Below are 115,343 nucleotides of genomic sequence, written 5' to 3' on the forward strand. Positions count from 1 at the left end.
CAGGTGAAAGTTAAAACGCACCCGCTTAAACTCCCGCCAGGTCAGGGTCAGAATAAACCCTAGCGACAGCAGATAAACCATCAGCAGACCGCTAAACTGCATAAGGCTCATGACAACTCCCCTTCGCTGAGGCGTAATGCGTTGCGCCATCCCGCCAGATAGCCGGGGGCAAAAAAGGCGATCGCCTGCTTATCGCAGCCAGCCAGCTGACGGCGTGCTTCGGCAACGACCGCTGGCGTCAGCGCATCCTCACTGAACAGCACCGGCAGCTGCTGCTCCGCTACATCCCGCCAGAACGGATTTTTACGACTCAGAACAAACGGCACGTTGGCCTGAATCAACAGGCATAAAGTCCCGATGCCTTGCTGGCGTTCAAACATAAAATAACCGACATGGCAGCGCGCCAGCAGCGCTAAATAGTCATCAAACACCATTTTTTCAGTGATCAGGTTCACCTGACCCTGCGGAAACAACGCCTCAGCCGCTGCCTGCACCTGACTGATATAAGCCTGATTGTTCGGCGGATAACCCAACGGCACCTCGATGCGCACCTGGTCGCCAAACTGCGCGCGAATCGCCTTCAATCCATCAATGTGCCGGTTGCTGGGATCGCCTGAATTTCCCAGCAGCAGAGTAAACGTCGGATCGGGCGCAGAGTGAACCGCGACTTCCGGCATGCGGGTCGGGAAATAGAGCAACGCGCCCGGCACCCGACGATGGCGCTGCTGGTAATGATGCAGATCGCCGCGGGTGGCAAAAACCTGCGCCACCCGTCCCTGCGCCATCCGGCGCAGAAAATAGAACAGGCGAAACTTCAGGCTGCGTGAATCTTCATACAGATCGGCGCCCCAGACGTGCCAGAACAGCTGGGAACGCTGCAGCTTACCGCTGAGTAGCGCCAGCCAGATCCAGGGATTGAACTGGCCGTGGCAGAAAAAGCGTTGCTGACGATTGCTGGCCCGCTGCAATACCGCCTGCGCCAGCGCCTTTTTACTGGCAAAGCACTCAATCTGTAAGGCACCGAACGGCGCTACGCTCTCAGGCTGCTGCGTCACTACCATAAAGTGGCGAGGTTTGGCCACAGGCTGTTCAACGCTCAGTACGTCGTTGAAAAAGCGCAGCACCGTAAGGTTGTGGTGGGGAATATCCGATCCCAGAACGTGAATTAAAGTCATTTTTTCCGGCAATAAATCATAAAGGCGCCACAACACAGGGCGAAATAAGCCATATAGGTAAACATGTAGGCCTGCGCCGCACCCGTTGCGCCATGTAACGGGATCAGCCAGCGTGAGAACAGCGTCAGCAACACAAACTGGCTGATCTCAGTCAGAACATAAAAGCGCAGCGAGGCTTTGGCGATCACCAGATATCCGAAAACGTAGGCGCCCACTTTAAAAACATCGCCACACAGTTGCCAGATAAACAGATCGCGCATGCCGCGAAACGCATCGGAAAACAGCAGGCTGATGGCAATATCACGCAGAACCCAGACGCCAAAACTGGCCACCGCCACCGCCGGCAGCACAAAGCGCAGAGCACGCCCTATTTCCAGCGCGATATCGCGTTTGTTATCCAGTCGCGCCAGCGTCGGCAGCAGCCAGACGCTGAAGGTAGCGGTGATAAATTGCAGGTAGGCATCAGAGATGCTGGTCACGCCCTGCCAGAGACCGACCTGCGCCCAGCCCTGCTGCGCCGCCAGCAGGTTACGCATCATCACCCAGGCCACCGGCAGCGTTACGGTGGTAATCAGCGCCATCAGGGTATATTTGGTCAGGTTACGGGCCAGTTCAGGCTGCCATTGCGGACGCAGCCAGCTGAGCGGCAAAGGGATGCGGCGTTTCAGCAGCGCCATCGCCGGTAGAAGCAGTAACGCCGGTACCAGCGCCAGCCCGATCAGTGCGCCCTGATAACCGCCAAACCACCAGCACAGCAGATAGCCAGCGACCCCAATCAGGCTGCCGAGAATCAGCGCCAGCGCATTGCCGCGCGCATCACGATAGCCTTTCAGCAATGCCAGACTAAAGTTCGCCCAGGCAATGCCGAGCTGAAGAAACGCCACCACGCGGATCACGTTCTGATAGCGATCGTGACCAAACAGCGCATGGCTGATCGGCCCAGCCGCCAGCAGGAACAGCAGCGCCAGTACGCCGGAAAAGCCCAGCACCATGGTCGACGCGGTACCGACCAGCGCCCGCAACTGCTCCGGCTGCTGCTGATACTGCGCCACATAGCTGGTCACGCCGTTGAAAATGCCGGCACCGGCCAGCACGCCCAGTACGGTGATCAGCTGACGAAAGTTTCCAGCCTGACCGACGCCTTCCGGCCCGAAGCTGACCGCCAGCAATTTGACCACCAGTAACCCGGCAACAATTTTTACCAGCGTGGACGAGGCGGTCCACACCGAGGCTCTGGCGAGTGACATCAGGAAAAGAAGCTCAGCAGCGAGCTGATAACCGTGCTCTGGTTATTATCCGACAGGTTGTAAAACAGCGGCAGGCGCAGCAGACGCTCACTTTCCACCGTGGTGAAACGATCGACGCCAGCAAACTGCGAAAAGCGCTGACCGGCGGGTGAACTGTGCAGCGGAATGTAGTGGAACACCGTCAGTATCTCGGCTTCTTTCATCCAGTTGATCAGCGCCTGACGATCGTTTTGATCGCGCAGTTTGATGTAGAACATATGCGCATTGTGCTCGCAGCTGGCGGGGATCACCGGCAGATCGATGCGCCCCTGCTCCGCCAGCGGCTGAAGCGCATCGTAGTAACGCTGCCAGAGACGCAGCCGTTGCTGATTAATACGTTCGGCCGCTTCCAGCTGCGCCCAGAGATAGGCCGCCTGCAGATCGGCCATCAGGTAGCTCGACCCCATATCGCGCCAGGTATATTTATCCACCTGACCGCGAAAGAACTGACTACGGTTAGTGCCTTTTTCCCGGATGATCTCGGCGCGTTCGACCAGGCTGGCATCATTGATCAGTGTCGCGCCACCTTCGCCGCCGGCGGTGTAGTTTTTGGTTTCATGGAAGCTGAAGCAGCCAATATGGCCGATGGTGCCCAGCGCACGGCCTTTGTAGCGTGACATCACGCCCTGCGCCGCATCTTCTATCACAAACAGATTATGCTTCGCCGCCAGCGCCATAATGGTGTCCATTTCACAGGCCACGCCTGCGTAGTGCACCGGCACGATGGCGCGGGTTTTTTCAGTGATCGCCGCTTCGATCAGCGTTTCATCAATGTTCATGGTGTCAGGACGCACATCGACAAACACAATGCGCGCGCCGCGCAGCACAAAGGCGTTGGCAGTAGAGACAAAGGTGTAGCTCGGCATGATCACTTCATCGCCAGGCTGCAGATCGATCAACAGCGCCGCCATCTCCAGCGACGCGGTACAGGAAGGCGTCAGCAGCACTTTTTTGCTGCCAAAGCGCTGCTCCATCCACTGCTGGCAGCGACGGGTAAAACCGCCGTCTCCGCACAGCTTGCCGCTGTTCATTGCCGACTGCATGTACTCAATTTCGGTGCCCACAACCGGGGGTGCGTTAAATGGAATCATGACCTTTCCTGTAGAACCAGTAGGCGGTGCTGTCGATGCGGGCACCGCTGCGTAAATAGAGGCGCATCGCCGTAAGATTGCTGAGCTGAGTGGCGACATGGAGCTGCGCCAGCTGCCGCGCCCGCGCCCAGTCTGCTGCCGCCAGCATCAGCCGCTGACCCAGCCCCTGGCCCTGCGCGTCAGGCAGCACCGCCAGCAAGCCGATGCGGGCATCACCGTCCACTTCACGCAACGAGACGAAACCCTGCAGCTGGCCTGTGGCATCCGCAGCTACCAGGCATTGGTGATCAAAGGTGCCACGCACCGCATTTTCAATCCACTGGGCGTAGAAACGCCCGCTGGCGTCGGGCGCATACCAGGGCGCGCGGAAACGGCTCTGACTGAACAGCTGCGAGGCCGCCTCGCGCAGTGACGGAATCTGCGCCTCGCGCGCAATGCGAATGCCGCTCTGTCGTTCGGTCTGTTTAATCGCCAGCGTCAGGTCCGCTTCGCCTTCCACCAGCTGGAACCGGTGCTGCTGCAGCGTATCAATCAGTGCGGTCTGGCTGGCAGGTACTTTAATCTGCAGCAGCGCGCAGGGATGCTGCAACGCTGCGTCCAGCGCAGTATCACCGTTAAGATCCAGCCGCACGGTGTCGATACCGAAGAACTGGCTCTCCCAGCTAAGGGGATTAATATTGACGTGGACGGGCATGTAATAAATCCAGCAGGTATTGGCCGTAGCCGGTTTTCGTCAGCGCTTCGCCGGCCGCACGTAGCTGGTCATCACTCAGCCAGCTGTTGCGCCAGGCGATCTCTTCCAGGCAGGCGATTTTAAAGCCCTGGCGCTTTTCGACCGTCTGCACAAACATGCTCGCTTCCACCAGGCTGTCATGGGTGCCGGTATCCAGCCATGCGAATCCCCTTCCCAGCAGTTCGACAGTCAGCTCACCGCGCTCAAGGTACATCTGATTAATAGCAGTGATTTCCAGTTCGCCGCGTGACGAAGGTTTCACCTGTCTGGCGAAGTCGACCACCTGATTGTCGTAGAAATAGAGGCCGGTGACCGCCCAGCGGGATTTCGGTTGCGCTGGCTTTTCTTCAATAGAAATCGCTTTAAAGTCATCATCGAATTCCACCACACCAAAGCGTTCGGGATCCATTACCTGATAACCAAACACGGTTGCGCCGCGGTTCTGCTCTGCGACTTTCTTCAGCTTCGGACTGAAGCCCTGGCCGAAGTAAAGATTATCACCCAGTACCAGGCAGCAATTGTCGTCACCAATAAAAGATTCACCGATGATAAACGCCTGCGCCAGCCCATCCGGATGAGGCTGAACCGCGTAACTCAATCGAATACCAAATTCCGTCCCGTCGCCAAGCAGGCGTTCAAACTGCGCCCGATCTTCTGGTGTAGTAATCAGCAAAATATCGCGAATACCCGCCAGCATCAGCACTGACAGCGGGTAATAGATCATCGGTTTGTCATAGACCGGCAGCAGTTGTTTTGAAACTGCACGGGTGATGGGATGTAAACGTGTGCCCGATCCTCCGGCTAAAATGATGCCTTTCATCGCTGCTCCTTTCGCTGTTTATTGCGATAAGCCGAGGCGCTCACCACGGTAGCGGCCATCGAGAATGGCTTGCCACCAGTCGGGATTCGCCAGATACCAGGCGACTGTTTTACGCATGCCGCTTTCAAACGTTTCCTGCGGCGTCCAGCCTAATTCGCGCGCGATCTTACTGGCGTCAATCGCGTAACGCTGGTCATGGCCGGGCCGATCGGTAACGTAGGTAATCAGGTCGCGATAATGGGCCAGCCGCTGCGGTTTTTGATCTGCCGCCAGCTCTTCCAGCAGGCTGCATACGGTTTCCACCACTTCAATATTACGCCGCTCATTATGGCCACCAATATTATAAGTCTCACCGGGCTTGCCCTGGCTGACCACCTGATACAGTGCGCGGGCATGGTCTTCTACATAGAGCCAGTCACGTATCTGTTGTCCGTTGCCGTACACCGGCAACGCTTTACCCGCCAGCGCGTTAATGATGGTGAGCGGGATCAGTTTTTCCGGGAAATGGCATGGACCATAATTGTTTGAACAGTTGGTCACCAGCGTCGGCAAACCGTAGGTTCGGCGCCAGGCACGGACTAAATGATCACTGCTGGCTTTACTGGCAGAGTAGGGGCTGCTGGGAGCGTAAGGCGTGGTTTCGGTGAAGTAATCCTCGCTGCCATGCAGATCGCCAAACACTTCGTCAGTTGAGATATGGTGGAAAATAAACGCCGCTTTGCGTGTAGCATCCAGCGCTTGCCAGTAAAAGCGTGCAGCTTCCAGCAGCTGGTAAGTTCCAACGATGTTGGTTTCGATAAAGGCAATCGGCCCATCAATAGAGCGATCAACGTGGCTTTCCGCAGCCAGGTGCATCACACAATCTGGCTGATAGCGGTCAAAGATCTGATCGAGCGCCGGGCGATCGCAAATGTCAGCCTGCTCAAAGTTAAAACGTGGCGAATCGGCGACGCTGCTTAGCGAAGCCAGGTTGCCAGCATAGCTGAGTTTATCGACCACCACGACCTGATGATCAGTTTCGGCAATCAGAAAGCGCACCAGTGCCGAGCCGATAAAACCGGCACCGCCAGTGACCAGAAAACGTTTCATCGCCAGACGCCTTTGGTATCAACCACCCACTGCTGACGGACTGCGGCGGCATCCACTGCGCGGAAAGCGCGGTGATCAACCAGCATCACCAGAATGTCCGCCTGTGCCAGCGCCTGCTCGCTGGAGACCAGCGTGGCTTTGTCATTCAGCACCTCCGGAATCTGGTCGATGTGCGGTTCAACCACCCAGCTGGTGCCGCTATGCCAGTCAGCAATCAGTCGCGCAACGCCCATTGCCGGGCTTTCGCGCAGGTCATCAATGTCAGGCTTAAAGGCCAGACCGAAACAGGCAATGGTCAGATCGCTGGCACGCTTGCCGGTTTGCGTCAGGCTGTCCGCCACCGCCGTTTTGACCTGATCCAGTACCCATTGCGGCTTGGCGTCATTCACTTCGCGCGCGGTCCGAATCAGACGGGCCAGTTCAGGATTCTGCGCCACGATGAACCAGGGATCGACGGCGATGCAGTGCCCGCCCACGCCCGGGCCAGGCTGCAGAATGTTAACGCGCGGATGACGATTGGCCAGCGCAATCAGTTCCCAGACGTTAATCCCCTGAGCGGCGCAAATCAGCGACAGCTCATTTGCAAAGGCGATATTAACGTCACGGAAGCTGTTTTCGGTCAGCTTACACATCTCAGCGGTGCGGGCGTTGGTTTCCACACATTCGCCTTTCAAAAATAGCCGATAGAGTTCACTGGCGCGTGCCGAACAGGCTGGCGTCATGCCGCCAATCACCCGATCGTTATTGATCAGCTCTACCATCACCTTGCCCGGCAGCACCCGCTCCGGACAGTAAGCGATAAAAATATCGGGCGTCTCACTCTGCTGCGGGAAACGCAGATCGGGACGCGCAGCCGCCAGCCACGCGGCCATCTGCTCGGTGGTGCCGACCGGCGAGGTGGATTCAAGAATCACTAAATCGCCCGGTTTCAGGACCGGCGCGATCGACTCTGCTGCGGCTTTCACAAAGCGCAGATCGGGCTGATAGCCCGCCTGGAAAGGCGTTGGCACCGCAATCAGAAACGCGTCAGCGGCTTCCGGCTGGGTGGTCGCCCGCAAATCGCCGCGCGTCACGGCAGCGTGCACCACCTGGTCTAAATCGGGTTCCACGATATGAATCGCGCCACGATTAATGGTGTCAACCGCACGGGCATTGATATCAACGCCCACCACTTTTTTTCCCTTTGAGGCAAAAACGGCTGCCGTTGGCAGCCCAATGTATCCCAGTCCAATCACGGAAATGGTTTCAAAACTCATAAGTCGGCTCGGTTTTCTTTTAAGGCTTGTAAAATACGGCCACAGGCTTTGCCATCGCCATACGGATTATGGGCATGGCTCATCGCCTGCCAGGCGTTATCGTCAGTCAGCAGGGTGCTGACCTCAGCCACGATTCTGGCAATATCCGTCCCCACCAGTTTTACCGTACCGGCATCGACCGCTTCGGGCCGCTCGGTGGTATCACGCATCACCAGTACCGGCTTGCCCAGCGATGGCGCTTCCTCCTGAATCCCTCCCGAATCGGTGAGAATCAGCCAGGCGCGGTTCATCAGCCAGACAAAAGGCAGATACTCCTGGGGCTCGATCAGAATGATATTTTCAATGCCGCTAAGTATACGATTAACCGGCTCGCTAACGTTGGGGTTCAGGTGCACCGGATAGACGATTTGCGCTTCCGGATGCTGACGCGCAATCTGCGCCAGCGCGCTACAGATGCGCTCAAATCCGTCGCCAAAACTTTCACGCCGATGGCCGGTGACCAGCACCAGCTTCTTGCTGTCGTCGAGGAACGGATAGCGGGCCGCCAGCTGAGCATTCAGATTGGTGTCATCCAGCACCCGATCGCGCACCCATAACAGCGCATCAATCACCGTGTTGCCGGTCACCACGATGCGCGCATCCGGCAGATTTTCCTGCAGCAGATTCTGGCGCGATCGCAACGTCGGTGTGAAATGGAGACGGGCAAGATGGCCGGTGAGTTTGCGGTTTCCCTCTTCCGGCCACGGCGAGGCGAGATCGCCGGTGCGCAGTCCGGCTTCAACATGACCCACAGGGATTTGCTGATAAAACGCCGCCAGGCTGGCCGCTAAGGTGGTGGTTGTGTCGCCGTGAACCAGCACAATGTCCGGTTTGAAGTCGAGCAACACGTTCTTCATGCCCTCTAAAATGCGGCAGGTGATCTCGGTCAGCCCCTGCTCTGGTCGCATAATATTGAGGTCGTAGTCCGGCTGCAGCTGAAACAGGCGCAGCACCTGATCGAGCATCTCGCGATGCTGTGCCGTGACGCACAGCCGCGATTCAAAAGCCGGATCCTGCGCCAGCGCCTGAACCAGCGGTGCCATTTTAATTGCTTCAGGACGGGTACCAAATACTGTCAGAACTTTCACACTGTTTCTCTCAATGACGCTGGTCTGAGATCAGACGCGGACGACGTGTCAGCGCCACACCAGCACCCACCAATGCCCCTACGGCACCCCACATAATCATCATGAACAGGCGGCGCGGACTATCACGCGACACCGGCTCTTCCGGGGTACGCAGGTAACGGTAAGTCTGGAACTTGCTGTTCAGTGTCGGGCCGGCTACCAGCGTGGTCAGCATGGCTCTGTTCTGATCATAGCTTATATCGAAGTTGGGTCCGGTGGCGCGCAGGGTATCAAGCTGCCCCTGTAACACCGGCTTGCCCAGCAGAAACAGATCGCTGTCCGCCAGGTTTTCCCCGGCTTCGCGCGCCTGCTTTTCATTAATCCCCTGCTGGCTGGCGATCTTCAGCGCCTGCTCCAGGCGATGTTGCTGACGCTGAAACACCGCGTTAGCCACATCTTCCTGCCGTTTGACCTGCGCCTGAAGCTGCGCCGTCCGTGCCTGCCAGGCACCTTTAAACTCTTCATTCAGATGGCGTGCCGCCCGCTCGCTGGCGTAAGCAATGTACTGGCGCAGCAGGTTATTGGCATCGCTGGCGGTTTCCGCTTTAAGGCGGACATTGTCCGGCAGGTTATGTGCTGCATCGGCTGGCGTGAACACAATATTGCTGATCATATCGTCGAGCAGCGCGGCATCGTTGTGCGCGTTACCGGTTTTACGGCTTTTATAATAATCGGTTTGCTGCCAGAACTCGCGGCGCGTATCCCACGAGGCGAGTTGCATGGTGAACTCCTGATAGACCTCATCCATCACCGTGGGCGAGGGAGCAGAGAGCGTCAGCGCGTTATTGCGCACATCCAGGTTGGCAAGAAACTGCTGCTGCGCATAGTAAGAGCCCAGCATGTTGACGGTCGGGCGATCGGTAACCGCGGTGGTGCTCCAGACCTGCCTCATCAGCAGGGTCGCCAGCCAGGCGACCAGAGCAAACAGCAGCGCCAGCCCGACAATCCAGCGCTTGCCTTGCCATAAACGGCAACACAGGCCGCGAATATCCAGTTCGTTGTCCACAATCTCAGCAGGCATGGCAGCGTTATCCTTTATCAGCGCTTAGCGGGGTAAATTGTTTTTGGCGTTACGGTAATGGCTCAGACGGCGTTTAAGACGCCGGACACGTCGCGCCACGCGCCAGGCATGCTTCAGGCAGTAGCCGTAAACCATGAAGGCCACCAGGAACAGCAGCAGCATGACCCATTCCGGGATGAACGCCAGGTATTCACCCAAGACACCGATACCGGCAAGAATCGCGGCAGCAACGGTGATCAGCACAAAGGCCTGACGTGAGCTAAAACCAGCGCGCATGATCAGATGGTGGATATGCTGGCGGTCAGCAGAAAACGGGCTCATGCCTTTACGCAGACGGCGGTACATAATCGCCACCATGTCCATTAAAGGAATGGCGATCAGCCAGAGTGCGGTGACGGGAGTGATGGGATGGCTCAGACCCTGCGTCGTTTCCAGCAGAATCCAGATGATGGTGAAGCCGATCATTGTGCTGCCGGCATCGCCCATAAACACTTTAAAGCGGCGGCCGAGGAAGCCGAGGTTAAGCAGGATGTAAGGTAACGTGGCGGCGATCATCGCAAAACACCACATGGCGAGGCTGGTCTGGCCATCAAAGTAGAGGATGATGCCCATCGCCGCGAAGGTAACCGAAGAGAGTCCGCCGAGCAGGCCGTCAATGCCATCAACCATATTAAAGGCGTTAATCGCCGCCCAGACGGCAAACAGCGTCAGCACATAGCCAAACGGGCCGACAATCAGTTCAAAGGGGCCGACGATAAACCCAAGGCTCAGCAGATAAAGTTTGGCGCCGGTCATCATCACCACCGCGACGATCGCCTGCACCACGGCACGGATTTTCACGCTGATATCGAAACGATCGTCCAGTGCGCCAACCAGCACCAGCACCCCGGCGCACCCCAGATAGAGCAGCGCATGGGGCAGATAATAATTGGTTATCGCGAAGGTGAAGCAGATACCTGCAAACACAGAAATGCCGCCCACCAACGGAATCGCGCCATGATGGCGTTTACGTGAGTTAGGCTTATCAACCAGACCAATTTTTTTAGCTGCTTTTCGGGCAAAAAAGAGGAAAGCCAGGGAAAAGAGAAAAATTAAACCAAGCTCAGTACTCATAGTGAGTAAATTCACGTTAAACGCTCTCAGCTAACATCACGGGCAACAATACGCGAAACAATGCGCTTATCGCTGCGTCGGATTCCGAATTCTGCATAAAGAGATGCACGAACGGTCATTTATTCGCCACCACTACCACAGTCATTATTAATGCTCCTGCCAGTGTTCAATCCTATAGCTCAGAAATGAAAAACGCCACGTTGAGACGTGGCGTAAGGTCGATTTTCTGCGCATTTAGGCTAAAAAAGCCGAATCTGTGGTTCGGCTTTGCAGTATCGGATTAGGAACGCTTCATCATGTCGAAGAATTCGTCGTTGGTTTTGGTCATCGCCAGCTTGTTGATGAGGAACTCCATCGCGTCGATCTCGCCCATTGGGTGAATGATTTTGCGCAGGATCCACATCTTCTGCAGCTCTTCCTGAGAGGTGAGCAGCTCTTCTTTACGCGTACCGGAACGGTTGTAATCGATCGCCGGGAAGACGCGTTTTTCAGCAATTTTACGTGAGAGATGCAGTTCCATGTTACCGGTACCTTTAAACTCTTCGTAAATCACCTCATCCATCTTCGAACCGGTATCAACCAGCGCGGTCGCGATGATGGTCAGGCTGCCGCCCTCTTCCACGTTACGTGCTGCGCCGAAGAAACGCTTAGGACGGTGCAGGGCATTGGCATCGACACCACCGGTCAGGACTTTACCTGAAGCCGGGACCACAGTGTTATAAGCACGCGCCAGACGGGTGATGGAGTCGAGCAGGATGATCACATCTTTCTTGTGCTCAACCAGACGCTTGGCCTTTTCGATCACCATTTCAGCAACCTGAACGTGGCGCGAAGCAGGCTCATCGAAGGTCGAGGCGATAACTTCGCCTTTCACCAGACGCTGCATCTCGGTCACTTCTTCCGGACGTTCGTCGATCAGCAACACCATCAGGGTGCAATCCGGGTAGTTATACGCCAGGCTCTGCGCGATATTCTGCAGCAGCATGGTTTTACCGGCTTTTGGCGGTGCCACGATCAGACCACGCTGACCACGACCAATCGGTGACGCCAGATCCAGCACACGTGCCGTCAGATCTTCCGTTGAGCCATTACCCCGCTCCATACGCAGACGTTTATTTGCGTGCAGCGGCGTGAGGTTTTCGAACAGAATCTTATTACGCGCATTTTCCGGCTTGTCGTAGTTAACTTCGTTAACTTTCAACAGCGCAAAATAACGTTCACCCTCTTTAGGCGGACGAATTTTGCCAGAGATGGTATCACCTGTGCGGAGGTTAAAACGGCGAATCTGGCTGGGGGAAACGTAGATATCATCAGGACCGGCGAGGTAGGAGCTGTCTCCGGAACGGAGGAATCCAAATCCGTCCTGTAATATCTCCAGCACGCCATCACCAAAGATGTCTTCGCCGCTTTTCGCGTGCTGCTTCAGGATGGAGAAGATAATGTCCTGCTTGCGCATACGAGCCTGGTTTTCCAGCCCCATATTTTCGCCGAGAGTAATCAGCTCAGCAACCGGCGTATTCTTTAATTCGGTAAGATTCATAGTGATGGGTTCTTAAACTCGGGGTAATACTCGAAATGTTTGTCGTGAATGGTATGGCAATTAATCCATGCCGTTAATGGCTCTTTTCGACTCTTCTCGACGATCATCGTCTGGGATGGCGACCTGGAAGCGAGGAGACGGTCGATTGCGATGCCAGAGTTGGAGCTAACCGTCAGATTGCTAAACCGTTCTATCTTTATAAGGTACAGTGCGACAGGGTTTAACAAGGGAAAACTTTAGATGCTAACTACAAGGTAAGTTCGTAATGCAGTGTTGGTAACTTAGCACGCCTGAAAGCGAACGTCCAGCAGCAGGAGATAAATTCACCACTGCCAGACGTTCAGCCCTGAATTACGCCAGGTTGGCGTTCAGGAACTCTTTCAGCTGGCCTTTAGACAGCGCGCCCACTTTGGTCGCGGCGACTTCGCCATTTTTAAACAGCAGCAGCGTCGGGATACCACGAATGCCGTATTTCGGTGCCGTGCCTGGGTTATCATCAATATTCAGCTTAGCGATGGTCAGTTTGCCATCATACTCTTCTGCAACTTCATCAAGGATTGGTGCGATCATTTTGCAAGGACCACACCATTCAGCCCAGAAATCTACCAGTGTAACGCCGTCGGCTTTCAGCACGTCGGTGTCGAAACTGTCATCAGTCAGATGAACGATTTTATCGCTGCTCATGTTTTACTCCACAAGATTATGCCTGGCGAATTGGCGTAATATAAACCAATGTAGGTTGACTTTATTTCATCGGATACGCTTTCGTAAAGCGATAGTAAGCTGATATTCTACCACACTATGAGCAAAACACACTTAACTGAACAGAAGTTTTCCGACTTCGCCCTGCACCCAAAAGTCGTTGAAGCCCTTGATAGTAAAGGCTTTCAATACTGCACGCCGATTCAGGCGTTAGCCCTGCCCTTTACGCTTTCCGGGCGTGATGTTGCAGGCCAGGCGCAAACCGGTACCGGCAAAACGATGGCGTTTCTGACGTCAACGTTTCATCATCTTCTCTCTCATCCTGCGCCTGAAGGTCGTCAGGTTAACCAGCCACGGGCATTAATTCTCGCGCCAACGCGTGAACTTGCCGTGCAGATTCATGCCGATGCAGAACCGTTAACCGCCTCAACCGGCCTGAAACTGGGCCTCGCCTACGGCGGTGATGGCTACGATAAACAGCTGAAAGTGCTGGAGCAAGGCGTCGATATTCTGGTCGGGACCACTGGCCGTCTGATTGATTACGCGAAGCAAAACCACGTTAACCTCGGTGCCATTCAGGTGATGGTGCTGGACGAAGCCGACCGCATGTTCGATCTCGGCTTTATTAAAGACATTCGCTGGCTGTTCCGCCGGATGCCGGCAGCGACCCAGCGTCTCAGCATGCTCTTCTCCGCCACGCTCTCTTATCGGGTGCGTGAACTGGCGTTTGAGCACATGAACAGTGCTGAATATGTTGAAGTGGAACCGGAACAGAAAACCGGCCACCGCATTCAGGAAGAGCTTTTCTATCCGTCTAACGAAGAAAAAATGCGCCTGCTGCAAACCCTGCTGGAAGAAGAGTGGCCGGATCGCGCCATTGTGTTCGCCAACACCAAGCACCGTTGCGAAGATATCTGGGGCCATCTGGCTGCCGATGGTCATCGTGTCGGCCTGCTGACCGGTGATGTCGCTCAGAAGAAGCGCCTGCGCATTCTTGACGACTTCACCAAAGGGGATGTGGATATTCTGGTTGCGACTGACGTTGCCGCCCGGGGCCTGCATATTCCTGCCGTGACGCACGTGTTTAACTACGATCTGCCGGATGATTGCGAAGATTACGTACACCGTATCGGTCGTACCGGTCGTGCGGGCGCCAGCGGACACTCCATCAGCCTTGCCTGTGAAGAGTACGCGCTGAACCTGCCGGCGATTGAAGAGTATATCGGTCACAGCATTCCGGTCAGCAAGTACAACAGCGATGCATTACTGACTGACCTGCCGCCGCCTAAGCGTCTGGCACGCAGCCGTACCGGCAACGGTCCGCGTCGCGGAGGCAACAACGCTAATCGTCGCGGTGCGCCACGCAACAACAACCGTAAACGTTCGGGTTAAGCTCACCATGCTAAGCGCATCGTCACTTTATGCTGCGATTGATTTAGGTTCTAACAGCTTTCATATGTTGGTGGTGCGCGAGGTGTCTGGCAGTATTCAGACCATCGCGAAAATTAAGCGCAAGGTACGCCTTGCGGCCGGTCTGGATAAAAGCAACCATTTGTCAGCTGAGGCGATGACGCGCGGCTGGCAATGCCTCAAACTGTTCTCTGAACAACTGCAGGATATCCCTCTCGATCAGATCCGCGTGGTGGCAACCGCCACGCTGCGTCTGGCAGCGAATGCGCAGGAATTTCTCGATACGGCGCAACAGATTCTCGGCTGTACCATCAACGTCATCAGCGGTGAAGAAGAGGCTCGCCTGATTTATCAGGGCGTGGCGCACACCACCGGCGGTTCCGATCAGCGTCTTGTGGTCGATATCGGCGGCGGCAGCACCGAGCTGGCGACCGGTGATGGTTCGCATGCCACCGTGTTATTCAGCCTGTCGATGGGCTGCGTGACCTGGCTGGAGCGCTTCTTTAGCGATCGTCACCTGGCGAAGGAGAACTTTGACCAGGCGGAACAGGCGGCGCGCGAGATGATCCAGCCGATTGCCGCGCAACTGCGTGAGCAGGGCTGGCAGGCCTGTGTCGGCGCGTCGGGTACGGTGCAGGCGCTGCAGGAGATCATGGTGGCGCAGGGTATGGACGAGCGCATTACCCTGAATAAACTGCAGCAGCTGAAGCAGCGCGCTATTCAGTGCGGTAAGCTGGAAGAGCTGGAAATTGAAGGGCTGACGCTGGAACGGGCGCTGGTGTTTCCCAGCGGCCTGTCGATTCTGATCGCCATCTTTCAGGAACTCGCTATTGATAGCATGACGCTGGCGGGCGGCGCGCTGCGTGAAGGGCTGGTTTACGGCATGCTGCACCTGCCGATCGACCGCGATATCCGCACCCGCACGCTACAGAACGTCCAGCGTCGTTTTAGCATCGACGTAGAGCAAGCCGATCGGGTCCGCCAGCTGGCAGAACGTTTTTTCCGTCAGGTCTCTACCCTGTGGAAGCTGGATCAGCGCTGCCGTGACCTGCTGCTCAGCGCCTGCGCCATTCATGAGATTGGCCTGAGCGTCGACTTCCGCCATGCGCCGCAGCACGCCGCTTATCTGGTCCGTCACCTCGATCTGCCCGGCTTTACCCCGGCGCAGAAGAAGTTGCTGGCCTGTCTGCTGCAGAATCAGAGCGGCAGTATCGACCTGGCGTTACTGGCGCAGCAGAATGCCCTGCCGCCGCGTCTGGCGGAACGGATGTGCCGTCTGCTGCGTCTGGCGATCATCTTCTCCAGCCGCCGTCGCGACGACACCCTGCCGGCAGTCCGGCTGCAGGCTGACGATGACGCGCTGCATCTGACTTTACCTGATGGCTGGCTGGAGGCGCATCCGCTGCGCAGCGAGCTGCTGGAGCAGGAGAGCCATTATCAGTCCTATGTGCACTGGTTACTGACCCTGTCGTAACCGGCACCCGTTAAGGTAGCCTGAGGCGCGCTGTCGTCGCCTCATCCTCTCTTCCACCGGCTTAGCCTTTCTTCGCCTTATCCAGCATCGCGCGCAGGCCCGCAACCCGACTCTGTCCGGTTTTCATCCGCTCTTCGGCACTCACCACTTTGCGCTCCGTCTCCCACTGCAGATCGTCCTGCGGCAGTTCCAGCAGAAAACGGCTCGGCTCCGGTCGCACCAGTTCGCCATACTGCCGACGTTCACGGCAGAGGGTAAAGGTCAGCTCTTTCTGCGCCCGCGTGATGCCGACGTAAGCGAGACGCCGCTCCTCTTCGATATTGTTCTCATCGATGCTGCTCTGATGCGGCAACAGTCCCTCTTCCATCCCCACCAGAAACACATAGGGGAACTCCAAACCTTTAGACGCATGCAGCGTCATTAACTGCACCTGATCAAGCTCTTCGTCGCTTTCCCCGCGCTCCATCATGTCGCGCAGGGTAAAGCGCGTGACCACCTGCGCCAGGGTCATCGGCTCATCCAGATCGCTGCCTTCCAGCATCTCCGTCATCCACTGAAACAGCGTGTTGACGTTCTTCATCCGCATCTCTGCCGCTTTCGGACTGCCGGAGGTTTCGAACAGCCAGCTTTCATAGTCGATACCGCGAATCAGGTCGCGTACCGCATTCACCGGCTCGCGTTCGGTCAGCTGGATAATCTCGTTCAGCCAGTGGGTGAAGCGTTGCAGATGTTCCAGTCCGCGTCCGCCCAGCGTCTGTCCCAGACCGACATCAAAGCTGGCGTTAAACAGGCTCTTGTTGCGCAGGTTGGCCCATTCGCCCAGTTTTTGCAGCGTCGCCGGGCCAATCTCGCGGCGCGGCGTATTGACGATGCGCAAAAAGGCGCTGTCATCGTCGGGATTGGTCAGCACACGCAGATAGGCCAGCAGATCTTTGATCTCCGGGCGTGAGAAGAACGAGGTACCGCCCGAGATGCGATAGGGAATACGGTTCTGCATCAGAAACTTTTCAAACACCCGCGACTGATGGTTGCCGCGGTAGAGAATGGCGTAGTCTTTATACTGCGTCTTGTTGATAAAATGGTGGGCAATCAGTTCGCCGGTCACCCGCTCCGCCTCGTGCTCTTCACTGTTGGCGGTGACCACCTTCAGTTCACTGCCCAGACCCAGTTCAGAGAACAAGCGTTTTTCAAATACGTGCGGATTATTGGCGATCAGGATATTTGCCGCTTTCAGGATGCGCTGGGAGGAACGGTAATTCTGCTCCAGTTTCACCACCTCCAGCGCCGGAAAATCTTCTTTCAGCAGCACCAGGTTTTGTGGCCGTGCCCCGCGCCATGAGTAGATCGACTGATCGTCGTCGCCCACCACGGTAAAGCGCGCCCGCGCGCCAACCAGCAGCTTCACCAGCTCGTACTGACTGGTGTTGGTGTCCTGATACTCATCCACCAGCAGATAGCGAATGCGCTGCTGCCAGCGCTCACGCACCTCCTGATTACGCTGCAACAGCAGCGTCGGCAGCAGGATCAGATCGTCAAAATCGAGCACGTTACATGACTTGAGATGCTGGTCGTAAAGGGCGTAGCAGTGGGCAAAAATTTTATCGCGCTCTGAACTCGCCCGTGCCGCTGCGTGCGGCGGATCGACCAGATCGTTTTTCCAGTTCGAGAGGGTCGAGATCAGCTGCTGCAACAGGGTCTTATCCTCTTCCAGCCACTCTTTCGTCAGCTCTTTCAGCAATCCGAGCTGGTCCTGGTCATCAAACAGCGAAAAGTTGGACTTCATGCCCAGCGCCGCCGTTTCACGCTTGATGATCTCCAGCCCCAAAGTATGGAAAGTGGAGATCATCAGGCCGCGCGCCTCTTTGCGGCCCAGCGTCTGCGCCACACGCTCTTTCATCTCACGAGACGCTTTATTGGTGAAGGTGACCGCGGCGATATGGCGCGCCTGATAGCCACACTCCCGAATCAGATGGGCGATTTTATTGGTGATTACGCGGGTTTTGCCCGATCCCGCGCCCGCCAGCACCAGACAGGGACCGGTAACAAATTCGACGGCGCGTTGTTGGCTGGGGTTTAAACGCATAGGAAAATCGCTCAGTTGAATCAAAAGAAAGGGGTTTATACTGGGCGGCAATTATACACAACCGAGATAGCAACATGGCGAAAACCGCGGCGGCTTTACACATCCTGGTGAAAGAGGAAGCACTGGCAAAAGAGATTCTGGCGAAACTGGCAAAAGGCGGGAATTTCCAGCAGCTGGCAAAGAAGCACTCAACCTGTCCCTCCGGCCGTAACGGCGGCGATCTGGGGGAATTTCGCCAGGGACAGATGGTGCCGGCGTTTGATAAGGCGGTCTTTACCTGCCCGCTGTTAACGCCATACGGGCCGGTAAAGACCGGTTTCGGTTATCACATTATCAAAGTGCTCTATCGCAACTAATTACTTCTTCTGCTTCATCTGCTGCAGGACGGTGCTGCACTGGTTGTCTTCGTTATCACTTGGAGAGATCAGTGCCAGCAGCGCCGCTGCCGGACCCACGACCGCGCCCAGCGCCACGGCAGCGGCACCCCGTGCCAGCAACGGCCCCGTTTTCACGCCCGCATCCGGATTTTTAAAGGTGCCACGCACGTAGAGCGGGGAGCGCAGCGTCACGATGCGGATGCCTTTACTCTCCGGATTCACCGAAAGATCCAGCCGCTCACTGGCGAAGTTTGCATTGCCTGACACATTGATAATCGCGTTCTCGGTATCAAACACAAACAGGTTAGGCGTCGCCACACCATTCTGCAGTTTGAGATCGGTGGCGGCGCAGTTGATGCGCACCTGATCATCACCAAACAGCTTGCCCACCACATAGTTACCAACGTTGAGTCCGGCAATTTCCATCAGGCTGCGGCTAATCAGCCCATCATTCATCAGCAGTTTGAGCTGCCCGTTACTGGTCGCCAGCAGATCGGCCACTGAGTTACCGGTGCCGGTAAAGCTGGCATCGCCATTGAGCTGGCCACGGCTGTTCTTCATCGCCTCGACATTCGGGAAGAGCTGACGCAGCTGCAGCTTACGTATATGAAGGTCAACCCGACCGCGCATCGGCGAGTGATCCCCCTCCAGCCGGATGGTGCTGTTGAGCGCACCGCCCGCCACACCAAAGCGCAACGGGTCCAGCAGCAGATCGCCGTTTTTCAGCTGCAAATGGGTATAAAGATCGCTTAACGGCAGCGAATTGCTGTGTTCGATACGTTTACCGCTGAACTTCACGTCGGCATCCATCACGTCCCAGTTTTTGGTATCAAACTGGTCATGTGGCAATACCCGATCGGCGGGCTGGCTCGATTTCTCTCCGCGCCGGGCTTTTGCCTGCGCGGTTTTGTCGCTGCCTTTGCCGGAATCGACGCCAATCAGCGGACCCAGATCCGCCATCCGCAGCTGGTCTGAAGTCAGTTCACCGCTGAGTCTCGGCCGCGGTTTGCCCTGGCTATAGATCAGCGAACCGTGAATATCGCTGTCACCAATGTGGCCGTTGAATTTTTCATAGCGGTAGACCGCGCCTTTCTCACCACTGAACTTCGCGATCAGGTGACCGTCCGTTTCATACGGAGGAGTGTCAGGCAACAACACGCCGGTCAGCCCGTACAGATTCGCCAGTGTGTCACCCGAGAAGCGCAGCCGCACGTTGAGTCCGCCGAGGTTCATCGGGTCCTGAACTCCGCCGGTGACCTGGACCCGCGTGCTGCCGTTACGCAGGTCAGCCTGCACCGGGAACGGTGTGTTCTGACTGCGCAGCGACAGCATCCCGCCTATTTTGCCCTGACCACTGAGTTTCTCGTCGTTATAGGTGCCATTCGCCTGCCAGCCGAAAACAAAATCGCCCGCGCCCTGCTGCTTATCATCTCCGCCAGCGATCTGCGCGTAAGGCACCGGTTTACCCAGCGGGTTAACCTGTACCGTTACATCGGCGTGGTTGATGGCATCGCGATAGCGGATCTGGCCCTGATCGAACAGGATGTTATCGAGACGGAATGACCAGGCGGAAGGTGCCGCATTCTGATCTTTGCTGTCGCTGTTAGCGAGGTTAAAGGTCCAGTTATTTTTCTTATCCGCGGTCTGAATCAGACGCGCATCGGGTCGCTGCAACTTAATCCACGGAATGAACAGCTCTTTATGCAGCAGCGACAGCGGTGACAAGGTGGCATCGACCCGCTGCAGATGTACCATTGTGACGTCAGCAATATCAGGCGGATTGCCCAGCATGATATCTTCCGCATGCAGTTGCGGCCACGGTACCCAGCGTCGCCAGCCCGGTTCCTGCGGATTGCGCGCCCAGTTAACGCCCAGATCGCCGCGTATTGCAAAGGGCCGATTGAGTTCGGTTGAGACTTTCTGATTGATGGTGGGTTTCAGGCGATTCCAGTCAAAGGTGGCGATCACCACGATGATGACCACGATTAACAACAGCAGAATCCCTACTACCCAACTGACTATTTTCCCGGTACGCGACATTGCGCTTTCTCCTTGCACGTTCACTGTCTCCGTTAAAGATAGTCGAGACCGTGAGCAACGGCGTCAGGGAAGCTGGATAGTGAGATGATTCAATTCAGAAAAGGGAAGCGGGCGCGAAAAGAAATAGCCTTGAGCGGCGATGGCGGGTGAGCGTCTGACCTGCTGCCACTCCTCTTCCGTCTCCACGCCTTCAACGATGACGCCATTACAGTAACGGTTGATCAACGCCAGCAGCATCGAAAACAGGCTGCGTCCTTCGTCGGAATTGCGCAGCAGGATAAACAGTTCACGCGACAGTTTAATGTAGTCATATTTCAGTTCGGTCAGCGCCGAGAAATTGGCCATGCCAGAGCCAAAATCATCCAGCCACAGTGGCCCCAGCTCCGGCATCTGCGCCACCATCTCTTCCTGCGGCAGCACATGGTGCTCTGTGAGTTCAAAGCGTACCCAGGGCAGACGAGCAATCAGGCTGCGGATCGCCGGATGATGCTGCAGCGCTAACAGAGACGGACCATCAATGTTGACCGAAGCGACCACCCCATGTTGTTCGAAAAAGGGTGTCCACTGCATTAACAGTTCGAGTTGTTCATGCACCACATGCAGCCGCTGGGGGATATCCAGCCCGGCAAAATAGGCTTCCGGCGACAGGCTTTTTTCAGGTGCCAACGGATGCGTAATTGCCGTCAGCAGCTCGATTGCCAGCAACCGTCCCGTCACCTGATAAATCGGCTGGAAGCGATAGCATCGTTGGCACTGGTGCCAGAAATGGGGTGTTTCCGGTTGGGCGTTGAGGTCAGTTGAAGATGGTAGCCATTGACGAATACTCTCCATCACCATGGTGTTTTCCTGGTTGGTAACGAGCGCTCAAAATGGGCGACTCAACGGTGATTATCGACCATGCCTGTGATCGCTTGATGAAATGTCCAGCCACATCAAAGCGGGAAGTCTAACAACCTTTGAGCTGACACAATCGCCAAAACAAGCCGAACATAGCGCGCTTTATCTGCCAGATCGGTGCTATTCGTCACCTTAAGTTAAATTAAAACACCGTTTTAAAAGCATTGACGTCTGCCATACCAGACGCGAGACTATGGCGATATTTCACTACAGGTCTAAAACCATGACGCAGAAAAAAATTGCCATTATTGGTGAATGCATGATTGAGCTGTCCGAAAAAGGTGAGAACATTAAACGCGGCTTTGGCGGTGATACGCTGAATACTGCGGTCTACATCGCCCGTCAGGTGGATCAGCAGCAGCTTCGGGTCGATTATGTTACCGCGCTGGGTGTTGACTCGTTCAGCGATCAGATGATCGCCGCCTGGCAGCAGGAAAAGGTCAATACCGATCTGATCCAGCGTCTCGACAATAAAATGCCTGGCCTGTATGTGATTGAAACCGACGCTGAGGGTGAGCGCACCTTCTGGTACTGGCGCAGCGATGCCGCCGCCCGTTACTGGCTTGACAGTCCTCAGTCAGAAGCGATCTGTCAGCAGCTGGCGCACTATGACTATCTCTATCTGAGCGGGATCAGCCTGGCTATTTTAGCCCCAGCCAGCCGCGATAAACTGATGCAGTTGCTGGATCGCTGTCGCGCCAATGGCGGTAAGGTGATATTTGATAACAACTATCGTCCGCGCTTATGGGCCGATCAGGCCAGCGCCCAGGCCGCTTACCGCGCCATGCTCAACCGCACCGATATCGCTTTTCTGACGCTGGATGATGAACATCTGCTGTGGGGCGAACAGCCGCTGGAGGCGGTAATTGCGCGCACGCGTCAGGCCGGTGCCAGCGAAATTGTGATCAAACGCGGCGCAGAATCCTGCCTGGTTGCCATCGGCGACGATCCCCTGATTGATGTGCCAGCGGTCCGTCTGGCAAAAGAGAAGATCATCGACACCACCGCCGCTGGCGACTCGTTCAGTGCCGGTTATCTGGCACGCCGTCTGACCGGTGCTTCAGCAGAAGCGGCGGCACAGCGCGGTCACCTCACCGCCAGCACGGTGATTCAGCATCGCGGCGCGATTATCCCGGCCGGGGCGATGCCCGACTAAACGACGGCTGCGGGCCGGTTATTACAACCACGGATAACCCGCCCGACGCATTATTCCTTCTTAACAGCCCGCAGCGAAATATCCGGTAAATTTCAGCTAACAAAGCGGGCTGTATCGGCCATTTACCTTAAACAAATAAATCATCGTTAATCGCCGGCCCCGCACCGCTAGCGCCTCCAGAACATCTTATAAATTATGTTTTAAAATTAGTGAGTTACTCTCAAAATCCCGCCACCAGGCATAGTCCGAATCTGGCCATTTTTGTCGTTTTCGGATGGACGTCCGCCGGAAAAAAGACCATCTTTTAATCAACAACAGCAGGACGCTGTGCTCTCCGGCCGCGAAAAAAACAATTAAAACACTCCTCGCATCAGGACATGTTATGCACACAGAAATTATTAATATCTGGCCTCAAGGTGATGCGCCAGGCGCCAGCGATTCACGCGCGCAGCCACAAATCATCGATATGGCGAAACAGTATGAGCCTTACGATCGGGCCGCCACTGGCGTACGCTGCCCGGAAATGGCGATCTGGTATCCGGTAGAGTCGAATGGCATTACCCTGCTGGTCGCGCCGGGCGGCGGTTATCATCGCGTGATGATCGACCGCGAAGGAAGCGCGCTGGCGACCTTCTTCACCTCAATGGGCTACACCCTGGCGGTGATGACCTACCGGCTGCCTTATGATGGTCATCACGAAGGTCCCGATGCGCCGCTGGCCGATGCCCAGCGCGCGGTGCGGGTGCTGCGTGAACGGGCGCAGCGCGGGCTCAACGGCAAATATATCGTGATGATGGGCTTTTCGGCGGGTGGTCACGTCGCCGCCAGCCTGGGTACCCGTTTCGCCGAGAAGCTCTATCCGGTGCAGGATGGTGCTGAAAACTTCTCGCCGCGTCCGGATGCGATGGTGCTGGTCTATCCGGTGATCAGCATGCGTGACGGCATGGCGCATGAAGGTTCACGCACCCGCTTGCTCGGTGCGTGGCCGGATCAAAAAACCATTGAAGCCTATTCACTGGAAACGCGGGTACACCCGCTGGTGCCACCGACGCTGTTGATTCACGCTGCCGACGACGAATCGGTTTCGGTGAACCATAGCATGGCGTTTTTCGGCGCGTTACGGCAGCACAATGTCCCGGCAGAAGTGCATTTCTATCAGAAGGGCGGCCACGGATTTGGAATCCGCGGCGTGGCAGATTTGCCCCTCGCCAGCTGGCCGATGTTAGTGACCGAGTGGCTCAGGGCGAAAACCTGATTATGCGGCTGGCGGCTGGATATCGCTGGCGCTGCTGTCCGGCTGGCTGGCATCGTTGCCGGTCGCCGGCGCCACAGGCGGTGCCATCACCTTTTCCCACTCACTTTGCAGGCTTTTGACGTTGGTTTCGGCTTCGCCTTCCGGCTGAATCAGCACCATCATCAGCTCCTGGCTCAGTTGCTGACGCAGCTCCTGATTCAGCTGTTCACGGGTCAGACCGGCAAGAAAGGTCTGACGCAGTTTCTGGTACTGCTCCGGCGCGATATCCACCACCGAGTTCCGCTGCGAGCGCAGTCGCTGGCTCATCAACACATCGGTATCGGTGCGGGCATAGGTGGTGAACAGCTTATTCAGCTCCAGCAGCTTCTGCGCCATCAGCGCATCAAACTCCTCCTGCGGTAAACCTTTGTCGCGGACTGCCGCCAGTTCACGCGCCACCAGATTCATGTTCTGCGCCAGCGTCTCATTGCGTGCATCGAGATTGATTGAGCATTGCGCACGCTGGTAAAGCACGCGGCAGTCAAAACCGACCTGCACGCCCTGCGCTTTGCTGTCGCTCAGCGTGCGCTGCACATGCCAGAACAGCGCTTCACGCGCCAGATCGCCCTGCCAGTAACGCTGCAGGTTCTGGGAGTCGCGAATCGGTTGCCACGGCGTATCCCACACCAGCGACAGGCGATCCTGCGTCATTTTGCCGCTGACCAGGTTAACCGGCTCGTGCGGCAGCGGCGATAAGGTTGGCAGCGGCGCAGGGGTTTCACGTTTGCCGGTCAACGGCGAAAACGCTTTGTTGATCTGCTCGGAGAGGCTACGGCTTTCGACATTACCCACCACGTACAGCGTCATCGCATCAGGGGTATACCACTGACGGTAAAAATCATTCAGCTGGGTTAAATCGACCGGGGCACGCGGTTGCGCTGCGGGATCGTGCGCCAGCAATGCCGAACCTTTCAGACGATAGCGCCACCAGACATCCTGGGTATCTTTCGGCCAGGTGGCGACCGGATCGGATGCGGACAGGGCGGTATTCACCACCTGCTCGGTAATCGCCATGTTGCCTGCGGTGGCCGCCAGCCAGTTCAGGGCTTCTTTCAGCAGTTCGGGGCGATTGTTGGGCAGGCTGAGGTTGTATTGCGTGAAGTCATAGGAGGCGATAACGGGCGGCAGCGGATGCTGGGGGTCCATCGCCTGTTGCCATAACGCCCGCTGCTGGTTGGTGTCGAGCGCGGTGTTATGCACCATCGCCAGACGTGGCAGCAGATGGCTGAAGCCCGCCTGTTGCGCACTTTCGACCAGCGAGCCGGTATTCACCACCATACGCAGTTCGATGCGGTCACTGGGACGTTGCGGTGTGGCCAGTAACTGCCAGTTAAATCCGTTATCCAGCTTGCCTTCCTGCCAGGCCGGATCCGGTTGCAGCGTTTCTGCCTGGAGACCATAGCTGGTGGCTGCCAGCACTAATCCACCAACCAAAAGCCGAATTCTGGTGCCCTGCATGTGAACCCCTACTCAAATAATTCAAATATCGTTATCGCTGGCACGTTTTGCCGCTGTTATTAGCGAACCGGCTGGACGCCGAATCGCGCTGTTATCCAATAACAGAGTGTTTGACCACAGGAAGCTCAGGATGTCGCGCAACGAAGTGAAAAACGTCAAAAAAAACAAGTAGGGTTTATTATCCAAATGCCCGCTGTCAGGGCAAGCGACAGCGGGCATTTGTCGGGATTTAAGTGAAAATCAATGATTAAACGGAAGGTTCAGACGCTTTTTTCGCCTTATTCCGGCCAGCAAGCGTGTCATTCAGCTGTTTTTGATCCAGCTGGTCGACCCATTTTGCCACCACCACGGTCGCCACACCGTTGCCCACCAGATTGGTCAGCGCACGGGCTTCAGACATAAAGCGGTCGATACCCAGAATCAGCGCAAGACCGGCCACCGGCAGATGTCCCACCGCGGAGAGCGTTGCCGCCAGCACGATGAATCCGCTGCCCGTCACCCCGGCTGCCCCTTTCGAGGAGAGCAACAGCACCACCAGCAGCGTGATCTGATGGAAGATATCCATGTGCGCATTGGTAGCCTGGGCGATAAACACCGCCGCCATGGTCAGGTAGATCGAGGTCCCGTCCAGGTTGAAGGAGTAACCGGTCGGTATCACCAGTCCCACCACCGATTTCTTGCAGCCGAGCCGCTCCATCTTATCCAGCATACGCGGCAGCGCAGACTCGGAAGAGGAGGTGCCCAGTACGATCAGCAGCTCTTCTTTGATGTACGCGATAAATTTGAAGATGCTGAAACCGGCAAACAGACGCGCAATCAGCCCCAGCACAATCACCACGAACAGAATACAGGTGATGTAGAAGCAGATAATCAGCTGGCCGAGCTGCACCAGCGAACCCACGCCATACTTACCGATAGTGAACGCCATGGCACCAAAGGCCCCGATAGGCGCCAGCCGCATGATCATATTGATAATGCCGAAAATGACTTTCGAGAAGTTTTCAATCACGTTGAAAATCAGCGTGCCGGTGTTGCCGAGGCGATGCAGTGCGAAACCAAACAGAATGGCGAACAGCAGCACCTGCAGAATGTTACCGCTGGCAAAAGCACCGATCACGCTGTTAGGGATCACATCCAGCAGGAAGGCCACAACGCCCTGCTGTTCCGCCTGCTGCGCATACATGGCCACCGCTTTGGCATCCAGCGTCGCCGGATCGACGTTCATCCCGGCACCCGGCTGCACCACGTTGACCACCACCAGACCGATAATCAGCGCGATAGTACTGACAATTTCAAAATAGAGCAGCGCCACCGCACCGGTGCGGCCGACCGCTTTCATACTTTCCATCCCGGCAATGCCGGTCACCACGGTACAGAAAATCACCGGGGCGATAATCATCTTGATCAATTTAACAAAGCCATCTCCCAACGGCTTCATCTGGGTCCCGAGTTCCGGATAAAAATGGCCTAACAAAACGCCGATGCCAATCGCCATCAGCACCTGGAAATAGAGGCTTTTAAAAAGTGAGGTTTTCATAAACAGGTGTCCACTAACGCCGTGAGGTGATGTTGTCGGATTCGTTATTGTGACTGACGGGCAACACAGGCGGCGCCTGACAGTAACCCGAAAATAACACTCTGTTTACGTGATTAATACAGGCTGACAAACCAGCGGGAAATGATACCGACGTAATTCTGAACTGAAACGCTTCAGCATGGGGTTTTGTAACTAAAATTCTCGCAAAATCAATGAATCAGGCAATTATTCCGTCAGTGAGGGGTTTTCAATCCATGCCTGATTGAATCGCGCTACCGGCAGCGCTTCAGCATAAAGGTAACCCTGACCGATGTAGATACCGCGCGCCAGCAGCCAGTCGCGCTGCTCAGCGGTTTCGACCCCTTCAGCAATCACGTCCAGGTGAATAATGTCAGCGATCGCTGCCACGATGCGCACCATGGTGTCATCAACGGGCAGCGCCGCCACAAAGCTGCGATCCATCTTGAGCTTATTGACCGGCAGAGCTTTTAACTGATGCAGCGAATTGAGGTTGGAATAGCCCATGCCAAAATCATCCAGCGCCACCGCGACGCCGGTTTGTTGCAACATCCGCAGCAGCGAGATCGCCTGCTCGGCATCACCGATATGGGCGGTTTCCGTCATCTCCAGCACAAAGGTGCCGGGCGCAATCTGATGGCGCGTCAGCAGCGCCTGCAGATGGGAGACCATCGCGGTATCGCGCAGCTGAACGGCAGAAATATTGACGCTAAGCGGCAGCATGATGCCCTGTCGCTGCCAGCCTGCCAGAATCCGGCACGCCTCTTCAAATACCCAGCGGCCAATCGCGGTAATGACGCCAATCTCCTCCGCGCTGGCGATAAACTCTTCCGTCAGGCCAAAACTGCCGTCCGGCTGACGCATACGCAGCAGCGCTTCCGCGCCAGCCAGCTCGCCGGTTCGCATATCAATCTGCGGCTGCAGGTAGAGCGCGAACTGATCGTCATGCAGCCCCTGCAAAATATCGTGTTCCTGGGTCAGGCGTTTCTGTGCCCGCTCGGTTAATGCCGCATCGAAGAACAGAATCTGATTTTTCCCCTGATGACGCGCCGACATCATGGCGGAGGTCGCGCGATCGAGCAGTTCATTGGCGCTCAGCGGCTGGTCGTCGCGCAGCGCCAGCCCGATGCTGGCGTTAGGTCGCAGCTGCAACTGATGCAGATTGACCGGCTGGTTAAGCCGAATCATCAGGTTGCGCGCCAGCCGCAGCGCGCGGAATGGATTACTGGCGCGCTTCATCAGCAGCACGAAATCGCTGGTGCCGGTCTGAGCCAGCAGCGTGTGGTCATCCAGCGTGCTGCGGATCTTCTCGACCAGGGTCAGCATCAGCGTGTCGCGCTGCTCATCACTCAGCACGCCGTTGGCTTCCTGCAGGGTCTCAATACGGATCACCATCAGGCCGAGTGGCTGGTCAGGGTTGCACATATACTGATCGACCAGCGCCAGAAACAGCGCCCGGTTGGGCAGATCGGTGACGTCAAAATGGGTGGTCAGCCGGCTCATCTCGTCGTGTACCGATTCCAGCACCTGCTGATTACGGTTGTAACTGCGGATCAGCATGCCAATCTCATCGTCGCGATGGCTCGGCGGCAGCGTCAGTTTGTGGGTCAGAATCGACTGTGGCGGCAGCTCCTGCAGTTCACGCGAGATATTACGCAGCGGATGCACCACCAGCCGGTTAATGCACCAGCTGATCGCTACCGACAGAATCAGCGCCAGCAACAGATAGGTGGTGATCATGGTCGACAGAGTACTGAGGATGAACTGGTAAACGCGGGTCGAGTTAGCCTGCAGCACCAGATAGGCGAGAGGTTTCGGCAGGCCGGTATTCTCGACCGAGTAGAGCGGCAGCGTTATCTGCACCGGCAGCTCAAACAGGCGCGCCACCAGCCGCGGCACCGGTTTTTCGTTTTCAAAGTCAGCGTGCAGCGCCTGGAAGGCGTTGGGCAGCACCACATCGGCACGCGATAAAATCCCGGCGGGCTTCAGTGAGTGAAGAATGCGTTCGGCCTGCGGAATATCGGCTCTCAGTACCGCTTCCGAGAGCGGCTGACGCACGGTATGAGCGATATTCTCCATCTGCTGGGCGTAGTCAATCCTGCGCTGCTGCACAAAATGAAACAGTTGGATGACGATAAAGATGCTGATGGTGATAACCGCAACCAGCGAAACCGTCGCCATCTGCTTTATCGTAAGTGACCGGCTTACCCGCAAAAATTCTCTCCTGACGATGAAAAAAGCCCAGATAGCAGACAGTACAATGCCCGCCAGTATATCCCATAAACTGACTTTTTTACCGTCTGAAAAGTCCGGCTTTTTCCCGGTCAGGATTATTTGAAATCCGCATAAGGGGTCAGCGGCTGTGGCGGCATATCCAGATCCCCTTCCCAGCCAGCGGCAGAGTAACGCACGTAAATAAGCCCGTGACTTGGGGTATAGTCTTTCGCCTGTTGAATATCGACGCCCACCCCGATAAACCAGTCGGGCGTGATACGACGTTCAACCACGCCCTGCAGCGTATACCCGGTGCCGCTACCGGTGCTGCTGGCGGAAACGGGATTGCTGGCAAGGGTAAAACCGGGATTGACCGGATAGCGCTGCTGCGCATCGGTTTTCGAATGTGACCAGGAAACCGAGCCGCCCAGGTCGAACGACCAGTTTTCCGTACGCTGTCGCCAGGTGACCGGCACGGAAAAGGAGAGATACTGCTGCGGACTGTAGTAGCCGCCCTGACCGAAGGTGTAATCACTGAGATCCTTCTGATAGTGCCAGAGCATGCTGTTCAGCCCGACGGTGGCCCGGCGATTATCGCTATTAATGAGCTTGTAGTAGTAGCCAGCCATTAAGCGCTCGCGACTGTTATCCGCAACGTTTTTACCGGTGATCTGATGCGCGCTGATGTCGCCCCAGACACCGTGCGCCCCACCCTGATCGTAACTCAGCCCGATGCTGCCACCCGTTGCCACTACGCCGCCCCAGCTTTTTCCACCGTTGGTCGCTGGATCGCGCGCGCCCGAATAGGAAAGCAGCGAACTGGCGATCGGCCGTCGCGAGGCGGTCAGCGTCACGCCAAGATCCCTGACGTCAGTTTTCCAGCTCAGACCGCCGGTCCAGTTGGTCACCTCAAAGCCCAGCGGCGTGGTACCCAGATCCGCTGACCAGCGGTCATTATGCCAGCCGACGCCCAGCGCGGTGCCCTCGGCGCGCTGACTGGCATCGCGGCTGCATCCGCCGGAACTGGCGTCGTCGCAGCTACCAAACTGCTCGTTGAAGCTGCCGTTGCGGGTGGAAAAACTCCCTGCCGAGACGTCCACCCGGTCGAGACGGAAAAAACCGCGTCCGTCGGCAAACGGACTTTCCGCCTGTAGCATGGTGGTATGGGCTGTAAAGTCGGAGACCCCAGCCGTACCCTTATTGCGCGAATAATCCTGCTGCACCGTCAGCGTGGTCTCACGCTGACGATAGAGATCGGCGGTGTCGCTGCGAATACTGCGCTTTAGCCAGTCATCCTGGGCCTGAGTGCGTGTCGCGCGGCTGATACTTTCGCCGCTGCCGATACCGCTGGCTGTCATCGCCTGACGATAATCCGCCAGCGCGATCTCTGGCTGCTGCTGTGTGCGCTCCAGCCGTGCCGCATCACGAAACACCAGTGCCTTATCCTGTGAAGGCGGCAGTGACGCAGCGCGCTGCTTCAGGCTGGCAAAGCGCACGGCAGCCTGTGTGGTTTCGCCCACCGCCTGCCATGCCAGCGCGGCGCGGCGATCGGCATTAAGAGTGTTGGGCTGGGCTGGCTGCTGCTCAAGTGCCTGCCGTGCTTCACCGGTGCGCTGGAGCGCGACCAGCGCTTCGATTCGTCCCAGCGCTGCGTCGCCGCTATCCGACTCGCGCGACAGCACCTGCTGATAGGTCTCCAGTGCCTGCTGCGCATCCCCGCGAGCCAGCGCCCAGTCGGCCAGCGTCAGGTCGCGTCGGCTGGAAACCGGCTGCTGGTAAAGCAGCATCACCGCTGCCCGCTCCTGCCCTGCCGCACGAAGCGCTTCAGCGCTGGCAAAAATTTTATCCTGCCCGAGCCGGTCAGCCAGCTCATGCATATTGCTGTTCCACTGCGTTTCAGGCAGGCGATGCAGCGTTGCCAGTGCGGCGTCATCATTATCCCGGCTGGAAAGGTAGAGTGCGGCGGCGTAGACCGCAGTCGCATCTCCGGGATGCTGCTGTTGCAGCGTCGCGATCTGCGCATCCGCCTGTTGGGTGGCCCCACCGTCGCGTAGCGCGCTCGCCAGCCGATAACTCAGCCAGACGTCATCCGGCTGCAACGCCAGCGCCGCCCGATACTTCTCTGCCGCCTGCGGCCATTTATTCTGCCGGGCGAGCGCATCGGCCTCGGCGCGCAGACTGTCACTGCGCAGCGCGCGCAACGTTCCCGCCATCTCGCGCTGCTGCGCGGCAGGTAGCGTACTGATAAACTGCATTACGCGGGCAGGCGACTCGGCCTGATAAAGCCCGGCCAGGCGACGCACGGTGGTGGTGTTGGTCGCGTCAAGCCGCAGCGCATGCTGCCAGAACAGTTCGGCACCTGCCGCATCTTTGCGCGCCATCGCCACATCGCCCAGGCCAATCAGGGCATAGCTGTCGGTGCTATCAATTTTCTGTGCGGCGCGGTAAGCGCGTTCGGCCCCCTTCACGTCATGCTGCGCCAGCGCCTTGTCGCCCTGTTCGACCGCCAGCCAGTAACGGTTAGTCTGCAGCAGCGACTGCCATTTGCCGATCAACGTGCTCTGCTTGCCCGCCTCAACGGCGCGTTCCAGCCAGAGCACCGCCACATCACGATGGCCGGCGCGTGCCTGAGTCTGCCCCATTGCACCCATCAATTCGGCGTCGTTGGGGTTATCCTTCACTGCCCGGCTAAGCGCTGCCATTGCATTATTGACATCGCCCGCCTCGACCAGCGCCAGGCCACGCATCCGTTCGCGATAGGCGGGATCGGCGAGCTGCACCTGCTGCTTCGCCAGCACTTCGGCGCCCTGCTGGTGCGCGTCGCCGTCGGTAAAAACAGCCAGATAAGCCTTCAACTGCGCCACGCTGCTGTCGCTGACCGGCTGATCGTTGATTTGCTGCAGCCAGAGATCGGCGGCGGCGGCGCGTCCGCCGTTGCTGTTTGCCAGCTTTTTCAACTGCGCTATCGCCTGCGCCGGCTGCTGTTGATCAAATGCCATGCGTGCAATTTGCAGCTCAACCCCGATATTGCCCGGGTAGCGCTGCTCCAGCGCCTGCAGCTGCTGGTAAGCGACGCTCTCCTGACCGGGAATGCGTGCCAGCAGCCGCCAGTATTCCAGCGCCGTATTTGCATCCGGAAAAACCCCGCCGAACAACGCATCGTAAGCACTTTTCGCCTCCGCCAGGTGCCCCGAAGTGGCGAGCAGGCGCGCCTGCTGTAGCTGCTGCCGCCCATCCGACGACATCAGCGTCAGGCCGACGGCTGATTCACGCGTTGCGGCCGAGTCGGGCGCAACCTTTTTCAGCTGCTCCAGTAGCATCTGCGCTTTAGGGATATCGCCCTGACGCAGCGCCAGCCGCAGGCGAGCCGCCAGCACCTGCGGATTATCGGGATCGATCTTCTCAAGCCGGTAGAGCGATTGCTGCACCAGATCGTATTTGTTGGTCGACTCGCCGGTGCGTACCTGTGACAGCAACCATTCGACCGGCGACACCTCCGGTCCGTCGACCGGTGCAGTCAGCCCCGGCAGCGCACTCAGTGCGCCGAGCAGCATGCCTGCCCGCAGCACCCGGGCGTTATTCATCTTCATCCAGTAAACGACGACGGGTAATAATTCGCATCAGACGCCAGGTCATCAGCGCGAACAGCACCACCACAAAGAGTGCGCAAAGTGCCAGCCAAAAGGGATGGATTGAGAGTAGCGACCAGAGACGCTCCCACCACGGCAGATGACCAACGTAGTAGCTCTCTCCCACGCGCAGACTGTTAACCCCTGACTCGCGGATCACCACGGTGGAGCCAGACATCGTGCCACGCTTGCCGCTGTCACCCATCGCCTCGTTGAGCAACTGCCAGCTGCGCGGCGTGCCATCGGCGAGCAACGCGACAACGCTGCGCTGATCGTAAAAAGGTGACTGGAAGCCAATCACCGTTGCCAGCGGGCCGCGGGAGCTGATAGTCGTCGTGCTTTCTGCCGCCTGCTCGCGCTGACTTTGTGGGTTCACCTCCGGAGTGATCCGTCGCACAGGCTCTTTCAGCCAGCTGGCGGTAGCGTCAACCAGCGCAGGGATCTGCTGGTCATCCTGAAGATCTTTGGGGATGACGCCGATCATCAGCAGATCAACATCCTGCTTCTTCGCCGTGTCCCAGTCATCGGTCAACTGAACGCGCAGCGCCGGATAGCCGGTTTGCGCACCCATATTGCCCAACGTATTCAGCAGCGTGCTGACCTGTTCTGCATCGGGCTTTGGCGGCATCAGTACCAGGGTTTGCGCCAGATCGGCGTAGCGGCTGAACGGAAAGCCCGCATTCGCCCAGGCGCGCAGCGACGGCATTTCGATGTAGTGGCGATAGCCGGAAAAATCGATGCTGGAATTGTCGTCCACCACCACATGATGCGTAATCGGCGTTGCGGTTTCGCAGCGCCCATCCGCGTTGCCGCTGATGGTGATGTTGGCGTAATCAAAATCGAAGCGCAGCTGATTCACTACCCCGAGGCGCAGCGCCGGAATCAGCAGCTCATGGCTCTTGTCCAGCATTCCCTGTATCAGCGGAATATGCAGCAGCTGCTGACCCGTGGTGTTTTTCGGCGGCAGCGGATAATCCTGAATGAACTGATTATTCAGGTTGACCGCCAGCCGTGAGCCATCCGACTGGAAAGGCGCGGTATAGCGATAGCTCAGATCCATATCGATACCGCGCGCGCGAACCAGGAAGAGATCGGGCGGCAGATTGAGGGTCAGACTAACGGGATTAGGCTGCACCCCATCAGACTGCAACTGATTCTCATATTGCGTCAGTTCGGCGAAAGTGGTGCGGCGATCGGTTCGCACCCAGTTAGGTGCGTCATAGGCCTGGCGCGGGGAGAGCAGCTTAACGCTGTCGATGGTTGAGATATCGCCGCGCAGCAGCAGCTCACCCTGGGCGATACCCTGAACCGCCGTCAGCAAGTCCTCATCATTGCGTCCCAGAATCAGCAGCATTTTTTCATACGGATTATCGGGCTGGCTGACAATCTCTACTGTGGGTTTCGCCACCGGCGGCAGATCTTTCAGAAAATCCGGGCGCGCATCGTTGGTGGCAAACACCACCGCATGCTGCTGTTGCGGCAGCTGATTGTAGAGCACCGGAAAGCGCTGCCCGCGCCAGCCCGTTTTGCTGCCAAACCAGGAAGCAAGAATGGCGGCGGCCCGCTGCTGCGTGACATCCGGCTGGGCGCTAAACACCATCGGCAGGGTCAGCGGTCGCGTATCCCGCGAATCAAAAAAGGGTTCCGGGAAGTGAGAGAGGTCATTTTTCAGCGGCAGTTTTTGCAGCGTCAGATCGATGCCGCTCTGTTTGCCGATATCCAGCCAGATTGCGCTATTGGCAGGATTTTCACAGACGTTGGCGTAGTGGCCCACCAGCTCGAAACGCACGCGGTTAAAGTCGGCAATGTAACGCGGATCGATCGACAGCTGCGTCTGGGTCTCTTTACCCAGCTGTTCCGGCGTCAGGGTGATCAGACCGACCAGCTCATCATTGAGATAAACCTTCAGCTGCGACAGCGTCGGCAGCAGTGCGGGCGAAGGCCGAAAGCTGAGGTTCAGCAACGCGCGCGTCACCACCTCATCGCTGCGCACACCGAACTCAATCTGTCCGGTGGTGCGGGTGCCACGCAGCGTCATGCTGCCAGGCGGCGGTGCCAGCTGGGCAAAGCTCAGCTGGCTGTTCCGCAGCGGTGCGCCGTTATCCTGAGGTAAAGATTGCACAGGCGTTACACCATTGATGTTTGCGGGCACGTCCTCCTGCGCGGCGGCACAGCTTAACGTTGCACTGCCCAGCAGCAGAGCGGCAAACCACCTGTTTACTCTCGTTATCGTCATATCATCAACTCAATGCGTTTTTTGAAGCCGGCACACGTCCGATGCCTTGTGGCAACAGCGAGGCCAGCCAGCTCACCCCAACGGTAAGCAGGTTAAACAGCCGACGTAACTGCGGTGGGCCATATTCCGCCAGGCGCAGGTAACCTTTGAAACCGAGGATCATGATATCGGCGAGGCTTTGCACCGGTTTATCTTCCGGAAAACCGTCCTGCCACAGCGCCCAGGTATCGGCGCGGGCGAAGGTACACTGGATAAATTCAATATGCTGCTGGGTGGTCAGCTGATGGAGACGCACGCCAGCACGGTGGCCAAAGACACGCTGCACCTGGCACGGGAAGCTGAACTCCTGCTGTCCACGACGCAGCAGCAGCCACACTTTTTCATTCTCCCGCAGCGCATCCGGCTCGCGCATCTCCAGCCCGACGCCGCCGTCAGAGTAATCACGCAGCGTACAGGGCAGCATATGACCATCTTCGCGTGCAATGGCGGCCGGCATGGCGATCTCCACCCGGTGCGCCTCACGGATCTGCCGTGCTTCAACCGAAACCGCTACCGCACCGCCAAGAATAATCATGTTGTAGAGCACCCAAATCAGGCTCACCCATACCGTCAGTACCTCATTGGCCGGACCGTGCTGCATGCGCCAGAACGCCATCAATACCCCTGCGAGGTTGAGCAGCACCAGCAGCATATAGGGCTTGGTTATCACCCAGTCCAGATGCTGCTCCTCCACCAGCCCGCCTTTTGCGGTGACGTTAAACTTCCCTTTATGAGGATTGAACAGCGCCACGGTGGTAGGCCGGGCGATATACCAGGCCAGCACCGTCTCGTAGACCTCGCTCCAGAAAGAGTGTCGCCAGCGTCCCTGAATACGCGAGTTGGTGAGGCTGGTATGCAGCATATGGGGCAAAACATAAATGGCGATCGCCAGTGCAGGCGCGTAGATGATGTAGGCATGACAGAGCAGAAACGCCAGCGGCGCCAGCAGGAAGACCAGCCGCGGAATGCCAGAGAGAAAGTGCAGCATGGCGTTGGCATAACAGAGCCGCTGTACCCACTTCAGCCCCTTACCAAACAGCGGGTTATCAAGGCGGAAGATCTGCACCATACCGCGTGCCCAGCGGATACGCTGTCCGATATGCGCTGACAGACTTTCGGTCGCCAGTCCGGCCGCCTGAGGAATGCGGATGTAGGCCGAAGTGTAGCCGCGCCGGTGCAGACGCAGCGAGGTATGGGCATCTTCGGTAACGGTTTCCACCGCAATACCGCCAATTTCATCCAGCGCGCTGCGGCGCAGCACGGCGCAGGAGCCGCAGAAAAAGGTGGCATCCCAGGTATCATTACCGTCCTGCACCAGCCCATAAAAGAGCGAACCCTCATTGGGCGTACGACGAAACCGCCCGAGATTGCGCTCAAACGGATCAGGCGAGAAGAAGTGATGCGGCGTCTGCATCATCGCCAGCCGGGGATCTTTAATAAACCAGCCCATGGTCATCTGCAAAAAGGCGCGCGTCGGTACATGGTCACAGTCGAAAATCACCACAAATTCGCTGCGGCAGTACTTTTTCAGCGCGTGATTGATGTTGCCGGCCTTGGCGTGCTCATGGGTGGGACGGACGACATAGTTGATACCCACGCTGGCGGCAAAGTCGCGGAATTCTGGCCGGTCACCGTCGTCGAGCAGATAGATATTCAGGCGGTCTTTCGGCCAGTCGATGCCCATGGCAGCGTAGATGGTGGGTCTGACCACGCTGAGCGGTTCGTTGTAGGTTGGCACCAGCAGATCGATGCCTGGCCACTGATCCCGATCGACAGGCATCGACACCGGCTGACGGTTAAGCGGCCAGAGCGTCTGAAAATAGCCCAGCACCAGCACCACCCAGGCGTAGGTCTCAGCCGCAATAAGCAGCAGACCAAACACCAGACTCAGCGGATCGTCCCAGTTCAGCGTCGAGGTATAGCGCCACCAGAGGTAGCGGCACGATACGGTCAGCGACAGCACAATCAGCATCATGGTCGGGAAACGCCCCGGGACGCGTCGTACCAGCATCGCCAGGCTCCAGAGCAGTACCACAAAGATAAACTGCGTCATCAGACCAAAGGGCTGGCTGATACAGAGCAGCGCCAGCAACGTGGCAAACAGGGCGGTGACGGCGAAGAGGCTGCGTCGCACCAGCGGCGACAGCCGCTTCAGCCACTGTTCGATGCGCACATCGATTCCCTGGGTCTGTGAGTGGGCAACGGCCCTGTCCAGCCAGCGGTAGCCATGGTGGCGCCAGCCAGACAGCGCACCGAGGCCGCGGAAACCGCCACGAGCGCGATCGCTCTGCGGCAGGATCACCAAAAGCCACAGCGTCTGGATCAGATAGCGCAGGATATCCAGTGGTCGCGGCCGCTCCGGCGAAATGTGCGGATAGAGCCGGCGGCGCTGCTGAATAATCCGCTGCCAGCCCGGCGTTTCGAAGCGAAGCAGCATCAGGCCCAGCACCGACCAGAACAGATGGAGCGCACTGGCGAAGCGGGACGCGCCATTGCCTCGCGCGGTGGTGTAGCCCCTGTGCAGCGATTGCCAGGCGGGCGCGGTTAACAGCCAGCACAACGGATTCAAGAGCTCACTCCATTCAGATTGAGCAGCAGCCAGCTTGCCAGCGTGATGATCTCTTCACTGACCAACGCATGTGGCCGGTATTCACCGACCGGCTGCTTCATCATCAGCGCTTCTGCCAGCGCCTCATCCCGGTGGATCAGCAGCGGGATCAGCGGATTCAGCGAGGCCATCCAGAGCTGATGCAGATCCTGCTGCAGACGGCTGTTGGCATTAAACTGATTGATAATAAAACGGGTGCGCGCCGGAAACTGGCGCTGGCTAAGCCGCAAATGGCAATTCGCGTCTGGCTGAGTGACGCACAACAGGCTGTCCAGCATCGGATAGAGCGTTTCATGCCAGGGCAGGGTATCGGCAGGCAGATCGAAAATAATCCACTGATAGCGCGCCCGCAGGTCCGGTAATGCCTGGAGCAGCGGCGCGGCGATCGCCTCATTCTGTCTGGCAATAGTCAAAGCATGCTGATGGGAAAGCACCCCATGAGGCAGCAAATCAGGACCATCGGGATAGCGAAGCCCGCTGTGCTGCCAGTCACCGCCCTCACACAGTGCTTTCATCCAGCCATTATCCTGCTGAGCGGGCAGATTAAAATGCACGCCGAGCTGGCTGACCGGGGAGCCATCGATCAACAATACTCGCTCGCCGAGTGCCGCCAGCGCCCAGCCCAATCCGGCACAAAGAGAAGTCGTGCCGACGCCGCCCCGTACGCCCTGAAGCGCGATCTGCGGCATCAGCGATCGGTCTCAGACTGGCTGGCAAGGGTTTCCGCTAACAGCGGCCAGCGCGACACGATCGCTTTCAGGCGCTCTTCCCGCGCAATGTCGACATAGCGGAAAGAGTGCAAAGAAAACGCATCACGCAACGCACTAATATCATCCTGACGATCGCCATCAGCGGCAACAGGGTTATAGAGATTGTGGTTTTTCATTACTGTTCGCCAAAAATAAAACAACGTCACACTCAGGATGACGGACTGGGCGTAAAGGAAAGTTGAAAAACATTTCCAGAAACGCGGCAATTGCAGAACAATGTGAGCCGGCCTGTGATTAGCAATGTTTAAATTTCTCAGGTTACATCCCGGCCTGTCTATAATAAGCTAGCCTGGACTGGAAAAATAACGAATTCAATATGAAAAATTCTTTTTCGCTGGGGCTGTTGCATGTTCAGCCTGAATTAACGGCATTGCAAACGCCTGGCTGTTATTGGGTGACCTGTGCGCGGCAGGATGACGCCCGCACTTTTATTCGACAGGTAATTTCACATCAGCAGGCCGTAACGCTGATCGGCGCTGACCAGCCGCCGCGTGATTTACTGACGCCCGATCCCATTGGCGGACCCGATCGTATCCCGCTGTTTTCTCTTTCCAAAAGCAAAGGCAGTTTGTTGCAGCTGGAAAGTGATTTTCTGCGCACGCTCGGCAGTAAAAATGGGTTAGTGATATTTAATAGCAACGCAGCGCAATGGGATAAGCTTGATGACGCAGAATTATCCCGCTGGATAAAGGGCATGCGTCAGACGCTGCATAAAAGAAAGCTCACCCTTTTAATCGTGACCTCCGGCGCCACAATAATAAATCTGAGTAATCATCTTCAGCGTTATTTTCGTCAGCTGGATGGCGTTGCGCATTTGAGCTTTCAGCAGGATAGCTGGCAGTATCGAATTAACTGGTGGTATACCGCGGAACGCCTGCTTGCCGATCGGGCAATACGTCTGGGCTGTGAAAATGAACGCTTTTTTACCTTAAATGAAAAGCAGGAACCGCTGAGCCTCAACGACGAGCAGCATTATCTTGCGGACAACATCGTGCTCGAGGGCGCGCCGCCGCTTTCACGCCAGTGGCAACTGTTCGAGGATAATGAGCAGGTCTGGTTGCGGGCGCAGCAGGCCAATGCCGCAACGGTGATTTTCAGCCTGACCCGCAGCGAATATATCAACGAACTGGCGAAGATGGTGCACAGCCTGCGTCGTACACGCGGCAACGGCCTGAAAATTGTGGTACGCGAGATGGGTGCCAGCCTGCGTTATAGCGACGAACGTCTGCTGCTGGCCTGCGGTGTGAACGCCATCGTCCCGACCAACGCCACACTGTCGCGCTTTCTGACCACGCTGGAGGGCCTTCAGGGACAGGTGTTTAACCGTCGCGTTCCCGCCAGTCTTGAGGCGTTAACCGCTTCGTTGCAGCCTCTGCATGAGAAAGGCTACCTGCGTCTCGACGCCTTCTGTCAGTCAGTCGGCCAGTTGATCAGCAATACCCTGCTGCCGGAAAATGATAAGGGCCTGCTGGTCGCGTTGCGGCCGGTGCCACAGCTTAAGCCTCAGCAAATCCTGACGCTCTGTAAACCGCGCCGCTTTGGCGACCTGGTCACGGTGCTGGAAGATCGTGTCATCCTTTTCCTCTCTTCCTGTCGCTATAACGACCTTGATAAAGCATTGAAATATATCTTTTCTCTGCCTCACGACGAGCTGTTTGCTAACCGGATGGTCTGGTTTGAGGATAATCAGATCCTCGCGGAAGTCAGCAATATTAAGAAACTGACGCCGATGGCAATTCAGGATCTGACTCCGGTATCAGAGACGGTCCGCGCCACCGTTGAGAGCCGGCCTGAAACAGATGAACGCGCTGCACCGCAGCCCATCACTTTATTGCCGGAGAACAAAGCCTGATGAATCTGATGGACTGGGTACAAATTGCGCTACTTATTCTGGTTATCCTGCTGTTTTTAAAGCCGTTATATCAAAAATGGCTACCCCGTCGCTGGAACGGCATCATGAATCGCCTGTTGCCGGCGCGCGCGCTTAAATCGGAAGGTCACTGGCAGCGTCAATCCTCTGAAACGGATAGAAAAAATTAATGAATACTGATCAACCTGCGGCGGCCTCCTCTTCCCGCTTCTGGTCCTCCTGGCGCGGACTGGGCGGCTGGAATTTCTACTTTTTACTGAAGTTCGGCCTGCTGTGGTATGGCTATCTCAATTTTCACGCTCTGAGCAATCTGGTGTTTCTCGCCTGGCTGCTTTTTCCGTTACCCTCGGCGCGCCTGCATCGCATCCGCCAGTTGATCTCGATTCCGGTTGGCATCGCGCTGTTCTGGCACGACACCTGGCTGCCAGGACTCAGCAGCATACTCAGCCAGGGCGATCAGCTGGCGGGCTTCTCTGCGGCCTATCTGCTCGACCTGGCCGATCGCTTTATTAACTGGCAAATGGTGGGGGCCGCCTTTGTGCTGCTGGTTCTCTATCTGTTTGTTTCACAATGGATTCGCATCACGGTGCTGGTTTCCCTGATGCTGATCTGGCTTAACGTGCTGACGATTGCTGGCCCGGCGATGTCGCTGCTGCCGACCCGGACGGCCACGCCACAGGTGGTATTGAATCAGACGCCCAGCGGCGGCCAGCCAGCCGCCACGCCGGACGGTCTGGAGCAGTCTGCGCCGCCGACCAGCGCGAATCTCACCGCCTGGCTGAACCGCTTTCATGAAAGTGAACGCCAGCGCGTGACGCATTTTCCCGACAATCTGCCCGCCGATTCGCAGCCTTTCGACATCCTGGTGATCAATATCTGTTCGCTCGCCTGGTCTGATATGGATGCTTCTCAGCTGCGTAACCATCCGCTGTGGCAGCATTTCGACATCATGCTGAGCAATTACAACGCCGCGACCAGCTACAGCGGACCGGCAGGTATCCGACTGCTGCGTGCCAGTTGTGGCCAGACCTCGCATAGCGATCTCTATAAACCTGCCGATCCGCGTTGCTATCTGTTCGACAATCTGGCGAAGCTGGGCTTTAAAGAGCAGTTGATGATGGATCACACCGGCGTATTCGGTAACTACCTGAAGGAGGTGCGCGAAGGCGGCGATATTCAGGCACCGCTGATGTCTCAGGCGGGTATCACACCAGAACTGACATCATTTGACGGCTCGCCGGTATTCAACGATGCGCAACTGATGCAGCGCTGGCTGGACGACCGCAGCAAAAGCAGCGATGCGCGCAGCGCCACTTTCTACAATCTGATCCCGCTGCACGACGGCACCCGCGAACTCGGCAGCACCAAAACCGCGCCGTGGAAGCCGCGCGCGCAACTACTTTTCGATCAGCTTGATGCCTTTATGACGCAACTGGAGAAGTCGGGCCGACGGGTGATGGTAATGGTAGTGCCTGAGCATGGCGCAGCATTGCAGGGAGATAAGATGCAGATGTCCGGCCTGCGCGATATTCCCAGCCCGGATATTACTCACGTACCGGTAGGCATCAAGTTCGTCGGGATGAAGGCGCCGCATCAGGCTCAGCCATTGAACATTGATGCGCCAACCAGCCTGCTGGCCTTATCAGAGATTGTGTCGCGCGTCGTAGATGGGCAGGTATTTAATGCCCCGAATGTGAATATGTCGGTGCTGACTGACAAGCTGCCACAGACGCCGGTGGTGTCGGAAAATGACGGTGCGGTGGTGATGATGTATCAGGGCAAACCCTGGATCAGGCTGAACGGCGGCGACTGGGTCGCCTATCCGCAGTAACGCGTAACCGCCGGGCTGCAGAGCCGTGACCCGGCAGTTAAAGGCGGAGCAGGCGCGGCTGAGCGCCTGCTCCCTGTTGACGCGTGGCTGTCGGTGGCAGAACAGCGGCCAGTGCCGCCATTCTGCCGGTTATCAGCGCTTCTCCTGAAACGCCTGCCAGGTCAGCAACTGCAGACTGGCAGAAAAGTAGTTCTGATCCGCAGCCAGCTTATCGCTCAGATAGCCGGTTTCATTCAGCGTCAGGTCACGTACCGCCAGCAGTCCGCCCTCAAGATGGTAAGGTGCAGGGGCATTCGCCAGCACGTCGAACCAGGCGGGTGTCAGCATGCGGCTGTAACCCTGCCAGACGCGCTGAAACGGCACCAGTGCCAGGCTGTGCGGGTCATACCACCAGATGTTCAGCGGCACGCGAATCGCATCGTAACTGAAGCGGTTCGAATAACCGACGGCCGGGGCAACCGAACCGTCGGCATTCAGTGCGACCCAGTCCATTGGCAGCCCGGTTTTACCAAAGCTCAGCTTACCCAGCAGATCAAAGCCATCGTTAATCAGCTTATCCCAGACCTGAAGATGGCTGTGTTCACCAAACTCGCGCCACGCCTGAAACAGGAAGTAAGAGGGATTGAGCACCACATAACTGACTTTGTTAAAGCCCTGCGCACCCGGCAGCATCACGGTGTGGCCGCCAAAGCTTGTGACATCCAGCCTGATAATGGCGCGCTGAATACGGTCAGATTCCTGCTGGTAGCTCTCCACCTGCCATTTCTGTGCAGCACGCTGTAGTGCCCAGGCCAGCAACACATCGCCATCCGAGGCGTTATTTTTGTCGGCGACCGGGTTGTCACTGCCTGGCACGTAGCGCCAGTAGAAGAGATCGGTCTGCGGATTACGCAGCTGGCTGCGCGTCCACTGCCACAGCCGATCGAAGGTGGCGCGATCGTTGTTGGCCACCGCCAGCAACATGCCATAACCCTGACCTTCGGTGTGGCTGACGTTGTTATTGGCGGTGTCAGTGATCCGCCCTTCTGAGGTCACAAAGCGACTTTTAAAAGTCTCCCAGCCGCTGGCATTGGCCTGCGCGCTGCAGGCCAGCAGTAAAACAGAGCAGAGCCAGACCCGCCAGAGTGGATTACGTTTCATTTCCGATCCTATTGATATCGATAGTGCAGCGTGCTGCCATCGTTGAGTTCAAGCGTAACCGGCACAATGCTGCTGCCGCCCTGGCCCTGCAACCAGCCCGAAAAAAGTCCGGCCATCACCGCACCAAACGCCGCCTGCCAGTCAGCCGGAGAGTGGGTGTTGTCGCCTGCCGGTAAGGCGTGATACGCAATCAGCAGCGCCTTCTCTTCCGGCTGAAGCTGCACAAAACCCCAGTTAAACCGCGCCAGTTGCAGATTGCACTCGCGCTCCAGATCCTGCACGGTACGCGACTCTGGCAAAGGATAGCGGGTCGCCAGCGACTCCCCCATCTTATAGAGAAAGGCTTCCGCCTCCTGCTGACCAGCGTTGGCGATCATCCCGTCAATCAGCACGCTGACCAGGTCAAACCAGCCCGGCTGATAAGGATGCGATACCCCCGAATGCTCACTCATTACTTCTCTCCGAACAGGTAACGGACATAGAGCTGCGCGCTGCTTTCGTTGTAGTCACCAAAGGTGTCATAACCCAGCTGGCCGCCAATCGTCACATCTTTATTGAGTTTGTAGTCCGCCCCGGCGTGCAGGTTGTAGCCGATGCCGTTTTTGCTGCTGCCTGAATAGTAAGCGTCTTTCACGCTGCCGCTGGCGGCAAGGGATTCCAGCTCTGATTGCAGGCTGGCATCCGCCGGGAAGTACGCGCTTTTATCCTGACTGTAGGTCTGATAACCGGCTGCACCGCCAATATTGACTTTCAGATCGTCAAATGTGCGGGAGAACTCAATCGGGAAGGAGACCGACGCATAGTTCTGCGGGCTGAAGTAGCCGCCCTGACCGTAGCTGAAATAGCTGAGGTTTTTCGAGAAGTCCATCCATGACAGACTCATGCCCACTTTCAGCTCGCGATCGTCAGTGTGGAACGGACGGAGGTAGGCGCCGGCCGTCGCCTGCAGGTTGTTGTTGCTGGCGACATTCTCGCCAAGGTAGCTGTACGCGCCCGCACCGGCGTAGAAGCCCGCATCGCCATTGTCGTAGCTTAACAGGGCGTTAGCGCCGTTTTTGGTGACGCGTCCCCAGCGTTTGCCGCTGGCTTTATCTTCTGCGCCGACGTAAGAGAGCAGGCTGTCGGTAATCGCGCGACGTTCACCGGTCAGGATCAGCGTCAGGAAGTCGGTGAGTTTCGGTGACCACTGCACGCCACCGACCAGGGTACTGAGATCCTGGCCCAGCGGCGTACTGCCGATATCCACTTTATAGCTGTCGCCCTTCAGCGCCAGATTCAGCTCCACGCCCGAAGCGGTTTGCGAATCGGTGGTGGCGTTCGGCAGGTCATTCACCGTTGCACCGCCTGCGGCCACTACCCTGCCCTGACTCAGCGCATTGGTGCCGAAACGACGCCAGGCATCGGCTGCGCCACTGCCCGCCGTAAGTGACACCGGCGTGGCGGTAAAGTCGAAGCGCGCCGTTTCAAACGGCACGGTAGAGAAGGTCAGCGGCGCTTTGGCTTCCGTCAGCTTGCTCAGGCCCGACTCGCCATCACGCCCGCGCACCTGCACCATGCCCTGACTCCAGCTGCCGGTTTTCTCCTGCAGCGAATCCATCATGGTGTCGACATCGTGCAGAATCTGTGACTGCCGGGAAACAGTTTCGCTGCCCGCGGCCGGTTCACCCTGCGTTGTCACGCCAGCGGCAACGCCCGCAGGTGCCGCCTGCCACGGCAGCACGGTGCCGTAGCTGGATGGTGAACGTCCCACCGGCGAAGTATCACGGTTGATAAACGGATTATCCGCCAGCGCCAGTCCACCCACGGTCGGCACGCTGCCAGGCTGCGCGCCCTGCAGGCCAATCAGCTGACCGCGCGCTGAACGCAGATAAGCCATTGCCTGAGAATGCTCGCCATTGGCTTCCGCCACCCGCGCCAGCAGCAGCAGACGATCCGGTGTCTGAGTCGTACTGTTAAGGCCGCGACTCAGCTCATTAGCGCGCTGCACATTGTTCTGCGCCAGCGCGACGTTGATGGCCCCGACGCGCGCATCCTGCGTCGGCGTATCCTGGGTCATCAGGTAGTCATAGACCACGCCCGCATCCCGGTTCATCTTGCCGTCCTGATAGAGACGGGCCATCGCGAACATCAGATCGCGGTTCTGCGGATCCTGCTGCAGTGCACCAATCAGCTTGTCATACGCCACCGCGTACTGACGCTGCTGCCGCAGGCGATCCACTTCGTTAATCAGATAGCCATTGCGAATACCGGCCAGCTGCGTCGGCGTACTGCGCGCCTGCAGTTCCGGGTTGCTGAGGAAGCGCTGCGCTTCACTGCCGAGGCCCGCCTGATTCAGCACCGTCATCTGCGCGGCATAATCGCCCGCATTGCCCTGCACGCCACGCTGCAGGTTAGTCCGCACCACCGAAACGGCGCTGGTGAGATCGCCCGCCTGCGCCAGCTTCTGCGCCAGGTTTCCGGCATCAACCGGGTTGGTGGGTGGATTAACCGTGAGCGCCTTCAGGGTATTGGCGGCGGCAGCCGTCGCGCCCTGCGCCAGATACTGGTCGGCCGTGCTCATCTGCAGATTGAAATTAACCCGCTGCGCCAGTTCACGCATCGCCGTCGTCTTCGCGTTAGCGGGAATGCGCGACAGCAACGTGCTGGCCTGTTGCCAGCCGCCGCTTTCGCTGGCGTTAAGCGCACCGGCATACAGTTCGCTGGTGCTGGCCCCGTTACGCATCACCGGCTGCATTACGTTGGCCGCCTGCAGCGTGTCGCCCTGCTGACGGTAGAGCCGGGCTAAATCGAGCCGCAGCCAGCCATCCGTGGGATAGCGCTGAATACCCTGCTGCAGCGTCGCGATGGCAGCGGCATTGTTACCGGCCGCCAGTTGACGCTTCGCCTGCTGACGCAGCGCATCGGCTTCATTGGCCCGTGGCGTGACGCTCTGGCGCACGCTGTCCGGCAGTGCCCCCAGCAGCGTGTTAGCTTCGGCGCCCCGATTCTGCTGACGCAGAACGTAGAACAGCCCCTCTTTGGCGCTGCGGTTATCCGCATCGCTTTGCAGAATAGTGCGATAGAGTTGCTCCGCCTGCTGCGGCTGATTGGTGCGGCGCAGCACGTCGGCGCGAAACAGTCTGGCGGCCAGCCCTTTTTCGCCGTCAGCCTGCACCAGCGGTTCGCTTAATGTCAGCGCCTGCACCGTGTCTCCGCTTTTCAGTGCCTGCTGGGCGCTGGCCAGCTGTGCATAAAAACGCGCATCGTCAGCCTGCTGCTGACGCGATGAACCCTGATCGCCGCCGAGCTGAGCAGACCGCTGCAGATAATCCGCCGCTTCCTGATAACGTCCGGCTCGCTGGGCCACATAGCCCATGCCCGCTAACGCATCGGCATCCTGCGGATTCGCGCTCAGTACTTTTTCAAAGCTGGACTGCGCACCGCCGACGTCACCGCTGTTGAGCGCGCTGAATCCGGCCCCTTTTTCTGCGCCGCCGACGTTTTTACGGTAGTAGTCGATCACCGCTGAATCCTGCGGATGACGTTGCTGCCAGGTCTGATAGAGCGCCGCATCTGACGGCTGTGGACCGAGCCACAGCAGCGCCTGACGCAGTGAGCGGTCGGCATCCTGATTACCGCTCGCCAGCGAACTCAGCACCTCAATGCCTTCGCGACGGGTCGGTTCCTGATAGGTCAGCGCTTTACCCAGCGCCAGCCGCGCGCCGGTGTCCTGCGGATGCTGAGCCGCAAACTGGCGCAGTGCCTCAACCGCCTGCGGCAGCAGCGTACGGTCGCCCGCCATAGTGAGGTAATATTCTGCCGCGACGCTGGGTGGCGGCTCATTGCCGCTGAAGGTGTTGCGCCAGGTCTGTAACGCCGCCGGAATGTTGCCGCTGCGCGCCTGCTGACGCGCCAGCGCAAGCTGCGCCTGCGGAATGGTCTGCATCTGGCGCGCATTATCCAGCTCGCCGAGGTGTGGATCGTTGGGGGAGACATGGCTCAGCCGGGCGCGATACTGCGCCGCCGCCGCAGTGTCGCCGCCCTGCTGTGAATAGAGCGCCAGCTGGTAGAGCGCCTGAGTGTTGTTGGGTTCAACCATCAGCACCTTTTGCAGTGAGGCTGTCGCCAGGTCGTCATGCGCTTTCTGATGCCAGTAAGAAGCCTGATCGAACAGCGCCTGCAGCGCCGGGTTGGCGCTTTCCGCCGCCAGCAGCGGCTGTGACAGGGCCAGCGCGCTGCCCAGCAGCACCGCCTTACGGATACCGGCACTTAACAGATTTTTTTTCATTGTTATTATCCTTACTTCCTGCCGGAATCACGATCGGGCTTCGGGTTCAGACGCCGCCAGGCATGACGCTTCAGCATCACCCAGGCCGCACTGCCCACCAGCGCGGAGAGCAGCATCGCCGCCACCGCCAGCAGCACCGAGTGCTGGTTGGCATACCACACCACCATCATGTACCAGGGCAACTCACCGCTGGGGAACTGCGCGCCGACGCGGAAACTGCGAATGCCGTTTTCATCGGTAATAATCGCGGTATCGCCACGAATGCCGGCGTTAATCTGCGCCGAACTCAAATCGTTATGCAGTCGCAACAGCTGATCGTCGCTGGTTGCCACCGTCATCACCACCAGCCGATCGCGGTTCCATGGCGATCGGTAGCTGAGGAAGCCTCGCCACGCTTCGTTGGAGGAGAAGTAACGATCGGCATCCAGCTGCTGACGACTCCAGTCACCGGTCAGCCAGCCGCGTAATTTTTCCAGCGTGTCGGGCTCTTTCACCCCAAAGGTGCTGCTGGTGGCGTCATAAGGGGAAGCCGCCAGCATCGCCTGATTAAAAGCGCTGTTGCCGGTGGTGCTCACCGCCAGCAGATCGCTCTGCTGTATGCGCGCCAGATGGGTGCCGCCGCTGGGCAGGCCAAACAGTACCTGATTCTGTGTCAGCGCCAGACCGGTGGCTTTACCAGCCCGCGCCGCCAGATCCAGTAGCGTTGACAGTTCAGCATCGCTGGGCGTTTCCGGCAGCAGCAGCGTGGTCTGGCTGAAATCGGCCAGACGTGAGAACGGAAAAGAGGCACCCACAAAGTAAGAGAGGTTCGGCAGCATGCTGAAGTGACGGGTATGGCTCAGATCGATCCATGAGTCCTCTTCAATCCGGCTTTTGATGTTGTTGTTCAGTAACACACCGCAGGGCGCATCAGCCCGCGGTTTGATATTGAAGTAGAGCGCCAGCTGGTTATCGCCATAGATCAGGTAGGGTTCGAGATTAAGCTGATACTGCTCCTGACGCGCATCACCGCCCAGACGGTGCCAGGCGTTCTCCAGCAGGCCGACTTTGTTCACCGTCAGATTGCGCAGAAAAGTACCGTTGAGCATGACGTTAAGGAAAGAATTATCCTCATCGATCCAGCTTTCGGATGGGAAGCGATAGTGCAGATTGACCGGCACTGTGTCGCCATCCCACAGGAACAAATCAGGCGCGGCGCGGAAATTAACACGCAGCGCATCATGCCAGATGCCGCTGCTGGTCAGACTCTGATCTTTACGCAGCAGTTCGCTCAGCCGTACCGGGCGGTCAGTGTTAATCCAGCGTGGAGCATCGTAAGGTTTGCGGTTTGCAATAGTCTGCGCAGGGACCTGCAGTTGACTCTCATCAGTCGTCAGTGGCTGCCTCGTCAGACGGTTCGCCGCCTGACGCAACTGCTCCTCATTGTTGCCACTGACCAGCAGCAATTTGTAAACCGGATTATTGGGATTATCCACCACCTGCAACATCGGACCGTTACTGGCCGGGAAAGTCAGGGTGCCGATCCGGTCACCAGGATGACCAAACAGGATGCCGTTTTGTTCCGGCAGTTCGCCGCGCACCACCGGGAAACGGATGCCGCGATAATCACTCTGAATGCCAAGCCAGGATGCCACCAGTGCCGCCGCGCTGACGGCATCGGCTGAAACATTGCTGGCAAAGCCCACCGTCACGGTGGACGCCGTCATCCGCTGAGGATCCAGGAAGGGGCGCGGGAAATTACGCAGGCTGGTGCCGATATTGAGCTTCTGGCCCTCAAGGTGCAGCGACGTGTTCGGCAGAATGGTGACCTGATACTGCTGTGCGCTCTCTCTTTCACACAGCAACTTGTCCGCATCATTGATTTTAAAACTCAGGTTATTCGCCGACACCACCATCGCCGCCGGAATATCCAGCTCATAGTCGCTGACATCGCTGTCCGTCGCACTCAGCGGCAGCGTGCCGAGCGGCTGACCATTCAGCATCAGCTGCAGCGACGTATTGCGTGCCGCCAGCGCAGCAGAGACGCGCAGCGTCAGATTAAGTCGCGCATTGGTGATGACTTCATCGCCGGGCAGGGTAAAGGTGATACCCGACTGAAGCTGACCGCCGGTCAGCGTGATGCCGCGCGACTGGCCCATCTGGGCCACTGAAATAGCACTACTGATCGGCTGATTGATGGCAGCCACGATCGGCGGCTGCGCTTCTGCAACCGGCGCAGCTAACTGACCTGGCGCGTAGGGCAGCGCACTGGCGGCCGCTTCCAGCGCGGGATCGGCACTGCTCAGGCCTTGCGGCAGGGGCACCGCGGACAGCGCGCTGCTGTCCTGCGTCACCGCGCCGGTGGCGGCCATCGGCGCGGTGGTCTGGGCAGAAGCCGCCGCCTCACCGGTCGATGACGCGGTCTGAGGCGTTGAAGTCGCGTCACCGGTCACTGAAGATGGCTGAGTTTGTGATGTCGCCTCGCTACCTGGAGCGTAAGAGGCGTTCACCGCGGGTGCCACGGCATTGGGTGATGCACTCTGTGGCGCCGATACCGGTGCAGATTCTGCGGACGGTGTCGCAGATGGCGCATTTGCCGCTGGTGACACGGACGGCATTGCAGACTCTCCACCGCTGACCGGGACCGCTACCTGGTCTGAACCTGCCGTCTGGCTGGAACCCTTATTCATGGCTGCCACAGATGCCGCATCGCTGGCCGGAGCCTGATTTGTCGCGGGTGCAATGACGGTGGCATCGGCAGGCTGCGTGCTGGAAGCAGCATCAGGCGGCGTCGGGGCTGAACTGTTTACCGGCGCAGCACTGCTGTTATCAGTAGCAACCGGCGTTTCCGCGCCAGCGGGCGTCAGCCATAACGCTGCGGTCAGTGAACTGACCAGCAAAGTTTGCGTCAGGATCTTCATGCCGCCCCATCCTTTTTCGCCGCCGCGGCAACCGGGTCGACATTTTTACGTTTATCGTGGCGGCCTTTCCAGGTCAGCCAGAACAGCTCAAAGACGGTACGGATAATAGTGCCTAGCGAAATCAGCGGGTTGTCCTGCTTATACTCCGGCTGAATCCAGGCATCCGCACGAGCCAGCACCACACGGACCAGTTCGCGACGTCGCGCCAGCGGCATCGCCTCAAAGCGCAGACGGATGCTCTCATCATCGCCGGAAATCTGACTGACCGGGATAGTGATCGCGCCGGATTTCAGCAGCAGATCAATCTCTTCAATCTCATCAGTTTCATGACGTCCATCGGGTGCATCAAGCTGCGCGCCGCCCATCGAAAGGTTGCTGGTCTGGGTGCGCGATGAAATGCCGCTGGCGTAATGAATAATCGCCGGGATTTGCACCTCAACACGGATGGTTTTTCGCACCTGCTTGGTTTCGCGCGCCACGGCAATCGCCGCCATCAGAATGATCAGGCTGAAGATCGCCCAGCCGACGTTGAGCGCGATAACGTAAGGATCGACGCCAAAATAGTCATGCATCACGGCACGCACCACGCCGGCTACAATGCCAATGCCCAGCAGCAGCGCCACAATGACGTGCGGACGCACGATGTGGAAATCGAAGAAGCCCTGATCCAGCACGCCGCCTTTATCGGTCACGTTAAACTTGCCATGTTTTGGCGACAGCAGGGTCAGAATGGTCGGGATCACCAGATGGAAGCACATCACCGTCTCATAAATCTCACCCCAGAAGGTGTAGCGGAAACGGCCATTCATCCGCGAGTTAACATAAAGCGACATCACCAGATGCGGCAGCACGTAAGCAAAAATCAGCGACGCGGAGGAGTGGATGATATTGAGATTAAACAGCAGATAGGCCAGCGGTGCCGTCAGAAAGGCGACACGCGGCAGACCAAACTGGAAGTGCAGCATGGCGTTGAGGTAACACAGGCGCTGCTGCCACTTCAGGCCACGGCCAAACAGCGGGTTATCGACGCGGAAAATCTGCGTCATGCCACGCGCCCAGCGGGTACGCTGAATGATATGCAGGCCCAGACGTTCTGTTGCCAGACCGGCAGCCAGCGGGATCGACAAAAAGGCTGAGCCCCAGCCCAGTCGCTGCATTTTCAGGGCGGTGTGTGCATCTTCGGTCACGGTTTCAACGGCAAAACCGCCAATCTCTTCCAGCGCTGAACGACGGATAACCGCACAGGAGCCACAGAAGAAAGTGGCATTCCAGTTATCGTTACCCTGCTGCACCGGGCCATAAAACAGCGAGCCTTCATTTGGAATGCTGCGTGCGGCGCGCAGGTTACGCTCAAAGGGATCGGGAGAATAGAAGTAGTGCGGCGTCTGTAGCAGCGCCAGCTTTGGATCTTTCAGGAACGGTCCGACCGTCGCCTGCAGGAAGGTGCGCGTCGCCACGTGGTCGCAGTCGAAGATGCAAATCAGCTCACCTTTGGTGATTTTCATCGCATGGTTGAGGTTCCCGGCTTTGGCATGTTTGTTGTCGTCACGGGTGATATAACCCACGCCGACATCCGCCGCAAAGCGGGCAAACTCGCTGCGCTTGCCATCATCCAGCAGATAGACCCTGATTTTGTCACGCGGGTAGTCGATACACTGCGCCGCGAGTACGGTGTCGCGCACCACATCAAGACTTTCATTGTAGGAAGGCACATAAATATCGACCGTCGGCCACAGGCTGGTGTCGTCCGGTAAGGGTTCAATCGTGCGTTTTAATGGCCAGGTGGTTTGCAGGAAGCCAAGAATTAAGATCAGCCAGACGTACAGCTCCGCCAGATACAAGCCAATGCCTAAGATAGCTTCAACTTCGGAATTAAAGTGCAACGTCTCGGTGGTCCGCCACCAGATATAGCGGCTGGACATCAGCGCAGAGAGAATCACCATCACCACAGTTATTTTGCGGCTCTTGCTGAAACCCAATAAAAACATCATGCCGATGCTGATCAGACCAAAAATATACTGTTTCTGGCTGTCCATTGGCGTAATGATGATCACCGCGGCAACGGGTGCAAGCACCAGCAGCAGCAGGTAAAACCCGATTTTACTCATGATTCACCCTGAGAAGAGCTGTGTAAGTCAGTCGCCTGGCGGAAGCCGACTAAAAGTGGTTTGTGCGGATGGGAGCCTGAACTTCGCCATTACCCACGGTGATATTCAGAATGCTGCTGACCCTTTTCGCGATCAGTTCAATATCAAATGCCGCTGCGGAGGCGGGACTGAAATCGTAAACAGACTGCTGCGAAGCATTGGCTTCACCCACACTTTCATCACGGTGAACCACGCCCAGTAAATTATCGCCCAGGCGCTGCTGCATAAATGCGGTGACATCGCGATTGATATTCCGGCGGTTGTCACACTGGTTAAGGATAAAATAGTGACCCTGCTTATTATTGAGAGGTTTACCGATCATCCGGTTCTCTTCAATCTGCGGTAATAGCGAGACTGATGCGGTATCGGCTAACATCACCACTAAATGCATATCGGCCAGCGCCGTCATTGCTTTAAGGGCGGGGCCTGGGCCAGGCGGGAAATCAGCCACGATCACCAGGCCGGGATAATTGAGCACCGTATCCAGACCGCGCTTAATAAAGTGGGGATCTTTCATCAGGTTCTCTTCGAACCGTTCACGCTGCGGCTCCGTGACGTCGCCATAGGGCAGCACAAAGATATTGCCGCCGGTGGTAAGAATCGACTGGCTCCAGTCCGCCTGCTCTTCTGAGCGCGCCACAAATCCGCGGCCATCATGAAGCGGCACGCCAAAGTGAAGACGCAGTGCATTCTGCACATCAAAATCAATCGCCAGAACTTTGCTACCGGAACGCGCCAGACTCCAGGCCAGATTCGCCGCCAGCGTGGTTTTCCCCACGCCCCCCTTCGGCGAGCACACACAAACTAATGGCATAGCGCAATCTTCTCCAGTAACGGTTTGAGTAAGGTTTCTTTCGGCAGATTAATCTCGCGCGAGCGGAACAGCGCACCAAATCGTCCTGGCTCAGAATGGGTGGCGGTGGGTGCGACGACGGGCTGAAGATCCGCCACGGTGGCAGGCCGGACCGGCTCAGCACGCAGCATGGTCGCAGGCTCAGCCACAGCCACTTTTTGCAGCGGTGGCGGTGGCGGAAAGAGTGATGAAGGGCCGCGTTCAGTCGTGCTGGTTGCTGGCAGGTTATTGCCTGACAGGCTATCGAGAATCGAGGTGCGGGCTGCCATTGCCGGTTGCGCAGTGAGTGCGGCATGTCGTGCCGGTGTCCCAGCCGGTGGAGCCGTGAACTCATCACCACGCAGCGGCTGAGGTTGCGGCAGGTCAATACGCTCGCCGCCGCCAAACGGAGTCTGATGTTCTTCTTTCGCCAGCTGGCGAATCAATGCCCATTTACTGTGTTCCGCCGCCTCCTGCGTCTGGCCAGACATATCTTTAAAGTCGATGTCGAGCGTTTGCGTTTTCTCTTTAAAACGCTGCAAATCATCGTAATTATTCTTCATTGGCCATGGCCTGCAACAAGGTGGGAATTTTCCTGGAATATAGCACATCCGCTTAAACTCGGTGAGAAAAATCTGATTACAAAAACAGCAAATTCAATAAAATAGTTTAATCAAAAAGATTCGATCGGGGCGGTAAATAGCCGGTGATGGGTGCTTTTTCTCAGAAATTAATAAGTCAGGCTTACGTGAAATTGTTTCGCCCGATTGTTACATTCATTCGATCCGGTTAACTCATCTTACGCATGGCACAACCAGCGTGGTTAAGATGAGATTAATCCCCGTTGCTGACGAAACCCTTCATCTGATCTGACGCTGACTTCAGCATGAAAAAAGCCGGTGAAGCGTTGAGGATACTTATCGGTTTCTGCCGGAAATATCATCAGAAAAATCATTGGTTAATGTCGGTAACGAAACAACAGCGGCAGAGAAAGGTGGCGAGGAAGAGGAGGCAGCAACGGCAAGCGCTGGCGGGCAAGTTGCGTTAAAAAAAGGCTCCAGCAGGAGCCTTTTGGTGAGTTAACCGACTTTTTCAGCCGCGCCGACCGGCTGATTTTCATCCTGGTCAACGGCAAAGCAGGCGATCTGCTGTCCGCCGTAGCTTTTCAGCTTCGGTTGCAACTGAACGCAGGTGCCAAAACGGCGGCGGCAGCGCGCGTTGAAAGCACAACCCGGTGGCGGACTGAGCGGGCTCGGCAGTTCGCCGGTCAGCTTGATCCGCTCACGGCGATCATCCGGATTGAGACGCGGCGTGGCCGACAGCAATGCCTGAGTGTACGGATGGCGCGGGTTGGCAAAAATCGCCTCTTTGCTGCCCTTTTCGACACAGCGGCCGAGGTACATCACCATCACTTCATCCGCAATGTGCTCCACCACCGACAAATCGTGCGAGATAAAGACGTAGGAAAGTCCCATATCCTGCTGCAGATCCATCATCAGGTTCAGCACCTGGGCGCGCACCGACACGTCGAGCGCCGAAACCGGCTCATCGGCAATCAGCACGTCCGGATCGAGCATCAGCCCGCGGGCAATCGCAATACGCTGGCGCTGACCGCCGGAAAACATGTGCGGATAGCGGTCATAATGCTCGGTCTTCAGGCCCACTTTCGCCATCATCTCCAGCGTCTTCTCGCGGCGCTCGGCTTTGGTCAGCTGGGTGTTGATAATCAGCGGCTCTTCCAGAATCTGACTCACTTTCTTGCGTGGGTTCAGTGAGCCATAAGGGTTCTGAAAGACGATCTGGATTTTCTGACGACGCAGTTTCTGCGCCTGCGGATCGTGCTTCAGCAGATCCTGCCCATGCCAGTAAAGCTGCCCTTCGGTCGGGGTTTCAATCATCGTCAGCAGGCGGCCCAGCGTGGATTTCCCACAGCCCGACTCGCCAACGACCGCCAGCGTTTTGCCGCGCTCCAGATTAAACGAGACGCCATCCAGCGCTTTCACCAGACGTTCCTGACCAAACAACCCTTTCTTCACCGGGTAGTGCTTTTTCAGATCGATTGCCTGTAACAAATATTCATGCTTGGTTGTTTCATGACTCATAAGTCGGTCTCCCGGCATCGTCCAGCGGATAGTGACACTTGGACTGGCGGCCTGGAATGGTGCGCAGTTCCGGTTCTTCCTTGCGACAATGGTCCGTCGCGTAAGGGCAGCGTGGGTTGAGCAGGCAGCCAACCGGGCGATCGTATTTGCCCGGTACCACGCCCGGCAGCGAGGCCAGACGGGCTTTATCAGCCGCGAACTCCGGCAGCGCACGCAGCAGCGCCTGGGTGTAAGGATGACGCGGCGCCTTAAAGATATCGGTCGCCTTGCCGCTCTCCACCACCTGACCGGCATACATCACAATGATGTGATGCGCGGCTTCAGCCACTAACGCCAGATCGTGGGTAATCAGGATCAGCGCCATATTCTCCTGCTGCTGTAACTCCAGCAGCAGTTCGATGATCTGCGCCTGAATAGTCACGTCGAGCGCGGTGGTCGGCTCATCGGCAATCAGCAGTTTGGGTCGGCAGGCAATCGCCATAGCGATCATCACACGCTGGCTCATCCCACCTGACAACTGGTGCGGATAAACATCGAGTCGTGACGCCGGATCGGGAATCCCCACCTGGTTCAGCAGGTCGATCGCCCGCTGACGTCGGGTGCGTTTATTGCCGCCCTGATGCACTTTAATCGCTTCCATAATCTGGAAACCGACGGTGTAACAGGGATTGAGGCTGGTCATCGGGTCCTGGAAAATCATCGCCACTTCCGCGCCCACCAGCTGGCGGCGCTCTCGTTCGGAGATGCGTTTCAGGTCGCGTTGGTTAAACTCCAGCTTTTCCGCCATCACTTTGCCAGGGAAATCGATCAGCCCCATGATCGCCAGTGAGCTGACCGATTTACCGGAGCCGGACTCACCCACAATGCCGACCACCTGGCCCTGCTCAACCTGATAACTGATGCGGTCGACCGCCCGGAACGGTGCTTTTTCGTCGCCGAAATGCACCGACAGTTTGTCTACATTTAATAACGCCATCTCGGTGCCTCTTTACTGCTTGAGTTTCGGGTCGAGTGCATCACGCAAACCATCGCCCATCAGGTTAAATGCCAGCACGGTCAGCAGAATGACTAATCCAGGGAACGTCACCACCCACCAGGCACTTTGCGCATACTGCAATACGTCGGAGAGCATGGTGCCCCACTCCGGCGTTGGCGGTTGCGCACCCATACCGAGAAAGCCCAACGCCGCCATATCGAGAATGGCGTTGGAGAAACCTAACGATGCCTGCACGATCAGCGGTGCCAGACAGTTAGGCAGAATATTTACAAACATCTGACGCAGCATACCGGCTCCGGCGACGCTGGAGGCGGTCACATAGTCGCGGTTTACCTCCACCAGGACCGCGGCGCGGGTCAGACGGATGTAGTGCGGCAGCGCCACAAACGTCAGGGCGATAGAGGCGTTAACGATCGACGGACCGAAAATAGCCACCAGTACCAGTGCCAGCAGCAGGCTGGGCAGCGCCAGCATGATATCGACCAGACGCATAATGGTGGCATCCACCACGCCGCCGAGATAACCGGCCAGCAGGCCGAAGATCACGCCGAAAATCAGCGACAACACCACCACCAGACAGCCAACCAGCAGCGACAGGCGCGCGCCGTACATCAGACGCGACAGCACATCGCGGCCGACATCGTCGGTGCCAAGGATATAACTCCAGCTTCCGCCTTCCTGCCAGACCGGCGGATGCAGCAGCGCATCACGGAACTGCTCAGCTGGCGCATGAGGTGCCAGCAGATCGGCGAACACCGCCACCAGTAACATAATGATGATGTACGCCAGGCCCACCACGGCGCCTTTGTTACGCTTAAAATAGTGCCAGAATTCCTGAAACGGGGTCATCGGCTTGGGTGCAGCGGTTACGCTGGCGGGATCAACAACAGACATGATGCCCCCTTATTTCTTATGACGTATGCGCGGGTTAACCACGCCATACAGCAGATCAACCAGCAGGTTGACCAGGATAATCAGTACCGTCGTCAGCAGCACGCCGCCCTGCACTACCGGATAATCGCGGCGTTGCAACGCTTCGATCAGCCAGCGACCCAGACCTGGCCACGAGAAGATGGTTTCGGTCAGGATCGCGCCGGCCAGTAAGGTGCCGACCTGCAGACCAATGACGGTTACCACCGGCAGCATGGCGTTACGCAGCGCATGTACCACGATAACCCGCATCCGCGTCAGCCCTTTGGCGCGTGCGGTACGGATGTAATCTTCCCCCAGCACTTCCAGCATCGCCGAGCGCGTCATACGTACAATCACCGCCAGCGGAATGGTGCCGAGCACGATGGCAGGCAGAATCATGTGCATTACCGCATCGTGGAAATCGCCCGCTTCGCCCCAGAAAAAGGTATCGATCAGCATAAAGCCGGTCAGCGGCATGGTGTCATCAAGGAAGACAGTGTCGCCGACGCGACCAGAAACCGGCGTCAGGTTGAACTGCACCGACACCAGCATGATCAGCATGATGCCCCACCAGAAGATCGGCATTGAGTAGCCGGTCAGTGAGATGCCCACCGCGGTGTGATCGAAGATTGAGCCGCGTTTCACCGCCGCCATCACCCCGACCGGAATGCCGACCGCGACCGCAAACAGCATGGCGCAGACGCCCAGCTCCAGCGTGGCTTTAAAGCGCGGCACAAACTCATCCCATACCGGGATGCGGCTCTTGAGTGAAATACCCAAATCGCCGTGTAATACGCCGTTAATGTAATGCAGATACTGTTTCCACAGCGGCTGATCAAGGCCTAACAGCGCCATTAACTGTGCATGACGTTCAGGGGAAATACCGCGTTCGCCCGCCATGATCAGCACCGGATCGCCGGGGATCATGTGAACAAATGCGAAGGTGAGTAATGTAATACCGATAAACGTTGGGATGACAAGGCCCAAACGTCGGAGTATGAACTGCAGCATAATCCGGGTTCTCTCTTGTCCGCGCGACCGTCGCCGCGAGGGTAGTTATTGCTTACATCTGACGATCGGGTAGGCCCGACCGCGACGCAGACAGGCTGCGCCTCTACCGTTTCCAGTAAAACAGGGAGATAAAGCCGGAGCGACGCGCAGCCGCCCCGGAAAAGGCAACAATTATTCCTGAATGTCTACCTGGGCAAAGTAGTGTCCGCCAAGCGGATCGACTTTGTAGCCGGAGACTTTCTTGCTGACCGGTTCATAGACCGTTGAGTGCGCGATCATCAGCGCCGGTGCCTGGTCATGCATGACAACCTGTGCCTGCTTGTAGTACTCGATGCGCTTCGCCTGATCGGCGGTGGCGCGGGCTGGCTGAATCTGATCCTCGAAGGATTTATCGCACCAGCGCGAGTAGTTAGAGCCATCTTTCGCCGCTGAACAGCTGAACAGCGTGGCGAGGAAGTTATCCGGGTCCCCATTATCGCCGGTCCAGCCCATCATCACGGTCTGGTGTTCACCGGCTTTGGCACGCTTCAGATATTCGCCCCACTCGTAGGTGACGATTTTGGCTTTCACGCCAATCTTCGCCCAGTCGCTCTGAATCATCTCCGCCATACGGCGCGCGTTCGGGTTGTAAGGACGCTGTACCGGCATCGCCCACAGGTCAATGGAGAAGCCGTCAGCCATGCCCGCTTCTTTCAGCAGCGCTTTGGCTTTTTCAGGATCGTAAGCGTAATCTTTCACCGCGTCGTTGTAGCCCCACATGGTCGGTGGGATCAGGTTTTTAGCCGGCTGGCCAGCACCCTGATAAACGGCATCAATGATCGCCTGTTTGTTGACCGCCATGGTCAGGGCCTGACGCACTTTCAGGTTATCCAGCGGTTTTTTCTCAACGTTGTAAGAGAGATAGCCGACGTTCAGGCCCGCCTGCTCATACAGGTTGATGTTTTTGTCCTGCTTCATGCGCGCAATGTCAGCCGGGTTTGGATACGGCATCACCTGACATTCACCCTTCTGCAGCTTGGCGTAACGCACCGAGGCGTCAGGCGTAATTGAGAAGACTAAGCGATCGATTTTTGGTTTGGTGCCCCAGTAATCCGGGTTGGCTTTATACAGAATGCGCGAATCTTTCTGATACTGCAGCAGCTGGAACGGGCCGGTACCGACCGGGTTCAGGTCGACCTTCTGCGGCGAGCCAGCTTTCAGCATGTTGTCCGCGTACTCTTTCGACAGAATAGAGGCGAAGTCCATACCGAGATCCGCCAGGAATGGCGCTTCAGGACGGGTCAGCACAAAGCGCACGGTATGATCGTCCACTTTTTCAATTTTGCTGATCAGGTTCGGCATATCCATGCCTTCGAAATATTCGTAGCTGCCGCCGGAGACGCCATGATAAGCGTTGTTTTTATCCAGCTGGCGTTCAAAGGTGAACACCACATCATCCGCGTTAAATTCGCGCGTCGGTTTGAAATCTTTGGTGGTTTGCCACTTCACGCCTTTACGCAGGTGGAAAGTGTAGGTTTTGCCGTCGTCGCTGACATCCCACTTCTCGGCCAGCGCTGCGTGCAGCTCGGTGGTGCCGATGGTGAACTCAACCAGACGGTTGTAGATCTGGCGTGAGCTGGCGTCGTAAGTGGTACCTGAAGTGAACAGCTGCGGGTTAAAGCCTTCCGGAGAACCTTCTGAACAGTAAACCAGGGTTTTTGCCTGAACACCGGCGGCGACAGTCATAGCAATCAGGCTCAGACCGACCTTCAGCATCCCGGATTTAGCCAGGGAGTTGATCATGCTTTTGCTCCATTGTGATGTGATGTTGTGTGCATTGCCCGACCTCTGATTTTTTTATGCGGTTCAGGCGTACCACCGAACGGGTGGTTAAAGTGCGCTACGTTTTTTTTGTTTTTTCTGATGCCATGGAATCACTCAGAAAATTCCGTAACTGCGGCTTTATTGACGCATCAATTTGTCAACAGTTGCAATGAACGTCAATACAACGGTTAGTTATTTACACAGAGTGTGAGGGATAGCAAGCAACGGTAAAAAAAACCCTTTCCGGATAAAAGCCATACAATGCACAGCGCCGGTCGCTTATTTTCCAGACATTCTGCTGGAAGCGTGGTTTATCGCTAGTGATTCTCACCGCTAAAAAACTTAAAACTTTTACCGGCAAATGTTGAATAACTGAACGATTCACCGTGCGTTATGACGTTCAGCCAGCGGAATATGCTGGTCCCGAAGCATAAGAAATCAGCAACTTGCCGATTTCGGTCATAAGAAGAACGTGTCACGAATTATGATTGCATCTCTTGCATGGCAAGGCCTGCCAGAGGGAAAGCGGCGATAACAACGGCGGATGAGCGGAATACGTAGCGGATGGGATTTATTGGAACTTTCTGGAAGATGGCAGCCAGAAGCTGAAGTTTGTCAGCGCTCTGAAGCGTCTGCCAGTCGTAAGCGAAGGGAGCATACGCCTGTAGCAAAGCATCGCGGGCCAGGGACAAAAACCCCGGGAGCGCTTTTGCGTCTTTGCGAAAGGCGTATGCTCCCTGAAGCCCGCTCAACGATAAATCCGTACCTTTCATTCTCTTTTCTACAGACGAAAAAAAACCTGTCTTTTCAGACAGGTTTCTTAAATAGGGTCGGCGAGAGAGGATTACCCGGCTCTGCGAGCCGCGCCCTGCGGGCCGTTGCTGAAGCAACGTTGTCTCGCTACGCTCGGCTCAAACCTCCTTCGGAGGTTCTCATCCTCTTTTTACTCAGACGAAAAAAAACCTGTCTTTTCAGACAGGTTTCTTAAATATGGTCGGCGAGAGAGGATTCGAACCTCCGACCCACTGGTCCCAAACCAGTTGCGCTACCAAGCTGCGCTACTCGCCGATGGGGGCGCATGTTACTGCGACCCCCGATCAGCGTCAACCGCTTTTTGCGCTTTTGCCGCCGATCGCCTGGAAAGCACGCGGTTAGCGGCAATCCAGCCGCCGTCACACCCTTTCGCTGTTGTTATTACAGCGGTTTAGCCGGATGGGTAGCCGGTGCCTGACACCAGTTATTGGCTGGGTTGATGCCGCCATCGGGTGAGGTATAGCCCAGACAACCGAGAATGGTATCGAACAACTCCACATGACGATGGGTTTTGCCGACGCGCTGCTGCGCCTGCAAGCGCTCAAAGTTGCTGCGGTTCTGGCTGTCGGCCAGATACTTATCAGACGCCCACACGATCATCGGCACGCGGAACTGCTCCGGTGGTGCCATTTCACGCGGTGTGCCGTGCAGATGCATGTTTTCGCTGATCGATTCACCGTGGTCAGCGGCATAGAAGACAATCGCCTTCTTATCACGCAGCTGATCCAGCACGCTGTCGAGCATACTATCGACATACAGCACTGAGTTGTCATAGGCATTAATCAACTGCGCCTTGCTGCAGGTTTCATCCACGCCCATACATTCCGGCTGATACTTCGCAAAACTGCGCGGATAACGCTGGGAATAGAGATAGTGCGAACCTTTGGTATGCAGCACCACCAGATGCTTACCTTTCGGGAAACGATCCAGTGACGCCTTCATCTCCGGCACCAGCAGCATGTCGTCGACTGCTTTACCCTGGTTACGCTTCTCTGAACCAATCTGCTCACGGAAGGCAAAGTTATTGGCGTTGATATTGTCGTAGAACCAGACCTCGCTCTGCATCGCAAATAGCTCAGAGGTAAAGCCCAGCTCTTTCATCACCGCAAACACGTTCTGCTCTTTCAGCGTGCGACCCGGATTATCCATGGTGCCGCCTTCGCGTACGAACATGCAGCGCAGCGACAGTTTGGTCGCGGTATCGCAGGATTCACCGCGGAACGCCACCAGGTTTTTCTCTTTCGACAGTTTAGGTGTGGTATCGCGATCGTAGCCCAGCATCCCCATGTGATCCCAGCGGGTGGTTTCGCCAATCACAAACACCACATAGGTGTCGTCCAGCCCGGCAGGCGCGACGTAGGTAAATTTTTTCGCCGGATCGAGCAATTCCTCGCTATTCAGCGACTCATCTATGCGGGTCCAGGCAAACAGCCCCACCGCCGCCAGCCAGTTCGAAGGCAGATAAGAGTGCGCCACTACACCGCCGTAGCTCGGCAAATCGATGTTGGTGATCTCTTCGTTATTCTTCTGCTGCTTGTCGAAAAACCGAATTGGCAGCCAGACCAGCGCCACGCAGAGCAGCATAATCAGGGTGGGTTTCAGGCGCTGTCCTGGCGTACGCAGCTGTTCATTCAGCGTCATACTCAGTTTATTACGCCAGATCATTAACAGCGGCAGTGCGCTGACCAGCACCATCCACAGGATGAAATGGTAGCCAATCACCTCTTTGGAGAGATCGGTATCGGTGGTCATCACCGATGCCACAATGCCGTAGCCAATTACGACGTTAAAAAATGCCATGTAATAGGCGGCAGCAACAGAAATCAGCACAATCAGCGTGGCCAGCACGCGATAAAACCACTTTCCACCCAGCGACAGCAGCCGCATCAGGAAGAAAGTCAGCAGCACAATTGCTACCACTTCGGTTACAGCAGTCAGCCAGTTGGTCACCGTCGATTTCGTCAGAAAACCGTCAAAACGGCGATAAAAAATCGGTAAATTCAATAATATACCGAGATAGAGCGCAAGCAGGAGCGACAACTTTTGCTGCGTTAAGGTTTTAATATAATTCATGAAAAATGGAGTTTCCCCGGAATGAAGCGCTTTACCAAATCTTTAATGTGACTACCGAAACGCGGCAGAGTTCGCTGAACAAGCGGACCGGACCAGATGAAGGAAAATTCTGAACGGATTTATGGGCTATAACGCGAGGTGGCTCAGTAAAACATGATGGCAGTAGTTAGACCAGAAAATAATCTTTGTCGAGCCGATTAGCACATTTTTTGTACAATCGATATAATTGGTCAGATTTCAGACTGCAAACGGGGTTAAAAAGCGGGTACGGCGCGACGGGCGGGAAAGAGAGCGGGCCGGAGAAGCGGCCCGCTGCACGCTTAGCGAATAATATTCAGCGTCACGTCGATGTTATTACGGGTTGCGTTTGAGTACGGGCAAACGATATGTGCCGCATCAACCAGCTTCTGCGCTTCCGCTTCATCCATCTCTGGCAGGTGAATGTTCAGGGTCGCTTCGATACCAAAGCCGTTGGGAATCGGACCGATGCCGACTTCGCCTTCAATCCACGCCTCTTTCGGCAGGGTGATTTTGTCGCGGCCAGCCACAAATTTCATCGCACCCAGAAAACAGGCTGAGTAGCCCGCTGCAAACAGCTGCTCAGGGTTCGTCACTTCACCACCTGCACCGCCCATCTCTTTTGGTACGCCCAGCTTCACGTCCAGCACACCGTCAGAGGAGGTTGCACGGCCATCACGACCACCGGTTGCTTTGGCTTTTGCGCGGTAAACCACTTGTTCTAAAGACATGACATTTCTCCGTTACGCTATTTAATCGCTCACTACTTGTAACGCCGTAATGAGGCGGTGAGGTTCAACGGGCGCGGGACGCCCGTCAGTAAGATTTATCGTGATCGGTTCAGGTTGTCGCGTAAGTCATCCAGCTGCCCTTTCAGCGCCAGCAGCGCATCATCGTCACAGGCGGTGGCACATTTGACCGCTTCCGGAATCGCTTCCGCCTTGCTGCGCAATGCCCGGCCAGCCTCCGTCAGCGTGACCGCGACCTGACGCTCATCCTGTCGGGTACGCTGCCGCATAATCAGGCCCGCACTCTCCAGGCGCTTCAGCAGCGGCGTCAGGGTGGCTGAATCCAGGAATAGCTGCTCGCCAATCTCTGAAACCGTAAGATCGTCCTTCTGCCACAGCACCAGCATCACCAGATATTGCGGATAGGTGATGTCGAGTTGGGTCAGCAACTGGCGATAGACCTTATTCATCGCCAGATTGGCGGAATAGAGGGCAAAGCAGAGCTGCTGATCGACCAACAGTGGCATCGTTTTCACTTTTTTGTCATCTTGATCACTGTTCATAAGATTCAATATAGATAGCGCGCTAGATAATTGCAAGCAAACTTTTTTAATCCGGAGTAAACGCATGCAGAATTCACTGGAAGAACAGGCGCGACGTTACGCTACGCAGGCCCACGCCGACGCCGGTCAGCGCCGCAAATATACGGATGAGCCTTATATTGTTCATCCGGCGGCAGTGGCGGAATTAGTTCGCAGCGTCAGCGATGATGATGCGCTGCTGGCCGCGGCCTGGCTGCACGATACGGTGGAAGATACGCCGACCACGCTGGGCGATATCGAAAATCTGTTTGGGCCGCGGGTTGCCAGCCTGGTCGGGATGCTGACCGACAGCGCACCGGCGACGGCTAAGAACCGGGCGGCGCGTAAACTGGCGCACTTTCGCCATACCGCCGATGCCAGCCCGGAGGCGCAAACCATCAAGCTGGCGGACATCATCGATAACACCCGCGCGATTGTGCGCTTCGATCCCCACTTCGCCCGCATCTATCTGGTGGAAAAAAAGGTGCAGATTGCCTTGCTGAAACAGGGCGATGCACAGTTATGGCAACAGGCATCGACCATTATCGAAGCGGGTATCGCCCAGCTGGGACAGCCGCCCTACAACGTGCCGGACAGCTGGTTTGAGAAACAGGCGGCTAAATACCGCGAACTGCGCTAAAAAAAAACCCGCCATGGCGGGTTCCTTTGGATTTTTTCTTCATTATTCCAGCAGTTGCCGACCCAGATAGGGGTTGGCATGCAACAGCTTCATTAACTTCTGTGCCGTAGCGGAAGGACGGGTACGTCGGGCTTCCCAACTTTTTACTGAAGAAACGCTTACGCCCATCACTTTTGCAAATTCATCAACCTGCATGCCGGTCATTTCGCGCAGACGCTGTGGCTCTGGCACGGCAGGTTGGCGTTGAATAGATAACTCAGCGGGACGGTTGTCACGTGTCAAAACAATCTGCTCAAGGCTGCTGAGCAATTCAAACATCGGGTCTTTTAATTCCATAGAGAACTCCTTAAAAACTCACTATGAAGCACGTGAAAGTAGAGAGGTACGAGTCTGAAGTCAGACTCTGAAACCGGGCCTGGTCAGGCTGTATCCCGCAAGGGTTTGTTTTTGTTATGAGAGAAACCACTACGGGACACAGCCTGCTGTGCACTGCTTGTAAACATGTCAGGTCAATGCAACAAATGCCGGGAAGCTAAGTATGGATAGAGACCTGACGATTTGCCGCGCAATTTATAATTATTTTTTTATCTTTTCTTAGCCGAAAAAGTTCCAGCGCCACTAAATAGTTGAGGCTATTATCTTTTTGCCTCAGCAAGCGGTAAAAAAATCAAATTATGTTTGGTAGTAATGTGGCTGCCGTCATGCTTTGTGGCAGCATATTGTCGATTCTGTAAGGAAATACACTTCCTCATGAATGATTGCAAAATATACGCCAATGGCTCACTTCTTAAACATTTATATTCACTCTATTAATCAAATTAAGAATAGTCCTGGGGCGGCAGACCCGGTCTGCGCGGCACAGCTCACATCCACAGTCTGCCGATTCTTCTACTCTGCCCGGACCCGCTTCAGCGCCGGTGGCCGCAACCAGCGCGAAAGCGCCTTTTACGGGTGCGGATGCCGGGCAGCAGGTGAGCCCGTTGCGCTGCCGTGGTGCGTCTGCTGGCAGGCAGCCAGCTAATCAATCAGAAGGAACAGCAATGAGCGATATCGATTTCAATGTGAGTTATGCCTCTCATCGGGTGCCGATGATGGGTCGTCATGCTGTGGCCACCTCACAGCCGCTGGCCGCCCAGGCGGGTATGCGCATGTTGCAACAGGGCGGTAATGCGGTGGATGCCGCAATTGCCACGGCGATGGCGCTGACCGTGGTCGAGCCGACCGGCAATGGCATCGGCAGCGATGCCTTTGCCATCGTCTGGGATGGCCGCGAACTGCACGGGTTAAACGCATCAGGCCGTTCGCCAGCGGCATGGAACCCACAGCGCTTTGCCGGTCATCACGCCATGCCGGAAACCGGCTGGGAGTCGGTGACGGTGCCTGGCGCGGTCTCGGCGTGGGTCACGCTGGCGCAACGTTTTGGCACGCTGCCGCTGACAACCTTAGCCCAGCCGGCGATTGACTATGCGCGCCACGGTTTCCCGGTTTCGCCATTGATTGGTCATCTCTGGCAGCGCGGCTACGACAAACTTCGGGATCAGCCCGGCTTCAGTGACTGCTTTGCGCCACAGGGCCGTCCTCCGCGCACTGGCGAGTTGTTCCGCAACCCGGCCCAGGCCCGTACGCTGCAGCAGATTGCCGATACCCAGGGCGAGAGTTTTTATCGCGGTGAACTGGCGCAAAAGATGGTGGCTTTCGCTCAGGAGCACGGTGCAGCACTGAGCCTCGACGACCTCAACAAACATCGCGCTGACTGGGTGACATTACTGTCGCGCCCGTTTGCCGGCGGTTCGGTGCAGGAGCTGCCGCCCAACGGGCAGGGCATCGCCACGTTAATCGCCCTTGGCATCCTTGAGGCGTGGGACATTGGCCGCTATGCGCCCGATTCACCGCAGTGGCTGCATCTGTCGATTGAGGCGATGAAACTGGCTCTGGTCGATCTTGAGCGTTACGTCACTGATGAAGACCACCTTGAATTTCCGGCAGATCGCCTGTTAAGCGCCGACTATATCCGTCAGCGGGCAGCACTGATCGATCCGGCACAGGCCGGTGACTTCCGGTTTGGCTCACCGCAGCAGAGCGGCACTGTCTATCTCTCCACCGCCGATGCCAGCGGCATGATGGTGTCGTTTATCCAGTCTAACTATATGGGGTTTGGATCGGGCGTGGTGGTGCCGGATACCGGCATCAGCCTGCAAAATCGCGGCGCCGGCTTTTCCCTCGATCCGCACCATCCCAACGTGGTAGCGGGCGGTAAGCGGCCGTTCCACACCATTATTCCCGCCTTCGCGCTGGATGGTCAGGGTCAGCCGCTGATGTCGTTTGGCGTGATGGGCGGCCCGATGCAGGCGCAGGGGCATCTGCAACTGGCGCTGCGGATTATGCTGCATCGACAGAATCCGCAGGCGGCGATCGATGCGCCACGCTGGCGCGTGGTGCAGGGCCGTGAAGTGGTGTTTGAATCGACACTCGATCGCAATACCCTCAGCACCCTGCGCCGCATGGGACACCATGTGGTACTGGAAGATCCGCTGAGTAACTATAATTTTGGCGGCGCCCAGGCGATACTCCGCGATCCGCAGGGCTTCTATATTGCGGCGACCGAAAGCCGTAAAGATGGACAGGCGCTGGTCTTCTGACGCCGCGCCAGGCCGCAGCGGTGCGCCGATTCAGCCGTTATCGGGTTGACGCGCACCGCGCCCGGCGGCGCGCCGGACAGTGCAGCCGCATCTCACTGATGGTTTCACATTGTGCCGTGACGCGGGTTTGTTCTATTCTTTAGGCCATTCTTACCTGGACATCAGCCAGTTTCACCGACAGGAGTTGAACGTATGGCTTTAGGACTCACACGCCTCTGGGCGCGCGGCGCTATTGTAGTCGCTGGCGCGCTGATCGTGCTGCAACTCACCGCTTGCGGTGATAAAGAGGGCGAGCAGCGCAAAGCATTTACCGATTTTCTACAGAATACCGTGATGCGCAGTGGCGAGCACCTGCCGAGCCTGAGCGAAAATCAGAAGCAGAGCTTTGGTAAATTCGCCAGTGATTACGCCATCCTGTATGGCTTCTCACAGCAGGCAAATAAGGCAGTCGATCAGGGGATGCGTCCGGTAGTCGATGAGCTTTCAGCCATTCGCGTGCCGCAGGATTACCTCAGCCGTCGCGATTCGCTGCGCCAGGCGAACAGTGCGCTGGTGATTGTCACCCAGCAGATCGAAAGCGCCAAAATGCAGGCAGACAGCAGTAAAGCCGCGCTGAAGCAGGAAGACGAACTGAAAAAAGTCTACGATACCGCCTATAACAAGGTGGTCACCGTGCCGGCGAACCAGCTGATCCCGCTGCTGCCACAGCTGCAGGCGCTGAGCCAGGCGGCGGTGCAGACCGGTGATTTCCTGCAAACTCAGGGCACCCGCGTCAGCTTTAATGAGGGCGGCGTGCAGTTCCCGACCCAGGAGCAGGCGTCCCAGTACAATGCGCTGATGAGTACCTTATCAGCCAATGCCCAGGCGCTGACCCAGGCGCAAGCGGCCGTTCAGGGTGGTTTACAGTAAGCACATCAAGCGGCAGGCGTTGATCGCCTGCCCTTTTCCCTTCCGGTTTGCCGCCTTTCTTTCCCTGCTTTTCTGTGGCCTGACGAAACTGTGATCGGGCGCATTTTTGACCAAAAATAGTTTGTGATCTAAGTCACATAGTTATAACAAACTGCTGCCCGCCATTTGTGACCAGAGTCACAAACAGACCGGTTTTGCGGTTAAAATCTGCCCACCTACAGATTATTCTGAGTTAATTTTGTGACATCGATCACTAAAAACACCCCCGCACCCACCTGGATTACGTGATCTAAATCACACTTCTTCTGACCGCTACGCAGCGTCATATTCGCGTGATAGAGTCCGGCTGCATACAGTAATACCACCGGCTGACTGTCGGGGTGGCTAAACAAAAACAAGCGCGCTCTCCTATTGCAGCGCGTCTCAATAAGGGGTGGGTTTATGTCCTCATCAGTGAAGGTCAAAGTACAAAGCTTTGGTCGCTTTCTGAGTAATATGGTGATGCCGAATATCGGGGCGTTTATCGCCTGGGGTATCATCACTGCACTGTTTATTCCAACTGGCTGGATCCCTAACGAAACGTTAGCCAAACTGGTTGGCCCGATGATCACCTATCTGCTGCCGCTGTTGATCGGTTTTACCGGTGGACGTCTGGTGGGCGGCGACCGCGGTGGCGTGGTCGGTGCTATCACTACCATGGGTGTGATTGTCGGTGCTGACATGCCGATGTTCCTTGGCTCGATGATTGCCGGTCCGCTGGGCGGCTGGGCGATCAAGTCGTTTGACCGGGCCGTTGACGGCAAAATCAAAAGCGGCTTCGAGATGCTGGTCAACAACTTCTCTGCCGGCATTATCGGTATGCTGCTGGCGCTGCTGGCGTTCCTGGCTATCGGTCCGCTGGTTGAAGGTCTGTCACACATCCTCGCGGCGGGCGTCAACCTGATGGTGCAGAATAACCTGCTGCCATTAACCTCGATCTTCGTTGAACCGGCGAAAATCCTGTTCCTGAACAACGCCATTAACCACGGCATCTTCTCGCCGCTCGGCATTCAGCAGGCCAGCGAAGCGGGCAAGTCCATTTTCTTCCTGATTGAAGCGAACCCAGGTCCGGGCATGGGCGTGCTGATGGCCTATATGTTCTTTGGTCGCGGCAGCGCGAAACAGTCGGCCGGTGGTGCAGCCATTATTCACTTCCTCGGCGGCATCCATGAGATCTACTTCCCGTATGTGCTGATGGCACCTCGTCTGCTGCTGGCAGTGATCCTCGGCGGTATGACCGGCGTCTTCACCCTGACGCTGCTCAACGGCGGTCTGGTCTCCCCTGCTTCACCGGGCTCCATCCTGGCGGTGCTGGCGATGACGCCAAAAGGCGCTTACTTCGCCAACATTGCGGCCATTGTGGCAGCCTTCGCCGTCTCCTTCGTGGTCTCTGCCATCCTGCTGAAAACCAGCAAGGTGAAAGAGGATGACGATATCGAAGCCGCGACGCAGCGCATGCAGGATATGAAAGCCCAGTCTAAAGGTCAGTCTGCAGCAGGCGCCGCGGTTGCCAGCGATGCCATGAGCGTTGAGCTGAACCATGTGCGTAAAATCATTGTCGCCTGTGATGCCGGTATGGGTTCCAGCGCTATGGGTGCTGGCGTACTGCGTAAAAAGGTGCAGGATGCCGGTTTAAGCAACGTATCGGTGACCAACACGGCAATTAACGCCCTGCCGGGTGATGTTGATCTGGTGATTACTCACCGCGATCTGACCGAGCGCGCGATTCGTCAGGCACCTCATGCGCAGCATATCTCGCTGAATAACTTCCTCGACAGCGCGCTCTACAGCACCCTGACCGAGCGTCTGGTGGCGGCGAACCGCAGCGAAGTACACCGTGAAACGGTGAAAACGGCGCTGTCAGACAGCTACGATGAAGGTAATGCGCACCTGTTTAAACTCGGTGCTGACAACGTCTTCCTCGGCCTGAGTGCCAGCAACAAAGAGCAGGCGATCCGTTTCGCCGGTGAACAGCTGGTAAAAGGCGGCTATGTTGAGCCGGAGTATATTGAAGCGATGCTGGCGCGTGAAAAACTGACGCCGACCTACCTTGGAGAGTCAATTGCGGTGCCGCACGGTACGGTCGAAGCGAAAGACCGCGTGCTGAAAACCGGCGTGGTGTTCTGCCAGTATCCGGCAGGCGTGCAGTTCGGTGATGATGCCGAAGATGTGGCACGACTGGTTATCGGTATTGCCGCCCGCAATAACGAGCATATCCAGGTGATTACCAGCCTGACCAACGCGCTGGACGATGACCGCGTGATTGAAACGCTGGCTAACACCACCAGCGTACAGGAAGTGCTGGATCTGCTGTCAGGCAAACCGCTCACCGCGTAAGCTAATGGTATTTTCCCTGGGGCGGTCAGGCCCGTCCCGATTCCTGGGGCGGGCGTGCCCGCCCCATCGTCATTTGATATGGGTCAAAAATTATGAAAGCGTTACATTTCGGAGCAGGAAACATTGGTCGGGGCTTCATCGGTAAATTACTGGCGGATGCAGGTATCGAACTGGTTTTTGCTGATGTGAATCAGGCAGTGCTGGATGCACTCAACGCGCGTCATGAGTATCCCGTTCATGTGGTTGGCGAGCAGGCCAAAGTGGAAATGGTCAAAGGCGTCAGCGCGGTCAACAGCACCAGCGACGACATCATTACCCTGATCGCTGAGGTGGATATGGTCACCACGGCGGTCGGCCCGCAGATTCTGGAGCGTATTGCAGGCAGTGTGGCTAAAGGTCTGGCAACACGCAGCGACAACGGCAACACCCGTCCGTTAAACATCATCGCCTGTGAAAACATGGTGCGCGGCACCAGCCAGCTGAAACAGCATGTGCTGAAGGCACTGCCGCAGCAGTATCACGCCTGGCTGGAACAGCATGTCGGTTTTGTGGATTCGGCGGTCGATCGCATCGTACCTCCCTCTGAGGCGGGCAGCAGCGATCCGCTGGAAGTGACGGTAGAAACCTTCAGCGAATGGATTGTTGATAAAACCCAGTTCAAAGGCGATCTGCCAGCCATTCCGGGCATGGAGCTGACGGATAACCTGATGGCGTTCGTCGAACGTAAACTCTTTACCCTCAATACCGGTCATGCCATCACCGCCTATCTCGGCCAGCTGGCGGGTCATCAGACCATCCGTGATGCGATCCTGGATGAAAAAATCCGGGCGACGGTTAAAGGCGCGATGGAAGAGAGCGGCGCGGTGCTGATTAAGCGTTACGGTTTTGACGCGGATAAACATGCGGCCTATATCCAGAAAATCCTGGGTCGCTTTGAGAACCCTTACCTGAAAGATGACGTTGAGCGCGTTGGTCGCCAGCCGTTGCGTAAGCTGAGCGCAGGCGATCGCCTGATTAAACCGACGCTGGGCACGCTGGAGTACGGTTTACCGCACGCCTGTCTGGTGCAGGGCATTGCCGCCGCGATGCACTATCGCAGCGATCAGGACCCGCAGGCTCAGGAGCTGGCTGCCCTGCTGGCAGAAAAAGGTCCACAGGCCACGCTGGCGGAAATTTCCGGGCTGGATGCCAACAGCGAAGTTGTGACGGCTGTGGTGAGCGCCTGGCACGCTATGGCATAATGCGCGCGTGTTAGTGACGCAAGCCGGGCGCAGTTCGCCTGCGCCCAACGGCGGTATCAACCCTATGCAGGCAATAATGGAAGAGAAGCAAGCTTTTGAAAACCGGGTGCTTGAGCGCCTGAACGCCGGTCGCTCGGTGAGAAGCTTTCTGATCGCCGCTGTTGAGCTATTGGCTGAAGCGGTCAATTTGCTGGTATTGCAGGTATTCCGCAAAGATGATTATGCCGTCAAATACGCGGTGGAACCGCTGTTACTGAGCAATGGTCCGCTGGGTGAACTGTCGGTGCGGCTCAAGCTGATTTACGGACTCGGCGTCATCAGCCGGCACGAGTATGAAGATGGTGAACTGCTGCTGGCGCTGCGTGAGGAGCTGGATCACGACAGTGGCGATTATCGTTTTACCGACGATGAGATTCTCGGTCCGTTCGGTGAGCTGCACTGCGTGACGGCCTGGCCGCCTGCGCCGGTATTTAACACCGACGACGCGGAGCTGCGCAGCATGCAGCAGCAGCGCTACCTGCAGATGGTACGATCTACCATGGTGCTGTCGCTCACCGAACTGATTTCCCGCATCAGCCTGAAGCAGGCGTTCAAAAAGTCCGCCAGTTAAATCCTGTCAGGTGCCGGGCCGGTGCCTGACATCGCCATAACCTAACCGGGAACATACGCCAGATTTGGTGTATCCTTTGCCTGTTTTCCTCAACGAGTTGTTGTCATGAAAGAGCAAGAAAAAAACGAAATCAAACTTCTCAGCGATAAGCTGGACGCCCTGAACCGCAAAGAGCCGCAGTTACTGGAATCGGGTGATGTCGAGAAACTGGGCGCGCTGCTGAAAGAGAAAGAGACGCTGGTCATTGAGATTGAGCGTCTGCGCGGTCAGCGAGTTGAAAAACTCAGTGCCGAGGCGCAGAAGCTGCAAAAAATGGGCTTCAGCCGCGAAATTACCAAGAAAGAGCAGGCAAATCTGGGCGCGCTGAAGAAAAGCGTGCGCGGCCTGGTGGTGGTGCATCCAATGACCGCGCTGGGACGTGAGATGGGGCTGACCGCGATGACCGGCTTCGCCAGAACCGCCTTCTGATCGGCCGATCAGGCAGCGGCCTGATCGACCCGTTGCTCGCCGGCGGTGGCATACACCTGCTCCGCCAGCGCATCCAGCATCTCATAACGACGGCGGTATTCTGCCCGCTTCTTACTGGCAATCTCTTCCAGCGTTTTACGCGGCAGTCTCAGTGGCAGCGTAAACATTCCATCCTGTCGCGCTTCACCGTTCAGTGACAGCCAGAACTCGCTGTAGCTGGCAAAGAACTTATCCCCCTTGCTGTGACGATAGCGCAGGCTTCGGAAAACGTGGGTCTCATCACCGACTGCCAGAATATTTTCCACACCGCACTGCTGCGCAACAATAAATACCACTTCCATCAACAGACGCTTCGGAAATAGACCGTGTGCCGCTTTGGTCGCCTCGCGAATAACATCATTGCTGATATGTTTTCGCGGACCCTGTAATCCACCAATTAATAAGGTGCGTTTTTTATTCTCGTTAATAATAGAGAATGAAAGCGAAGCAATAATTTCATCGTTATAACGCAGCACCAGCGTCACCTCGCCTTCCCGGTCAAAATAACCTGAACTGCAGGAGAGTAAAAACGCTTCATCATGTTTACCGTTCAGCGAAGCCAGCAGATTATCACCGGCGCTTTGCAGCAACTGGCGCAACATCGGATTCGGCAGGTTATTCATCAGGGTATAGTGATCCAGTATCGCCTGAGCGCGCGCAGCGATGCTGATACCGGAACGCAGATAGGGCCGATGCAGCTTGGCGGGCAGCAGCCCCTGGGTGCTCATCAACAGTCCGATCTGCGGCAATTGCGACAGCTGATGTAAATAATGGGTGGTGGTCAGCGGCGATATCAGGCTTCTTAACACAAATTTCAGCCGGAAACGCTTACTCAGCCACAGCTTGTCAGGAATATATTTCCCGCTGATTAACTGAAAAAACAGCGATGCAGAAGAATCCGTGGTGGTTTCGTGAGTAGTTATAATTGACATAGTTATCGACACGCAGTGAGCAGGAATGTCACTGAGGATAAAACAACCAATGTCAACGGCAGGTTAATGTGCCATAAGGTTAAAATTCACCGTGGTCAAAAAGCACCGTTTGTTGATTTTTGGTTTAATTTGGGGCAACGCGAATTAAAGATAAAAAAAACCGGTGAAATAAATTTCACCGGTTTTTTGTTAACGCGGGATTAACTTACTGAGCAGCAGCAAAGCGGGCTGCCGCTTCGTCCCAGTTAACCACGTTCCAGAACGCTTTGATGTAGTCAGGACGTTTGTTCTGATACTTCAGGTAGTAAGCGTGCTCCCACACATCCAGGCCAAGGATCGGGTAACCTGAAACGCCGGCGATCGCTTCGCCCATCAGCGGGTTGTCCTGGTTAGCAGTAGAGACCACCGCCAGCTTGTCGCCTTTTTTAACCAGCCACGCCCAGCCTGAACCGAAACGGGTTGCAGCCGCTTTCTCAAACTCTTCCTGGAATTTTTCTACGCTACCGAAATCTTTTTCGATCGCCGCTTTCAGGTCGCCCTGCAGCGTGGTGCCGATTTTCAGGCCTTTCCAGAACAGGCTGTGGTTAGCGTGGCCGCCGGCGTTGTTGCGCAGTGGGCCTTTTTTGTCAGCTGGCAGCTGATCCAGTTTGGTGATCAGCTCATCGACCGGCAGATTGGCAAATTCAGTGCCTTCCAGCGCCGCGTTCGCGTTGTTCACATAGGTCTGGTGATGTTTAGTGTGATGGATTTCCATCGTCTGCTTGTCGAAATGCGGTTCCAGTGCGTCGTATGCGTAAGGCAGGGATGGCAGTGAATAACTCATGTTCTTCCTCTCCATTTAGTATTTGAGCAGCACGACGAATTCGGGACGTGCCGCGTAAGCAGTCGAATCATTATAGTTAAATTCATGTAGCGTAAAAGGGTAATCAATGCCCTATTAACCATAAGGATTTGAGGAATATGGCAAAAGCAACCCGTTGTTTTTACTGACTGCCGCCTCAGATGCGCCTTTTCAGGCCGCCCGGCTCGTCTCTCTCAGGGCCGTAACAACGGCGACAGCGCCCCTTTTGCCCGCCAGGGATCAGCGCCCCAGCTCGCGCAGCGCGCTATCCAGCGCCCCGACCAGCCAGTCGATGTCGCTCTCCTGAAACGCCAATGGCGGACGCAGTTTCAGCACATTCCCATACGGACCGGCCACCGATGTCAGCACCCGATGCTCACGCAGTTTCTCAATCAGGTCCAGCGCCAGCGCTTTGTCTGGCGTTTTGCTGTCACGATCGGTCACCAGTTCAAAGCCGATAAACAGCCCGGCGCCACGCACATCACCGACGCAGTCATAACGGTCCATCAGGCTGCGCAGTTCGGCCAGCAGTTTCGCGCCCACCACACGGCTGTGTTCCTGCAAGCCCTCTTCGGTGATCACGTTCAGCACCGCCTGCGCCGCGGCCATCGCCACCGGATTGCCGCCAAAGGTATTGAAGTAAGGAATCGAATCGCTGAAGGCGGCCAGCACCTCACTTTTTGCCAGCAGACCCGATACCGGAATGCCATTCCCCATCGGTTTACCGGTAGTGATGATATCCGGCACCACATCGTGACGACCAAAGCCCCAGAACGCATCGCCGGTGCGACCAAAGCCGGGCTGCACTTCATCGGCGATAAAGATACCGCCGTTGGCATGAACGACGTCCACTGCCCGCTTCAGGAAACCGCGCGGGTCAGGCAGTACGCCGTCAGAAGAGAAAATAGAGTCTGCCAGAAAACCGGCGAATTTAATGCCGTGCGCCGCCATGTCATCAATCTGCTGCTGAATCTGGTCGGCAAACCATTCGCCCAGATCGGGCGCATCAACCCGATAAGCATCCGGCGGCATCACCAGCCGGGTGGTAGCCGCCAGCGGCTGTCCGCTGCCAAGCGCCGGTGAAGCGCCGGAGGTGAGCTCACTGGTGCCGTGATAGGCCTCCTGACTGACGATAATGCCGCTGCCGCCGCTAAAAGCGCGCGCCACGCGGATCGCCAGATCGTTCGCCTCAGAACCGGTACACATGTACATGGCGCGATCGATCGCCGCAGGAGTGGTGGCCAGCAACGCTTCACTGTAATCGAGAATATTTTCATGCAGGTAGCGGGTATGGGTGTTCAGCATTTTCATCTGCTGCGTCACCGCCTCAATCACCGCCGGATGGCAATGACCAATGCTCGCCACGTTGTTATAAACGTCAAGATACTTGTCGCCTGCCGCATCCCACAGATACTGCCCTTCACCGCGCACCAGGTGCACCGGCTTGCGATAGAACAGGCGATAAGATTCGCCGAGCACTTTGCTGCGTTTTTCGGTCATCCTGCGCGTGTCGCTATCCAGCGCATCCGCATGTTCAGCACGAAAACTGTTGGTATCCATAATGGTGGAACGCGTGGCCATGGTAACTCCCGTTGCGAGGTGAAGTGGTTGAGGCTGATAACCCATCATGCCTGCCTGCGCTAAAAATGCAACCAAATACACAAATACAACCAAATACACATGACGACATCCGGGTACTCAGGTAAGCTTAGTCACTGATTCAGCCGACTTTCGCACTGCGCGCAATAAGGAATGACCATGCTGCAGGAAACGCGCCTTCAGCGCATCCGGGCGCTGCTGACCCACTTAAATCAGGTCAGTACCGAGCGCATCATCCGGGAACTGGGCGTATCACGGGAAACCGCGCGCCGCGATATTATTGAGCTGGAAGCGCTGGGGCTGGCACGCCGCGTTCACGGCGGTCTGGTGGCGATCGAGACGCCGCCTGAACCGCCGCTGACCGTGCGGCGTACGGTTCAGGCGAGAGAAAAACGCGCCATTGCCCGGGCGGCGGCAGATCTGTTGCAGCCGGGTCAGACGCTGTTTCTGGATGCAGGCAGCACCACCACGCTGCTGGCGGAGGAGCTACGCGCCCTGTCGGGCCTGACCATCCTCACTAACAGCCTGCAGGCTGCGCTGGCGCTTAGCGCCGGAGAGGAGCATGACGTGCTGGGGAATGAGATTATTTTGCTGGGCGGGACGTTGTCAGCCGGCGCGCAGCAGACGCGCGGCGAAATAACCGTGGCGGAGATCGTACGTTATCGTGCCGACGTTGCGCTGCTGTCGCCGGTCGGGATTGAGGCGAGTCGCGGCGCCACCAGCTTCCATCCACACGAAGCGGCGATTGCCCGGGCGATGGTGCAGCAGTCCGCCGCGACGATCCTGCTGGCCGATCACAGTAAGCTGGGCGTGGTCAGCCGTACGGTTTACGCCGCACCGCAGGCGATCGCCACGCTGATTACCGATGGCGGCGCTGAGGCCTCCACTGCGCTGGCGGCGCTGCAACAGGCACTGCCGCAGGTGATAGTGGTTTAAATCAGGCGCTGTGGATGGCTGTAAATAGTGGCGCGTCCCGGCTTGCTGAAGCCGACCAGCGTCAGGTTGCAGCGCTCAGCGACCTCCACCGCCAGCCGGGTGGCGGCCGAGACGGCAAACAGGATTTCGACGCCGCACATGGCGGATTTTTGCACCATTTCGTAGCTGGCGCGGCTCGATACCAGCACCGCGCCCTCGCCCCAGGCGGACTGGCTGCGATAGCCCAGCAGCTTATCCAGCGCCACATGGCGGCCCACATCCTCACAGCCGCCCGCCAGCTCTCCATCCGGCTGGACCCACGCGGCGGCATGGGTACAGCCGGTTTTCTGTCCAACCGGCTGGTAATCTTTCAGTTGCCCCAGCGCCCGATCCAGCTGCGCCAGCGCGAAGGTCTGAGTAAACGGTAACGGCGCCAGCGGTTTACCAATCTGATCCAGCTGTTCGACACCGCAAACGCCACAGCCGGTACGGCCAGCCAGCGCACGACGCTGCGCTTTCAGCGCCATAAAGCGACGACTGGAAAGCTCAATCTGCACCTCGATACCGTGACAACCCGGCACCACATCCATGCCGAAAATATCCTCTGGCGCGTCAATAATGCCTTCCGATAGCGAAAATCCCAGCGCAAAGGCCTCCAGATCTTTTGGCGTGGTCATCATCACAACGTGGGAGATGCCGTTATAGACCAGCGCCACCGGCACCTCTTCCGCCAGCCAGTCAGGCTGAGCCACCGCGAGGTCTGCGCGCTGCCACACCAGCGTTTCGCTGATACCTGCCTGAGTTGTTAAATCTTCGCCGGGAGTTTGCAGAATAGCTTTCAAGGAGTACGACCTGTTGTTAACAAATAATGAAATGCGGCTGATCGCGCTGTCGGGTTAAACGGCAACGACAGCCACTAATTTTGCCCTCACACCGGGTACAGCGCAAATAAACCACAAGGCATTTGATGCGGTTATTTATCGCCGGATCGCCCCAGCCACGCCCGCTGGCGGCAGAATGCGAATGATTATTTCTCACGATTTAACATTCGTGAGCATTCAGGAGCCGTAATTTTGGCCCGCCGCTGAAAATTGTCTTGCGCAGTAAATCCGTTGCTAAAAAATTTTAACAAAATGTAAATGCCGGATTACTAATGCCTAACCTCTTGACCCTGGTCAACTTACAGGCAGATAGGGCTGCTATTTTGCAAGGCTTCGCAATGGAGCCAATAAAGAAGAACGAAAATGCAAATTAACAGACGGAGTTTCTTTAAACTCTGCGCCGGCGGTTTAGCGGGCACCAGCGCAGCATTATTAGGTTTCGCCCCGGCAACGGCGTTAGCCAGCGTCCGGGAATATAAACTGATCCGCGCCAGAGAGACGCGTAATAACTGCACCTACTGCTCGGTGGGCTGCGGCATGCTGATCTACAGCCTGGGCGACGGCGCGAAAAACGCCAGCGCCTCGATTTACCACATTGAAGGCGATCCCGATCATCCGGTCAGCCGCGGTTCTCTCTGCCCGAAAGGCGCGGGCGTGCTCGACTTTATCCACAGTGAGCAGCGGCTGAAGTACCCGGAATACCGCGCGCCAGGCAGCGATAAATGGCAGCGCATCAGCTGGAATGAGGCCTTTGAGCGCATCGCCCGGCTGATGAAGCAGGATCGCGACGCCCATTTCCAGACCACCAACGCTGCCGGCGTCACGGTTAACCGCTGGCCGACCACCTCGATGTTATGTTCTTCGGCCGCCAGCAATGAGACTGGCCTGCTCGACCACAAATTTGCCCGCGCGCTCGGTATTCTGGCGCTGGAAAACCAGGCCCGGCTGTGTCACGGTCCGACGGTTGCCGCGCTGGCACCCAGCTTTGGTCGCGGTGCAATGACCAATAACTGGAACGACATTAAGAACGCCAATGTGGTGCTGATCATGGGCGGTAATCCAGCCGAAGCGCATCCGGTCGGGTTTAAATGGGTCATCGACGCCAAAATCCACAATCAGGCGCAGGTGATTGTGGTCGATCCACGCTTTAACCGTTCCGCCGCCGTGGCCGATTTCTACGCGCCTATACGCGCCGGTAGCGACGTGGTGTTCCTGATGGGGGTGATCAACTACCTGCTGCAGCATGACCACATTCAGCATGAGTACGTGCGGGCCTTCACCAACGCCGCGCTGATTGTTGATGAGGGCTACAGCTTCAGCGACGGTCTGTTCAGCGGTTACGATGCCGCCACCCGCCAGTACGATCGCCAGAGCTGGCACTATGCGCTGGATGAAGCGGGTCATGCGCAACGCGATGAGAGCTTCAACCACCCGCGCTGCGTGCTCAACCTGCTGAAAGCCCACGCCAGCCGCTATACCCCGGAAATGGTGGCACGCCTGTGCGGTACGCCGCAGGAGAGTTTCCTCGCGGTCTGCCAGCAGCTTGCTGCCACCAGCGTGCCCGATCGTACCACGACCATTCTCTATGCGCTGGGCTGGACCCATCACACCAACGGCTCGCAGATTATCCGCACTGCCGCGATGATCCAGTTGCTGCTCGGTAATATTGGTATGCCTGGCGGCGGTATCAATGCGCTGCGCGGCCACTCCAACGTGCAGGGTTTTACCGATCTTGGTCTGCTGTCGCAAAGCCTGCCGGGCTACCTGCCGCTGCCGTCAGAAAAAATGACCACTCTGGCAAGCTATCTGCAGAAAGCCACGCCGGCGGCGTCCCTGCCGGGCCAGGTCAACTACTGGCAGAACAGCGATAAGTTTTTCGTCAGCCTGATGAAGAGCTTCTATGGCGATAACGCCACGGCAGAAAATCAGTGGGGCTACGACTGGCTGCCTAAGTGGGACAAAAGCTACGACTGCATGGCGCAGGCTGAGATGATGGAACAGGGCGAGCTGAACGGCTGCCTGATTCAGGGCTTTAACCTGCTGGCCGCCTTCCCGGATAAAAATAAAGCGGTTCGGGCCCTTTCCCGACTGAAATATATGGTGGTGATCGACCCGCTCAGCACCGAAACCGCCAGCTTCTGGCAACATCATGATGAGTTTAACGACGTCGATCCGGCCAAAATCCAGACCGAAGTGTTCCGTCTGCCCTCTTCCTGTTTCGCCGAAGAGTCGGGATCGGTGGCTAACTCGTCGCGCTGGTTACAGTGGCACTGGGCTGCCGCTGAGCCGCCGGCTGAAGCGCTGCATGATGGCAAAATCCTCGGCAATCTGTTTTTGCGTCTGCGCGACCTTTATCGCCAGGAAGGCGGGACCGCACCTGAACCGTTGATGGCGATGCGCTGGGATTACCAGGACCCCGCGGACCCCTCACCGGAAGAGGTGGCGCAGGAGAGTAACGGCCGCGCGCTGGCGGATATCTACGATGACAGCGGTAAGCTACTGCTGAAGAAAGGCCAGCAGCTCAACGGCTTTTCGGAACTGCGTAATGACGGTACCACCGCCAGCGCCTGCTGGATCTACGCAGGCAGCTGGACGCCGCAGGGCAATCAGATGGCGCGACGCGATAACGCCGATCCTTCCGGGCTGGGCGCGGTCTCCGGCTGGGCCTGGGCCTGGCCCGCTAACCGGCGCATTCTCTACAACCGCGCCTCTGCCGATAGCCAGGGTAAAGCCTGGGACCCGCATCGCCGCCTGATTGAGTGGGACGGTGCGCGCTGGCAGGGCATCGATGTGCCGGACTATCCGGTAACCCTGGCACCGCAACAGCAGGCCGGGCCCTTTATCATGCAGCCCGATGGCCTGGGTCATCTGTTTGCGCTGGATAAAATGGCGGATGGCCCGTTCCCGGAACACTACGAACCGATGGAAAGCCCGCTGAGTGACAATCCGCTGCATCCGCAGCAGCGCCACAGCCCGGTTGTCCGACTGTTCCGCAACGATGCTGCCAGTCTGGGTGAGGCCGCGGATTACCCCTGCGTGGCGACCACCTACTCGATCACTGAGCTGTTCCGCCACTGGACCAAACATGCCTTGCTGAACGCCATTGCCCAGCCGGAGCAGTTTGTCGAAATTGGCGCTGAGCTGGCCGAAGAGAAAGGGATTCGCGCCGGTGACCGCGTTAAGGTCTCTTCACGCCGCGGCTACATCAAAGCCAAAGCGGTGGTGACGCGCCGACTGCCGCGTCTGATGATTGACGGTAAGCCGGTCGATACCGTGGGCATTCCCTGTCACTGGGGCTTTGAAGGCACAACGCGCAAAGGCTTTCTCGCCAATACGCTGACGCCTTCGGTTGGCGATGCCAACTCACAGACCCCGGAATACAAGGGATTTTTAGTGAAAGTGGAAAAAGCGTAACGGTGGATGACAATGGCTTACCAGTCACAAGATATTATTCGTCGCTCAGCGACCAATGGATTTACCCCGCCGCCACAGGCGCGCGATCATCAGCGCCAGGTCGCAAAATTAATCGACGTCACCACCTGCATCGGCTGTAAGGGCTGTCAGGTCGCCTGCTCCGAATGGAACGACATTCGCGATGAGGTCGGACATAACGTTGGGATCTATGACAACCCCACCGATTTAAGCGCCAAATCCTGGACGGTGATGCGCTTCTCCGAAGTGGAAGAGAACGGCAAGCTGGCGTGGCTGATCCGCAAAGATGGCTGTATGCACTGCGCCGATCCCGGCTGCCTGAAGGCCTGCCCTTCGGCGGGCGCGATCATTCAGTACGCCAACGGCATTGTCGATTTCCAGTCAGAACAGTGTATTGGCTGCGGCTACTGCATCGCTGGCTGCCCGTTCAACGTGCCACGGCTGAACAAAGAGGATAACCGCGCCTACAAATGCACCCTGTGTGTCGATCGCGTCAGCGTCGGCCAGGAACCGGCCTGCGTGAAAACCTGCCCGACCGGTGCCATTCATTTCGGCAGTAAAAGCGACATGCTGACGCTGGCCGCCGAGCGGGTTGCTGAACTGAAAGCACGCGGTTATGCCCAAGCGGGCGTCTACAACCCGGCAGGCGTGGGCGGAACGCATGTGATGTATGTGCTGCATGACGCCAGTCAGCCGCAGCGTTATCACGGGTTACCTGCCGATCCGCATATCAGCCCAACCGTCACCTTCTGGAAAGGCATCTGGAAACCGCTGGCCGCCGTCGGCTTTGCCGCCACCTTCGCGGCTTCGCTGTTCCACTATGTCGGCGTGGGCCCGAATCGGGTCGAAGAGCATCACGATGACGACGACGATCGTCCGGAGGAGCGCAAATAATGAAACATTCCGATCGCCTGGTGCGTTACCGCGCTGTGGAACGCATTAATCACTGGATTGTCGCCTTATGCTTTGTCATGGCGGCACTGAGCGGGTTAGGTTTTTTCTTTCCCTCATTTAACTGGCTGATGCAGATATTTGGCACGCCACAGCTGGCGCGTATCCTGCATCCGTTTGTTGGCGTAGTGATGTTTGCCGCCTTTATGCTGATGTTTTTACGCTACTGGCGACATAATCTGATCAACCGCGATGACCTCTACTGGGCGAAAAATATCCACCGTATTGCCCTGAATGAAGAGGTCGGTGATACCGGTAAATATAACTTTGGTCAGAAGTGTGTGTTCTGGGCTGCTATCATCAGCTTAGTATTGCTGCTTGTCAGCGGCATTGTGATCTGGCGACCTTACTTCGCGGGCGCGTTCACTATTCCGCTGATCAGACTGGCGTTAGTGGTGCATTCGGTGTCGGCTACCGCACTGATCGTGGTCATCATGGTGCATGTCTATGCCGCGCTGTGGGTCAAAGGCACGCTGACGGCGATGATTGAGGGCTGGGTCAGTTCAGACTGGGCCAGACACCACCATCCACGCTGGTATCGTGAGCAGCGTAATCCGCCTATAAAACAGGAAAAACGCCCCTGATGAGCATTCGCATTATCCCGCAAGATCAGCTGGAGAAGAGCGAAAAAACAACGGCGGAGATGATTCCGCCGTTACTTTTTCCACGGCTGAAAAACCTGTATAGCCGTCGTGCTGCGCGACTGCGTGACCTGGCGGCTAAAAATCCTCTGGGCGACTACCTGCGTTTTGCTGCGGTGATCGCCGAAGCGCAGGAAATTGTGCTGTATGACCATCCGCTGCATATGGACCTGCGGGCGCGGCTGGAAGAGAGCGCCCGCGAGGGCAAGCCGCCACTGGATATCCACACGCTGCCACGCGACACGCACTGGCAGCGGTTACTGCACTCGCTGATTGCGGAACTAAAGCCTGAGATGAGCGGCCAGGCGCTGGCGGTGCTGGAGAATCTGGAGAAAGCCTCTGCCACGGAACTGGAAACGCTGGCCAGCGCCCTGTTTGCCGGCGAGTATGCCAGGGTGAGCAGCGACAAAGCGCCGTTTATCTGGGCCGCGCTGGCGCTGTACTGGGCGCAGATGGCCGCGATGATCCCAGGCAAAGCGCGTGCTGAGATGGGCGATCAGCGGCAGTTTTGTCCGGTGTGCGCCAGTATGCCGGTCGCCAGTGTGGTCCACATGGGCAACCACGACGGCGCGCGGTATCTGCACTGCAACCTGTGCGAAAGTGAGTGGTACGTGGTGCGCAGCAAATGCACCCAGTGTGAACAGACCCGCGACCTGCACTACTGGTCGCTTGACAGTGAACATGCGGCGGTGAAAGCGGAGAGTTGTGGCGAGTGCGGCACCTATCTGAAGATGCTCTATCAGGAAAAAAATCCGGCTATCGAACCGGTCGCCGACGATCTGGCATCGCTGGTGCTGGATGCCCGGATGGAGCAGGAAGGCTTTGCCCGTAGCAGCCTCAACCCCTTTATGTTTCCTGGCGAATCGTAGCTAACCTGGAGGAACCCGATGAAACTGATTGGCAGCTATACCAGCCCGTTTGTGCGTAAGATTTCGATCATTATGCTGGAAAAAGGCATTATCTTTGAGTTCGTTAACGCATCGCCTTACAGCGATGACAGTCACGTTCCGCACTACAATCCGCTGGGAAAAGTTCCGGCGCTGGTGGCTGACGATCAACAAATCTGGTTCGATTCCAGCATCATCGCGGAGTTTCTCGAACTACGCGGCGATGCGCCCGCCCTGCTGCCTGCCGATCCCCATCAGTCACTGCAGATCCGTCAGCTGGAGAAGCTGGCAGATGGCGTCAGCGACGCCGCGCTGGTGATTGTGCGTGAGCAGATGCGGCCTGGCGATCAGCAGTCGGAAGAGGTGTTGCTGCGTAACCGCGAGAAGATCCAGCGCAGTCTCGATATGCTGGAGAAAATTGCCGCAGAGGGAAAATGGCTCAATAACGGTCAGCTCAATCTGGCTGATATCGCCACCGGCTGTATGATCGGCTACCTCAATTTCCGTCGCGTAGTGCCGAACTGGTGCGTGGAACGACCTGCGCTGGTAAAACTGGCTGAGACGCTGTTCCAGCGCGAGAGCTTTGCACGGACAACGCCGCCTGCGGCGTGACGGATTGCTGAGCCAGAACCATTAAGAGGGACAATGGTGTCTGGCTGCATGTCAGGGTAATGACTTCATTAAGGGCAGCAGAGATCTGGAGCCAGGCTATAGTTCAGTAAAAGCCAACGAATATTACTTTTACTGGATTATCTTCATTCCTGCCTCTGGACTTTCCTCGCAGAAACTTTAACTATCACCCAGCCAACCTGAAATTATAAAAATAATAATTAATGCGTATAGCTTTTTTAATTAATCATAAGTGAACTGATAATTTATAATGTAAGAACCTATTTTATTAGTATGAGCCGTCACCCATACTTTAGTCATACCTTGCTTCCTGTCATTGTATAAATTCTTACGATTTGTACAAAGTTGAAGCCATCTTTTTGTGTGCGCATCTTTAATCCACAAGCCAGCTTCACAATGGCTATTTTTCCCAACTGCCGGACCTGGAAACGTAACCTCGTATTCAGACTCATACTGAACAATCTTACCAGGAGCGACATAAACATAGACACTGTAACAATTTAGAATGCAAATAATACCAACAGAAAACCCACATCCAAAAGCTTTCAGTACATAGATAGCTGATTCAACAACTGGTCTAAAATAAACAACTCGCCCCGAAAAAACAAGACCTACTATTGATGCAACAGTAATGTATGTTGTCCACTCGGGAACATTCTTCATTAATACAACACGTCTTGCGACGCCATTTGACCACATCAGATACCATAGCCATGCTGCAAATATGACGAAAAAAACGGAGAGTAATAAATAGAACTTAACCTTGCCTTTATCATAGCCTGAAACAAAACGGCTTCCATGCATTTTAATCTCTCCTTGTATCACACTAAGCCTTATTTTAACTTCTGGTTACTTAGTGAGTCACCTTCTCATAAATATATTTTTAATCACTTCAATTTTCTAATAAAATCAGAAAAACTTCAATTTCGCTTTGCTAATTGACTATAGGTTTTAGAGCGTATTTTATTATACTTTGTCACTGACACTGTCCGGTGCGCCTATCAGCTTCAGGTTGCAAGAAGCATACGAGGTTACCGCACCCAGCACCGCATGCGCCACGTTCCCGCCCGAAAGACCCTGCACCGCCGTCACCGCGCTGATGGCCCGCTGCACCTTACCGCCGGCCCCGAATCCGCTGTCAACGAACGCCTGATTGTAGAAGTTGCTGTAAACCTGCTTACTGACGTCGTCTGCGCTGTACTGCTTCGTCGGATCCTTTGCTTTAAGCTCAGCCAGCGCCCTGTCGCGGTCGGTCTGCGTGACGCCGGACATCTTCTTGTTCGCCTCGCGGGTTGCGATGATCCCACCCTGCGTCCGCGCAATATCCCCCGCCTGGCTGCCGATTTCGCCGTGAGCTGCGCCGCCCTGCAGCAGAATGTCCCGCGACGCATTAAGCCCCAGGTCACCGCCCGCCTTCAGCTGGCTGCCGGTGGGGCTGATGTCGCCGCTCTGCGCCGTACCGTTTTTGCCGGTTGCCGTGACGGTCAGGTTCCGGCCCGCCGTCAGCGTGCTGCCCTGCGACTGGAAGCTCGCGGTACACGTCTCGCTTTTCGACGACTGGCTGCCGTACGAGGCGCTGATAACGTCACCCTCCCGCCCGATCACCGTCACGCTCTGCTGCCCGCTGAAGGTGCTGCCGGTACTGGCCTCACTATCCTGATCGTGCAGGCTGCGCATTTTATCAGCACTGAGGATCCTGTCATTACCCGTTAAGGTAAAGAGGCGATAGGGATTTTGCAGACAGATTAAAAGCTGACTGATGTGGATTCAAAGCAGGAAAATCAGCCCTCTTATGGGTGTAAATAACATCGGGAAGAAGGGATATATACCAATCAGGCAAAAGGAGAAAACAATTCGTTTTTCAAAGACGCCTCGCAGTTTATTACTTAGCTTTCAGCGAGCTTGCAGGGCAGACGGTGTATATTTGAACAGGAGAAAACAGAAAAGGAAGAACGTAACGAGAGATTTTTAGCGCGTCTGCTACGGGTTGCACCCCGTAACAGACGCTGACCACAACCAACTAGCAAGGAGTTGATCATGGCTGCACACGATACTAAGCCAGATGTGAGTATTTCCAAAGCATTACGCCGCTATAAAGTCGGATACACCAGTGTCCAGCATATTAAGCGGGCTACCGGTACGACCACTTACTACAGCCGCACGCCCAGCCTGCACCTGAAGGGTGACTGGCTGACACAGGCGGGATTCGGGACCGATACGCCGGTTACTATTACAGTTGAACGCGGGCAACTGGTGATCCGGCCTGCTGAGTGACAGGCAAAAAGCTCCCGGCTCTGAGGCCGGGATCTTTAGTTATTTAGGTAACCATTTTTTGTCCTTACGCTATTGTTACCTGACTTTTTCAATCAGGTTCACTATAACGATCCGGAAGTTTGTACCCTTCTGGTATTTCGGGCCAAGATTCTTGCTGATTTATCGTTACAACGTCATCAATAATATCTTGGTAAAGATTAGACATATTTAAAGATGCCATTCTCACCCTTGTTAATGCACACCTAATAGCCACCTGATCTTTTTCTTTTATAGTTTTTTCAAGCAGCTTAGTCGCCTTGAAAAAATCGGCCACATAGTTCTCATAATTTTCTACGACACCCGACTCAATGTTTATACCAGATGCTACTTTTTTCTCTGCCCACAGTGTGAGCAAACTACTTTTAAGCCTACTTAAAGTTGATATCATTTTAATTTCCGTCCTTCGGCTTCTTGGGTTTTTCTTTCGTTTATAGAACCATCCAAATTCAGAACGGCCCTGAAGTTTCCTCGTTTATCAAAAACTTCAATATGATCCTTATGTAAACCATCCAGATAAAACTGGTCGCCTTTTTTTATATAATTTCCAACATCATCAGTGGCTTTGTAAATAGTTTTCCCCTGATACTGCTGATTGGTTTTTTGGGTATTATCCTTAACTGTACTACCGAATCCCGATTGTTTCAGGAATTCACCCATATTTCCAACAGCGTTTTTATTTGGTTCATAGCCATGACTTTCCATGTAATTTGGTAAATCAGGAAAACCTTCAGTGTTACCTGTATTGTTCGGCAACTGCTCTACCGACTGATCCCCACCAGTGTGGTTTGGTCCGGTATTAATCTGACTGCCACTATTGCCGGTATGATTCCGTCCAGCATCAACCTGACCAGCATTGTTCCCTGTATGATTTGGCCCGGCATTAATCTGAGCATCATTATTCCCTGTATGCGAAGGCGCATATTTATCCTGCAACGAACTCAGATATTTACCGGTGATCTCATCGTTACCCATCATTTCCAGGGTAACAAGATGATCCAGTTCATCAGACGTCATCTTATCGGCAACGTCCTTCATGGCAACCCCGGCAAGGCCAGCTATTCCGGCTTTTGCGCCGATCTCCAGCAGTTGCTCTGCAACCTTCGTCCGGCAAGGAGCCGCTACCGCACATCCTTCAATCAGAACCTTACCCAGCAGGTTATTCTCAACAGCATTTTTACCCGCCTGCGCGCCCGCCACCGCATCCGCCGTGCTGTCACCCGCTGCGCCGCCCGCAAGGCCAGCCGCCAGCGTACCCAGCGCAATGACCGTCTGCTTCTCTGTTTCCGACAGATCGCCGACCGCTTTACCCGGATACAGCTGCTTCATCACCAGATGCGCCATCAGTTCACCGCTGACGCCGCCCGCCGCGCCCGCCAGCGCTGAGTTGCCGGATGCGTAAGACGCTACCGCCCCAACAACCGCGTGGGCCATCGCCTGCGTTTCCGGATTGTTTTCGGTCAGCTCGTGTATCTTTTCCGCCAGGTACGGTGCCGACGCGCCGCTCACCGCCTGCGCCACGTTCCCGCCCGACAGGCCCTGCACCGCCGCCGTCACCGCGCTGATGGCCCGCTGCACCTTACCGCCGGTACCGAATCCGCTGTCAACGAACGCCTGATTGTAGAAGTTGCTGTAAACCTGTTTACTGACGTCGTCTGCGCTGTACTGCTTCGTCGGATCCTTGGCTTTAAGCTCAGCCAGCGCCCTGTCGCGGTCGGTCTGCGTGACGCCGGACATCTTATCGTTCGCCTTCCGGGTTGCGATGATCTCACCCTGCGTCCGCGCAATATCGCCCGCCTGGCTGCCGATTTCGCCGATGAGCTGCGCCGCCTTCGTGGTGCTGTCCGCGCTGCCGCTGTCGTTTACCAGCACAGGCCTTGGTAAGAGAAGATTATTATTTTCTAACGCGTTCTTAACCCCCTGCGCGCCCGCGCCCGCAACCGCATCCGCCTTGCTGTCACTCACTGCGGCTCTGCGGTGGCATCTCGTCCAGCGTTTTCATCAGCACTCCATGCGCCAGCAGGTTTGCCAAGGCGATATCGCTTTTCTGGACCTCAATGTACTCAATAACCGTGTCCCGATGCATTGTGCGTTTCACCTCACACTGGTACTGGTGCAGCAGCGCCGCCGTCTGGATTAACGTCAGGTATTTCATGTGGTCGTGCCGGGTGCGCGTCTTGTCACTCAGAAAGATCAGTTGCTCCGCTAACGGGTTAACCACTTTACAGCGGCAGCAGCAGCCGCTGCACGTTCTGGTGCAGCGTTGCCTGGTAACTTTTTTCATTTGACTCCAGCAGCCCTTCCAGCTGCTGCCCATGATTCAGAAGGCGTTTTGTGGGACGGCCACAACGTGGCGGTTCAACAAAACATACCCTGTCCCACTGTTGGTTAGTGAAAACGGTCACAGACCCGACAACGGCATGGCAGACAGTAGGCGAAAAAAATCCCGGCTCGGTGGCCGGGACTTTTGTACTCAGGCAGGCAAATTAGCCAGTAAACCGTTCACCTTTTCGGTATCTTCAGGATGAAGTTTTAAATACCTTTCACATGCGAGTCGAACATACCGATAACAGGTTTCTTCACTAACGATAGTAGTGTCTGCTTCAGAGGGAGGATAACCAACAGAAAACTCAACCCCTTCAAAATATTCACTTTCGTCATAACTGTCCATATCTGGAAAATTACAATAAGCACCATCAACATTTAACGTCCATTTTTTAGATAGTAATTCTAAAGCGTCCAAAAACTTACCATCTTCATACATTCTATCAAAATAGGATATAACGACCAAATTAAGCCCGTTATCTACATCCTGTTGACTAAATAATTCTTTCCTCATCGTTCACCTCAGTTGGGATGAAAGTTACGCACAGTCCCTGTGGTTTTATCCACGTAAATTCTGAAATTAACTCCATCAACCGATACGTTAGCCTGACCATTCTTGCTAGCCATGGCATCTTTGTAGCCTTTAACTGCTGCTTGTTGACCAAGCTCTAATATTTACTGGTCAGAGAATATTTTAGGATCGTAGATAGTTTTTGTTTCAGTTACCGCTTTGTAATTTCCGGTCAAATGTCCAGCCCGATCTTTAGTCGGTATTAAATACTTCACTTCAGTAATACCTTTTACGCCGGTAGGTGTCTCACTGACGATTTTTACATTGTATTCCTTAGCGGCGTCGTAAAATGCATTGGAATTATGACCACCCGAGATCCCATTTTTCTGTGTAAACCCATCGACGGTTGCCAGGTGCTTTGGCTGATCGATTCTGAAATTAATACCCGATGGATAAACAACGACTTTTTCAGCCAGCTTACTGAGTTTACTGACAGCCGCAGCCCCCAACACTGGTGTCATCGAAGCCGCAACGGTCTTCATCCCGTCATAGGTTTCGATATAGTTCTCAGCCGTCGCCTTGTCCACACCAAGCTGAACCATGGCGTAGTTCACCATCGCATCCTTCACCTGCTGCTGATTCTGTGCATCAACACTGGTGATATTCAGCAGGTTTACGATGTTGCCATAGGCATCAGCGTACTGTTGGCTATATTTCGAGTTATAAGGGCCATCTTCATATCCCTCTTTTGTCGCAATGACTTTTAGTCTTGCACCTGCACACGCTGAGCTACCCACATTACCATTACCGCAGGCATCAATAACTTCCTTATCACTGGCGATATCCTTCTCACGCAGCGCGTCATATTTCTGCTGGGCTCTCTCACGCTCTGCCGGGTCTTTACTGTTGAGCTTCTGCTTCGCTATCTCCAGTTCCGTCTTATCCGACACACTCAGATAGTTATTCTCAACAGCATTTTTTCCCGCCTGAGCCCCCGCCACCGCATCCGCCGTGCTGTCACCAACCACGCCGCCCGCCAGACCCGCCGCCAGCGTACCCAGCGCACTTATCGTCTGCCGCTGCTCCTCAGACAGGTCACTGCGCTTAACCCCCGGATACAGCTGCTGCGCGATATACTCACCCATTGCCGCGCCCGAGGCGCCCGCCAGCGCCGAGTTGCCCGCCGCATACGAGGTTACCGCACCCAGCACCGCGTGCGCCATCAGGTTCGCTTCGGTATTAACCTTGCCGTTCGCGTCCGTGGTCAGCTCGTGTATCTTTTCCGCCAGGTACGGTGCCGACGCGCCGCTTATCGCCTGCGCCACGTTCCCGCCCGACAGGCCCTGCACCGCCGCCGTTACCGCGCTGATGGCCCGCTGCACCTTACCGCCGGTACCGAATCCGCTGTCGGCGAACGCCTGATTGTAGAAGTTGCTGTAAACCTGTTTACTGACGTCGTCTGCGCTGTACTGCTTCGTCGGATCCTTGGCTTTAAGCTCAGCCAGCGCCCTGTCGCGGTCGGTCTGCGTGACGCCGGACATCTTATCGTTCGCCTTCCGGGTTGCGATGATCTCACCCTGCGTCCGCGCAATATCCCCCGCCTGGCTGCCGATTTCCCCTATCAGCTGAGCCGCCTTCAGCCGGTTCTGCTCCTTCTCCTTGTCGAAGATGGTCTCAAGACCCGGATTCGCATTTTCCACGTCGCGGCTTAAATCTGCAACGTCCTGCGCCTGTTTTTCCTTATCGCGGATAACGATGGTGCCTTCGCTCACCGCCGCCTTCGTCACAGAGTCCGCGCTGCCGCTGTCGTTCAGCCCCGCCAGCATCCCGTTCGCCATGTTGCCGGCGAACTGACCGCCCACGCTGCCGCCGGTGCTGATGCCCGCGCTCTGGTGCTCCACCTTATAGTCCGCGTGGTTCTCAATGTTCCCGAAGCCCAGCGTGCCGGTGTCCAGCTTATTCTTATCGGCGGCAGCAGTGGAAGCGATGACCGCCCCGTTGAGCTGCGTGTGCTCACCCACGGTCACGTCAAAGCCGCCGCTGCCCGCAAATATCCCGGTCTGCTCCGCCACGCTCTGCCAGGTGCTGTGCATCTTATCCCGGCTCACGTTCGCCGACCCGGTCATTGAGCCGAAGGTGACGCTGCCGCCCGAGTCCAGCGTGGTCTCAATGTGCGTCAGGCCGTTGCCTTATGCTAGCTGTGCGACCGGTGCTGTCGGTGATCTCACTTATCGACGACTAAACCCTGTTCTAATGGATTGTTTCACCCTCGCAGAGCAGGGCAGGCCTTGTCTTTGTGCCAGCTCTCGCTATCTTGCCGGGACTGTAAACTTGTGGGCGATTAAATATAATTTCACGGTTAAACAATCAAATCCCAGCCTTGAAGGCTGGGATTTGATTACCTGACTAATGGTTCAAGCTTAAGAAGATGGTTTTTTGCTTTTTCAATAAGCGCTATAAACTCATCATATCTAAATTCCATTATATTATTATCATTTGGATAAATAATAATACTGACAGACTTCTTGTCTTCGGATAATGAAATTTCACCCCATTGAACTTTATTAAATGACAGTTCAGCATAAAGATCATCCCTGCCCATTGAACTCCCTACACTGTATTCCAACATTAGGTTAACCCTCATTATTTAGTTGGCGGTTCACGGAACCCTACCAGCTTAGAACCATCAGAGGTGAACCTGAGCGCGCGACCATCAGGTGCAGTAGCTTCAACAACTGTAATTCTTTGCTTATTCTCAAAAATAACTCTATTTTCAATTTTAGTATTGGGATTACTCAAAATTTCGTTGACTATAGTTTGTGCTTCCTGATTCAAAACAGAGGCTTTCTGGCTAGAATACGTATAGACGGAACCTTCTCTTCCTCCATGCTTTTGCAAGGCCCGTCCAGCATCTGTTAATCCATTTCGATTTGGTGAAGAGGCTGCCTGATTTAACTGGGCCTTGGAGGGAGTATCCGAAGATGCATTATTGCGCGCATTCTCCTCATCCTGAGGTTCCCAGCCGCCCGGCGTACCCGACCCTGCTCCACCGTATTCAGCCTTCTCTGCATCGGTCAGATTTGCTCCCACATTTGGCGCTGAGTCACTGTCAGAACCATACTTATCCTGCAAAGAACTCAGATACTTCCCGGTGATCTCATCGTTACCCATCATTTGCAGGGTGACAAGATGCTCCAGTTCATCAGAGGTCATTTTATCAGCTACATCTTTAATGGCCAGTCCGGCAAGCCCTGTGATTCCGGCTTTCGCACCAATCTCCAGCAACTGCTCTGCAACCTTATTCCGGCAAGGTGAAAGTGCGGCACAACCACGCGCAACCAGTGCAAGATTATTGTTTTCAACCGCGTTCTTACCCGCCTGCGCGCCCGCCACCGCATCCGCCGTGCTGTCACCAACCACGCCGCCCGCCAGACCCGCCGCCAGCGTACCCAGCGCACTTATCGTCTGCCGCTGCTCCTCAGACAGGTCACTGCGCTTAACCCCCGGATACAGCTGCTGCGCGATGTACTCGCCCATCACCGCGCCCGAGGCGCCCGCCAGCGCCGAGTTGCCCGCCGCATACGAGGTTACCGCACCCAGCACCGCGTGCGCCATCAGGTTCGCTTCGGTATTAACCTTGCCGTTCGCGTCCGTGGTCAGCTCGTGTATCTTTTCCGCAAGGTACGGTGCCGACGCGCCGCTTATCGCCTGCGCCACGTTCCCGCCCGACAGGCCCTGCACCGCCGCCGTCACCGCGCTGATGGCCCGCTGCACCTTACCGCCGGTGCCGAACCCGCTGTCAACGAACGCCTGATTGTAGAAGTTGCTGTAAACCTGTTTACTGACGTCGTCTGCGCTGTACTGCTTCGTCGGATCCTTGGCTTTAAGCTCAGCCAGCGCCCTGTCGCGGTCGGTCTGCGTGACGCCGGACATCTTCTCGTTCGCCTCCCGGGTTGCGATGATCTCACCCTGCGTCCGCGCAATATCGCCCGCCTGGCTGCCGATTTCCCCTATCAGCTGAGCCGCCTTCAGCCGGTTCTGCTCCTTCTCCTTGTCGAAGATGGTCTCAAGACCCGGATTCGCATTTTCCACGTCGCGGCTTAAACCGGCAACGTCCTGCTTCTGCTTTTCCTTATCGCGGATAACGATGGTGCCTTCGCTCACCGCCGCCTTCGTCACAGAGTCCGCGCTGCCGCTGTCGTTCAGCCCCGCCAGCATCCCGTTCGCCATGTTGCCGGCGAACTGACCGCCCACGCTGCCGCCGGTGCTGATGCCCGCGCTCTGGTGCTCCACCTTATAGTCCGCGTGGTTCTCAATGTTCCCGAAGCCCAGCGTGCCGGTGTCCAGCTTATTCTTACCGGCGGCAGCAGTGGAAGCGATGACCGCCCCGTTGAGCTGCGTGTGCTCACCCACGGTCACGTCAAAGCCGCCGCTGCCCGCAAATATCCCGGTCTGCTCCGCCACGCTCTGCCAGGTGCTGTGCATCTTATCCCGGCTCACGTTCACGTTCGCCGACCCGGTCATTGAGCCGAACGTGACGCTGCCGCCCGCGCTGGCGATCTGCTGTCTGCTGTCGTAGCGGTCGCTGTCCTGCTCCGAGGCCAGCGTCAGGTTGCGGCCCGCGTCCACCTTCACGCTCTCACCGCTGGCCTGCGCGCCCCTGAGCGTGGTGTCGCGCCCGCTGGTCAGGCTGAGCCGGTTGCCCGCGTCCAGCGTGGTCTCGCTGTGCGTCAGCCCGTTGCCTTTTTCACTGCCCTTCGCCGCGTTGACGCTCGCCGACACGCTGATGCCGTAGCCGCCCGACCCCGCGCCGATACCGACGCCGAGGCTGCCGCCTTTGCTGCTGTTTTTGCTGTCGGTGCTCTGCGTGTTCTGCCCCGACTGCAGCAGGATGTCCCGCGACGCATCAAGCCCCAGGTCGCCGCCCGCCTTCAGCTGGCTGCCGGTGATGCTGATGTCGCCGCTCTGCGCCGTACCGTTTTTGCCGGTTGCCGTGACGGTCAGGTTCCGGCCCGCCGTCAGCGTGCTGCCCTGCGACTGGCTGCTCTCGGTACGCGTCTCGCTTTTCGACGACTGGCTGCCGTACGAGGCGCTGACGCCGATGGTGTTGCTACCGCCTTCTCCGCCGTTCTGCAGCCCGTCCATCTGAGCCGCCTGTGCCGCCTGCACCCCGTTCAGCGCCGCCTGGGTGTTCTGCAGCGCGCTGACCCGACCGTCGCCCGACTTCCTGGCCTGCTGCGCGCTGCTCACCGCCGTGTTGAGCGCGCTGCCCGCCGTGCCTGACAGGGCGATGCTCAGACCGCTCTGTTTCTGCTCGAAGGTTTCCTTACGGCTGCGTGAATCAACGCCCGGGTCGACAGTTACGCTGTCGCCTGTCAGGTTCAGGTCCTGACCCGCCACCAGGTCTGCGCCGCCGACGTGCAGCCGGTTGCCCGCCGTGATGTCCACGCTGCCCTGGCTGCTGCCGACGGTGCTGACGCTCTGGCTCTGGGTCGTGCCCTTCTCATCGATTTCATGGCGGGTGGACTGCTTGCCGATAGTGAAGCCGATGCCGCCGCTGCCCAGCAGCCCGCTCTTTTTATTCTCCTGCAGCTGATAATGGCTGTCGGTCTCGGTTGCCGCGCCGATCTCCACGTCGCGCCCGGCCCGCAGACTGACGTCCCGATCGGCAGCCACCGCCGATCCGGTCACCGTCAGGTCGCGTCCGGCGATGACCGTGACGCTTTCGCCGCTCAGCAGGCTGTCGTTCTCGCGGGTGGTAACGTCCCGAGTCACGCTATGACCGCTGCTTTTTTTCAACAGACTTTTATTCTCTGAGCGCTCTTCGCTGTAAAACGACTCACGTTCGGTGGCGCTGTTCAGCACCACGTCCCGCTTCGCCTGCAGCCCGACAGCGCCCTGTTCGCTGTGAAGCGTACTGCCAGTGACGGTAACATCGTTCTCCCGCCCGATCACCACCACGCCCTGCTGCCCGCTGAAGGTGCTGCCGGTGCTGCTCTCACGTGTGCTTTCCTCCTCGCGGTGGCTGCGGGTATTGCCTTCGCGCTTGTTCTCGCTGTCCTGAGCTAACAGGCTGGCGCGCGCATCTTTAATGGTGACGTTCTGCGCGCTGACGCCAATGTGGCCCCCGGTGCTGTCGACCTGCGCGCCTTCGGCCAGCAGGTTATTACCCGCCACCAGCGTCACACCCTGAGCGCCGCTCAGGGTGCTGAGCAACAGACGATCTTCCTGGCGACTGTTGCTGACCGACGAGGTGCGGCTGTCAGCCTCAAGATGGGTGGTATTGGTGGTGGTTTCAGCCCTGATAGTGATATCGCCCGCTGCCTGCACATCGAGCTGGCCGCCAGCATTGGCCTGACTGCCGGTGAGTGTGACGTCCCGCCCGGCTGAGAGAAGAAGATTGCCTCCGGCGTTGAGTTCACTGCCGAGCGCCTGCTGCCATTCACCACTAACATGCGCCAGCCGTGAACCAGCCTCTTCCATGCCGTCGCGGGTACGGTTCCCCATCGAGCCCGATATGAAAGCAAGATCCGCGGTATGGCTGCTTTTCGCAGCGGTAATGGTCAGGTCGTTGCTTGCCAGCAAGCTAAGATTATCGGTGGCATCCAGCTTCGCTCCAGCGAGCGTAATATCAGTACCGCTGAGACGAATATCATCGGCGCTCATCGTCGCCTGACGCAGCGCATCCTGCAAATTAGTGCTGATTGTCAGTTGGTCGGCCCGCACATTAATGCTGCCCGCCTTGATATCGCCGCTTTGATGCAGAAACTCTCCGGCATCGATGGACAGCGCCTTGTCAGCAAACAGGTTAGCGGCATTGGTCACGCTGTCGGCCGAGAGTTGCAGGTTGCCTCCACCAATCACTGCCCCATCCCCGGTTAACCGCAGCGTGGTCTGTGCCAGATAAACTTTCGGCACCCACACTGTCTGAGGGCCGTCTGCCGTATCAACAGTTTCGCTGACCAGCCAGACGATATCCTGTTGCAGCGCCGCGATTTGTTGCGGCGTCAACGCCACGCCCGGCACCAGATGGAAATCCTGCGCCACTTTAGAGCCGTTGTTCATCAACTCCTGATACTGCGCCATCGCATCCCAGCCGTTAACGGAAGGCCTGCCGGTCAGTTTCAGCACCTGCTCGCGCACCAGTCGCTGCTCGTAGAAACCGTCACCCAGGCGCTTATGCACCTGTGACGGATCGTAACCCACCTGTTCGAGCAGATAGTCGCTGCTGATAAATTTGCTCTGGCTGGTAAAGCGCTCGTCAGTCACCACCAGATACGGGCTGCCCGCCGCGGTATGCTGACTGAACAGGCCGTTATTGGGGAGGGTTGTGGCGACTCTTTCCAGTTGTTGCAGCGCCGTCAGGGCCAGCTCTGCCGGTAACAGCGGCCGTCCTGGCTGAGATGGGGAGCTGAGGCCGGACTGCGTAAGCTGGCCGCCCGCTGCAAGTTCTGTGTCGCCGTCATGACGGGCAATGCCGTCTACAGCAAAGGCCAGCGGATTTCGTTCATACTCCGCACGCTCAGCGTCCACTGCCTGCAGCGCCGCTTCAAGCTGGCTTATCTGCGCCTGATTGACCGTGGTGTTGGTGATGCTGAATCCGTTTATCGTGACGTTTCCGTTGCCGGTAATGATGCCGTCAACGGTTGCCAGGGCGGTGGTCTCGTCACGATTAAAGGTCGGATACCAGTGATGGGTATCCTTGTCATAGTGGTCGACAATCACTTCCTGCCGTCGCTCATTGACCGAATAGCCCCGGTTATCTACGCTTCCCCCACCTTCATGTGTCAGGTTGCCATTGGCGGTAATAACGCTGGCGTCATTGAGCAACTTATCCGTGATGCGCAGGATCATGTTGCCACCCGCCAGAATACGGGCTCCGATGCCTTCGCTTACCAGTTGGTCGCGTGTAACCGTGCCAGTAGCAGTACGCTCACGCAGATTATTGTAATCGGAGACAAACGGCGCACTATCGATGTCGATGTGACGTTCCGGGTCCCACTGTTCAATTTGCCCAATGTTATGTTCGCGCCAGAAGGTATTGTGATAAGGCGTCGGGGCACCCTTCTGGCGGTATCCACGGGTCTCATAAAAAGTCATGGCATAGCTGCCGTCGGCGTTGGGTTTAAGCGCCAGATAATTTATCCACAGCTCAGTCAGTTGACCTTGATTGTTTTTGACACGCACCTGAGCGCGTTTGCCCGCCGCGTCAATCGCCAGCAGCGTGCCGTAAGGATTACTCTGCGCCGCTGCCTCATCCTGGAAAGTCAGTTGCTGTGTGGTCGACGCCATGGTGCTGAGATCGGTGCTCACTGCTGAGCCGTAAGATCGCCAGTAGTAGTTATATCGATGCCACTTGTAGTCGCTGGTCTCAGCCTCACGCTCTATCACCAGCCCTTCGCGCAGGTTATCGAGCCGCCGCGCCTCAATCGTTGCATCACCGTCCGTTTCGATAAAACTTGCCCGATTCTCAATCAGGTCATCACTGTGAAGGTGCATCCGGTCGCCGCTATAGAGTAGAGCGCCGTCCCGGTTGGTCAGGCGCTCACCGGTCTGCAGCGTCAGACTTTCAGTCGCCGCGATGACTGCAGGCTGTCCGTGGTTGTCAATCACCCGGCCACGCACGATGACCTCATCGCCCATCACGGTGGCGCTGTTATCCAGCGAGTCGACATTCAGCGTCAGGGCATCAGCTTCAAGACGCCCGCTGTTCAGCAGCGCACCGGTAGTGAGCTGAACTGTTTTGCCCACCAGCATCGCAGGATTGGTTATGGCCGAGGCATTCAGCACCAGATTACCCGGCAGCAGCCAGTCAACCAGGTTAGTCAGTGCCCCGCTTAGAGAGAAGGTTACCGTCCCGTTACTGCTGATAGTTTCGCCCGCGTTGTGGGTATAGTCCTGTTGCGCGGTCAGCGTCAGCGCCTGCAAGCCCAGCAGCGTGCCGTCCTGATTATTGAAAGAGTGTGCATGGATGCTCAATGCGCCAGCACTCTCCAGCCTTCCGCTCTGATTGAGCAGCACCAGCGGTGAATCAGTCGGTGAGAGATCACCGTTGATGGTGAGGTCGCCATTCGCCAGCACCCGTCCCTGCCGGTTGTCCAGTTGTGCAACACCGCGCAGCATGAGCGTACCAGCGCTTTGCAGCCGTCCGGCGCTGTTATCGATATCACGGACAGAAATGTCGGTGTAGGTGGTGCCGAGTAACAGGCCACCGTCGCGGTTGATAAAGCGATCGGCCTGCAGTGAGAGTCCCGCCTGGCTGCTGATCATGCCCTGTGAACGGTTATCGATCGCCGTGGCGTTCAGCACTAAATCCTGAGTGGCGACCATCTGTCCGCTCTGGTTGTTCAGCTGAGTGGCATTCAAAGTCAGCACCGCCCCGCTGTGAACTTTGCCCTGCTGATTATTGAGCGTGTCGACATGATAGAAGCCCGCGCCCTGGCTGATCAGCGTGCCGCTGGCATTCTCCAGCAGCCCGGTAGTCAGGTTTATCGTCTCAAGACTGCTGAACACGCCCTGACGGTTATCGATCGTCGCGGCATTGATTTGCTGTCCGCCGTTGCTGCGTACCGCACCGCCACTGTTATCAATCTGACCAGACAGCTGCAGGGTAAGCTGTTGCTGACTGTCGATGTTGCCGCCTGCGTTGTTCAGCACCTGCGCATCCAGCTGAAATACTTCGCCGCTCTGCACTTTACCGGCCCGGTTATCCAGATCACCGGCCAGGTTCAGCCGTGACTGCCGCTGGCTGTAGAGCAGACCGCCCTGGGTGTTATCAAGACGCGCAGCGGTGATAGTCAGCGCCTCACCAGCCAGCCACTGGCCGCCCGTATTGTTTATGTTACCGGCGCGACTACCGTCGGTCTGACCTTGCACCGTCAGTTGCTGCTGGGCAGAAATCTTACCGGCAAGGTTGTTGATGTCCTGAGCAACACGTAACACCATGCCAGCTGCCGATTGCAGCACGCCGCTGGCGTTACTGAGCCAGTTCGCCGTGAGTTCCGCCTGCTGCTGACTTTGCACACTGCCCGCCGTGTTATCGAAACCGGCACTGGTGGCAGTCCAGCTCGCCTGGCTGCCCATCCAGCCCTGGGCATTGCCCATCTCCTGCGCCTGGAGGGTCTGGTTTAACCGGCTGAAAATTCGGCCATTGCTGTTATCCAGACGGCCGGAGAACTGCATATCCAGCGTGTCCAGCGCATTGATCGCGCCCTGAGCATTCAACAGATTCGCGGCGCTGGCCTGCGTGCGGCCATTGCCGGTAAGGCTGCCGCCCTGATTGTCCCAATCGCCCGTCAGATTGAGCGTAAGTGCCTGCTGGCTAAAAATCACTCCTGACTGGCGATTGGTCAGCGATCCACCCTGCAGGAGAAGATCGCCACCGCTTTGCAACGATCCGCCATCGTTATTAAATAGCGTCGCTGCGGTGCCACGGATCGCGAGCGCGTTTTGCGCCGTGAGTTTGCCACCCTGGTTGAGAATAGTGCCGTGGCTGGTAAGGGCGAGATCACCGCCAGATTGCAACCGGCCGCTGCCGTTATTGAGCTGGTCTGCCGTCGCCGTCACCCGCTCACCGCCCTGCGCCATACCGTCACGGTTCTGCCAGAGTCCGCCGCTGTTGAGGGAGAGATGATGACCCGCTTCGATCCAGCCGCCGCTGTTATCCAGGCCCTGTGGCGTCGCCAGACTCAGATCTTGCAGCGCAATCAGTTTGCCCTGGGCATTATCGATCTGGCTGGTGTTAAGCAGCAGTGATTTACCGCTGATTTCACCTGAACGGTTGCTCAGCTGGCCCGAGGTATTCAGGGTCAGCTGCTGGCCGCCGAGAATCTTACCTGCCTCATTCTGCATCTCACGCGCCGCCAGTGTGGTCAGATCGTTACTCTGAAGCGTTCCACCACGGTTATTGAGTTCGCCATCGGTACGGATAGTCAGTGCGTCACCCGCACCCAGTAGCCCCTGTGTGTTGTCAATCCCCTGACCGGCAGCGAGATCCAGCGTCTTCTGGCCAATCACTTTGCCCTGAGTATTGTCGAAGCTGCTGCTGTTCACCTTCAGCGCGGTGCCGCTGATTTCACCTGTGCGGTTGCTGATCTGATCGTGCACGGAGAGGCTTAATTGCTGGCTGGAGAGCAGTTTGCCGTCGTCGTTATTGAGGCTGCTGGCTTGCGCGCTGAGCTGCGTTTCGCTTTGCGCCGTGCCGCCACGGTTGTTCCATTCACCGGTGTGAATATCCAGCGCTCCGCGCGCTACGATCTGGCCAGCCTGATTGTCCAGTCCACTTACTGTCAGGCCGAGGTCGCGCTGGCTGACGATCTCGCCCTGCGCATTATTCAGATGCTGCACATTCAGCAACAGCTGACCGCCGTTCAGGGTGCCGGACTGATTATTCAGGTCAGCACCCGCGCTGAGCGTCAGCGCATCACCGGCCAGCAGCTTACCCTGACTGTTGTTAACAGCCGCGCTGGCATTCATAGTCAGTGCCGCCTGGGTTTTGACGGTACCACCCTGGTTAGTCAGGCTGCCTGTTTCAAGCGTCAGATCGCCGTTGTTACCCAGCTCACCCGCGGTATTGTCGAGCAGACCGTCAATCCGCCAGGTTTGCGCCACGTTGTCGAGTGCGACCATGCGCCCACGCTGGTTATTCAGGGAGGCGGCCCGGAAGCTGAGCTGCCGGCTCTCAATCGTTCCGTCGCTGTTATCCAGACCACCACTCAGTGTGAAGCGGCTTTCGCCACTTCCGGTCTGTGACCATCCGGCTTGCTGGCTGAACAGGCTGCGTCCATCGATCTGCCAGCGCCCGGCGCTAATCTGCGCCTGCTGCGCCTCAATATCACCTGCCGTGTTAATCACCAGCTCATCACCATTGATCACCGCCTGACGCACGGCAACACCCCCTTCCTGAGCCGTCAGCGTTGCGCGGCTGGCCGCGATCTGAGCGCCACTGAGATCGACCCGGCGTCCACGCACGCTGACCTCTTTTTTGCTCAGCAGGCTGCCGCTGGCGCGAATGACATCCTGGCTCTCAAGCTGCAGATTAGCTTCCTGCACAACCTGGCTGCTGGCATCGCTGCCTGCCAGCAGGTGTCCGCTGCTCTGTATGCCGCGGGCCGCGGTCAGCCGCACATCACCTGCCGCCGCCAGGGTGCCGGACTGAGTGATTCCGCCTTCGCGGCTCCGGACCGTCAGCTGACCACCACTGTGGAGTTTGCCCTGATAGTCAATATCCTCTCTGGCCGCCAGGCTGATGTCGCCTCCAGCCTGCGTCACGCCATCCTGTGCCGCCGATTGCCAGACGAGCTTACCTTCGCTACTCACCACCAGCGTTTTGCCCGCCTGAACCTGGGCATTCTGATTACGTACGCCAACGCCCGCTTCGGTGCCAATCATGCGGATCTGGCCGCTGTACATGCCGCCCATCTGCCCCATGTCGATCGCCAGTTCAGGTCTGGCGCTGCCGTCGTCAGCCAGCGGTGTGACCGTCTGTGCGTCTGCGCTTACGCGGTTGCGACCGGCCACCACCGCCAGCTCTTTTTTGGCCCAGACGCCCGCATTGATCTCCACCGCGCGGGCCAGTACGTCAACGTACTCAGTATCGTGACGGGGATCGCCGTTGAGTCCGCCGCCTTCAATGCGCACCACGCCACGTTCGACCTGATAACCCGCCAGGCTGCCGTCAGCATTGAGTTGTGGCTTGCCAGTGGTCAGCGTCATGCGGCCGGCGTTGATGGTGCCGCATCCGTTACAGACGATCCCGGCCGGGTTGGCAACGATCACCTGCGCCCGTCCGCCCGCCACTTCCATATAACCGCGTAGCTGGCTGGGATTATTGCTGTTTACTTCGTTGATGATCACCCGCGCCGCTGGGGCGTTTGGGTTGAGTTTCGGGTTGCCCTGAATCATTCCGGCCAGTTGTGTTGAGGTCATCACTGCGGAGTTATTCAGGATGGCGCCGTTCTGCGCGACGTCGAATTGCTGATACTGGTTATGCGAGATACCCGCCTGATTGGGGGCCGTGATATTGACCTGTGGCAGCCCGTTCTGGGTAGCGATGATATCCGGCCGCTGTCCTGGCGTAGCATTACTATCCGCTACAATGCCGTTCGCCATTGCTGGCCCGGCAAACAGGGCCAGTCCAAGCAGCCACGTCGCACGGCGTAGAGTGACCCAGAGGCGCGCCGAACCGTTGCCACCACTCTGGCCCGGTTCAGTGCTGCAACTGCGGGCCAGTTCCGATACCACGCGGAGTTCCCCATGGGTACGGCTGAAGATAATACGATAGCAATGTTTATTCATGGGTCACATCCGTGAGAAAAAGCGGTCCATTCAAATCGTTAGCGAAGCGGGAAAGCGGGCTTTGCCGATCAGATTTCCAGATTAATGCTAAAACCTGCCGTTGCGCCTGAAGTATGAAAACCTGCAGGCTTATAGAGCGGCATACCAGCAAACAGGTCATAGCTGAACCGTTGCCATAGTGCGCCACGCACGCCAAGTGCGCTGCCAGCCAGTTGATGTCCAACCAGGTAGTGCGTGCCGGGTCCGCTTACCCGGCCATAATCGGCAGCCAGATAGAGCTCATGCCCGCGCGAGAAAAGATTCCAGCCGATTTCATTACGCCATAGCAGTCCTTTTTCCCCCGACAGCATCTGCTCACCGTCGAAGCCGCGTACCGTATAACGGCCGGCAATTGCCATTCGCTCCTGTGGCGTCAGGGCATTCGGACTCCATTGTCCCCGCACACTGCTGTAGACCCGCCAGGGCTGCTCGCCCACGGCGAAAGGATGGTTGATGCCGAGGTCGCCCAGCAATATGCCGGTACGCGCGCTGCCCTGATGACGCGACTCTTCCGGCGCAGGAAGCGCATTAAACGCCCCGGTACCGCGCCGCCAGGCGATACTGGCGTCCAGCGTGCTGCTCCCCAGATAGCTATGCTGATTCAGGCCCAGCTCCCAGCCTGCGGTGCGCCGCTTTTGCTGCTCAATGTTGATATCGTTGACGGCGTTGGTGGCGTGCTTTCGATAGCCGCGCAGGTTAAGCGTGGTTTTGTTCGACTGATCGCGGTAGAGCAATCGGGAGACCGTGAGCTGGAAATTATCGCTCTTGCCGCTGTAGCGCAGCACCTCATTGGCATTGGGGATGTTCTGGTGATAGGTGTAGTCGTTATAGTTGGCGGAAACGGCCCAGTATCCTATCGGGAAAAAGTAATTCAGGGTGTGCGAGCGGTTGCCGAAAGGCCCATGCTCAAACAAATTTTTGCCGATGTTGGCGTAGAACAGATCGTTTTGCGCAAAAGGCGCATCCACTGCGAGGGTGGCGGAACCGAGATAGCGCCCGGTAGTTCTGGAGCCGCTGTCATCCAGTCCCAGACTGAGCCGCACCGGGCGGCCTTCCTGCCAGTTGACCTGCAGATCGCTGGTGGCTTCCTTGTCGCCAGGCACGATTTTAATGTCGGCACTGGCACTCGGCACCCGCTTAAAGTTCTCCAGACCCTGCTCAATATCCCGCAGATTCAAAATATCGCCCGATGATGCCGGAATCGCATTCCACAACCGTCCGCGCCAGGACACCGGTTCATCAAAGCGGATCTTGCTGATACGGCCCGGCTGTAACGTCAGCGTTAACACACCTTTGGTCAGATCCTGCTCCTGCGCCATTACGCGCGTGGTGACATAGCCTTTGGCGAGAATCGCATTCTGCACTTTGTTGATGGCGAGGACGATCCCCTGGCTGCCCAGGCAGCGGCCGGTGGCGTCTGCGGCGGCATTGAGCGCCCACTGAAACTGGCTGGCTGCCTCGCCAGTCAGTACAAGGCGATCAACGATAAAACAAGGGTGCTCACTGACAGGATAATCGGGCAGCAGTCTGTCGGGCCGGGGAAGATGCTCATTAGCCTGCGGCGCATTCTGCTGTTGCAGCGCACGTTCACGCGCCTGCTGACGCAACTGCTCGCGAGCATCAATCGCCTGACTTTCCTGTTGGCGGGTGTCTGCTGGCGTGGCCGCCAGCAGGGGTAAAACGCAGCTAAACAGCGATCCCGCCAGCACGACGAATAAACGCGTTAGCGATAACCTGAGGAATAAAAAAATTCGTTTCATGAAAATCCGTTTCATTAATTTTAACCGGCTGTAATTACTGGCGAATTATCTACCTGAAAATCAGAAAAACAATAGAATATCTTTTTTTCAGGCGGTTTCTTAACAGGAGGATTACCGAAATATATTACGTGTAATGCGGCCATTTAATTTTTGTAATAATCTGATATGGATGGGCCGTTTAATTTAAATTTATGTTGGCAAAGGGCGTTATAACGATTATTTATTGCTTTATGAGAATTGAGGTTATTTAAAGGTTGAAAACAGTTGCCGTCAGATAACAGGCAGAAAAGGCTTTAGAGGCGGGAAAATTTAATAAAAAAGGGACGATATCTCGTCCCTTTTCCATACTGCACTGAAAGGTTTACTGCAGCAGCGAGATATCCGCCACCTGCAGGAACAGTTCACGCAGTTTCGCCAGCAGCGTCAGGCGATTAACCCGCACCGCCGGATCATCCGCGTTGACCATCACCTTATCGAAGAAGTTATCTACGGCTTCACGCAGCTGCGCCAGTTCAATCAGCGCATCCTGATAACGGCCTTCGGCGAAGTAAGGCTGCAGCTTGCTGCTCAGCGCGGTGACAAAGGTCGCCAGCTGAATCTCTTCATTCTCTTTCAGCAGCGACGCCTGCACGCTGTCATTCAGCGTTTCGGTCGATTTTGCCAGAATGTTAGAGACGCGCTTGTTGGCGGCGGCCAGCGCAGCGGCGGCATCCAGCGTACGGAAATGCGACACCGCTTTCATGCGGGCATCGAAGTCTGCCGGACGGGTCGGACGACGCGCCAGTACCGCCTGCAGCGTATCAATGCTGTGACCTTCTTCCTGATACCAGGCGCGGAAGCGGCCCAGCATAAAGTCGATCACATCATCCACCACGCGAGCGTTGCTCAGCTTGCTGCCATACAGACGCACCGCTTCTTCGGTGAGGGTTTGCAGGTCGAGCGGCAGGTTCTTCTCAACAATAATACGCAGCACGCCCAGCGCCGCACGACGCAGTGCGAACGGATCTTTGTCGCCTTTTGGATGCTGACCAATGCCGAAAATACCGGCCAGCGTATCCATTTTATCGGCAATCGCCAGCGCACAGGCGACCGGGCTGGAAGGCAGCGCATCACCGGCAAAGCGTGGCTGATACTGCTCATTCAGCGCCACCGCCACATCTTCGGCTTCGCCGTCGTGGCGCGCGTAGTGCATCCCCATCACGCCCTGAGTGTCGGTGAACTCGAAGACCATGTTGGTCATCAGGTCACACTTCGACAGCAGGCCGGCGCGGGTGGCGTGATTCACATCGGCACCAATTTCACCGGCAATCCAGCCCGCCAGCGCCTGAATACGATCGGTTTTATCGCGCAGCGTGCCCAGCTCTTTCTGGAACAGCACCGTTTCCAGCCGTGGCAGATGATCTTCCAGACGCTTTTTGCGGTCGGTATTGAAGAAGAACTCCGCATCGGCCAGACGCGGACGCACCACTTTCTCGTTACCCCAGATAATCTGGCGCGGATCGCTGGATTCGATATTGGTGACAAAAATGAAGTTCGGCAGCAGGTTGCCGTCATTGTCATACACCGGGAAATATTTCTGATCGCCTTTCATGGTGTAAACCAGCGCTTCAGCCGGCACCTTGAGGAATTTCTCTTCAAAGGTGGCGGTCAGGACGACTGGCCACTCCACCAGCGACGTGACCTCTTCCAGCAGGCTGTCGCTGAGATCGGCATTACCGCCCAGACGGCGCGCGGCCGCTTCGGCATCAGCCTTGATCATCGCTTTACGGGTCTGGTAGTCGGCGATCACTTTACCGCGTTTCTCCAGCACATCCGGATACTGATCGGCATTATCAAGGGTGATGTCCTGTTCGCCCATGAAGCGGTGACCACGAATAGTCCGCGCCGAGTCGATGCCCAGAATGGTGGCCGGGATCAGCTCTTCGCCGAGCAGCAGGGTCACGGTGTGAACCGGACGGACAAACTGCACATCGCTGTCGCCCCAGCGCATCAGTTTTGGCACCGGCAGTTTGCTCAGCGCGGTAGCGATCATCGCTGGCAGCAGGGTTTGCGCAGCTTCACCCTTAACCTGGGCGCGATAAACCAGCCATTCGCCTTTATCGGTGCTCAGACGTTCAGCCTGATCAACGGTGATACCGTTACCGCGTGCCCAGCCTTCTGCGGCTTTGGTGGCGTTACCGTCGGCGTCAAACGCCGCGCTGACCGCCGGACCGCGTTTTTCCACTTCCCGATCGGGCTGGGAAGCGCTGAGGTTAGCGACTTTCAGCGCCAGACGGCGCGGCGCGGCAAACCAGGTCACCTCACCGTGGTTCAGGTTAGCGGCATCAAGTTCCGCAGTAACCTGCGCAGCAAAGGCTTCAGCCAGGCTGCGCAGGGCTTTTGGTGGCAGCTCTTCGGTGCCGATCTCCACCAGGAAAGTTTTGTCAGTCATGGCTGCCTCTTACTTTTTGTTATTGCACATCGGGAAGCCCAGTGCCTCGCGAGAGGCGTAGTAAGCTTCAGCCACGGCTTTCGTCAGGGTGCGGATACGCAGAATATAGCGCTGGCGCTCGGTGACCGAGATCGCTTTGCGTGCATCCAGCAGGTTAAAGCTGTGTGCGGCTTTCAGGATGCGTTCGTAAGCGGGCAGCGGCAGCGGTTTTTCCAGCGCCAGCAGATGCTGCGCCTCTTTCTCGTACTGCTCAAAGCAGGTAAAGAGGAAATCGACGTCGGCGTATTCGAAGTTATAGGTGGATTGCTCCACTTCGTTCTGATGGAACACGTCGCCGTAGGTGGTTTTACCCAGCGGACCGTCGCTCCACACCAGATCGTAGACGCTGTCGACGCCCTGGATATACATCGCCAGACGCTCCAGGCCATAGGTGATCTCACCGGTGACCGGCTTGCACTCCAGGCCACCGACCTGCTGGAAGTAAGTAAACTGCGTCACTTCCATGCCGTTGAGCCACACTTCCCAGCCCAGTCCCCAGGCACCCAGCGTCGGGTTTTCCCAGTTATCTTCCACGAAGCGAATGTCATGCACCGTCGGGTCCATACCCAGCTCTTTCAGCGACCCGAGATACAGCTCCTGAATGTTGTCCGGTGACGGTTTAATGATCACCTGGAACTGGTAATAGTGCTGTAAGCGGTTCGGGTTCTCACCGTAGCGACCATCGGTCGGACGGCGAGACGGCTGCACGTAAGCGGCGGCGATCGGCTCCGGGCCGAGTGCGCGCAGGCAGGTCATCGGGTGTGAAGTGCCAGCGCCTACTTCCATGTCCAGCGGTTGAACAATGGTGCAGCCCTGACGTGCCCAGTAATCCTGCAAGGTCAGGATCAGGCCCTGAAAGGTCTTGGTATCAAACTTTTGCATGTTGAATTTGCACGCGATTGGCTAGATGAAAAAAGAGGGCAACAGTATACCCTTTGACCGCGCGATGTGCAGCCGGAAATCCTGTGCGGTTGCGGCGCGGTTTCACCGTAATCGCCTGTTGCAGCCATACAGAGGTCTCTGAATCCTGCGGCCAAAGGTTGTTGCCGTCGCCGCGCCTGGCTACCCTTCTTCGCACGGACGCTATGCGCAAGAGGACGCCATGCCGCAGAAGATTTACTGGATCGATAATTTACGCGCGGTTGCCTGCCTGATGGTGATCGTGATCCACACCACCACCTGGTATATCACCGGCCCCATGGCGGTAACCGGCGCCAGCTGGGATGTTGCTAACCTGCTGAACTCCGCCTCACGGGTCTGCGTACCGCTGTTTTTTATGATCTCCGGCTACCTGTTTTTTGGTGAGCGCAGCGCGCAGCCGCGCCACATGATACGGCTGGTGCTCTGCCTGTTATTTTACAGCGCCGTGTCGCTGGCCTACATCACCTGGCTGACGCCGATCAGTGAAGGGCGCTCGATTCTGAAAATGCTGCAAAAGCCGGTTTTTTATCATCTGTGGTTCTTTTTTGCGCTGATCGGCATCTATCTGATGTCGCCGCTGATACAGGTGAAAAGCGTGCAGGCGCGTTATGTGGCGCTGCTGGTGCTGGTGCTGGCGGTACTGGCCAATCCCAATACCGTCAGCCAGTCGCTGGGGCCGTTTCACTTTCTGCCGGTCAACCTCTATGTCAGCGGTGACAGCATCTATTATCTGCTGTATGCACTGTTAGGACGGGCGATCGGCACCATGGAGACGACAAGACGTGGGCTGACGCCTGCCGCCACTGGCGTATTTATCGCCTGCGTCATAGGCATTGCGCTGGGCACAAAGCAGGCGTTACGGGTCAACGGGGCGTTTAACGACACCTGGTATCTCTACTGCGGGCCTCTGGTATTTATCGCGGCGATCAGTCTGCTGATGGTGTTTAAAAACGCGCTTAACCAGCGCGCGCTGCCGGGTTTAGCGCTGATTGCGCGCTATTCACTGCCGATCTACGGTTTTCACGCGCTGTTTATCCACTATCTGCGTACCCATCATTACGACGATATGTCACGTCCGTGGCTCGATCTGCCGTGGGTATTCGGCGTCACGCTGGGCGGCAGCCTGCTGCTGGCGATGGTGCTTAAACGCGTCGATAAACGTCACTTCGTCAGCTGACGGGCTGCGCGCACTGCTGACACGACAGGCCGGGCACGGCTGAAGCCTGTTATACCAGGTCCCAGCCGCGGGCGCGCCACAGCGCGGGCAGCTCCGCCATGTTGTCGAATCGCGTTACCAGCGGATGATCCAGTTCCGGGTTATGCGCATCGGCGCAGTAGTAGAAGACCGGAATACCGGCGGCAATGCCGGCACGCGCGCCCGCTTCAGAGTCATCCACCAGGATGCAGCGCTCAATCGCGACCTGCATCTGCTCGGCAGCGTGGTACATCAGTTCCGGATCGGGCTTCCAGTGCAGAATGTCATAACCGCTGTAGAGACGATCAGCAAACCGCGGCAGCATGCCGGTTAAGCCCAGCGAGTGCTGCATCTTCTTCACCGTTCCGTTCGACACCACGCACATCGGCACTTTGATCTGCTCAACCAGCGCTTTCGCGCCGTCGATCGGCTTGAGATGCTGGTCAAACAGCTGTGCCACTTCGGCACGGTAGGCGGTTTCCACCTCTTCCATCGGTAACGACGTCTGATGCGCTTCACCGACGTCGCGGATGATGTCGTACAGTTTGACGCCTTTATACTGCTCAAACATCTGCTGCAGCGACAGGTCGATGCCATAGCGGGCGAAGGTATTGACGTAGGCCTGGGTACAGAGCAGTTCGCTGTCCACCAGCGTGCCATCGCAATCGAAAAAGACGCATTCTACTGACATCAGACTCTATCCTTTGATTTTATGGGCGTCCCTCACTCTACCGTACTGAGCGAAGATTGCGAGAGTGGCAATCGGTTGCGAAAAATCATTGTATTGGCCTGGTAAAATCGCCAGGATACGCGCCGATGATTTTTTCTTCTGGATGGATGGCATGAGCAAGCAAGGCCTTTTGCAGCGCATCTTTAAACTGCAGGAACATGGCACCACGGTGCGCACCGAAGTGATCGCAGGGGTAACCACCTTTCTCACCATGGTTTACATCGTCTTTGTGAACCCGCAGATCCTTGGCGTGGCCGGTATGGACACCCAGGCGGTGTTTGTCACCACCTGCCTGATTGCCGCCTTCGGCAGTATTCTGATGGGGCTGTTTGCCAATCTGCCGGTGGCGCTGGCACCGGCGATGGGGCTGAACGCCTTTTTCGCCTTTGTGGTGGTGGGCGCGATGGGCTATTCCTGGCAGGTCGGCATGGGCGCGATCTTCTGGGGTGCGGTGGGCCTGCTGATCCTGACGCTGCTGCGGGTGCGCTACTGGATGATTGCCAACATTCCGCTGAGTCTGCGCGTCGGCATCACCGCCGGGATTGGTTTGTTTATCGCCATGATGGGGCTGAAAAATGCCGGCATTATTGTGCCCAATCCCGATACGCTGGTGGCGGTAGGCAACCTGACTTCGCACAGCGTACTGCTGGGCGCGCTGGGTTTCTTTATTATCGCTATTCTGGCGTCACGTAATATCCATGCCGCCGTACTGATCTCTATGGTGGTCACTACCGCCATTGGCTGGATGCTGGGTGACGTGAAGTTTGTTGGCCTGTTTTCCGCGCCGCCGGCCATCAGCTCAGTGGTGGGCCAGGTCGACATCAAAGGTGCATTCAACATCGGCATGGCTGGCGTCATCTTCTCCTTTATGCTGGTCAATCTGTTCGACTCCTCCGGCACGCTGATCGGTGTCACTGACAAAGCCGGGCTGACCGATGAAACCGGCACCTTCCCGCGTATGCAGCAGGCGCTCTATGTTGACAGCATCAGCTCGGTCAGCGGCGCGCTGGCAGGAACCTCTTCGGTCACCGCCTACATTGAAAGCACCTCGGGCGTCGCGATTGGTGGCCGCACCGGTTTGATGGCGGTGGTCACCGGCGTGCTGTTTTTGCTGGTGATGTTCCTGTCGCCGCTGGCGGCCATGGTGCCAGGCTACGCCGCAGCCGGTGCGCTGATTTATGTCGGCGTTTTGATGACCGCCAGCCTGTCGCGCGTGCGCTGGGATGATTTGACCGAAGCGGTGCCCGCTTTCGTCACCACCGCGATGATGCCGTTCAGCTTCTCTATTACCGAAGGCATTGCGCTGGGCTTTATCGCTTACTGCGTGATGAAACTTGGCACCGGCCGCTGGCGCGAAATCAGCCCTTGCGTGGTGATTGTCGCACTGCTGTTTGTGCTGAAGATTGTGTTTATCGACGCACATTAACCGCCGCGATAGCCGCATCAGGCCGCTCCCGTCAGGGCAGCGGCCTTTTTTATTTCAGCACCCCAAGCTGACGCAGATGGGCAAAGCTGGCGTCCGTTGTGCCCTGCGGATGAAACTCCAGGCTGACCCAGCCGTCATAGTTGAGGTTATCCAGCAGCGTGAACAATCGCCCGAAATCGACTTCGCCGCTGCCGGGCTGGTGACGACCGGGAACGTCCGCAATCTGGATATGCGCGATACGGTCGATAAAGGCGGGCAGCACGCGATACGGATCTTCACCGGCGCGCAGCGAATGCCAGAGGTCATATTGCACCGCCAGATTATCACTGCCGATCTGGTCAAACAGTCGCACCGCCTGCTCCACGCCGGAGATCACTGCGCCGGGCACATCACCGTGATTAATCGGCTCCAGCACCAGTTGAATGTCATGCGCCCTGAGCGCGCTGGCCGCCAGGGCAAAATTTTCGCGCAGGGTAGGCAGAGGATCGCCCTGTCCCGCGGCCGGTCCTGACGGGCAGTTAATACGTGGCGGTTTCAGCTGCTGCCCATAGCTCACCGCCTGGTCGATAGCACGGCGGAACTCCTCACGCCGCGCCGGTTGCGCCGCGAATCCACGGTCACCGGCATCCCAGTCACCCAGCGGCATGTTAAACAGCACCAGCTGCTGCTGATTGCGATCCAATGCCTGCTGGATATCGGCGCTCTCCAGGCCATAGGGGAAGAAAAATTCGACCGCCTCAAATCCGGCTTCAGCGGCGCGATCGAAGCGTTCATAAAACGGATATTCGGTGTAGAGCATGGTCAGATTAGCGGCAAAACGAAGCATAGTCTCTCCTGTAAGGTGTCGCCCGGCAGCCTGACCGCCAGGCGAGAGCGGTTAGCTGATTTGGGTGCTGCCGGTTGGCAACGGCGCGGCCGGCGGCGCAAAACGGATAAACAGCGTGCCGATCACGTAGAGCGCGGCGCACAAGGTAAAGAAGGTCAGCACACCGCCATAGCCGCCGGTGAGCTGCAGGATCAGGCCAGCGAGGATCGGCACCAGAATGCCGCCCACGCTGCCCGCCATATTCATAAAACCGCCGACCAGACCGGCGCGCGCCGGATGGGCGATCAGCGCCGGAATGCTCCAGTAGATACTGCCGCCGCCGGTCAGGAAGAAGGAGGCGACCGACAGCATCGCCACCGCGGTAATCGGGTTAGCGACATCCGGCAACGCAAAGAAGATCAGCAGCGTAACGCCGCCCGACAGCGCAATCAGGCTCTTCACCACCGTTCCGTGCTGAAAGCCACGCTTCACCAGCGCATCGACGGCGAACCCGGCACCGAGTGATCCTGCTGCGCCCAGCATAAAAATCACAAAGGTGGCGTTACCGATGGAGCGCAAATCGAAGCCGCGTGCCTGCGCCAGATAGCTGGGTCCCCAGGTCATCAGGCCAAAGTAGATCATCGCCCAGGTCGCCCGGCCAAACATCAGACCGCACAGCGATCGCCAGTCGACGCCCGGACCGGCTGGCGGCGGCGCATCCGGCTGCGCACCCTCGTCACGACCCTGTCGTATCTGCGCCAGTTCGGCGGCGTTAACCCGTGGGTCCTCTTCCGGACGATCGCGCAGCTTGTACCACGCCAGCAGCGCCAGCGACATGCTGAACAGGCCGGCGACGATAAACGCCAGCCGCCACGAATCGAGCATGTCGATCAGATAGGCGATGATCAGTCCACCAAACGCCACACCCAGCGGGCTGCCGCAATCCATGATGGCTGCGCCGCGGCCGCGTTCCGATTTCGGCATCCAGCTGGCATTCATTTTGCCGCCGGAGGGCGAAATCGGCGTTTCGGCAACGCCCAGCGCAATGCGGGCGAAAATCAGCGACAGTCCGCCCGTCGCCAGCGCCAGCCCAATCTGGCTAAGGCCCCAGAGTATGCTGGAGAACGTCAGTACCTTACGCGGACCAAAGCGGTCCAGCGCCCAGCCGCCCGGCACCTGCAGCAACGCGTATGACCAGAAAAAACTGCTGAGAATCAGTCCCTGCATGGCAGGCGACAGGTGAAACTCATCTTTGATAAACGGAATGCCGATGGAAAGCGTGATGCGATCCATCAGATTGACCGCCAGCAGGACAAAGAGTACGGCGAATATGCGCCAGCGAACCCGGGTGGGCTGGGCCGCGGTATCGGAATCAGGGTGTAACGCTTGCATAACTTTCTCCCGCTTGTCAGTGGCGATGCCGGAAGCATTCCGGACACTGAACATATGTTCATTAACATATCTTATGTATAGCCATTAAAGCGGATTCTCAGAGAAAAGATTTGCGACAGCTCACACTTCCGTAAATGCAGTCAAAAAGGGCTGCAACAGGACAATAATCTGAATAATAGCGCCATATCATTGATACCGGTGACTAACCAGTCGTGCAAAAAATCCCGTCACGCCGTCAAAAATGTGAAGTCAGCCGCATTAATCCCGGCAACATTACGCTTTTCTTGATGAACAAAAGTTTTCATTAATAACTTATGAATAAATCAGGAGGCAGGATGAAAAAGACCGCGCTGGTGCCCTCAGCTCATATTGCTGAGCTGTTCTTTCCGGATATGCAGGATGAAAGCAAAGTCGTCGATATAGCTGAGCACCTCAGTCAGCAGCCATTTTATCGTTTCATTGAAACCGGCATGGTGATGCAAGCGGCGCAGGCCCGACGACTGCGGGATATCAGTGAAACGCAGCAGGTGAAGCTGACACAGTGGATGACCTTTGTGTTGAATCAGCAAGGTCTGAACCTCAGCAGCCCTGATCCGATTCAGCGTAAGCGCAGCATGAAACGGGCCTGCGAACTGGTGCATCGTGCTGCCGACTGTGGCGCAACCCGGATTGCCTTCGTCAGTGGCAGCGATCCCGGCGAGGCACTGCGCGAAGCGGCCAAAAGTGCACTCGGCGAGACGCTGGAACAGATCGGTGAAGTGATGAGTCAATACCCGCAGATGATCATGCAGCTGGAGCCGCTGGACCGCTTCGCCCATAAATGCCAGCTCATCGGCCCCACTGACGAAACCCTGAACTGGATGAAGCCGCTGCGCCGGACCTGTCCACGGCTCTATCTCGCCTGGGATAGCGCGCATGTGGCATTGAATCAGGAAGATCCGATCGCGGCTCTGCGTCAGTCCGGATCGCTGATCTCACAGCTGCATTTATCCAATGCCATACTCGATCCGCACGATCCGGGTTACGGCGATCACCATATGCGTTTTGGCGCGCCTGGCTTCCTGACGCCCGCCGTGGCGGCGGAGATTGTGGCCGCAGCCCGTCAACTGCCGGACGATCCGCTCTTAGAGGAGCGCAGCATTGCAGTGGAGATGCGCACCACCGATCGGGACGATCGCTGGCAGACCGAGCTGGCGTGCCGGGATTTTCTGCAACAGGCACTCGTCGGGGCAGCGCAGACAGCCTGACACCGCCGGTACGCCGCGTGCGTACCGG

Annotated in this window: 83 protein-coding genes, 1 tRNA gene, 1 other RNA gene and 2 pseudogenes (1 of these 87 cut by a window edge); 25 read left to right on the plus strand and 62 right to left on the minus strand. The window is 56.9% G+C overall.

Annotated features, from left to right (window positions below; genetic code table 11):
- From wzyE to trxA, 13 genes are all read right to left on the minus strand, one after another.
- Nucleotides 1–111 carry the 5' end (the start) of an ECA oligosaccharide polymerase gene (gene wzyE / locus WFK59_RS19535; protein WP_336756921.1) on the minus strand. It extends 1,233 nt beyond the left edge of the window, so only the first 111 of its 1,344 coding nucleotides appear in the window; its start codon is at nt 109–111; the stop codon falls past the left edge of the window.
- A complete protein-coding gene (locus WFK59_RS19540; protein ID WP_336756923.1) occupies nt 108–1,175 on the minus strand; it encodes a TDP-N-acetylfucosamine:lipid II N-acetylfucosaminyltransferase in 1,068 nt (355 codons plus the stop codon). The genes wzyE and WFK59_RS19540 overlap by 4 nt, the downstream gene beginning before the upstream one ends.
- A complete protein-coding gene (gene wzxE / locus WFK59_RS19545; protein ID WP_233985664.1) occupies nt 1,172–2,422 on the minus strand; it encodes a lipid III flippase WzxE in 1,251 nt (416 codons plus the stop codon). The genes WFK59_RS19540 and wzxE overlap by 4 nt, the downstream gene beginning before the upstream one ends.
- Nucleotides 2,422–3,552 (minus strand): dTDP-4-amino-4,6-dideoxygalactose transaminase, encoded by a 1,131-nt coding sequence (gene rffA, locus WFK59_RS19550; protein ID WP_336756925.1) that lies wholly within the window; start codon nt 3,550–3,552, stop codon nt 2,422–2,424. Before rffA ends, wzxE begins: the two co-directional genes overlap by 1 nt.
- Complete coding sequence (gene rffC / locus WFK59_RS19555; protein WP_336756927.1) at nt 3,539–4,246, minus strand: dTDP-4-amino-4,6-dideoxy-D-galactose acyltransferase; 708 nt, start codon at nt 4,244–4,246, stop codon at nt 3,539–3,541. The genes rffA and rffC overlap by 14 nt, the downstream gene beginning before the upstream one ends.
- Entirely contained in the window at nt 4,224–5,105 is an 882-nt protein-coding gene (gene rfbA, locus WFK59_RS19560; RefSeq protein WP_336756929.1) for a glucose-1-phosphate thymidylyltransferase RfbA, read from the minus strand. The genes rffC and rfbA overlap by 23 nt, the downstream gene beginning before the upstream one ends.
- Before the next feature lie 18 nt (nt 5,106–5,123).
- Nucleotides 5,124–6,194, minus strand: a complete 1,071-nt coding sequence (rffG, locus tag WFK59_RS19565) for a dTDP-glucose 4,6-dehydratase (protein WP_336756931.1) — start codon at nt 6,192–6,194, stop codon at nt 5,124–5,126.
- Nucleotides 6,191–7,450: a UDP-N-acetyl-D-mannosamine dehydrogenase gene (gene wecC / locus WFK59_RS19570; protein WP_233985669.1), complete on the minus strand. Its 1,260-nt coding sequence runs from the start codon at nt 7,448–7,450 to the stop codon at nt 6,191–6,193. The genes rffG and wecC overlap by 4 nt, the downstream gene beginning before the upstream one ends.
- On the minus strand, nt 7,447–8,577 hold the full coding sequence (wecB, locus tag WFK59_RS19575; protein ID WP_336756932.1) for a non-hydrolyzing UDP-N-acetylglucosamine 2-epimerase: 1,131 nt from the start codon (nt 8,575–8,577) through the stop codon (nt 7,447–7,449). The genes wecC and wecB overlap by 4 nt, the downstream gene beginning before the upstream one ends.
- A gap of 10 nt (nt 8,578–8,587) precedes the next feature.
- A complete protein-coding gene (gene wzzE / locus WFK59_RS19580) occupies nt 8,588–9,637 on the minus strand; it encodes an ECA polysaccharide chain length modulation protein (protein WP_233985670.1) in 1,050 nt (349 codons plus the stop codon).
- Nucleotides 9,638–9,661: 24 nt separating this feature from the next.
- Complete coding sequence (gene wecA / locus WFK59_RS19585) at nt 9,662–10,750, minus strand: UDP-N-acetylglucosamine--undecaprenyl-phosphate N-acetylglucosaminephosphotransferase (RefSeq protein ID WP_233985671.1); 1,089 nt, start codon at nt 10,748–10,750, stop codon at nt 9,662–9,664.
- Between the two features lie 280 nt (nt 10,751–11,030).
- On the minus strand, nt 11,031–12,290 hold the full coding sequence (rho, locus tag WFK59_RS19590) for a transcription termination factor Rho (protein WP_031375060.1): 1,260 nt from the start codon (nt 12,288–12,290) through the stop codon (nt 11,031–11,033).
- Between the two features lie 351 nt (nt 12,291–12,641).
- Nucleotides 12,642–12,974 carry a thioredoxin TrxA gene (gene trxA, locus WFK59_RS19595; RefSeq protein ID WP_003851963.1) on the minus strand — a complete coding sequence of 111 codons (333 nt, stop codon included), beginning with the start codon at nt 12,972–12,974 and terminating at the stop codon, nt 12,642–12,644.
- Nucleotides 12,975–13,091: 117 nt separating this feature from the next.
- Here trxA and rhlB point away from each other — a divergent pair, with 117 nt between their 5' ends.
- Together rhlB and gppA are read left to right on the plus strand one after the other, a co-directional pair.
- Nucleotides 13,092–14,384, plus strand: a complete 1,293-nt coding sequence (gene rhlB / locus WFK59_RS19600) for an ATP-dependent RNA helicase RhlB (protein WP_094120961.1) — start codon at nt 13,092–13,094, stop codon at nt 14,382–14,384.
- Nucleotides 14,385–14,391: 7 nt separating this feature from the next.
- Nucleotides 14,392–15,876 carry a guanosine-5'-triphosphate,3'-diphosphate diphosphatase gene (gene gppA, locus WFK59_RS19605; RefSeq protein WP_233985672.1) on the plus strand — a complete coding sequence of 495 codons (1,485 nt, stop codon included), beginning with the start codon at nt 14,392–14,394 and terminating at the stop codon, nt 15,874–15,876.
- Nucleotides 15,877–15,937: 61 nt separating this feature from the next.
- Here gppA and rep read toward each other — a convergent pair whose 3' ends face one another.
- Nucleotides 15,938–17,959, minus strand: a complete 2,022-nt coding sequence (rep, locus tag WFK59_RS19610; protein ID WP_336756935.1) for a DNA helicase Rep — start codon at nt 17,957–17,959, stop codon at nt 15,938–15,940.
- A gap of 74 nt (nt 17,960–18,033) precedes the next feature.
- Between rep and ppiC the strand changes: the two genes are divergently transcribed.
- A complete protein-coding gene (gene ppiC, locus WFK59_RS19615) occupies nt 18,034–18,315 on the plus strand; it encodes a peptidylprolyl isomerase PpiC (protein WP_010257386.1) in 282 nt (93 codons plus the stop codon).
- Here ppiC and WFK59_RS19620 read toward each other — a convergent pair whose 3' ends face one another.
- Both WFK59_RS19620 and pdeH read right to left on the minus strand, forming a co-directional pair.
- Entirely contained in the window at nt 18,316–20,376 is a 2,061-nt protein-coding gene (locus WFK59_RS19620; RefSeq protein ID WP_233985674.1) for an AsmA family protein, read from the minus strand.
- A 63-nt stretch (nt 20,377–20,439) separates the two neighbouring features.
- A complete protein-coding gene (gene pdeH, locus WFK59_RS19625; protein WP_233985676.1) occupies nt 20,440–21,213 on the minus strand; it encodes a cyclic-guanylate-specific phosphodiesterase in 774 nt (257 codons plus the stop codon).
- Nucleotides 21,214–21,496: 283 nt separating this feature from the next.
- Between pdeH and WFK59_RS19630 the strand changes: the two genes are divergently transcribed.
- Both WFK59_RS19630 and WFK59_RS19635 read left to right on the plus strand, forming a co-directional pair.
- The gene (locus WFK59_RS19630; protein WP_336756938.1) at nt 21,497–22,429 is read left to right on the plus strand and encodes a sugar kinase; all 933 of its coding nucleotides are present in this window, start codon (nt 21,497–21,499) and stop codon (nt 22,427–22,429) included.
- Between the two features lie 382 nt (nt 22,430–22,811).
- The gene (locus WFK59_RS19635; protein WP_233985678.1) at nt 22,812–23,684 is read left to right on the plus strand and encodes an alpha/beta hydrolase; all 873 of its coding nucleotides are present in this window, start codon (nt 22,812–22,814) and stop codon (nt 23,682–23,684) included.
- Here the strand turns inward: WFK59_RS19635 and WFK59_RS19640 are convergent, their stop codons facing one another.
- The 8 genes from WFK59_RS19640 to bcsR form a co-directional block, all read right to left on the minus strand.
- Complete coding sequence (locus WFK59_RS19640) at nt 23,685–25,181, minus strand: M16 family metallopeptidase (RefSeq protein WP_336756940.1); 1,497 nt, start codon at nt 25,179–25,181, stop codon at nt 23,685–23,687.
- Between the two features lie 247 nt (nt 25,182–25,428).
- Nucleotides 25,429–26,718, minus strand: coding sequence for a dicarboxylate/amino acid:cation symporter (locus WFK59_RS19645; protein ID WP_233985680.1), 1,290 nt, complete (start codon nt 26,716–26,718; stop codon nt 25,429–25,431).
- 225 nt (nt 26,719–26,943) lie between these two features.
- Nucleotides 26,944–28,950 carry a biofilm formation regulator HmsP gene (gene hmsP / locus WFK59_RS19650; protein ID WP_336756943.1) on the minus strand — a complete coding sequence of 669 codons (2,007 nt, stop codon included), beginning with the start codon at nt 28,948–28,950 and terminating at the stop codon, nt 26,944–26,946.
- Nucleotides 28,951–29,066: 116 nt separating this feature from the next.
- Nucleotides 29,067–32,534 carry a cellulose synthase complex outer membrane protein BcsC gene (bcsC, locus tag WFK59_RS19655; protein ID WP_336756945.1) on the minus strand — a complete coding sequence of 1,156 codons (3,468 nt, stop codon included), beginning with the start codon at nt 32,532–32,534 and terminating at the stop codon, nt 29,067–29,069.
- Complete coding sequence (gene bcsB, locus WFK59_RS19660; protein WP_336756947.1) at nt 32,527–34,815, minus strand: cellulose biosynthesis cyclic di-GMP-binding regulatory protein BcsB; 2,289 nt, start codon at nt 34,813–34,815, stop codon at nt 32,527–32,529. The genes bcsC and bcsB (WFK59_RS19660) overlap by 8 nt, the downstream gene beginning before the upstream one ends.
- 4 nt (nt 34,816–34,819) lie before the next feature.
- The gene (gene bcsA / locus WFK59_RS19665) at nt 34,820–37,423 is read right to left on the minus strand and encodes a UDP-forming cellulose synthase catalytic subunit (RefSeq protein ID WP_233985684.1); all 2,604 of its coding nucleotides are present in this window, start codon (nt 37,421–37,423) and stop codon (nt 34,820–34,822) included.
- Nucleotides 37,420–38,151: a cellulose biosynthesis protein BcsQ gene (bcsQ, locus tag WFK59_RS19670; protein WP_336756948.1), complete on the minus strand. Its 732-nt coding sequence runs from the start codon at nt 38,149–38,151 to the stop codon at nt 37,420–37,422. Before bcsQ (WFK59_RS19670) ends, bcsA (WFK59_RS19665) begins: the two co-directional genes overlap by 4 nt.
- A complete protein-coding gene (gene bcsR / locus WFK59_RS19675) occupies nt 38,151–38,348 on the minus strand; it encodes a cellulose biosynthesis protein BcsR (protein WP_010257416.1) in 198 nt (65 codons plus the stop codon). The genes bcsQ (WFK59_RS19670) and bcsR overlap by 1 nt, the downstream gene beginning before the upstream one ends.
- Nucleotides 38,349–38,548: 200 nt before the next feature.
- Here bcsR and bcsE point away from each other — a divergent pair, with 200 nt between their 5' ends.
- From bcsE to bcsG, 3 genes are read left to right on the plus strand one after another with little or no spacing between them, the layout of a single operon-like run.
- Nucleotides 38,549–40,084: a cellulose biosynthesis protein BcsE gene (bcsE, locus tag WFK59_RS19680; protein WP_336756949.1), complete on the plus strand. Its 1,536-nt coding sequence runs from the start codon at nt 38,549–38,551 to the stop codon at nt 40,082–40,084.
- A complete protein-coding gene (gene bcsF / locus WFK59_RS19685; protein WP_010257418.1) occupies nt 40,084–40,272 on the plus strand; it encodes a cellulose biosynthesis protein BcsF in 189 nt (62 codons plus the stop codon). The genes bcsE and bcsF overlap by 1 nt, the downstream gene beginning before the upstream one ends.
- Nucleotides 40,272–41,933: a cellulose biosynthesis protein BcsG gene (gene bcsG, locus WFK59_RS19690; protein ID WP_233985687.1), complete on the plus strand. Its 1,662-nt coding sequence runs from the start codon at nt 40,272–40,274 to the stop codon at nt 41,931–41,933. The genes bcsF and bcsG overlap by 1 nt, the downstream gene beginning before the upstream one ends.
- Nucleotides 41,934–42,065: 132 nt before the next feature.
- Here the strand turns inward: bcsG and WFK59_RS19695 are convergent, their stop codons facing one another.
- The 18 genes from WFK59_RS19695 to WFK59_RS19780 all read right to left on the minus strand — a co-directional run bounded on the left by WFK59_RS19695 (nt 42,066) and on the right by WFK59_RS19780 (nt 64,239).
- Complete coding sequence (locus WFK59_RS19695) at nt 42,066–43,073, minus strand: glycosyl hydrolase family 8 (protein WP_233985688.1); 1,008 nt, start codon at nt 43,071–43,073, stop codon at nt 42,066–42,068.
- Nucleotides 43,074–43,081: 8 nt separating this feature from the next.
- Nucleotides 43,082–43,525, minus strand: a complete 444-nt coding sequence (gene bcsD, locus WFK59_RS19700; RefSeq protein WP_061901880.1) for a cellulose biosynthesis protein BcsD — start codon at nt 43,523–43,525, stop codon at nt 43,082–43,084.
- Nucleotides 43,525–47,340 (minus strand): cellulose biosynthesis protein BcsC, encoded by a 3,816-nt coding sequence (locus WFK59_RS19705; protein WP_336756952.1) that lies wholly within the window; start codon nt 47,338–47,340, stop codon nt 43,525–43,527. Before WFK59_RS19705 ends, bcsD begins: the two co-directional genes overlap by 1 nt.
- Before the next feature lie 11 nt (nt 47,341–47,351).
- Nucleotides 47,352–50,240 carry a cellulose biosynthesis cyclic di-GMP-binding regulatory protein BcsB gene (gene bcsB, locus WFK59_RS19710; protein WP_336756953.1) on the minus strand — a complete coding sequence of 963 codons (2,889 nt, stop codon included), beginning with the start codon at nt 50,238–50,240 and terminating at the stop codon, nt 47,352–47,354.
- On the minus strand, nt 50,237–52,348 hold the full coding sequence (gene bcsA, locus WFK59_RS19715; RefSeq protein WP_233985692.1) for a UDP-forming cellulose synthase catalytic subunit: 2,112 nt from the start codon (nt 52,346–52,348) through the stop codon (nt 50,237–50,239). The genes bcsB (WFK59_RS19710) and bcsA (WFK59_RS19715) overlap by 4 nt, the downstream gene beginning before the upstream one ends.
- 49 nt (nt 52,349–52,397) lie before the next feature.
- Nucleotides 52,398–53,201: a cellulose biosynthesis protein BcsQ gene (gene bcsQ / locus WFK59_RS19720; RefSeq protein WP_010671647.1), complete on the minus strand. Its 804-nt coding sequence runs from the start codon at nt 53,199–53,201 to the stop codon at nt 52,398–52,400.
- Nucleotides 53,192–53,782: a cellulose biosynthesis protein BcsO gene (gene bcsO, locus WFK59_RS19725; RefSeq protein ID WP_233985693.1), complete on the minus strand. Its 591-nt coding sequence runs from the start codon at nt 53,780–53,782 to the stop codon at nt 53,192–53,194. The genes bcsQ (WFK59_RS19720) and bcsO overlap by 10 nt, the downstream gene beginning before the upstream one ends.
- Nucleotides 53,783–54,298: 516 nt before the next feature.
- Nucleotides 54,299–55,321 carry a dipeptide ABC transporter ATP-binding subunit DppF gene (gene dppF / locus WFK59_RS19730; RefSeq protein ID WP_233985694.1) on the minus strand — a complete coding sequence of 341 codons (1,023 nt, stop codon included), beginning with the start codon at nt 55,319–55,321 and terminating at the stop codon, nt 54,299–54,301.
- Nucleotides 55,311–56,297: a dipeptide ABC transporter ATP-binding protein gene (gene dppD / locus WFK59_RS19735; RefSeq protein ID WP_031377815.1), complete on the minus strand. Its 987-nt coding sequence runs from the start codon at nt 56,295–56,297 to the stop codon at nt 55,311–55,313. The genes dppF and dppD overlap by 11 nt, the downstream gene beginning before the upstream one ends.
- Nucleotides 56,298–56,309: 12 nt before the next feature.
- The gene (dppC, locus tag WFK59_RS19740; RefSeq protein WP_094120946.1) at nt 56,310–57,212 is read right to left on the minus strand and encodes a dipeptide ABC transporter permease DppC; all 903 of its coding nucleotides are present in this window, start codon (nt 57,210–57,212) and stop codon (nt 56,310–56,312) included.
- A gap of 9 nt (nt 57,213–57,221) precedes the next feature.
- Nucleotides 57,222–58,241, minus strand: coding sequence for a dipeptide ABC transporter permease DppB (gene dppB, locus WFK59_RS19745; protein WP_336756955.1), 1,020 nt, complete (start codon nt 58,239–58,241; stop codon nt 57,222–57,224).
- A gap of 171 nt (nt 58,242–58,412) precedes the next feature.
- A complete protein-coding gene (dppA, locus tag WFK59_RS19750) occupies nt 58,413–60,023 on the minus strand; it encodes a dipeptide ABC transporter periplasmic-binding protein DppA (RefSeq protein ID WP_233985697.1) in 1,611 nt (536 codons plus the stop codon).
- 503 nt (nt 60,024–60,526) lie between these two features.
- The gene (locus tag WFK59_RS19755) at nt 60,527–60,817 is read right to left on the minus strand and encodes a hypothetical protein (RefSeq protein WP_336756958.1); all 291 of its coding nucleotides are present in this window, start codon (nt 60,815–60,817) and stop codon (nt 60,527–60,529) included.
- Between the two features lie 54 nt (nt 60,818–60,871).
- Nucleotides 60,872–61,001, minus strand: a non-coding RNA gene (locus WFK59_RS19760) — RtT sRNA.
- A 34-nt stretch (nt 61,002–61,035) separates the two neighbouring features.
- Nucleotides 61,036–61,112, minus strand: a tRNA-Pro gene (locus WFK59_RS19765).
- 126 nt (nt 61,113–61,238) lie between these two features.
- A complete protein-coding gene (gene eptB / locus WFK59_RS19770) occupies nt 61,239–62,930 on the minus strand; it encodes a kdo(2)-lipid A phosphoethanolamine 7''-transferase (protein ID WP_233985698.1) in 1,692 nt (563 codons plus the stop codon).
- Nucleotides 62,931–63,250: 320 nt separating this feature from the next.
- Complete coding sequence (locus tag WFK59_RS19775; RefSeq protein WP_233985699.1) at nt 63,251–63,679, minus strand: organic hydroperoxide resistance protein; 429 nt, start codon at nt 63,677–63,679, stop codon at nt 63,251–63,253.
- 95 nt (nt 63,680–63,774) lie between these two features.
- A complete protein-coding gene (locus tag WFK59_RS19780) occupies nt 63,775–64,239 on the minus strand; it encodes a MarR family winged helix-turn-helix transcriptional regulator (RefSeq protein WP_233985700.1) in 465 nt (154 codons plus the stop codon).
- 64 nt (nt 64,240–64,303) lie between these two features.
- On the opposite strand from WFK59_RS19780, the gene WFK59_RS19785 reads away from it, so the two are divergent.
- Nucleotides 64,304–64,897, plus strand: coding sequence for an HD domain-containing protein (locus WFK59_RS19785; protein ID WP_336756961.1), 594 nt, complete (start codon nt 64,304–64,306; stop codon nt 64,895–64,897).
- A gap of 42 nt (nt 64,898–64,939) precedes the next feature.
- On the opposite strand, the gene WFK59_RS19790 is transcribed toward WFK59_RS19785, so the two are convergent.
- Nucleotides 64,940–65,233, minus strand: coding sequence for an HTH-type transcriptional regulator (locus tag WFK59_RS19790; RefSeq protein WP_094119881.1), 294 nt, complete (start codon nt 65,231–65,233; stop codon nt 64,940–64,942).
- Nucleotides 65,234–65,937: 704 nt separating this feature from the next.
- Between WFK59_RS19790 and WFK59_RS19795 the strand changes: the two genes are divergently transcribed.
- The 6 genes from WFK59_RS19795 to WFK59_RS19820 all read left to right on the plus strand — a co-directional run bounded on the left by WFK59_RS19795 (nt 65,938) and on the right by WFK59_RS19820 (nt 73,140).
- Nucleotides 65,938–67,536 carry a gamma-glutamyltransferase family protein gene (locus tag WFK59_RS19795; RefSeq protein ID WP_336756963.1) on the plus strand — a complete coding sequence of 533 codons (1,599 nt, stop codon included), beginning with the start codon at nt 65,938–65,940 and terminating at the stop codon, nt 67,534–67,536.
- 192 nt (nt 67,537–67,728) lie between these two features.
- Nucleotides 67,729–68,445 (plus strand): DUF3053 domain-containing protein, encoded by a 717-nt coding sequence (locus WFK59_RS19800; RefSeq protein WP_233985703.1) that lies wholly within the window; start codon nt 67,729–67,731, stop codon nt 68,443–68,445.
- 441 nt (nt 68,446–68,886) lie between these two features.
- Nucleotides 68,887–70,821, plus strand: a complete 1,935-nt coding sequence (locus WFK59_RS19805) for a PTS mannitol transporter subunit IICBA (protein ID WP_233985704.1) — start codon at nt 68,887–68,889, stop codon at nt 70,819–70,821.
- 92 nt (nt 70,822–70,913) lie between these two features.
- Entirely contained in the window at nt 70,914–72,062 is a 1,149-nt protein-coding gene (mtlD, locus tag WFK59_RS19810) for a mannitol-1-phosphate 5-dehydrogenase (RefSeq protein ID WP_233985705.1), read from the plus strand.
- A 64-nt stretch (nt 72,063–72,126) separates the two neighbouring features.
- The gene (gene mtlR / locus WFK59_RS19815) at nt 72,127–72,672 is read left to right on the plus strand and encodes a mannitol operon repressor MtlR (RefSeq protein ID WP_336757061.1); all 546 of its coding nucleotides are present in this window, start codon (nt 72,127–72,129) and stop codon (nt 72,670–72,672) included.
- 105 nt (nt 72,673–72,777) lie between these two features.
- On the plus strand, nt 72,778–73,140 hold the full coding sequence (locus tag WFK59_RS19820; protein WP_233985707.1) for a YibL family ribosome-associated protein: 363 nt from the start codon (nt 72,778–72,780) through the stop codon (nt 73,138–73,140).
- Between the two features lie 8 nt (nt 73,141–73,148).
- Here the strand turns inward: WFK59_RS19820 and WFK59_RS19825 are convergent, their stop codons facing one another.
- The 3 genes from WFK59_RS19825 to WFK59_RS19835 all read right to left on the minus strand — a co-directional run bounded on the left by WFK59_RS19825 (nt 73,149) and on the right by WFK59_RS19835 (nt 76,533).
- Nucleotides 73,149–74,111: a VirK/YbjX family protein gene (locus WFK59_RS19825; protein ID WP_336756966.1), complete on the minus strand. Its 963-nt coding sequence runs from the start codon at nt 74,109–74,111 to the stop codon at nt 73,149–73,151.
- Nucleotides 74,112–74,316: 205 nt separating this feature from the next.
- Nucleotides 74,317–74,934, minus strand: a complete 618-nt coding sequence (gene sodA / locus WFK59_RS19830) for a superoxide dismutase [Mn] (RefSeq protein WP_031375573.1) — start codon at nt 74,932–74,934, stop codon at nt 74,317–74,319.
- A gap of 258 nt (nt 74,935–75,192) precedes the next feature.
- Complete coding sequence (locus WFK59_RS19835) at nt 75,193–76,533, minus strand: aspartate aminotransferase family protein (protein ID WP_233985709.1); 1,341 nt, start codon at nt 76,531–76,533, stop codon at nt 75,193–75,195.
- Between the two features lie 177 nt (nt 76,534–76,710).
- Between WFK59_RS19835 and WFK59_RS19840 the strand changes: the two genes are divergently transcribed.
- A complete protein-coding gene (locus WFK59_RS19840; protein ID WP_233985710.1) occupies nt 76,711–77,487 on the plus strand; it encodes a DeoR/GlpR family DNA-binding transcription regulator in 777 nt (258 codons plus the stop codon).
- On the opposite strand, the gene fdhD is transcribed toward WFK59_RS19840, so the two are convergent.
- Nucleotides 77,484–78,308, minus strand: coding sequence for a formate dehydrogenase accessory sulfurtransferase FdhD (gene fdhD / locus WFK59_RS19845; RefSeq protein ID WP_336756969.1), 825 nt, complete (start codon nt 78,306–78,308; stop codon nt 77,484–77,486). The genes WFK59_RS19840 and fdhD overlap by 4 nt on opposite strands.
- A 402-nt stretch (nt 78,309–78,710) precedes the next feature.
- Between fdhD and fdnG the strand changes: the two genes are divergently transcribed.
- The 5 genes from fdnG to WFK59_RS19870 are packed head-to-tail and all read left to right on the plus strand — an operon-like array spanning nt 78,711 to nt 84,870.
- Nucleotides 78,711–81,761 carry a formate dehydrogenase-N subunit alpha gene (fdnG, locus tag WFK59_RS19850; RefSeq protein ID WP_336756971.1) on the plus strand — a complete coding sequence of 1,017 codons (3,051 nt, stop codon included), beginning with the start codon at nt 78,711–78,713 and terminating at the stop codon, nt 81,759–81,761.
- Nucleotides 81,762–81,773: 12 nt separating this feature from the next.
- Nucleotides 81,774–82,673, plus strand: coding sequence for a formate dehydrogenase subunit beta (gene fdxH / locus WFK59_RS19855; RefSeq protein ID WP_233985713.1), 900 nt, complete (start codon nt 81,774–81,776; stop codon nt 82,671–82,673).
- Nucleotides 82,673–83,314: a formate dehydrogenase cytochrome b556 subunit gene (gene fdoI, locus WFK59_RS19860; RefSeq protein ID WP_233985714.1), complete on the plus strand. Its 642-nt coding sequence runs from the start codon at nt 82,673–82,675 to the stop codon at nt 83,312–83,314. The genes fdxH and fdoI overlap by 1 nt, the downstream gene beginning before the upstream one ends.
- Entirely contained in the window at nt 83,314–84,240 is a 927-nt protein-coding gene (fdhE, locus tag WFK59_RS19865; protein WP_336756973.1) for a formate dehydrogenase accessory protein FdhE, read from the plus strand. Before fdoI ends, fdhE begins: the two co-directional genes overlap by 1 nt.
- An 18-nt stretch (nt 84,241–84,258) precedes the next feature.
- Complete coding sequence (locus WFK59_RS19870) at nt 84,259–84,870, plus strand: glutathione S-transferase (protein WP_336756975.1); 612 nt, start codon at nt 84,259–84,261, stop codon at nt 84,868–84,870.
- Between the two features lie 240 nt (nt 84,871–85,110).
- Here the strand turns inward: WFK59_RS19870 and WFK59_RS19875 are convergent, their stop codons facing one another.
- Both WFK59_RS19875 and WFK59_RS19880 read right to left on the minus strand, forming a co-directional pair.
- Entirely contained in the window at nt 85,111–85,692 is a 582-nt protein-coding gene (locus WFK59_RS19875; RefSeq protein ID WP_336756977.1) for a hypothetical protein, read from the minus strand.
- A 162-nt stretch (nt 85,693–85,854) separates the two neighbouring features.
- Complete coding sequence (locus tag WFK59_RS19880; RefSeq protein WP_442956319.1) at nt 85,855–86,565, minus strand: hemagglutinin repeat-containing protein; 711 nt, start codon at nt 86,563–86,565, stop codon at nt 85,855–85,857.
- Nucleotides 86,566–86,925: 360 nt separating this feature from the next.
- Here WFK59_RS19880 and WFK59_RS19885 point away from each other — a divergent pair, with 360 nt between their 5' ends.
- The gene (locus WFK59_RS19885) at nt 86,926–87,162 is read left to right on the plus strand and encodes a SymE family type I addiction module toxin (protein WP_336756979.1); all 237 of its coding nucleotides are present in this window, start codon (nt 86,926–86,928) and stop codon (nt 87,160–87,162) included.
- Between the two features lie 88 nt (nt 87,163–87,250).
- Here WFK59_RS19885 and WFK59_RS19890 read toward each other — a convergent pair whose 3' ends face one another.
- The 10 genes and pseudogenes from WFK59_RS19890 to glyQ all read right to left on the minus strand — a co-directional run bounded on the left by WFK59_RS19890 (nt 87,251) and on the right by glyQ (nt 108,481).
- Nucleotides 87,251–87,589 carry a hypothetical protein gene (locus WFK59_RS19890; protein WP_336756981.1) on the minus strand — a complete coding sequence of 113 codons (339 nt, stop codon included), beginning with the start codon at nt 87,587–87,589 and terminating at the stop codon, nt 87,251–87,253.
- 761 nt (nt 87,590–88,350) lie between these two features.
- Nucleotides 88,351–89,025 (minus strand): annotated as a pseudogene (locus WFK59_RS22150) (VENN motif pre-toxin domain-containing protein); the annotation flags it as partial.
- Between the two features lie 139 nt (nt 89,026–89,164).
- Nucleotides 89,165–89,519 (minus strand): annotated as a pseudogene (locus tag WFK59_RS19900) (DNA primase); the annotation flags it as partial.
- Between the two features lie 152 nt (nt 89,520–89,671).
- The gene (gene cdiI / locus WFK59_RS19905; RefSeq protein WP_336756985.1) at nt 89,672–90,037 is read right to left on the minus strand and encodes a ribonuclease toxin immunity protein CdiI; all 366 of its coding nucleotides are present in this window, start codon (nt 90,035–90,037) and stop codon (nt 89,672–89,674) included.
- A gap of 161 nt (nt 90,038–90,198) precedes the next feature.
- Complete coding sequence (locus tag WFK59_RS19910; protein WP_442956320.1) at nt 90,199–92,106, minus strand: VENN motif pre-toxin domain-containing protein; 1,908 nt, start codon at nt 92,104–92,106, stop codon at nt 90,199–90,201.
- Between the two features lie 326 nt (nt 92,107–92,432).
- The gene (locus WFK59_RS19915; protein ID WP_336756987.1) at nt 92,433–92,663 is read right to left on the minus strand and encodes a hypothetical protein; all 231 of its coding nucleotides are present in this window, start codon (nt 92,661–92,663) and stop codon (nt 92,433–92,435) included.
- Nucleotides 92,664–92,677: 14 nt separating this feature from the next.
- Complete coding sequence (locus tag WFK59_RS19920; protein WP_336756989.1) at nt 92,678–103,330, minus strand: hemagglutinin repeat-containing protein; 10,653 nt, start codon at nt 103,328–103,330, stop codon at nt 92,678–92,680.
- A gap of 68 nt (nt 103,331–103,398) precedes the next feature.
- On the minus strand, nt 103,399–105,129 hold the full coding sequence (locus WFK59_RS19925) for a ShlB/FhaC/HecB family hemolysin secretion/activation protein (RefSeq protein ID WP_336756991.1): 1,731 nt from the start codon (nt 105,127–105,129) through the stop codon (nt 103,399–103,401).
- Nucleotides 105,130–105,490: 361 nt separating this feature from the next.
- A complete protein-coding gene (gene glyS, locus WFK59_RS19930; RefSeq protein WP_094119866.1) occupies nt 105,491–107,560 on the minus strand; it encodes a glycine--tRNA ligase subunit beta in 2,070 nt (689 codons plus the stop codon).
- A 9-nt stretch (nt 107,561–107,569) separates the two neighbouring features.
- Nucleotides 107,570–108,481, minus strand: a complete 912-nt coding sequence (glyQ, locus tag WFK59_RS19935; RefSeq protein ID WP_031375581.1) for a glycine--tRNA ligase subunit alpha — start codon at nt 108,479–108,481, stop codon at nt 107,570–107,572.
- A 220-nt stretch (nt 108,482–108,701) separates the two neighbouring features.
- Between glyQ and WFK59_RS19940 the strand changes: the two genes are divergently transcribed.
- The gene (locus WFK59_RS19940) at nt 108,702–109,697 is read left to right on the plus strand and encodes an acyltransferase (RefSeq protein ID WP_233985726.1); all 996 of its coding nucleotides are present in this window, start codon (nt 108,702–108,704) and stop codon (nt 109,695–109,697) included.
- Between the two features lie 49 nt (nt 109,698–109,746).
- On the opposite strand, the gene yieH is transcribed toward WFK59_RS19940, so the two are convergent.
- Nucleotides 109,747–110,406 carry a 6-phosphogluconate phosphatase gene (gene yieH / locus WFK59_RS19945; RefSeq protein ID WP_233985727.1) on the minus strand — a complete coding sequence of 220 codons (660 nt, stop codon included), beginning with the start codon at nt 110,404–110,406 and terminating at the stop codon, nt 109,747–109,749.
- Nucleotides 110,407–110,557: 151 nt separating this feature from the next.
- Here yieH and WFK59_RS19950 point away from each other — a divergent pair, with 151 nt between their 5' ends.
- Entirely contained in the window at nt 110,558–111,871 is a 1,314-nt protein-coding gene (locus WFK59_RS19950) for an NCS2 family permease (protein WP_233985728.1), read from the plus strand.
- Nucleotides 111,872–111,920: 49 nt separating this feature from the next.
- Here WFK59_RS19950 and WFK59_RS19955 read toward each other — a convergent pair whose 3' ends face one another.
- Nucleotides 111,921–112,697, minus strand: a complete 777-nt coding sequence (locus WFK59_RS19955; RefSeq protein ID WP_336756996.1) for a hydroxypyruvate isomerase family protein — start codon at nt 112,695–112,697, stop codon at nt 111,921–111,923.
- Between the two features lie 51 nt (nt 112,698–112,748).
- Nucleotides 112,749–114,068 (minus strand): MFS transporter, encoded by a 1,320-nt coding sequence (locus WFK59_RS19960; RefSeq protein WP_336756998.1) that lies wholly within the window; start codon nt 114,066–114,068, stop codon nt 112,749–112,751.
- A gap of 335 nt (nt 114,069–114,403) precedes the next feature.
- On the opposite strand from WFK59_RS19960, the gene WFK59_RS19965 reads away from it, so the two are divergent.
- Nucleotides 114,404–115,315, plus strand: coding sequence for a sugar phosphate isomerase/epimerase family protein (locus WFK59_RS19965; RefSeq protein WP_336757000.1), 912 nt, complete (start codon nt 114,404–114,406; stop codon nt 115,313–115,315).
- Nucleotides 115,316–115,343 lie beyond the last annotated feature (28 nt).

Origin of the sequence: Pantoea sp. USHLN298 (assembly GCF_037149395.1) — a bacterium.
Classification (GTDB): domain Bacteria; phylum Pseudomonadota; class Gammaproteobacteria; order Enterobacterales; family Enterobacteriaceae; genus Pantoea; species Pantoea astica.

Coding starts and splice junctions, on each gene's coding strand:
- bcsD (WP_061901880.1), bottom strand. CDS start 43,525: ATGAGTGAGCATTCGGGGGTATCGCATCCTTATCAGCCGGGCTGGTTT.
- wzxE (WP_233985664.1), bottom strand. CDS start 2,422: ATGTCACTCGCCAGAGCCTCGGTGTGGACCGCCTCGTCCACGCTGGTA.
- WFK59_RS19620 (WP_233985674.1), bottom strand. CDS start 20,376: ATGTCGCGTACCGGGAAAATAGTCAGTTGGGTAGTAGGGATTCTGCTG.
- mtlD (WP_233985705.1), top strand. CDS start 70,914: ATGAAAGCGTTACATTTCGGAGCAGGAAACATTGGTCGGGGCTTCATC.
- mtlR (WP_336757061.1), top strand. CDS start 72,127: ATGCAGGCAATAATGGAAGAGAAGCAAGCTTTTGAAAACCGGGTGCTT.
- WFK59_RS19950 (WP_233985728.1), top strand. CDS start 110,558: ATGAGCAAGCAAGGCCTTTTGCAGCGCATCTTTAAACTGCAGGAACAT.
- WFK59_RS19965 (WP_336757000.1), top strand. CDS start 114,404: ATGAAAAAGACCGCGCTGGTGCCCTCAGCTCATATTGCTGAGCTGTTC.
- WFK59_RS19955 (WP_336756996.1), bottom strand. CDS start 112,697: ATGCTTCGTTTTGCCGCTAATCTGACCATGCTCTACACCGAATATCCG.
- bcsG (WP_233985687.1), top strand. CDS start 40,272: ATGAATACTGATCAACCTGCGGCGGCCTCCTCTTCCCGCTTCTGGTCC.
- wecC (WP_233985669.1), bottom strand. CDS start 7,450: ATGAGTTTTGAAACCATTTCCGTGATTGGACTGGGATACATTGGGCTG.
- dppD (WP_031377815.1), bottom strand. CDS start 56,297: ATGGCGTTATTAAATGTAGACAAACTGTCGGTGCATTTCGGCGACGAA.
- bcsA (WP_233985692.1), bottom strand. CDS start 52,348: ATGAGTAAAATCGGGTTTTACCTGCTGCTGCTGGTGCTTGCACCCGTT.
- sodA (WP_031375573.1), bottom strand. CDS start 74,934: ATGAGTTATTCACTGCCATCCCTGCCTTACGCATACGACGCACTGGAA.
- WFK59_RS19540 (WP_336756923.1), bottom strand. CDS start 1,175: ATGACTTTAATTCACGTTCTGGGATCGGATATTCCCCACCACAACCTT.
- bcsB (WP_336756947.1), bottom strand. CDS start 34,815: ATGACGATAACGAGAGTAAACAGGTGGTTTGCCGCTCTGCTGCTGGGC.
- WFK59_RS19775 (WP_233985699.1), bottom strand. CDS start 63,679: ATGTCTTTAGAACAAGTGGTTTACCGCGCAAAAGCCAAAGCAACCGGT.
- eptB (WP_233985698.1), bottom strand. CDS start 62,930: ATGAATTATATTAAAACCTTAACGCAGCAAAAGTTGTCGCTCCTGCTT.
- glyQ (WP_031375581.1), bottom strand. CDS start 108,481: ATGCAAAAGTTTGATACCAAGACCTTTCAGGGCCTGATCCTGACCTTG.
- WFK59_RS19880 (WP_442956319.1), bottom strand. CDS start 86,565: ATGCGCAGCCTGCACGATCAGGATAGTGAGGCCAGTACCGGCAGCACC.
- WFK59_RS19875 (WP_336756977.1), bottom strand. CDS start 85,692: ATGCATGGAAGCCGTTTTGTTTCAGGCTATGATAAAGGCAAGGTTAAG.
- rffA (WP_336756925.1), bottom strand. CDS start 3,552: ATGATTCCATTTAACGCACCCCCGGTTGTGGGCACCGAAATTGAGTAC.
- ppiC (WP_010257386.1), top strand. CDS start 18,034: ATGGCGAAAACCGCGGCGGCTTTACACATCCTGGTGAAAGAGGAAGCA.
- WFK59_RS19785 (WP_336756961.1), top strand. CDS start 64,304: ATGCAGAATTCACTGGAAGAACAGGCGCGACGTTACGCTACGCAGGCC.
- WFK59_RS19755 (WP_336756958.1), bottom strand. CDS start 60,817: ATGAAAGGTACGGATTTATCGTTGAGCGGGCTTCAGGGAGCATACGCC.
- bcsQ (WP_010671647.1), bottom strand. CDS start 53,201: ATGCCATTAGTTTGTGTGTGCTCGCCGAAGGGGGGCGTGGGGAAAACC.
- WFK59_RS19870 (WP_336756975.1), top strand. CDS start 84,259: ATGAAACTGATTGGCAGCTATACCAGCCCGTTTGTGCGTAAGATTTCG.
- WFK59_RS19780 (WP_233985700.1), bottom strand. CDS start 64,239: ATGAACAGTGATCAAGATGACAAAAAAGTGAAAACGATGCCACTGTTG.
- dppC (WP_094120946.1), bottom strand. CDS start 57,212: ATGTCTGTTGTTGATCCCGCCAGCGTAACCGCTGCACCCAAGCCGATG.
- WFK59_RS19890 (WP_336756981.1), bottom strand. CDS start 87,589: ATGATATCAACTTTAAGTAGGCTTAAAAGTAGTTTGCTCACACTGTGG.
- dppF (WP_233985694.1), bottom strand. CDS start 55,321: ATGAGTCATGAAACAACCAAGCATGAATATTTGTTACAGGCAATCGAT.
- fdnG (WP_336756971.1), top strand. CDS start 78,711: ATGCAAATTAACAGACGGAGTTTCTTTAAACTCTGCGCCGGCGGTTTA.
- bcsE (WP_336756949.1), top strand. CDS start 38,549: ATGAAAAATTCTTTTTCGCTGGGGCTGTTGCATGTTCAGCCTGAATTA.
- WFK59_RS19705 (WP_336756952.1), bottom strand. CDS start 47,340: ATGAAAAAAAATCTGTTAAGTGCCGGTATCCGTAAGGCGGTGCTGCTG.
- WFK59_RS19805 (WP_233985704.1), top strand. CDS start 68,887: ATGTCCTCATCAGTGAAGGTCAAAGTACAAAGCTTTGGTCGCTTTCTG.
- rffC (WP_336756927.1), bottom strand. CDS start 4,246: ATGCCCGTCCACGTCAATATTAATCCCCTTAGCTGGGAGAGCCAGTTC.
- WFK59_RS19635 (WP_233985678.1), top strand. CDS start 22,812: ATGCACACAGAAATTATTAATATCTGGCCTCAAGGTGATGCGCCAGGC.
- trxA (WP_003851963.1), bottom strand. CDS start 12,974: ATGAGCAGCGATAAAATCGTTCATCTGACTGATGACAGTTTCGACACC.
- rep (WP_336756935.1), bottom strand. CDS start 17,959: ATGCGTTTAAACCCCAGCCAACAACGCGCCGTCGAATTTGTTACCGGT.
- WFK59_RS19640 (WP_336756940.1), bottom strand. CDS start 25,181: ATGCAGGGCACCAGAATTCGGCTTTTGGTTGGTGGATTAGTGCTGGCA.
- WFK59_RS19645 (WP_233985680.1), bottom strand. CDS start 26,718: ATGAAAACCTCACTTTTTAAAAGCCTCTATTTCCAGGTGCTGATGGCG.
- WFK59_RS19695 (WP_233985688.1), bottom strand. CDS start 43,073: ATGAAACGTAATCCACTCTGGCGGGTCTGGCTCTGCTCTGTTTTACTG.
- WFK59_RS19630 (WP_336756938.1), top strand. CDS start 21,497: ATGACGCAGAAAAAAATTGCCATTATTGGTGAATGCATGATTGAGCTG.
- rfbA (WP_336756929.1), bottom strand. CDS start 5,105: ATGAAAGGCATCATTTTAGCCGGAGGATCGGGCACACGTTTACATCCC.
- WFK59_RS19925 (WP_336756991.1), bottom strand. CDS start 105,129: ATGAAACGAATTTTTTTATTCCTCAGGTTATCGCTAACGCGTTTATTC.
- yieH (WP_233985727.1), bottom strand. CDS start 110,406: ATGTCAGTAGAATGCGTCTTTTTCGATTGCGATGGCACGCTGGTGGAC.
- bcsF (WP_010257418.1), top strand. CDS start 40,084: ATGAATCTGATGGACTGGGTACAAATTGCGCTACTTATTCTGGTTATC.
- bcsQ (WP_336756948.1), bottom strand. CDS start 38,151: ATGCCGCAGATCGCGCTTCAGGGCGTACGGGGCGGCGTCGGCACGACT.
- fdoI (WP_233985714.1), top strand. CDS start 82,673: ATGAAACATTCCGATCGCCTGGTGCGTTACCGCGCTGTGGAACGCATT.
- rhlB (WP_094120961.1), top strand. CDS start 13,092: ATGAGCAAAACACACTTAACTGAACAGAAGTTTTCCGACTTCGCCCTG.
- bcsB (WP_336756953.1), bottom strand. CDS start 50,240: ATGAAGATCCTGACGCAAACTTTGCTGGTCAGTTCACTGACCGCAGCG.
- dppA (WP_233985697.1), bottom strand. CDS start 60,023: ATGATCAACTCCCTGGCTAAATCCGGGATGCTGAAGGTCGGTCTGAGC.
- rffG (WP_336756931.1), bottom strand. CDS start 6,194: ATGAAACGTTTTCTGGTCACTGGCGGTGCCGGTTTTATCGGCTCGGCA.
- pdeH (WP_233985676.1), bottom strand. CDS start 21,213: ATGGTGATGGAGAGTATTCGTCAATGGCTACCATCTTCAACTGACCTC.
- wzzE (WP_233985670.1), bottom strand. CDS start 9,637: ATGCCTGCTGAGATTGTGGACAACGAACTGGATATTCGCGGCCTGTGT.
- WFK59_RS19840 (WP_233985710.1), top strand. CDS start 76,711: ATGCTGCAGGAAACGCGCCTTCAGCGCATCCGGGCGCTGCTGACCCAC.
- WFK59_RS19795 (WP_336756963.1), top strand. CDS start 65,938: ATGAGCGATATCGATTTCAATGTGAGTTATGCCTCTCATCGGGTGCCG.
- wecA (WP_233985671.1), bottom strand. CDS start 10,750: ATGAGTACTGAGCTTGGTTTAATTTTTCTCTTTTCCCTGGCTTTCCTC.
- bcsO (WP_233985693.1), bottom strand. CDS start 53,782: ATGAAGAATAATTACGATGATTTGCAGCGTTTTAAAGAGAAAACGCAA.
- WFK59_RS19820 (WP_233985707.1), top strand. CDS start 72,778: ATGAAAGAGCAAGAAAAAAACGAAATCAAACTTCTCAGCGATAAGCTG.
- glyS (WP_094119866.1), bottom strand. CDS start 107,560: ATGACTGACAAAACTTTCCTGGTGGAGATCGGCACCGAAGAGCTGCCA.
- WFK59_RS19920 (WP_336756989.1), bottom strand. CDS start 103,330: ATGAATAAACATTGCTATCGTATTATCTTCAGCCGTACCCATGGGGAA.
- dppB (WP_336756955.1), bottom strand. CDS start 58,241: ATGCTGCAGTTCATACTCCGACGTTTGGGCCTTGTCATCCCAACGTTT.
- WFK59_RS19835 (WP_233985709.1), bottom strand. CDS start 76,533: ATGGCCACGCGTTCCACCATTATGGATACCAACAGTTTTCGTGCTGAA.
- WFK59_RS19915 (WP_336756987.1), bottom strand. CDS start 92,663: ATGTTGGAATACAGTGTAGGGAGTTCAATGGGCAGGGATGATCTTTAT.
- rho (WP_031375060.1), bottom strand. CDS start 12,290: ATGAATCTTACCGAATTAAAGAATACGCCGGTTGCTGAGCTGATTACT.
- fdhE (WP_336756973.1), top strand. CDS start 83,314: ATGAGCATTCGCATTATCCCGCAAGATCAGCTGGAGAAGAGCGAAAAA.
- fdxH (WP_233985713.1), top strand. CDS start 81,774: ATGGCTTACCAGTCACAAGATATTATTCGTCGCTCAGCGACCAATGGA.
- gppA (WP_233985672.1), top strand. CDS start 14,392: ATGCTAAGCGCATCGTCACTTTATGCTGCGATTGATTTAGGTTCTAAC.
- WFK59_RS19825 (WP_336756966.1), bottom strand. CDS start 74,111: ATGTCAATTATAACTACTCACGAAACCACCACGGATTCTTCTGCATCG.
- WFK59_RS19885 (WP_336756979.1), top strand. CDS start 86,926: ATGGCTGCACACGATACTAAGCCAGATGTGAGTATTTCCAAAGCATTA.
- cdiI (WP_336756985.1), bottom strand. CDS start 90,037: ATGAGGAAAGAATTATTTAGTCAACAGGATGTAGATAACGGGCTTAAT.
- bcsC (WP_336756945.1), bottom strand. CDS start 32,534: ATGAATAACGCCCGGGTGCTGCGGGCAGGCATGCTGCTCGGCGCACTG.
- WFK59_RS19940 (WP_233985726.1), top strand. CDS start 108,702: ATGCCGCAGAAGATTTACTGGATCGATAATTTACGCGCGGTTGCCTGC.
- bcsR (WP_010257416.1), bottom strand. CDS start 38,348: ATGAAAAACCACAATCTCTATAACCCTGTTGCCGCTGATGGCGATCGT.
- WFK59_RS19790 (WP_094119881.1), bottom strand. CDS start 65,233: ATGGAATTAAAAGACCCGATGTTTGAATTGCTCAGCAGCCTTGAGCAG.
- WFK59_RS19960 (WP_336756998.1), bottom strand. CDS start 114,068: ATGCAAGCGTTACACCCTGATTCCGATACCGCGGCCCAGCCCACCCGG.
- WFK59_RS19800 (WP_233985703.1), top strand. CDS start 67,729: ATGGCTTTAGGACTCACACGCCTCTGGGCGCGCGGCGCTATTGTAGTC.